The organism is Shewanella sp. DAU305 (assembly GCF_026802235.1).
Lineage (GTDB): Bacteria > Pseudomonadota > Gammaproteobacteria > Enterobacterales > Shewanellaceae > Shewanella > Shewanella baltica.
In genome coordinates this window covers 4,092,395-4,207,737 of the sequence record NZ_CP113808.1, presented here as the reverse complement: position 1 = coordinate 4,207,737, position 115,343 = coordinate 4,092,395, and the positions used below count along the sequence as shown (strand labels likewise).

95 protein-coding genes, 9 tRNA genes and 2 pseudogenes (2 of these 106 running past the window's edge) are annotated in these 115,343 nt (G+C 46.7%); 70 read left to right on the top strand and 36 right to left on the bottom strand.

The genetic code is table 11. From position 1 onward, the window contains the following. From ychF to OX890_RS17850, 9 genes are all read left to right on the top strand, one after another. Window positions 1-1,063 carry the 3' portion of a redox-regulated ATPase YchF gene (gene ychF, locus OX890_RS17890; RefSeq protein WP_006082735.1) on the top strand. 29 nt of this gene lie to the left of the window's left edge, so 1,063 of the gene's 1,092 nt are visible here — the last part of the coding sequence; the start codon falls outside the window, past its left edge; the stop codon is at window positions 1,061-1,063. Between the two features lie 208 nt (window positions 1,064-1,271). Further along, window positions 1,272-1,348 (top strand) — tRNA-Met (locus tag OX890_RS17885). A gap of 95 nt (window positions 1,349-1,443) precedes the next feature. Continuing rightward, window positions 1,444-1,528 (top strand) — tRNA-Leu (locus tag OX890_RS17880). 75 nt (window positions 1,529-1,603) lie between these two features. Further along, window positions 1,604-1,678, top strand: a tRNA-Gln gene (locus tag OX890_RS17875). A 23-nt stretch (window positions 1,679-1,701) separates the two neighbouring features. After that, window positions 1,702-1,776 (top strand) — tRNA-Gln (locus OX890_RS17870). A gap of 1 nt (window position 1,777) precedes the next feature. Next, window positions 1,778-1,854 (top strand) — tRNA-Met (locus OX890_RS17865). 75 nt (window positions 1,855-1,929) lie between these two features. Continuing rightward, window positions 1,930-2,014, top strand: a tRNA-Leu gene (locus OX890_RS17860). 39 nt (window positions 2,015-2,053) lie between these two features. Beyond that, window positions 2,054-2,128: transfer RNA gene (locus OX890_RS17855), tRNA-Gln, on the top strand. A gap of 346 nt (window positions 2,129-2,474) precedes the next feature. Beyond that, window positions 2,475-2,606, top strand: a complete 132-nt coding sequence (locus tag OX890_RS17850; RefSeq protein ID WP_268649666.1) for a hypothetical protein — start codon at window positions 2,475-2,477, stop codon at window positions 2,604-2,606. 22 nt (window positions 2,607-2,628) lie between these two features. Here the strand turns inward: OX890_RS17850 and OX890_RS17845 are convergent, their stop codons facing one another. Continuing rightward, a complete protein-coding gene (locus tag OX890_RS17845; RefSeq protein ID WP_268650625.1) occupies window positions 2,629-3,351 on the bottom strand; it encodes a hypothetical protein in 723 nt (240 codons plus the stop codon). 471 nt (window positions 3,352-3,822) lie between these two features. Between OX890_RS17845 and OX890_RS17840 the strand changes: the two genes are divergently transcribed. The 7 genes from OX890_RS17840 (at window position 3,823) to secF (ending at window position 10,627) form a co-directional block, all read left to right on the top strand. After that, complete coding sequence (locus OX890_RS17840; RefSeq protein WP_268649665.1) at window positions 3,823-4,419, top strand: PepSY-associated TM helix domain-containing protein; 597 nt, start codon at window positions 3,823-3,825, stop codon at window positions 4,417-4,419. 16 nt (window positions 4,420-4,435) lie between these two features. Then, on the top strand, window positions 4,436-4,948 hold the full coding sequence (locus tag OX890_RS17835; RefSeq protein WP_268649664.1) for a DUF2271 domain-containing protein: 513 nt from the start codon (window positions 4,436-4,438) through the stop codon (window positions 4,946-4,948). A gap of 54 nt (window positions 4,949-5,002) precedes the next feature. Beyond that, on the top strand, window positions 5,003-5,821 hold the full coding sequence (locus OX890_RS17830; RefSeq protein WP_268649663.1) for a DUF4198 domain-containing protein: 819 nt from the start codon (window positions 5,003-5,005) through the stop codon (window positions 5,819-5,821). Window positions 5,822-6,188: 367 nt separating this feature from the next. Further along, window positions 6,189-6,665, top strand: a complete 477-nt coding sequence (gene greA, locus OX890_RS17825) for a transcription elongation factor GreA (protein ID WP_006082729.1) — start codon at window positions 6,189-6,191, stop codon at window positions 6,663-6,665. A 391-nt stretch (window positions 6,666-7,056) separates the two neighbouring features. Beyond that, the gene (locus OX890_RS17820; protein ID WP_268650624.1) at window positions 7,057-7,680 is read left to right on the top strand and encodes a hypothetical protein; all 624 of its coding nucleotides are present in this window, start codon (window positions 7,057-7,059) and stop codon (window positions 7,678-7,680) included. Window positions 7,681-7,907: 227 nt separating this feature from the next. Further along, on the top strand, window positions 7,908-9,722 hold the full coding sequence (gene secD, locus OX890_RS17815; protein ID WP_268649662.1) for a protein translocase subunit SecD: 1,815 nt from the start codon (window positions 7,908-7,910) through the stop codon (window positions 9,720-9,722). Window positions 9,723-9,724: 2 nt separating this feature from the next. Then, window positions 9,725-10,627, top strand: a complete 903-nt coding sequence (gene secF, locus OX890_RS17810; RefSeq protein WP_006082726.1) for a protein translocase subunit SecF — start codon at window positions 9,725-9,727, stop codon at window positions 10,625-10,627. An 83-nt stretch (window positions 10,628-10,710) separates the two neighbouring features. On the opposite strand, the gene yhbY is transcribed toward secF, so the two are convergent. Then, a complete protein-coding gene (yhbY, locus tag OX890_RS17805; protein WP_006082725.1) occupies window positions 10,711-11,010 on the bottom strand; it encodes a ribosome assembly RNA-binding protein YhbY in 300 nt (99 codons plus the stop codon). A 90-nt stretch (window positions 11,011-11,100) separates the two neighbouring features. Between yhbY and rlmE the strand changes: the two genes are divergently transcribed. The 14 genes from rlmE (at window position 11,101) to rpsO (ending at window position 24,490) form a co-directional block, all read left to right on the top strand. Then, window positions 11,101-11,730 carry a 23S rRNA (uridine(2552)-2'-O)-methyltransferase RlmE gene (gene rlmE / locus OX890_RS17800; protein ID WP_006082724.1) on the top strand — a complete coding sequence of 210 codons (630 nt, stop codon included), beginning with the start codon at window positions 11,101-11,103 and terminating at the stop codon, window positions 11,728-11,730. A gap of 29 nt (window positions 11,731-11,759) precedes the next feature. Then, window positions 11,760-13,733 carry an ATP-dependent zinc metalloprotease FtsH gene (gene ftsH / locus OX890_RS17795; protein ID WP_011847519.1) on the top strand — a complete coding sequence of 658 codons (1,974 nt, stop codon included), beginning with the start codon at window positions 11,760-11,762 and terminating at the stop codon, window positions 13,731-13,733. Window positions 13,734-13,943: 210 nt separating this feature from the next. After that, a complete protein-coding gene (folP, locus tag OX890_RS17790; RefSeq protein WP_259576290.1) occupies window positions 13,944-14,777 on the top strand; it encodes a dihydropteroate synthase in 834 nt (277 codons plus the stop codon). Between the two features lie 80 nt (window positions 14,778-14,857). After that, on the top strand, window positions 14,858-16,195 hold the full coding sequence (glmM, locus tag OX890_RS17785; RefSeq protein ID WP_268649661.1) for a phosphoglucosamine mutase: 1,338 nt from the start codon (window positions 14,858-14,860) through the stop codon (window positions 16,193-16,195). A gap of 194 nt (window positions 16,196-16,389) precedes the next feature. Next, window positions 16,390-17,172, top strand: coding sequence for a triose-phosphate isomerase (gene tpiA / locus OX890_RS17780; RefSeq protein WP_006082720.1), 783 nt, complete (start codon window positions 16,390-16,392; stop codon window positions 17,170-17,172). Window position 17,173: 1 nt separating this feature from the next. Beyond that, complete coding sequence (secG, locus tag OX890_RS17775; protein WP_006082719.1) at window positions 17,174-17,509, top strand: preprotein translocase subunit SecG; 336 nt, start codon at window positions 17,174-17,176, stop codon at window positions 17,507-17,509. Between the two features lie 11 nt (window positions 17,510-17,520). Then, a tRNA-Leu gene (locus tag OX890_RS17770) sits at window positions 17,521-17,607 on the top strand. A gap of 82 nt (window positions 17,608-17,689) precedes the next feature. Further along, a tRNA-Met gene (locus tag OX890_RS17765) sits at window positions 17,690-17,766 on the top strand. Between the two features lie 173 nt (window positions 17,767-17,939). Next, window positions 17,940-18,395 (top strand): ribosome maturation factor RimP, encoded by a 456-nt coding sequence (rimP, locus tag OX890_RS17760; RefSeq protein WP_006082718.1) that lies wholly within the window; start codon window positions 17,940-17,942, stop codon window positions 18,393-18,395. Between the two features lie 29 nt (window positions 18,396-18,424). After that, the gene (nusA, locus tag OX890_RS17755; RefSeq protein ID WP_006082717.1) at window positions 18,425-19,924 is read left to right on the top strand and encodes a transcription termination factor NusA; all 1,500 of its coding nucleotides are present in this window, start codon (window positions 18,425-18,427) and stop codon (window positions 19,922-19,924) included. Between the two features lie 25 nt (window positions 19,925-19,949). After that, complete coding sequence (infB, locus tag OX890_RS17750; protein ID WP_006082716.1) at window positions 19,950-22,592, top strand: translation initiation factor IF-2; 2,643 nt, start codon at window positions 19,950-19,952, stop codon at window positions 22,590-22,592. 57 nt (window positions 22,593-22,649) lie between these two features. Beyond that, window positions 22,650-23,108, top strand: coding sequence for a 30S ribosome-binding factor RbfA (gene rbfA, locus OX890_RS17745; protein WP_014620813.1), 459 nt, complete (start codon window positions 22,650-22,652; stop codon window positions 23,106-23,108). Then, on the top strand, window positions 23,108-24,073 hold the full coding sequence (truB, locus tag OX890_RS17740) for a tRNA pseudouridine(55) synthase TruB (RefSeq protein WP_268649660.1): 966 nt from the start codon (window positions 23,108-23,110) through the stop codon (window positions 24,071-24,073). Before rbfA ends, truB begins: the two co-directional genes overlap by 1 nt. A 147-nt stretch (window positions 24,074-24,220) precedes the next feature. After that, entirely contained in the window at window positions 24,221-24,490 is a 270-nt protein-coding gene (gene rpsO / locus OX890_RS17735) for a 30S ribosomal protein S15 (protein WP_012089921.1), read from the top strand. A 171-nt stretch (window positions 24,491-24,661) separates the two neighbouring features. On the opposite strand, the pseudogene OX890_RS17730 reads toward rpsO, so the two are convergent. Further along, window positions 24,662-25,438, bottom strand: a pseudogene (locus OX890_RS17730) (putative bifunctional diguanylate cyclase/phosphodiesterase); the annotation flags it as partial. A gap of 90 nt (window positions 25,439-25,528) precedes the next feature. On the opposite strand from OX890_RS17730, the gene OX890_RS17725 reads away from it, so the two are divergent. Next, window positions 25,529-26,545 carry an IS110 family transposase gene (locus tag OX890_RS17725; RefSeq protein ID WP_268649385.1) on the top strand — a complete coding sequence of 339 codons (1,017 nt, stop codon included), beginning with the start codon at window positions 25,529-25,531 and terminating at the stop codon, window positions 26,543-26,545. A 258-nt stretch (window positions 26,546-26,803) separates the two neighbouring features. Here the strand turns inward: OX890_RS17725 and OX890_RS17720 are convergent. After that, window positions 26,804-28,081 (bottom strand): annotated as a pseudogene (locus tag OX890_RS17720) (diguanylate cyclase domain-containing protein); the annotation flags it as partial. Window positions 28,082-28,276: 195 nt separating this feature from the next. Between OX890_RS17720 and pnp the strand changes: the two are divergent. The 11 genes from pnp (at window position 28,277) to deoD (ending at window position 41,600) form a co-directional block, all read left to right on the top strand. After that, complete coding sequence (gene pnp / locus OX890_RS17715; RefSeq protein WP_012089919.1) at window positions 28,277-30,379, top strand: polyribonucleotide nucleotidyltransferase; 2,103 nt, start codon at window positions 28,277-28,279, stop codon at window positions 30,377-30,379. Window positions 30,380-30,571: 192 nt separating this feature from the next. Beyond that, window positions 30,572-31,474 (top strand): lipoprotein NlpI, encoded by a 903-nt coding sequence (nlpI, locus tag OX890_RS17710; RefSeq protein WP_006086937.1) that lies wholly within the window; start codon window positions 30,572-30,574, stop codon window positions 31,472-31,474. A gap of 99 nt (window positions 31,475-31,573) precedes the next feature. After that, window positions 31,574-33,154, top strand: a complete 1,581-nt coding sequence (gene prfC, locus OX890_RS17705; protein ID WP_006086936.1) for a peptide chain release factor 3 — start codon at window positions 31,574-31,576, stop codon at window positions 33,152-33,154. Window positions 33,155-33,244: 90 nt separating this feature from the next. After that, on the top strand, window positions 33,245-33,448 hold the full coding sequence (locus OX890_RS17700; protein WP_268649659.1) for a hypothetical protein: 204 nt from the start codon (window positions 33,245-33,247) through the stop codon (window positions 33,446-33,448). Window positions 33,449-33,458: 10 nt separating this feature from the next. Beyond that, window positions 33,459-34,223, top strand: coding sequence for a TatD family hydrolase (locus OX890_RS17695; RefSeq protein WP_259509326.1), 765 nt, complete (start codon window positions 33,459-33,461; stop codon window positions 34,221-34,223). Window positions 34,224-34,399: 176 nt separating this feature from the next. Continuing rightward, the gene (locus OX890_RS17690; RefSeq protein ID WP_006086933.1) at window positions 34,400-35,659 is read left to right on the top strand and encodes a NupC/NupG family nucleoside CNT transporter; all 1,260 of its coding nucleotides are present in this window, start codon (window positions 34,400-34,402) and stop codon (window positions 35,657-35,659) included. Window positions 35,660-36,011: 352 nt separating this feature from the next. Continuing rightward, a complete protein-coding gene (locus OX890_RS17685) occupies window positions 36,012-36,869 on the top strand; it encodes a nucleoside-specific channel-forming Tsx family protein (protein ID WP_012089878.1) in 858 nt (285 codons plus the stop codon). Between the two features lie 418 nt (window positions 36,870-37,287). Continuing rightward, window positions 37,288-38,058: a deoxyribose-phosphate aldolase gene (deoC, locus tag OX890_RS17680; RefSeq protein ID WP_006086931.1), complete on the top strand. Its 771-nt coding sequence runs from the start codon at window positions 37,288-37,290 to the stop codon at window positions 38,056-38,058. A gap of 184 nt (window positions 38,059-38,242) precedes the next feature. Continuing rightward, window positions 38,243-39,574 (top strand): thymidine phosphorylase, encoded by a 1,332-nt coding sequence (gene deoA / locus OX890_RS17675; RefSeq protein WP_268649658.1) that lies wholly within the window; start codon window positions 38,243-38,245, stop codon window positions 39,572-39,574. A 9-nt stretch (window positions 39,575-39,583) separates the two neighbouring features. Then, a complete protein-coding gene (locus tag OX890_RS17670; RefSeq protein WP_106651298.1) occupies window positions 39,584-40,798 on the top strand; it encodes a phosphopentomutase in 1,215 nt (404 codons plus the stop codon). Window positions 40,799-40,889: 91 nt separating this feature from the next. Then, window positions 40,890-41,600 (top strand): purine-nucleoside phosphorylase, encoded by a 711-nt coding sequence (gene deoD, locus OX890_RS17665; protein ID WP_006082701.1) that lies wholly within the window; start codon window positions 40,890-40,892, stop codon window positions 41,598-41,600. Window positions 41,601-41,788: 188 nt separating this feature from the next. Here deoD and OX890_RS17660 read toward each other — a convergent pair whose 3' ends face one another. Further along, the gene (locus tag OX890_RS17660) at window positions 41,789-42,847 is read right to left on the bottom strand and encodes a YtjB family periplasmic protein (RefSeq protein ID WP_268649657.1); all 1,059 of its coding nucleotides are present in this window, start codon (window positions 42,845-42,847) and stop codon (window positions 41,789-41,791) included. Window positions 42,848-42,890: 43 nt separating this feature from the next. Here OX890_RS17660 and serB point away from each other — a divergent pair, with 43 nt between their 5' ends. Together serB and OX890_RS17650 are read left to right on the top strand one after the other, a co-directional pair. After that, entirely contained in the window at window positions 42,891-43,871 is a 981-nt protein-coding gene (gene serB / locus OX890_RS17655; protein ID WP_268649656.1) for a phosphoserine phosphatase SerB, read from the top strand. A gap of 128 nt (window positions 43,872-43,999) precedes the next feature. Continuing rightward, window positions 44,000-44,995 carry an alpha/beta fold hydrolase gene (locus OX890_RS17650; protein WP_268649655.1) on the top strand — a complete coding sequence of 332 codons (996 nt, stop codon included), beginning with the start codon at window positions 44,000-44,002 and terminating at the stop codon, window positions 44,993-44,995. Here the strand turns inward: OX890_RS17650 and OX890_RS17645 are convergent. After that, the gene (locus tag OX890_RS17645) at window positions 44,992-47,373 is read right to left on the bottom strand and encodes a PilZ domain-containing protein (RefSeq protein WP_268649654.1); all 2,382 of its coding nucleotides are present in this window, start codon (window positions 47,371-47,373) and stop codon (window positions 44,992-44,994) included. The two genes, OX890_RS17650 and OX890_RS17645, sit on opposite strands and share 4 nt — an antisense overlap. A 100-nt stretch (window positions 47,374-47,473) precedes the next feature. Between OX890_RS17645 and radA the strand changes: the two genes are divergently transcribed. Further along, a complete protein-coding gene (gene radA / locus OX890_RS17640; protein ID WP_268649653.1) occupies window positions 47,474-48,838 on the top strand; it encodes a DNA repair protein RadA in 1,365 nt (454 codons plus the stop codon). Window positions 48,839-48,919: 81 nt separating this feature from the next. Here radA and OX890_RS17635 read toward each other — a convergent pair whose 3' ends face one another. Then, complete coding sequence (locus OX890_RS17635; protein ID WP_006086924.1) at window positions 48,920-49,291, bottom strand: PilZ domain-containing protein; 372 nt, start codon at window positions 49,289-49,291, stop codon at window positions 48,920-48,922. A 199-nt stretch (window positions 49,292-49,490) separates the two neighbouring features. Between OX890_RS17635 and torR the strand changes: the two genes are divergently transcribed. After that, window positions 49,491-50,201 (top strand): two-component system response regulator TorR, encoded by a 711-nt coding sequence (gene torR / locus OX890_RS17630; protein WP_012587046.1) that lies wholly within the window; start codon window positions 49,491-49,493, stop codon window positions 50,199-50,201. On the opposite strand, the gene torT is transcribed toward torR, so the two are convergent. Next, on the bottom strand, window positions 50,198-51,274 hold the full coding sequence (gene torT / locus OX890_RS17625; RefSeq protein ID WP_442800910.1) for a TMAO reductase system periplasmic protein TorT: 1,077 nt from the start codon (window positions 51,272-51,274) through the stop codon (window positions 50,198-50,200). The genes torR and torT overlap by 4 nt on opposite strands. Window positions 51,275-51,335: 61 nt before the next feature. Between torT and torS the strand changes: the two genes are divergently transcribed. Beyond that, the gene (gene torS / locus OX890_RS17620) at window positions 51,336-54,431 is read left to right on the top strand and encodes a TMAO reductase system sensor histidine kinase/response regulator TorS (protein WP_268649651.1); all 3,096 of its coding nucleotides are present in this window, start codon (window positions 51,336-51,338) and stop codon (window positions 54,429-54,431) included. A gap of 77 nt (window positions 54,432-54,508) precedes the next feature. On the opposite strand, the gene torD is transcribed toward torS, so the two are convergent. The 4 genes from torD to torE form a co-directional block, all read right to left on the bottom strand. Next, complete coding sequence (torD, locus tag OX890_RS17615) at window positions 54,509-55,138, bottom strand: molecular chaperone TorD (protein ID WP_268649650.1); 630 nt, start codon at window positions 55,136-55,138, stop codon at window positions 54,509-54,511. Window positions 55,139-55,228: 90 nt separating this feature from the next. Continuing rightward, complete coding sequence (gene torA, locus OX890_RS17610; protein ID WP_268649649.1) at window positions 55,229-57,718, bottom strand: trimethylamine-N-oxide reductase TorA; 2,490 nt, start codon at window positions 57,716-57,718, stop codon at window positions 55,229-55,231. 15 nt (window positions 57,719-57,733) lie between these two features. After that, entirely contained in the window at window positions 57,734-58,912 is a 1,179-nt protein-coding gene (gene torC / locus OX890_RS17605) for a pentaheme c-type cytochrome TorC (protein ID WP_006086919.1), read from the bottom strand. 43 nt (window positions 58,913-58,955) lie between these two features. Further along, window positions 58,956-59,132 carry a trimethylamine N-oxide reductase system protein TorE gene (torE, locus tag OX890_RS17600; RefSeq protein ID WP_006082688.1) on the bottom strand — a complete coding sequence of 59 codons (177 nt, stop codon included), beginning with the start codon at window positions 59,130-59,132 and terminating at the stop codon, window positions 58,956-58,958. A gap of 525 nt (window positions 59,133-59,657) precedes the next feature. Between torE and OX890_RS17595 the strand changes: the two genes are divergently transcribed. Further along, complete coding sequence (locus tag OX890_RS17595; protein ID WP_012089865.1) at window positions 59,658-61,010, top strand: NCS2 family permease; 1,353 nt, start codon at window positions 59,658-59,660, stop codon at window positions 61,008-61,010. 62 nt (window positions 61,011-61,072) lie between these two features. On the opposite strand, the gene OX890_RS17590 is transcribed toward OX890_RS17595, so the two are convergent. The 4 genes from OX890_RS17590 to OX890_RS17575 form a co-directional block, all read right to left on the bottom strand. Continuing rightward, the gene (locus OX890_RS17590; RefSeq protein ID WP_268649648.1) at window positions 61,073-61,504 is read right to left on the bottom strand and encodes a CBS domain-containing protein; all 432 of its coding nucleotides are present in this window, start codon (window positions 61,502-61,504) and stop codon (window positions 61,073-61,075) included. A 115-nt stretch (window positions 61,505-61,619) separates the two neighbouring features. Continuing rightward, window positions 61,620-63,521: a lysophospholipid acyltransferase family protein gene (locus OX890_RS17585; protein WP_268649647.1), complete on the bottom strand. Its 1,902-nt coding sequence runs from the start codon at window positions 63,519-63,521 to the stop codon at window positions 61,620-61,622. A gap of 4 nt (window positions 63,522-63,525) precedes the next feature. Further along, on the bottom strand, window positions 63,526-64,650 hold the full coding sequence (locus OX890_RS17580; RefSeq protein ID WP_268649646.1) for a UDP-2,3-diacylglucosamine diphosphatase: 1,125 nt from the start codon (window positions 64,648-64,650) through the stop codon (window positions 63,526-63,528). A gap of 154 nt (window positions 64,651-64,804) precedes the next feature. Beyond that, window positions 64,805-65,002, bottom strand: a complete 198-nt coding sequence (locus OX890_RS17575; RefSeq protein ID WP_242325968.1) for a hypothetical protein — start codon at window positions 65,000-65,002, stop codon at window positions 64,805-64,807. A gap of 601 nt (window positions 65,003-65,603) precedes the next feature. Between OX890_RS17575 and OX890_RS17570 the strand changes: the two genes are divergently transcribed. Beyond that, window positions 65,604-65,984 carry a DUF2511 domain-containing protein gene (locus tag OX890_RS17570; RefSeq protein WP_011845975.1) on the top strand — a complete coding sequence of 127 codons (381 nt, stop codon included), beginning with the start codon at window positions 65,604-65,606 and terminating at the stop codon, window positions 65,982-65,984. A 562-nt stretch (window positions 65,985-66,546) separates the two neighbouring features. Here the strand turns inward: OX890_RS17570 and OX890_RS17565 are convergent. After that, entirely contained in the window at window positions 66,547-67,905 is a 1,359-nt protein-coding gene (locus OX890_RS17565) for a YjiH family protein (RefSeq protein ID WP_220777995.1), read from the bottom strand. Window positions 67,906-68,599: 694 nt separating this feature from the next. Between OX890_RS17565 and OX890_RS17560 the strand changes: the two genes are divergently transcribed. After that, window positions 68,600-69,337, top strand: a complete 738-nt coding sequence (locus tag OX890_RS17560) for a hypothetical protein (protein WP_268649645.1) — start codon at window positions 68,600-68,602, stop codon at window positions 69,335-69,337. On the opposite strand, the gene OX890_RS17555 is transcribed toward OX890_RS17560, so the two are convergent. After that, window positions 69,334-70,227: a U32 family peptidase gene (locus OX890_RS17555; RefSeq protein WP_268649644.1), complete on the bottom strand. Its 894-nt coding sequence runs from the start codon at window positions 70,225-70,227 to the stop codon at window positions 69,334-69,336. The two genes, OX890_RS17560 and OX890_RS17555, sit on opposite strands and share 4 nt — an antisense overlap. Before the next feature lie 40 nt (window positions 70,228-70,267). Then, window positions 70,268-71,278 (bottom strand): ubiquinone anaerobic biosynthesis protein UbiU, encoded by a 1,011-nt coding sequence (gene ubiU / locus OX890_RS17550; RefSeq protein WP_268649643.1) that lies wholly within the window; start codon window positions 71,276-71,278, stop codon window positions 70,268-70,270. Window positions 71,279-71,415: 137 nt separating this feature from the next. Between ubiU and ubiT the strand changes: the two genes are divergently transcribed. Further along, window positions 71,416-71,952, top strand: coding sequence for a ubiquinone anaerobic biosynthesis accessory factor UbiT (gene ubiT, locus OX890_RS17545; protein WP_268649642.1), 537 nt, complete (start codon window positions 71,416-71,418; stop codon window positions 71,950-71,952). Between the two features lie 105 nt (window positions 71,953-72,057). Here ubiT and OX890_RS17540 read toward each other — a convergent pair whose 3' ends face one another. Continuing rightward, window positions 72,058-72,306 (bottom strand): YfhL family 4Fe-4S dicluster ferredoxin, encoded by a 249-nt coding sequence (locus OX890_RS17540; RefSeq protein ID WP_107404010.1) that lies wholly within the window; start codon window positions 72,304-72,306, stop codon window positions 72,058-72,060. A 4-nt stretch (window positions 72,307-72,310) separates the two neighbouring features. Continuing rightward, a complete protein-coding gene (gene trhP / locus OX890_RS17535; RefSeq protein ID WP_106651275.1) occupies window positions 72,311-73,678 on the bottom strand; it encodes a prephenate-dependent tRNA uridine(34) hydroxylase TrhP in 1,368 nt (455 codons plus the stop codon). Between the two features lie 341 nt (window positions 73,679-74,019). Between trhP and OX890_RS17530 the strand changes: the two genes are divergently transcribed. Both OX890_RS17530 and OX890_RS17525 read left to right on the top strand, forming a co-directional pair. After that, window positions 74,020-74,862 (top strand): HDOD domain-containing protein, encoded by an 843-nt coding sequence (locus tag OX890_RS17530; RefSeq protein WP_106651274.1) that lies wholly within the window; start codon window positions 74,020-74,022, stop codon window positions 74,860-74,862. A 93-nt stretch (window positions 74,863-74,955) separates the two neighbouring features. Further along, the gene (locus tag OX890_RS17525) at window positions 74,956-76,446 is read left to right on the top strand and encodes a bifunctional diguanylate cyclase/phosphodiesterase (RefSeq protein WP_268649641.1); all 1,491 of its coding nucleotides are present in this window, start codon (window positions 74,956-74,958) and stop codon (window positions 76,444-76,446) included. 166 nt (window positions 76,447-76,612) lie between these two features. On the opposite strand, the gene OX890_RS17520 is transcribed toward OX890_RS17525, so the two are convergent. Continuing rightward, window positions 76,613-77,044, bottom strand: coding sequence for a thioesterase family protein (locus tag OX890_RS17520; protein WP_268649640.1), 432 nt, complete (start codon window positions 77,042-77,044; stop codon window positions 76,613-76,615). Between the two features lie 376 nt (window positions 77,045-77,420). On the opposite strand from OX890_RS17520, the gene OX890_RS17515 reads away from it, so the two are divergent. Then, window positions 77,421-78,401, top strand: a complete 981-nt coding sequence (locus OX890_RS17515; protein WP_006082671.1) for a chemotaxis protein — start codon at window positions 77,421-77,423, stop codon at window positions 78,399-78,401. Between the two features lie 165 nt (window positions 78,402-78,566). On the opposite strand, the gene OX890_RS17510 is transcribed toward OX890_RS17515, so the two are convergent. Continuing rightward, window positions 78,567-79,823 carry an adenylosuccinate synthase gene (locus OX890_RS17510; RefSeq protein ID WP_006082670.1) on the bottom strand — a complete coding sequence of 419 codons (1,257 nt, stop codon included), beginning with the start codon at window positions 79,821-79,823 and terminating at the stop codon, window positions 78,567-78,569. A 140-nt stretch (window positions 79,824-79,963) separates the two neighbouring features. On the opposite strand from OX890_RS17510, the gene OX890_RS17505 reads away from it, so the two are divergent. Continuing rightward, window positions 79,964-80,854 (top strand): LysR family transcriptional regulator, encoded by an 891-nt coding sequence (locus OX890_RS17505; protein WP_071938372.1) that lies wholly within the window; start codon window positions 79,964-79,966, stop codon window positions 80,852-80,854. 4 nt (window positions 80,855-80,858) lie between these two features. On the opposite strand, the gene OX890_RS17500 is transcribed toward OX890_RS17505, so the two are convergent. Continuing rightward, window positions 80,859-81,683: a substrate-binding periplasmic protein gene (locus OX890_RS17500; RefSeq protein WP_268649639.1), complete on the bottom strand. Its 825-nt coding sequence runs from the start codon at window positions 81,681-81,683 to the stop codon at window positions 80,859-80,861. A gap of 331 nt (window positions 81,684-82,014) precedes the next feature. Beyond that, a complete protein-coding gene (locus OX890_RS17495; RefSeq protein ID WP_006086899.1) occupies window positions 82,015-82,449 on the bottom strand; it encodes a PACE efflux transporter in 435 nt (144 codons plus the stop codon). Window positions 82,450-82,539: 90 nt separating this feature from the next. Between OX890_RS17495 and OX890_RS17490 the strand changes: the two genes are divergently transcribed. Next, on the top strand, window positions 82,540-83,427 hold the full coding sequence (locus OX890_RS17490; RefSeq protein WP_259509276.1) for a LysR family transcriptional regulator: 888 nt from the start codon (window positions 82,540-82,542) through the stop codon (window positions 83,425-83,427). Window positions 83,428-83,572: 145 nt separating this feature from the next. Here the strand turns inward: OX890_RS17490 and OX890_RS17485 are convergent, their stop codons facing one another. Next, on the bottom strand, window positions 83,573-84,196 hold the full coding sequence (locus tag OX890_RS17485) for a TetR/AcrR family transcriptional regulator (RefSeq protein ID WP_011847480.1): 624 nt from the start codon (window positions 84,194-84,196) through the stop codon (window positions 83,573-83,575). A 626-nt stretch (window positions 84,197-84,822) separates the two neighbouring features. Between OX890_RS17485 and OX890_RS17480 the strand changes: the two genes are divergently transcribed. The 6 genes from OX890_RS17480 (at window position 84,823) to OX890_RS17455 (ending at window position 94,223) form a co-directional block, all read left to right on the top strand. Continuing rightward, the gene (locus OX890_RS17480; RefSeq protein WP_268649638.1) at window positions 84,823-86,061 is read left to right on the top strand and encodes an efflux RND transporter periplasmic adaptor subunit; all 1,239 of its coding nucleotides are present in this window, start codon (window positions 84,823-84,825) and stop codon (window positions 86,059-86,061) included. Window positions 86,062-86,074: 13 nt separating this feature from the next. Continuing rightward, on the top strand, window positions 86,075-89,233 hold the full coding sequence (locus OX890_RS17475; RefSeq protein WP_259509274.1) for an efflux RND transporter permease subunit: 3,159 nt from the start codon (window positions 86,075-86,077) through the stop codon (window positions 89,231-89,233). Between the two features lie 582 nt (window positions 89,234-89,815). Further along, a complete protein-coding gene (locus OX890_RS17470; RefSeq protein ID WP_268649637.1) occupies window positions 89,816-90,493 on the top strand; it encodes a methylamine utilization protein in 678 nt (225 codons plus the stop codon). Beyond that, the gene (locus OX890_RS17465; RefSeq protein WP_268649636.1) at window positions 90,483-92,789 is read left to right on the top strand and encodes a bifunctional diguanylate cyclase/phosphodiesterase; all 2,307 of its coding nucleotides are present in this window, start codon (window positions 90,483-90,485) and stop codon (window positions 92,787-92,789) included. The genes OX890_RS17470 and OX890_RS17465 overlap by 11 nt, the downstream gene beginning before the upstream one ends. An 85-nt stretch (window positions 92,790-92,874) precedes the next feature. Then, on the top strand, window positions 92,875-93,750 hold the full coding sequence (locus tag OX890_RS17460) for a DUF3034 family protein (protein WP_268650623.1): 876 nt from the start codon (window positions 92,875-92,877) through the stop codon (window positions 93,748-93,750). Next, complete coding sequence (locus OX890_RS17455) at window positions 93,747-94,223, top strand: group I truncated hemoglobin (RefSeq protein WP_268649635.1); 477 nt, start codon at window positions 93,747-93,749, stop codon at window positions 94,221-94,223. Before OX890_RS17460 ends, OX890_RS17455 begins: the two co-directional genes overlap by 4 nt. 79 nt (window positions 94,224-94,302) lie before the next feature. Here the strand turns inward: OX890_RS17455 and OX890_RS17450 are convergent, their stop codons facing one another. Both OX890_RS17450 and OX890_RS17445 read right to left on the bottom strand, forming a co-directional pair. Beyond that, on the bottom strand, window positions 94,303-94,776 hold the full coding sequence (locus OX890_RS17450; RefSeq protein WP_012089839.1) for a LabA-like NYN domain-containing protein: 474 nt from the start codon (window positions 94,774-94,776) through the stop codon (window positions 94,303-94,305). Between the two features lie 144 nt (window positions 94,777-94,920). Next, window positions 94,921-95,700 carry an AraC family transcriptional regulator gene (locus OX890_RS17445; protein ID WP_268649634.1) on the bottom strand — a complete coding sequence of 260 codons (780 nt, stop codon included), beginning with the start codon at window positions 95,698-95,700 and terminating at the stop codon, window positions 94,921-94,923. A gap of 142 nt (window positions 95,701-95,842) precedes the next feature. On the opposite strand from OX890_RS17445, the gene OX890_RS17440 reads away from it, so the two are divergent. After that, on the top strand, window positions 95,843-97,006 hold the full coding sequence (locus tag OX890_RS17440; RefSeq protein WP_268649633.1) for a multidrug effflux MFS transporter: 1,164 nt from the start codon (window positions 95,843-95,845) through the stop codon (window positions 97,004-97,006). An 83-nt stretch (window positions 97,007-97,089) separates the two neighbouring features. Here OX890_RS17440 and OX890_RS17435 read toward each other — a convergent pair whose 3' ends face one another. The 7 genes from OX890_RS17435 to OX890_RS17405 all read right to left on the bottom strand — a co-directional run bounded on the left by OX890_RS17435 (window position 97,090) and on the right by OX890_RS17405 (window position 106,402). After that, a complete protein-coding gene (locus OX890_RS17435; RefSeq protein ID WP_071938359.1) occupies window positions 97,090-100,233 on the bottom strand; it encodes a multidrug efflux RND transporter permease subunit in 3,144 nt (1,047 codons plus the stop codon). Beyond that, complete coding sequence (locus OX890_RS17430) at window positions 100,233-101,342, bottom strand: efflux RND transporter periplasmic adaptor subunit (RefSeq protein WP_268649632.1); 1,110 nt, start codon at window positions 101,340-101,342, stop codon at window positions 100,233-100,235. Before OX890_RS17430 ends, OX890_RS17435 begins: the two co-directional genes overlap by 1 nt. Window positions 101,343-101,552: 210 nt before the next feature. Then, window positions 101,553-102,347 carry a substrate-binding periplasmic protein gene (locus tag OX890_RS17425; protein ID WP_268649631.1) on the bottom strand — a complete coding sequence of 265 codons (795 nt, stop codon included), beginning with the start codon at window positions 102,345-102,347 and terminating at the stop codon, window positions 101,553-101,555. A gap of 246 nt (window positions 102,348-102,593) precedes the next feature. Further along, window positions 102,594-103,796, bottom strand: a complete 1,203-nt coding sequence (locus OX890_RS17420) for a metallophosphoesterase (RefSeq protein ID WP_268649630.1) — start codon at window positions 103,794-103,796, stop codon at window positions 102,594-102,596. 301 nt (window positions 103,797-104,097) lie between these two features. Continuing rightward, entirely contained in the window at window positions 104,098-104,568 is a 471-nt protein-coding gene (locus tag OX890_RS17415) for a nuclear transport factor 2 family protein (protein WP_268649629.1), read from the bottom strand. Between the two features lie 2 nt (window positions 104,569-104,570). Then, a complete protein-coding gene (locus tag OX890_RS17410) occupies window positions 104,571-105,263 on the bottom strand; it encodes a DsbA family protein (protein ID WP_259562251.1) in 693 nt (230 codons plus the stop codon). Between the two features lie 215 nt (window positions 105,264-105,478). Beyond that, window positions 105,479-106,402, bottom strand: coding sequence for an MBL fold metallo-hydrolase (locus OX890_RS17405; protein ID WP_011847464.1), 924 nt, complete (start codon window positions 106,400-106,402; stop codon window positions 105,479-105,481). Between the two features lie 286 nt (window positions 106,403-106,688). On the opposite strand from OX890_RS17405, the gene OX890_RS17400 reads away from it, so the two are divergent. Next, window positions 106,689-107,633 carry a LysR family transcriptional regulator gene (locus OX890_RS17400; RefSeq protein ID WP_268649628.1) on the top strand — a complete coding sequence of 315 codons (945 nt, stop codon included), beginning with the start codon at window positions 106,689-106,691 and terminating at the stop codon, window positions 107,631-107,633. A gap of 314 nt (window positions 107,634-107,947) precedes the next feature. Here the strand turns inward: OX890_RS17400 and ettA are convergent, their stop codons facing one another. After that, the gene (ettA, locus tag OX890_RS17395; protein ID WP_006082645.1) at window positions 107,948-109,615 is read right to left on the bottom strand and encodes an energy-dependent translational throttle protein EttA; all 1,668 of its coding nucleotides are present in this window, start codon (window positions 109,613-109,615) and stop codon (window positions 107,948-107,950) included. Window positions 109,616-109,804: 189 nt separating this feature from the next. Between ettA and glyA the strand changes: the two genes are divergently transcribed. The 6 genes from glyA to ribH all read left to right on the top strand — a co-directional run. Further along, window positions 109,805-111,058, top strand: a complete 1,254-nt coding sequence (gene glyA / locus OX890_RS17390) for a serine hydroxymethyltransferase (RefSeq protein WP_006082644.1) — start codon at window positions 109,805-109,807, stop codon at window positions 111,056-111,058. 273 nt (window positions 111,059-111,331) lie between these two features. Then, the gene (nrdR, locus tag OX890_RS17385) at window positions 111,332-111,781 is read left to right on the top strand and encodes a transcriptional regulator NrdR (protein ID WP_006082643.1); all 450 of its coding nucleotides are present in this window, start codon (window positions 111,332-111,334) and stop codon (window positions 111,779-111,781) included. A 146-nt stretch (window positions 111,782-111,927) separates the two neighbouring features. Beyond that, window positions 111,928-113,082 (top strand): bifunctional diaminohydroxyphosphoribosylaminopyrimidine deaminase/5-amino-6-(5-phosphoribosylamino)uracil reductase RibD, encoded by a 1,155-nt coding sequence (ribD, locus tag OX890_RS17380; protein ID WP_268649627.1) that lies wholly within the window; start codon window positions 111,928-111,930, stop codon window positions 113,080-113,082. Between the two features lie 11 nt (window positions 113,083-113,093). Further along, window positions 113,094-113,750, top strand: a complete 657-nt coding sequence (locus OX890_RS17375; protein WP_006082641.1) for a riboflavin synthase — start codon at window positions 113,094-113,096, stop codon at window positions 113,748-113,750. A 66-nt stretch (window positions 113,751-113,816) separates the two neighbouring features. After that, window positions 113,817-114,920, top strand: coding sequence for a bifunctional 3,4-dihydroxy-2-butanone-4-phosphate synthase/GTP cyclohydrolase II (gene ribBA, locus OX890_RS17370; protein WP_006082640.1), 1,104 nt, complete (start codon window positions 113,817-113,819; stop codon window positions 114,918-114,920). 130 nt (window positions 114,921-115,050) lie between these two features. Continuing rightward, window positions 115,051-115,343 carry the 5' portion of a 6,7-dimethyl-8-ribityllumazine synthase gene (gene ribH / locus OX890_RS17365; protein WP_006082639.1) on the top strand. Its footprint extends 187 nt past the window's final position, so the window shows 293 of its 480 coding nt (coding positions 1-293); the start codon lies at window positions 115,051-115,053; the stop codon falls past the right edge of the window.

Sequence of the window (115,343 nt, the reverse complement as noted above, 5' to 3'; positions counted from 1 at the left end):
TCCTAACGTAGGTAAATCAACGCTTTTTAATGCGTTAACTAAGGCTGGCATCGAAGCGGCTAACTTCCCGTTTTGTACCATTGAACCTAACACAGGTGTTGTACCTGTGCCGGATCCACGTCTGGATGCGTTAGCTGCGATTGTGAATCCACAACGTGTGTTACCGACCACCATGGAATTCGTAGATATCGCAGGTCTCGTAGCCGGCGCATCTAAAGGCGAAGGCTTAGGTAACAAGTTCTTAGCTAACATCCGTGAAACCGATGCCATTGGTCACGTAGTGCGTTGTTTTGATGATGACAACATTGTTCACGTTGCTAACAAGGTTGATCCAGCTGGCGATATCGAAGTCATCAACACTGAATTAGCCTTAGCTGACTTAGACAGCTTAGAGCGCGCGGTTCAACGCCAGCAGAAACGTGCTAAAGGCGGCGATAAAGACGCTAAGTTTGAAGTGGAAGTATTAGAAAAAATGCGTCCAATTCTAGACGAAGCGAAAATGCTGCGTTCAATGGAATTATCTAAAGAAGAACTCGAAGCCGTTGCTTACCTTAACTTCTTAACCTTAAAACCGACCATGTATATTGCTAACGTGGCGGAAGATGGTTTTGAGAACAACCCACACTTAGACGCTGTTCGCGCCATTGCAGCGACAGAAAACGCTATCGTTGTTGCTGTGTGTGCTGCGATTGAATCTGAACTGGCTGAGATGGAAATCTCCGATCGCGATGAGTTTATGGCAGATCTGGGTATCGAAGAGCCAGGTTTAGATCGCGTTATTCGTGCTGGTTACCAATTACTGAATCTGCAAACTTATTTCACCGCAGGCGTGAAAGAAGTGCGTGCTTGGACTGTGCCAGTAGGTGCAAGTGCTCCACAAGCGGCGGGTGTTATCCATACCGATTTTGAACGCGGCTTTATTCGTGCACAAGTGATGTCCTATGAAGATTTTATTGCCCACAAAGGTGAAGCTGGCGCGAAAGAAGCCGGTAAGTTACGTGTGGAAGGTAAAACCTATATCGTTAAAGATGGCGATGTGATGCATTTCTTGTTTAACGTATAACAAGGATTATCCAAGTAGTCAGTCTCGATAAATTAAGCTAAGTACGAGCAATAGTGTGTTATTTAGCACATCTGTTGCTCACTTTGGTGAAGTAATAGCCGAACAGCTTGGCCCAAGGGAAATAGCGAAAAAAAGCTGTTGACCTAGATACCTCGAATAAGCATAATACGCCCCGTTCCTCGCTGAGAGGGGCGCGTAATATCGAAGTGGCAATGTAGCTCAGCTGGTTAGAGCACAGCACTCATAATGCTGGGGTCGCAGGTTCAAGTCCCGCCATTGCTACCATTTTATTTAAGAAGCATATTCTTATATAAAATAGACGTCGATTTTACTCTAGCATTGATTGCTAGCATCTGTTCAAGATGTAAACATGAAGCTGTGCGGGAATGGTGAAATTGGTAGACACGCCAGATTTAGGTTCTGGTGCCGCAAGGTGTGAGAGTTCAAGTCTCTCTTCCCGTACCATTATATTTAAAATATAAGTTTGATATATGAATTTAGAAGCATCTGCGATAAGCGGATGTTTGAAACAGAGTTAGTTGGGGTATCGCCAAGTGGTAAGGCACCGGGTTTTGATCTCGGCATTCCAAGGTTCGAATCCTTGTACCCCAGCCATTTTTCTCAGTTTCCAAGTTGATTGGGGTATCGCCAAGTGGTAAGGCACCGGGTTTTGATCTCGGCATTCCAAGGTTCGAATCCTTGTACCCCAGCCATGGCAATGTAGCTCAGCTGGTTAGAGCACAGCACTCATAATGCTGGGGTCGCAGGTTCAAGTCCCGCCATTGCTACCATATTTAACTCTGTTAAAGTGATTTATCAGAGAAAAATCCAAAGCTGTTGAATAGGCAATTTTGGTACATTTTGATGCGGGAATGGTGAAATTGGTAGACACGCCAGATTTAGGTTCTGGTGCCGCGAGGTGTGAGAGTTCAAGTCTCTCTTCCCGTACCATCAAAATGCAATCTTCGATAGAAGATTAAACAAGTTTATTGGGGTATCGCCAAGTGGTAAGGCACTGGGTTTTGATCTCAGCATTCCAAGGTTCGAATCCTTGTACCCCAGCCAAAAGTTAAAAAGCCTGTCTTCGGACAGGCTTTTTGCTTTCTAGCTTTTCACTATATCCTTACTATTCATTCTCACTCTCTATCTGCTTTCGCATTATTCGCATTATTCGCATTATTCGCAGTTTGGTTTCTTTCGTTTTCTTCGTTTAGCATTTACCTTTTCTATCAATGTCCTTGCTATAGCTGGCTTGAATTTCTGTCGTTTGTTTTTATCTAGCCGTTTATAGGGTAACTCAATAATGATGTATTGGATTTTAAGTCGTCAGCAAGCTGAATAAGCCTTATCCGTTTAGTTCTGGGATGCAGAGCGTCGAGTGAGGCTTAGAGTTAGCAGGCACAACTAATCTATGAGTGAGTATAAGAGCCAACATAAGCACCAGCATAACAGCAGGCATAAGAAGCAGGGCTTGAATCAGGATATCGAAGAAGGGGAGTTTGCACTGTTATATAACGACAGTGAATACCACAGTGCCAGTTGATTAGGCACTGTGGTGAGCTGTGTTATTGCTTTTTGACTTCTGGCACGACAGGCAGCGATTTTATTTCCGCTGGAACCGCTGGAACCGCTGGAACCGCTGGAACCGCTGGCATTGCAGGTGTGGCTACTTTTGCTGCCGCATCAGTGATCCTTGCTGGCAATACTGCATGCTCAGTGACAGCACTTTGAACCGCGTTAACCTCACCTGTGGCAACCGCTTTGACGGCATTAGGCACGGCTAACTGTTGCTGCACTTGGTTCGCGCCCGCATCTAAGGCTTTTTGTTGTAACTTCTGTGGATCGGTATAGTCGGCTAATTCCTTCGGCCAGCTTGGGACTAGCTTTTCTGTCTGATTACTGAATTGCTCAGAGATCACTAAGGGCGCGCCGCCCTTCATTAGCATCACTGCCATTTGGTTGGTGTCTGAGTTCCACACTAGCCCCGCTTTTTCTGCCATCTCAGGTACAGGAGTATAAGTTGACACTAAATAAATAAGTGGACCTTCCTGCTGGATCTTATCGGCCGTTTTGAGCAGCGACAGAGTGGTATCGTAATTTTTACCCAGCAATTCCTGCATACGGTTTTTGATGAGTGGCTGTTCGAATAAGCCGACATCATTTGGATCTAAACCGACAAGGGGTTTGAGCAGGGCCCACATTAGTTGACCTTGGGGTGACATTAATAAGAGTGGAGCAACACAGGCGTTGAGCATTAACGCGAGCCACAGGATATGCAGGCAGCGCATTTTTTTGAGCAGAGATGTACTCAAGATGATATTTCCTTGGGAGTACCAGCAAGTCGCCGGCGGCGGATTGTAGCCGATTGTAATGAGGTAAACGAGAGGGGGCGTAAAGTAAATTTTATCCCAAAAAGTTAGCATGAATGTTGGATTTTATCCCTATGAATCTAATGAGTATTTACAGATGATACCGTAAATAACTTGCTGCTAATTTAATCAAAGATAATGGCTTTTGAGTGTTAAATGCAGATTTGTCTGTAAGCGGTTTATTTTTCAGTCTTATTCTTCAATCCTATATTTCAGCTTCTTTTGCAGTATTGAATATGTAAAGTTTGTAAACTTTGTTCTATTTGATAATCGATCTCATTTAATCTCGCACATTAAATTAGTTTAATGCAGCTCATTTCAGTCTTAGGCTGCTTAGGGAAAGCCGATTCTGGAGGCATTTCTCTTCGGGTTGCTTTTGAGAGTGCACCATTGAAATTAAGAGTCAGTAAGTCGTCTTTGTCCTTTGCTCGAATTATCCATGTATATGTGTCTATGGCGTTGTTGTTGCTGATGTTGTTTTTTGCGGTGACAGGCATAACGTTAAATCACCCTAATTGGTTTTCTCAAGCGGATCAGGAACCTAAACGGGATCAAGTGCCCATCCCTGCCTATTTATTACCCGTTGATACACAAGATGTCCAGTGGCGCTTGGCAACGGGCCATTGGTTGAAAAGTGAATGGGCGATGGATATGGCCACTGCTGACATAGATGAAGACGAAATTAGCTTAGTCAGCAAAGGGCCCGGCACTTACCGCAGCCTGACGTTGGACTTACTCGACGGCCAAGTCTATGTCGAAACCTTAGAGTACGGTGTTGTTGCTGTAGTGAATGATTTGCATAAGGGCCGCAACACAGGCACTGCATGGGCTTGGATACTCGATCTTAGCGCCGTACTGATTATTTTATTTTCGCTTACTGGGGCTTACTTATTATTGCCTCAAACCAAGCGCCTCAAAAAGTCATTGTTATACATGGTACTTGTCAGCGGTAGTTGCGGACTTGTGTATGTTTATTTCGTTCCATAAGGAGTGTAGACCGAGTATGCGTCATCTTATTCGTACCATTGCGGTGAGTGCTTTGTTTGTGAGTTCAGCTGCGTTTGCGGCGCCACAAATGACCGTCGATTTAACTTTACCTGAAATTACCGAAGGGCAATATCACAGACCCTATGTGGCCGTATGGGTTGAGGATGCCAAGGGGCAACCGGTAAAAACCTTAAGCCTTTGGGTTTGGGATGAAGGCCATAAATGGCTTAAAGACATCCGTCGTTGGTGGCGTAAAGCGGGTCGTGACGATATGAGTTTTGTTGATGGTATTGCATCAGCCACACGTCCTGCGGGTCATTACAAAATCGATTGGGATTTAAAAGATGAAGCGGGAAAAGCGCTCGAGCCTGCTCGTTACACTGTGTTTATAGAAGTGGTGCGTGAGCATGGCGGTCGCGATCTCGTGCGACAAAACATCGATTTAGCTGCGGGGGACTTCTCAGTGCAGTTACCCGCCACCACTGAAACTGGCGTTATCGACATACGATTAAGCGGCATGGCTCGCTGAGCCTGCTACTGAATATATTGCCCGTACATTACTCGTTAAACTTAAGGAAAAGGCATGAAATTACGTCTTATTGCATTACTTAGCACACTTTGTATTAGTCCGTTGGCAAGCAGCCATGACAGATGGATTTTACCTAGCCACTTTAACGTTTCGGCCGAAAGCCAAGAAGCTGTGTGGATCACCTCTGATGTGTCTGCCAGCAATCAAGTGTTTATGATGGATAAACCTTTCAGCGCCAGTGACGTACGTGTGTTACTGCCTAATGGCGAGACAAGCTCTCCAAGCTCAAGTTATACCGGCGGCCGTAAGTCGGTATTTGATGTGCAGTTAATGCAAGATGGCACGTATAAGTTCGAGAAAGAAGTTACGCCGCGTTATTTCTCCCGCTATAAAGTGAAAGGCAAAGAAGGCTTTGTCCGCAGTCGTTTAGATAAAAAAGCGACCGCAGCTGTCATGCCAAAGGGCGCCTCTGAATTAGAAGGTTCTTTAAATGTGTCGCGGGTGGAAACCTACGTAACCCGAAATAAGCCAACGGATAAGGTTTTGGCTCCTAAGGGCGAGTACTTGGAACTAGTCCCTGTAACCCATCCAGCGGATATCGTTGAAAACGAACCTGCAACACTGCAGTTTGTTTATGACGGTAAACCCGTTGCAGGTGTGAGTGTTGCGATTATGAAAGACGGCAGCCTATACCGAAATAAGCCAGAAGAAATCGCCTTAACCTCAGATAAAGACGGTAACGTGGCCATGACCTTGCCTGCGGCGGGACGTTATCTTTTACATGCATCTATTGAGCGTCCGAATGCAGACACATCCCTTGCCGATAAAACCGTCAGTGAAATTTTCCTTACGTTTGAAGCTGGACTTGAATAGGATTCAGTCTTCCGCTCAAGTGAGTAAGCGTTATAAGTGACTCGTTATAAATGATTTAGCGTTATAAATGACGTAACGTTCACCGTTAAATGCCCACAACCTCTACGGCGAGTGGGCATTTTTATATTCAAAACCCTTTATCTATACGGCTATTAATCAATGCAGCCACTATGATTCTATTTGGCTCGCGGATTTAGATTTCATTGCTGGTAACTCTGCTTAAGGTTGGGTAAGCTGCGTCAATGCATTGTTCTTGATGCATCAAAGGCGCATAACGATTAGAATAGCGCAATTCCACCCTCATTTGACTGTGTTGACCTTAGCGTTGGCACGGGTTGCTTTTGTTTTAAAGGAGACGAAAGAAGTTATGACTAAGGTTCCTATGACAGTTGTCGGTGCAGAACAGCTGCGTAAAGAGTTAGATATTCTCAAGTTTGACCGTCGCCCTAAGATCACTGAAGCGATTGCCTCTGCGAGAGAGCTAGGCGACCTGAAAGAAAACGCGGAATACCATGCGGCTCGTGAAGACCAAGGTATTTGTGAAGCACGTATCCGTGATATCGAAGGTAAGTTATCTAACGCGCAAATTATCGACGTCACTAAGATGGTGAACAACGGTCGTATTATTTTTGGCGCCACTGTGACTATTTTAAATCTCGATACTGACGTTGAAGTGACTTATCGCATAGTCGGCGATGATGAAGCGAATATTAAAGAAAACCTGATTTCAGTGAACTCACCGATAGCCCGTGGCTTAGTGGGTAAAAATGAAGGTGATGAAGTGTCGATTACCACACCTGGTGGCATGACAGATTACGAAATCATCTCAGTACAGTATTTATAATCAGCAAATCGATTTAGCTATCGAGTCTGCTAAATCGTGCCGAGAGTGTGATTCTCGCTCGTTCTAAAACCGCCCTAGGGCGGTTTTTTGTTATCTGCTAATTGAGTTTGTATGCGTGTTTAGGGACTGAGTTAAGATGGAGATCCCGCTTCAGGGTTGAACTCGAAAGATGGATAAAGATTAATTTGTCTCTTGGTGCACTTTTACATAAGCTGCAACTCTAGAGCTTCATCAGAAAGTTTTATCAGAATTAACTCAGTATTGTGTAATTGATTTAGCGTGAGTTTCGCTTTATAAACCCACAGTTATGTAGCAAAAACTAAGTATGACTGGGTTTATCTTTCGTTTTATAAGAGGGCACGCTTTGGTAAAACATTGGCGTACAGGATTGATGTTAGTTTGCGTGGCGATCATGTTGATCGCGCACTCGGCTAGCTACACGCCAAAAACCTCAGAACAACGCAGTGATGCCGCTCGCCATTATGCTCAGAAACACACCGCTCTGAAACAAACGGCTCAGATGCACACTGTGAGTCTTGATAGCTCGACTCACCATGCAATGCCAAGCGCTGAGCCTCAAAGCTTGTCCGATGCCGGCGCTATCACCCAAGACAATGCACAGCTCAATGCCCAATCTAATATACAGTCTGATGCGCAAACCGTTGAAAGTTGCGGCTCATTGCATACTCATGATGCCAATCGCATCAATTCAGACTCAGCATCCCAGCCAGCACCTTGTCCAAGCTCCGATTACGTGAGTCATTCGGACGACTTAAATTTTGCCCCAATAAATTCGCCGCGCTTTATCAGTCTTGCCCAGCACGATGTGCGTGAGGTGAAGCCGGTATATGTACTCGCGTTAGACTTTACTGCCGAACCGACACCCAATGTCGTTGAACAGACCGATCTGGATATCGCATCAGATTGGACGCTTTCAGCTGTATCTTCCCCCGCTCTAATTTCGGGTTGGAAAGTCTCAAATCTTCAATATCGATTTAGCCAACAAGCCGCTTAACCCACCTATTTAGGTGTGCTATCGACAGGAGTCCACTCCCGTTGAACTTGCATGCCATTGCATTTTTGTTCTCACCGAAACCATCTCTATCGCGGCTACATTCGCTGTGATGACTTGAGTGTAACTGGCTAGATTGGCTGGTGCTCAATGATAGGTTTCGGACTGATATCAATATGTTCGCTTAGCTTTTGATTTAAAAGTTAGGTGATAAATAGCGAGTTAATCCCATGGAAAGAAAACCCAATAAACGGCTGCTAAATCACTATTCAGCTTGGAAATATATAGTTCTTATCGTCACCATCATAGTGATGTTATTCAGTGCCTTGCCGACATTTTATGGTGAGGATGCCGCGGTGCAAGTGGGCGCGAAGGCGGGGTTAACACTCACGCCCGTAGCTCTTAGAGATAAGCTGCAAGCTGAAGGCGTGACGGTAAAACGCATCGACCAAAAAAATGGTGAAACCCTGATTGTCCTCGATGCGGATAACCAACAAACCTTAGTCAAAACCTTGGTTTCGTCTATGGTGACAGAGCCAAAAGAGTTGACCTTATCCCTTGCCAGTGCCGCGCCGAGTTGGTTGCAAAACTTAGGTTTTCAGCCGATTAAACTAGGGCTCGACTTACGTGGTGGGGTGCAGTTTCTACTCGATGTGGATGTTGACCCTGTGTATCAAACTCAGGGTGAGGCGTTAGTTGATTCGCTACGCCAATTCATCCGTGAGCAAAAGATCCGTGGCGCCAGCGTCTATTTGGATCAAACTAACCAATTAAACCTGACGCTGCCCGATAATGGCGCCCGCGCCGCCGTGCGTCAGATGATGAAACAGTCCTATCCAAATTGGCAATTATCCAATACCGATGGTGCGGGTTTACAGATTAAGTTGAGCCAAGAGGAACAAACTAAACTGCGTAATTTAACTGTGCAGCAAAACTTGCAAGTTATGCGCAGTCGTATTGAAGAACTTGGCATAACAGAAGCCTTAGTACAGCGCCAAGGCGATCATCGAATTCGGATTGAGTTGCCTGGCGTTCAAGATCCTGCAGCCGCGAAAAACGTCATTGGTGCTACAGCGAGTCTGGCTTTTTTCGAGGTAAAAGAGTCAGGCTCTGTGAATGCCATGGTGCTTAACGATAAGTCGGGTAAGCCTATTTATGTGAGCCGCACGCCAGTACTGGGCGGCGATCACATTGTCGATGCCAGAGCGAGTTTAGGTGAGATGGGTATGGCCGAGGTAAACATTAACCTCGACCGTATCGGCGGGCAGAAAATGTCTGAGTTTTCCCGAACCAATATTGGCAAACCTATGGCGACGTCTTACAGCGAATACAGTCGCGATGAACAAGGAAAGGCTAAGCAAACTCAAGAGATTATCAGCGTTGCGACCATTCAATCCCAGCTCGGAGACCGCTTCCGCATTACTGGTGCGGGCACCTATCAAGAAGCGCAACAATTAGCCCTGTTACTGAGAGCGGGCTCTATGACGGCGCCAGTGACGATTGTGGAAGAGCGTACCATTGGCCCGACGTTAGGCGCTGAAAACATTGAAAACGGTTTTGCTGCGCTTGGTCTAGGTATGGGGATTACCTTGTTGTTTATGGCGCTTTGGTATCGTCGTCTCGGTTGGGTGGCGAATATCGCGCTGATCTCTAACATGGTGATCTTGTTTGGCCTACTGGCGCTTATCCCAGGTGCTGTGCTGACCTTACCCGGTATTGCTGGCCTAGTGTTAACCGTGGGTATGGCCGTCGATACCAACGTGCTGATTTTTGAGCGAATAAAAGACAAGTTAAAAGAAGGTCGCAGTTTTGCGCTGGCAATTGATACGGGGTTTGATAGTGCGTTTTCGACCATTTTCGACGCTAACTTCACCACTATGATCACGGCTGTCGTGTTGTATTCCATCGGTAATGGCCCAATTCAAGGTTTCGCCTTGACCTTAGGTCTAGGTCTGTTGACCAGCATGTTTACCGGTATCTTTGCTTCAAGAGCCTTGATTAACTTAGTTTACGGACGTGATGCTAGTCGTCATGTGAGGGTATAACCATGAAAAATATCAATCTAACAAAATGGCGTTATGTCTCCAGTGCTATCTCAATTTTATTGATGATAACGTCATTAGCCATCATAGGTGTAAAGGGTTTTAACTGGGGATTAGACTTTACCGGTGGTGTGGTGACTGAAGTTCAGCTCGATAGAAAAATCACCAGCAGTGAGTTACAACCTTTGCTTAACGCTGCCTATCAGCAGGAAGTCTCTGTGATCTCGGCCAGTGAGCCGGGCCGTTGGGTACTGCGCTATGGTGATATAAAGAGTGCTGATACTGAGCAAAGCAATGTCGATATTCAGCAGGCATTAGCGCCACTTAACTCTGAAGTGCAAGTCCTTAACAGCAGTGTTGTTGGGCCGCAGATTGGTCAAGAACTGGCGGAGCAGGGTGGGTTAGCGCTGTTAGTCGCTATGCTGTGTATTTTAGGCTATTTAAGTTATCGCTTCGAGTGGCGACTCGCATCGGGCGCTTTGTTTGCGCTAGTGCACGACGTTGTGTTCGTACTGGCGTTTTTTGCGCTGACGCAGATGGAGTTTAATTTAACGGTACTGGCGGCTGTGCTGGCGATTTTAGGCTATTCGTTAAATGACTCGATTATCATTGCCGACCGTATTCGTGAATTATTGATTGCTAAGCCAAAGCTTGCGATTCAAGAAATTAATAACCAAGCGATTGTGGCGACATTCTCCCGTACTATGGTGACGTCAGGGACAACCTTAATGACGGTCGGTGCGCTGTGGATCATGGGCGGTGGGCCGCTGGAAGGATTCTCGATTGCGATGTTTATCGGTATTTTAACTGGGACATTCTCATCGATTTCTGTTGGCACCTCATTGCCTGAGTTATTAGGTTTAACGCCTGAGCATTATAAGGAACAAGTGATTTCTGATACGCCTTAGTGCTTTATTTTAATCTGTAGTAAAAACAAAGAGGCCACTCAATTGAGTGGCCTCTTTGTTAACACAATAAAAATCAAGAAAAATTACTTTGCCTTTGGCAAAGCAATCTTCATTTCTGGTGATTGACGATAAATCACCAGAATATGACCAATAAGTTGCACTTTTGCGGATTGAGTTTCACGTACTATGGCATCAACGATGGCATTTTTTAGCTCTCTGTCGGCAGAGGCTACTTTCACTTTAATCAATTCATGATAAGCGAGTGCGCTTTCAATTTCAGCGAGTACACCTTCAGTCAATCCATTGGCACCAAGCAGCACCACTGGCTTTAGCGGATGCGCTAGACCTTTTAAATGCTGTTTTTGTTTGGTTGTTAAGTTCATTTCTACCAACTTTTGCTGAGTTACTGTTGAAAAACGGCTATTCTACCCTTATATAGCCTTTGTGTAACTCTCAATTGTTGCGGATTTTAAATGTCAGGTATAAAACGTACGGCCAGTTCTAATCGCTGGATGCTAGAACACTTTGATGATCACTATGTCAAACTCGCCCAAAAAATGGGCTTGCGATCTCGCGCTGCGTTTAAGCTTGAGGAGATCCAGCAAAAGGATCAACTGATTCGCCCAGGCATGACTGTGGTTGATCTCGGTGCTGCTCCGGGAGGTTGGTCTCAAGTGGCAGTTAAATTAGCGGGAGATAGAGGTAAAGTCATCGCCTGTGACATTTTGCCTATGGATCCCATCGTCGGGGTAGACTTTCTGCAAGGGGATTTTCGTGAAGATAAAGTCCTTCAAGCATTACTTACTCGCGTCGGTGATGCTAAGGTTGACGTTGTGTTGTCTGATATGGCGCCCAACATGAGTGGTTCAGATAGTGTTGATCAACCCCGTGCCATGTATTTAGTGGAGTTGGCGTTAGATATGTGCCATCAAGTATTGGCTCCTAATGGCTGTTTTGCGGTAAAAGTCTTTCAGGGGGAGGGCTTTGACGAATACATGAAAGCGGTAAAAGCAGTGTTTAAAGTCGTTAAAACACGTAAACCAGACTCTTCACGGGCGCGTTCCCGTGAAGTCTATCTTGTGGCGACTGGGTACAAGTTGTAGTAACCTAGCGTTAATAATCGCAAGACTTAATGAGGTCTAGTAATTTGAGTGACATGGCAAAAAATCTAATACTCTGGGTTGTCATCGCCGTTGTGCTGATGTCAGTGTTTCAGGGTTACTCCCCCTCTTCTTCGTCATCGCAGAAGATGGATTATTCTACCTTCTTAGATAATGTCCGTGATGGGCAGGTCGCAACTGTTGAAGTTAAAAGCGACCAACGTACTATTGAAGGTGCTAAGCGAACGGGTGAAAAGTTCACGACTATCATGCCGTTATATGACCAAGATTTAATTAATGATCTTGATCGTAAGGGCATCACCATGAAGGGCCAAGAAGCCGAAGAATCTGGGTTCCTAACCCAAATTTTCATCTCTTGGTTCCCTATGTTATTGCTTATCGGGGTATGGATTTTCTTCATGCGCCAGATGCAAGGCGGCGGTGGCAAAGGCGCGATGTCCTTTGGTAAGAGCAAAGCCAAGCTGATGAGCGAAGATCAGATTAAAACCACGTTTGCCGATGTTGCTGGTTGTGACGAAGCAAAAGAAGAAGTGAAAGAGTTAGTTGATTATCTGCGTGACCCAACTAAATTCCAAAAATTGGGCGGCCGTATTCCAACGGGCGTGCTTATGGTGGGTCCTCCAGGTACAGGTAAAACCTTGCTGGCGAAAGCCATTGCGGGTGAATCTAAAGTACCTTTCTTCACTATCTCGGGTTCTGATTTCGTTGAAATGTTCGTTGGTGTTGGTGCATCCCGTGTGCGTGACATGTTCGAACAAGCGAAAAAGTCTGCACCTTGTATTATCTTTATCGATGAAATCGATGCGGTCGGTCGTCAACGCGGCGCGGGTTTAGGTGGTGGTCATGATGAACGTGAGCAAACACTGAACCAAATGCTGGTTGAGATGGATGGCTTCGAAGGTAATGAAGGCGTTATCGTTATCGCGGCAACTAACCGTCCAGACGTACTCGATTCTGCACTGCTGCGTCCAGGTCGTTTTGACCGTCAAGTGGTCGTTGGCTTACCAGACGTGCGTGGTCGTGAGCAGATTTTGAAAGTGCATATGCGTAAAGTGCCGCTTTCTGAAGATGTGAAAGCGAGTGTGATTGCCCGTGGTACACCAGGTTTCTCTGGTGCTGACTTAGCTAACTTAGTGAACGAAGCGGCTCTGTTTGCGGCTCGTGGAAATCGCCGAGTTGTGGGCATGGAAGAATTTGAGCGTGCAAAAGATAAAATCATGATGGGTGCTGAGCGCCGTTCTATGGTGATGTCTGAAGCTGAAAAAGAAATGACTGCATACCATGAAGCGGGCCATGCAATTGTAGGTTGTTTAGTACCAGAGCACGATCCTGTGCACAAGGTCACTATCATTCCTCGCGGCCGTGCGCTGGGTGTCACTTTCTTCTTACCCGAAGCGGACTCAGTGAGTCAGAGCCGTCGTAAGTTAGAAAGCCAAATTTCAGTCGCTTACGGTGGTCGTTTAGCTGAAGAGCTTATCTACGGTACTGAAAAAGTGTCAACTGGCGCATCACAGGACATCAAATACGCGACCTCTATTGCGCGTAACATGGTGACTCAGTGGGGCTTCTCGGACAAGCTAGGTCCATTATTGTATGCCGAAGAAGACGGTGAAGTGTTCTTAGGTCGCAGCATGGGTAAAGCCAAAGCCATGTCCGATGAAACTGCAACTATCATCGACGCGGAAGTGAAAGTCTTTATCGACAAGAACTACGCGAGAGCGAGACAGATATTGACCGATAACCTCGATATTCTGCACTCGATGAAAGAAGCTCTAATGAAGTATGAAACCATTGATTCACTTCAAATTGACGATTTAATGAAGCGTCGTGAAGTGCGCCAACCTGCCGATTGGCAAGTGGATGACCATGGTTCTAACGACAAAGGCAGCGGTCATGGTGAGCCAGCTGAAAAAGCTGAAGATACTGTGACTACAGCGTCTGCAGAACCAGACTTGAAAGAGCCTGATGAATCACCTGCTAAGTAATTTGTTGTGAAATAAAAGAAAACCCCGTAAAGGGGTTTTCTTGTTTTACCTTGTTAGCAATTTGACTGCGCTGTCATTTATCCACTTTGCCATTACTGATATTTCGCCTCTGACATCAGTCACCTCGGATAGAAAGTGAAGGCTAAAACTAATGACGCAAGTTATGCCTATAGGTAAAATCGTAAGTGTTCGTATTACTGGAGTAAATGCGTGTTTGAACTGATTGCTGGCACTAAACGCCTCGCGTTATCTTCGCCCATAGTGATGGGCATTCTGAATGTCACTCCCGATTCCTTTTCCGACGGTGGTCAATATTCTTCCTATGAACTTGCCTGTCAGCATGCCGATGACATGGTGGCTCAAGGCGCGGGGATGATAGACATTGGTGGAGAGTCGACAAGGCCCGGCGCCGCCGAGGTGAGCCTAGCCGATGAACTTGCGCGGGTGATCCCGTTAGTAAAATATGTGGCGACGCACCATGATGTGTGGATTTCGGTCGATACCAGTAAAGCTGAAGTGATGCGTCAAGCTGTCGATGCGGGCGCACACCTGATTAATGATGTGCGTGCCTTGATGGAACCTAGTGCGCTCGAAGCCGCCGCAGAGTTGCACGTCCCAATATGTTTAATGCATATGCAGGGTGAGCCGAAGAACATGCAGTCTTCGCCAACTTATTATGATGTTATTGAAGAAGTTTCTGGCTTTTTAACCGAGCGGATTGACGCTTGCTTACAAGCTGGGATCCCCCGTGAATTACTCATACTCGATCCGGGATTTGGCTTTGGTAAAAGCTTAGAACATAACTATGAATTACTGGCAAAGCTCGACGCTTTTACCAAGTTTGATTTACCCGTATTGATAGGATTGTCTCGTAAGAGCATGATAGGGAACCTCTTAGCAAAACCGACCTCAGAACGTCTTGCTGGGAGCCTTGCTGGCGCTATGATAGCGGCCCAAAAGGGAGCTCATATCATTCGCGTACATGACGTTGCTGAAACTGTGGATATGCTCAAAGTGTTACAAGCGGCACAAGCGTATTTTTAAGCATCGTTATGCTCTCGTTAAGCATTTAATTAATATTATGATCCCAAATCATTGGGACACATTTGAGTTTGTGGGGCGATATGAAAGAACGTAAATTTTTTGGAACTGACGGTATTCGGGGAAAGGTCGGTTCAGGTCAAATGACGCCTGAGCTTGCACTGAAATTAGGTTGGGCAGCGGGTCGCGTATTATCCCGCAGTGGTACCAAAAAGGTGATCATAGGTAAAGATACCCGTATTTCGGGTTATATGTTTGAGTCGGCATTAGAAGCGGGTCTTTCTGCCGCAGGTCTTAATGTGATGTTAATGGGGCCTATGCCCACGCCCGCAGTCGCCTATTTGACGCGTACGTTTCGCGCCGAAGCAGGGGTGGTGATCAGCGCATCACACAATCCTTATTACGATAACGGCATTAAATTTTTCTCGACCGACGGCAGTAAGTTAGACGATAACTTAGAGCTAGAAATCGAAGCCGAGCTTGAAAAGCCCCTCGTTTGCGTTGAATCACATCTGCTTGGCAAAGTGTCGCGCATTGAAGATGCCCGTGGCCGTTATATCGAGTATTGCAAAGGTAATTTCCCTGCAGAGCACACGTTAACTGGGTTAAAAATTGTGGTCGATTGTGCCCATGGCGCAACTTATCATATAGCACCTGCCGTGTTCCGTGAGTTAGGCGCCGAGGTGATTGCCATTGGTGATAAACCCAACGGGATGAACATCAATGACAAAGTGGGCGCAACGTCCATGGGCAAGATTTGCGAAACCGTTTTTGCCGAAAATGCCGATTTAGGTATCGCGCTCGACGGCGATGGTGACCGCATTATGATGGTCAACAGCAAAGGCGAAGTTATCGACGGCGATCAGATTTTATATATCCTTGCCTGTGATGCGAAATCCCGCGGGGTATTGCGCGGTGGTGTGGTCGGCACCTTGATGTCGAATCTTGGGCTTGATTTAGCCTTGCAAGCACTAGATATTCCCTTTGCGCGTTCAAAAGTGGGCGACCGCTATGTGATGGAATTACTGAAAGAACTCGATTGGCGCATCGGTGGCGAGAATTCAGGGCATATCCTTAATCTTGACCACGGCACAACTGGTGATGGTATTGTCGCAGGGATTTTAGTGTTAGCGGCTATGCGTCGTCAAAATGCCACACTAGAAGAACTGACTTCTGCGATGGAAATGTTGCCACAGGTGTTAGTCAATGTGCGCTTTGAGGGCGAGCATGACCCACTTAAGTCAGATAAAGTAAAAGCGGCGCAGGCACAGGTTGAATCTGAGCTTGGGGTGCGTGGTCGAGTACTATTACGTAAGTCAGGTACTGAACCTTTGATCCGTGTCATGGTAGAAGGTGACGATCATAGTGCAGTATTGGCGCACGCAAATTTGATTGCGGATGCCGTAAAATCGGCAAGCTAATATTTGCCTATTTTGTAATGAGTGCGGCTGATACCAATTTAAAATTAAGGTGTTAGCTGCACAAATGAACAGAAATCAGCTTTGGCGTGTAAAAAATAAGCATTCCAACCTGATATCTGAAAAAATTCGAATTTAGCTATTGTAACTTAATAAGTGGTTCGCTATTATTCACGCCGCTTTCAGAGGAGACAGTGATGGCACTCAGACGTCCTATGGTAGCTGGCAATTGGAAGATGAACGGCAGTGCGGCATTAGCCCAAGAGTTGTTCAAAAAATTTGCCTCTAAGCTCCAAAATGATTCAGCTGAAGTGGTTTTATGCCCGCCTTCTATCTATCTAGAGAGCGTTAGGCAACTGCTAGAAGCAAACAAGGAAGCGTTAGACGGTTCACTTGTTAGGATGGGCGCACAAAACCTAAGTCAACACGACTTTGGCGCCTATACCGGAGAAGTTTCAGGTCAGATGCTCAAAGATTCAGGATGTCGATATGTGATTATCGGACATTCAGAACGTCGCCGTATGTACGGAGAGACGAGTAATATCGTAGCGGAGAAATTCGCCGCTGCACAAAAGCATGGCTTAACTCCCATTTTATGTGTGGGTGAGTCAGGTCCAGCACGTGAAGCAAGACGCACCTTCGAGGTGATTGCGGAAGAGTTGGATATAGTGATCCAGAAAAACGGCACTATGGCTTTTGATAACGCCATTATCGCCTACGAGCCACTTTGGGCTGTAGGGACAGGTAAAAGCGCTACACCAGAGCAGGCACAAGAAGTTCATGCGTTTATTCGCAAACGCCTCTCTGAAGTGTCTCCGTTTATCGGAGAAAATATCAGGATTCTCTACGGTGGTAGTGTGACACCGAGTAATGCTGCAGATTTATTTGCCCAACCTGATGTTGATGGTGGACTGATTGGCGGTGCTAGCTTAAACTCTAGCGAGTTTTTAAGTCTGTGTACCATAGCGATGAGCGCATAATATGTATGAAGTTCTAGTAGTTATTTACTTGTTGGTTGCATTAGGTCTGATCGGCTTAGTATTAATTCAGCAAGGTAAGGGAGCTGACATGGGGGCCTCTTTTGGCGCCGGTGCATCAGGTACCCTGTTTGGTTCAAGCGGTTCAGGTAACTTCCTGACACGCACTACGGCGATTCTTGCCATTGCGTTTTTTACTTTAAGTCTGCTGATTGGCAACTTAAGTGCAAACCACGCAAAAAATGAAGATTCATGGAAAAATTTAGGTTCAGACACTGAACAGGTCACACAACCTGTTGAGCAAGGAACCCAAAAGTCAGAAACGAAAATTCCTGACTAGTAAAAGGTGTCGCCGAGGTGGCGAAATTGGTAGACGCGCAGCCTTGAGGTGGCTGTGACCTAACGGTCGTGCGGGTTCAAGTCCCGCTCTCGGCACCAAATATAACTAAGATAGACGACATAAGTTCTCTCTTAGTTATTGCAAGAAATGACGATAGTCAATATACTTGCACACAGTTGACGCGGGGTGGAGCAGCATGGTAGCTCGTCGGGCTCATAACCCGAAGGTCGTCGGTTCAAATCCGGCCCCCGCAACCAGCTCCTAGTAACGAATAGTGTTTGAATTCGTTATGGTTTACAGGTTCTTGAAATTAATGACCTCGTGATTACGGGGTTTTTTGTTATCTGGGACTTTTAAATTTGTCGCATGCTTCGTATGTGGCGTTGTACTAGGGCTATTAAGCCCTTTTTTGTTTTTTCGGGGGTCAATCTTGGCAACGTTAGAATTCAGACTGGCAGAAATGCTCAAAGTACCTGTGGAAGCATTAGGCTTTCAGCTATGGGGCATTGAATATGTTCAAGCGGGTAAGCATTCCACACTGCGAGTGTTCATTGATGGTGAGAATGGTATCAATATTGAAGATTGTGCCAATGCAAGTCGCCAAGTCAGTGCTGTACTCGATGTTGAAGATCCTATTTCTACAGAATATACCCTAGAGGTTTCTTCGCCAGGCGTTGATAGACCCTTATTTACTGCTGAGCAGTATGCGGGCTATGTGGGCGAGGATGTAAAGCTTCAATTGACTATGCCGGTTGACGGCAGTCGTAATTTAAAAGGCGCCATCACTGCGGTCGACGGGCAAATGCTCTCACTGAAAGTGAATGGTAAAGAGTTAGTTGTCGCATTGGATAATATCCGCAAAGGCAACTTAATCGCTAAGTTTTGATGGTTTCAAGGTGAACGAGGCAAGACGAGATGAATAAAGAGATTCTGCTAGTCGCTGAGGCGGTTTCAAATGAAAAGGCCGTTCCACGCGAGAAAATTTTTGAAGCGCTAGAGATTGCTCTGGCCACAGCAACCAAGAAAAAATACGAAGGTGATATTGACGTTCGTGTTGCTATCGACCGTAAAACCGGTGGTTATGATACTTTCCGTCGTTGGATGGTAGTTGATGATCACGGTGAAGCGTTAGAAAATCCTTACCGCGAAATCACGTTAGAAGCGGCACGATACGAAAATCCAGACATCCAACCTGGCGAGTTTATCGAAGACGATATCGAGTCAGTGGTGTTTGACCGTATTACCACTCAAACTGCTAAGCAAGTGATCGTACAGAAAGTACGTGAAGCTGAACGTGCTCAAGTGGTTGAACAGTTCCAAGATCAAGAAGGTGAGTTAATCACTGGTATAGTCAAAAAAGCAACTCGCGAAAGCGTAGTGGTTGACTTAGGTAATAACGCTGACGGCGTGTTGTTCCGTGAAGATTTAATTTCACGTGAATCTTTCCGTCCAGGCGACCGCGTGCGTGCATTATTGTACTCAGTACGTCCAGAAGCTCGCGGCGCACAGTTATTCTTAAGCCGTACTAAACCTGAAATGCTGATCGAGCTTTTCCGTGTTGAAGTACCTGAAATTGCTGACGAACTGATTGAAATCATGGGCGCTGCTCGTGATCCAGGCGCGCGCGCTAAAATCGCCGTTAAGTCGAATGACCGTCGTATCGATCCAATCGGTGCGTGTGTGGGTATGCGTGGTGCACGTGTACAAGCCGTGTCGAATGAACTGGGTGGCGAACGTGTTGATATCGTGTTGTGGGATGATAATCCAGCACAATACGTGATCAATGCCATGGCGCCAGCCGATGTTGCCTCTATCATAGTTGACGAAGATAACCATTCTATGGATATCGCTGTTGAAGCCGATAGTTTGGCACAAGCCATTGGACGTAATGGCCAGAACGTACGTTTAGCGACACAACTGACAGGTTGGGTTCTGAACGTTATGACAGTGGAAGATATGAATAAGAAACACCAGGCAGAAAGTGCCAAGGTGGTTGAATTATTCGTTAACTCACTGGATGTCGATGAAGATTTTGCACAAGTACTGGCGGACGAGGGCTTTACGTCGCTCGAAGAAGTTGCCTATGTACCTGTGTCTGAACTATTGGCGATTGACGGTTTTGACGAAGATCTCGTTGAAGCCTTACGTGAACGTGCAAAAGCGGCGATCTCAACTCGAGCTCTCGCTACTGAAGAAGCACTGGATGGTGTGGAGCCAAGTGAAGAGTTACTAGCACTTGAAGGTGTTGACAGACACTTAGCCTATGTTTTCGCTAGCAAAGGTATTGTGACTCTAGAAGACTTGGCTGAACAAGGCATTGATGATTTGATCGAAATTGAAGAATTGACAGAAGAAAAAGCAGGTGAGCTCATCATGGCAGCCCGCAATATCTGTTGGTTTGGCGAAGAAGCATAAGTCGATCAACAGGGGGATTTAACTGATGGCAGATACTACCGTAGAGAAATTGGCCACGGAAGTGGGTAAAAGTGTTGAACGTCTGATTGAGCAATTCTCTCAGGCTGGAATTAAGAAAGGCCAAGCTGATAACGTGACTGAAGCTGAAAAGCAACAGTTACTGGATTATCTGAAAAAGCAGCACGGTGGCGAAAATGCGCCAACGAAAATGACGCTGCAGCGTAAAACCGTATCGACCCTGAGTGTGGCCGGTAATGGTGGTCAATCTAAAGATGTTAAAGTTGAAGTTCGTAAAACACGAACTTTCGTCAAGCGTGATGCTAATGAGGCTACTCTGAAGGCTGAAGAAGAAGCGAAAGTCGAAGCAGAAGCTTTGGCAAAAGCAAAGGCCGAAGCAGAAGCTGCTGCGGCAGTAAAAGCGAAAGCTGAAGCAGATGCGAAAGCAAAAGCGGATGCAGAAGCCAAGGCGAAAGCCAAAGCAGCAGCCGAAGTAAAAGTGGTTAAAGATATGTCACCTGAAGCAGAAGCGGCTCGTCTAGAAGCTGAACGTTTAAAAGCAGCACAAGAAGCGGCGACAAAACGTAAGCAAGACGAAGAAGCGGCTAAAGCGGCAGAAACTGCTCGCCTATTGGCTGAAGAACATTCTAAGCGTTGGGCCGAAGAAGAGCGCCAACGTCTAGAAGCCGAGAAAAACGGTGATCACCACATCACGACTTCTAAAGTGGCTCGTGCTGCTGAAGATACTTCTGATCTGGATGAAGAAAAACGCGGACGTCGTGCTCGTAACAAGAGCAACGCCAAAAAACGTGGCGGCAAAGATGCCCGTGACGGCCGTGAAAAACACATGCGTAACCGCAGTACAGCACCTGAGTCTATGGCGCACGGCTTCAACAAGCCAGTTGCAGCGGTAAGCCGTGATGTGCGTATCGGTGAAACTGTTACTGTTTCTGAACTTGCGCATTTAATGGCAGTTAAAGCGACTGAAATCATCAAACAGATGATGAAAATGGGTTCTATGGTCACGATCAACCAAGTGTTGGATCAAGAGACTGCCCAAATGGTTGCCGAAGAAATGGGCCACAAAGTTGTGCTTATCCGTGAAAACGAACTTGAGCACCAAGTGCTTAAAGATCGTGACGATGAAGATGGCATCAAGCAAGAGTCTCGTGCACCTGTTGTGACTATCATGGGTCACGTTGACCACGGTAAGACGTCATTACTCGACTATATTCGCCGCGCTAAAGTGGCTGCTGGCGAAGCCGGTGGTATTACTCAGCATATCGGTGCATACCATGTTGAAACTGAAAACGGCATGATCACTTTCCTTGATACTCCTGGTCACGCCGCGTTTACCGCAATGCGTGCCCGTGGTGCCAAGGCAACGGATATCGTTGTGTTAGTTGTTGCTGCCGATGACGGTGTAATGCCGCAAACTATCGAAGCAATTCAACATGCTAAAGCCGGTAACGTGCCATTAATCGTGGCTGTGAACAAGATGGATAAGCCGGAAGCGGATATCGATCGCGTTAAGAGTGAATTGTCGCAACACGGTGTTATGTCTGAAGATTGGGGTGGAGACAACATGTTTGCCTTCGTTTCAGCTAAGACAGGTGAAGGCGTTGATGAACTGTTAGAAGGTATCTTACTGCAGGCTGAAGTTCTCGAACTGAAAGCGGTACGTGATGGTATGGCTGCTGGTGTGGTCATTGAATCGCAATTGGACAAAGGTCGCGGCCCAGTTGCTACGATTCTGGTTCAAGAAGGTACGTTACGCCAAGGTGATATCGTTCTGTGTGGTCTTGAGTACGGTAAAATCCGTGCAATGAAAGACGAGAACGGTCGTTCAATCACTGAAGCGGGTCCATCTATTCCTGTTGAAATTCTGGGTCTGTCAGGCGTTCCATCTGCAGGTGATGAAGCAACAGTAGTACGTGATGAGCGTAAAGCGCGTGAAGTTGCCCTGTATCGTCAAGGCAAGTTCCGTGATGTGAAACTGGCACGCCAGCAAAAATCTAAGCTAGAAAACATGTTCGCGAACATGACTGAAGGCGAAGTGAAAGAACTGAACATCGTTCTTAAAGCAGACGTACAAGGTTCACTCGAAGCGATTACTGACTCGTTAACAGGTCTGTCTACAGACGAAGTGAAAGTGAACATCATCGCTCGCGGTGTGGGTGCTCTTACTGAAACGGATGCAACCTTAGCGGCAGCGTCTAACGCTATCCTGGTTGGCTTTAACGTGCGTGCCGATGCACAAGCGCGTAAGACAATCGACAGCGAAAGTGTTGATTTACGTTACTACAGCGTTATCTATAATTTGATTGATGAAGTTCGTGCAGCGATGACAGGTATGCTGTCTCCTGAATTCAAACAACAAATTATCGGTCTGGCTGAAGTTCGTGACGTGTTCAAATCACCTAAGCTGGGTGCAATTGCTGGCTGTATGGTTACCGAAGGTACCATCAAGCGTAGCGCACCAATTCGCGTACTACGTGATAACGTTGTTATCTACGAAGGTGAACTTGAATCGCTACGTCGCTTTAAAGATGACGTTGCTGAAGTTCGCAATGGTATGGAATGTGGTATTGGCGTTAAGAACTACAACGATGTTCGCGTAGGCGACCAAATCGAAGTATTCGAAACCGTCGAGATTGCTCGTACTCTGTAACGATAATAAGGGCGGCTTTAGCCGCCCTTATCAATTTAAGCTATGGTAAGAAATATTATGGCAAAAGAATTCAGTCGTACTCGTCGAATCGCTCAGCAGCTTCAGCAAGAACTTGCTCAAGTGCTACAGCGCGACATGAAAGATCCTCGTATTGGCTTTGTAACCGTGAATGACGTCGATGTCTCACGTGACCTTAGCTATGCCAAAGTCTTCGTGACTTTTTTTGAGGAAGACAAAGCCGTTGTTCAAGAAAAGCTAAACGCTTTGATCAGCGCCGCTCCTTATATCCGCACTTTAGTGGCGGGCCGTATGAAGCTGCGTGTGATGCCTGAACTGCGTTTTATCTATGATAGCTCGCTCGTTGAAGGTATGCGCATGTCTAACTTAGTTAGCCAAGTGATCAACCAAGACAAAGCGAAGCAGCAGCAATTTGGCAGCGAAGACGCATCGGTTGAAGATGAAGTCTTAGGTGATGATGTTGCCGATGATGCAGATGAAACGGAAGGTAAAGATTAATGGCTCGTCGTCCAAAAGGTCGTTTTATTGATGGGATAGTGCTGCTGGATAAATCCACTGGCATGAGTTCTAACTTTGCATTGCAAAGGGTAAAGCGCTTTTTTAATGCGAACAAAGCAGGGCATACGGGCGCACTCGATCCGTTAGCAACAGGTATGTTACCTGTGTGCTTAGGCGAAGGGACTAAGTTTTCCCAGCATCTGTTAGATGCCGATAAACGTTATTTAGTCACCGCAAAGCTGGGCGAGCGAACGGATACCAGTGATTCCGATGGCGAAGTGGTGCAAACCCGCGCCATTGATTTTACTGAAGCGCAGTTATTAACCGCGCTTGATTTCTTCCGTGGTGAGACTCAGCAAGTGCCTTCTATGTATTCCGCGCTTAAATATCAGGGTCAGCCCCTGTATAAATATGCCCGTGAAGGTATTGAAGTGCCGCGCGAATCTCGCCCTATTACGGTATTTGAGCTTAATTTCATCGGTCTTGAAGGCGATGAGCTGACCTTAGACATTCATTGTTCTAAGGGCACTTATATTCGCACTATCATAGACGACCTCGGTGAAATGCTCGGTTGTGGCGCCCATGTCATCATGTTGCGTCGCACTCAAGTTGCACAATATCCCTATGCAAGAATGGTTTCCTTAGAACAACTTGAAGCGCTTGTTGCTCAAGCACATGAACAACAGATAGATCCGAGTGTCTTACTTGATCCGCTGTTATTACCTATGGATACGGCTGTGGCCGATTTCCCTGAGGTGAATGTGCCAGATGCAATCGCCCCTTACTTAATGCAAGGTCAGGCTGTTCGGGTCCCCGTTAATGCAGACTTGAAAACCGATGAACTGGTGCGTATCACTTTAGGTGACATTCGCCGATTTGTGGGGATTGGCACTATGAACGAAGACGGCCTACTCGCGCCAAAACGACTCATAGTGATCCATGACGAGCCTGTAGAAACAGATTAGCCCGCTATCCATGACCAATTAATAAATTAGTTCATGGATTAGTCTCCACCTTTTATTGCGCTAGGGTGGGTTTCTGGGTAGAATAGCGCGCCCTTTGGCTGAGTTAGTGATCGGCTAGAGATTCATATTATTTATTTGGAGATATACATGTCACTAAGTACTGAAGCAAAAGCAAAAATTTTGGCTGATTTTGGCCGTTGTGAAAACGACACTGGTTCAACTGAAGTTCAAGTTGCTTTGTTAACTGCACAAATCAACCATTTACAAGCTCACTTCAAAGAGCACATTCATGATCATCACTCACGTCGTGGTCTGTTACGTATGGTTAGTTCACGTCGTAAGTTAACTGCTTACCTGAAACGTACTGATTTAGCACGTTACACTGCACTGATCCAAAAGTTAGGTCTACGTCGTTAATCTCGCGTCGACTAACGTGAAAAAGGAGGCTTAAGCCTCCTTTTTTATTGCCTAAAATTCAGTAGATGATCGCGTAAGCCATGTAGAATTTAGGCCTGAGCATGTCAATAGTAATATGCCTATGACGCTGGCCTAAACACCGCCTAAACCTTAGCGCTGATTAAAGTAACCTCAAGCTCCACGTAAGCCATCAAGACTACTTATTGTTGCTGTCTGTGTTGCTATATACAGGGCTTCAAATTCCGCTTGGGGCAGGGGTTGGCTAAAATAGAAGCCTTGGCCGACTTGGCACTGATTCTCCTTCAACCAATCCAATTGCTGCTCGTTTTCAATTCCTTCGGCCACAATGGTCAAATTAAGCTGCTTACCCAACATCAAAATGGTCGATGCGATTGCGCTATCCCCTGGTAAATCGGACACGAAACAGCGGTCGATTTTCATGGTGGTAATGGGCAAATGGCGCAGGTAAGAGAGTGATGAATATCCGGTGCCGAAGTCATCGACGGCAATACCAAACCCTGCTGATTTAAGTTGTTCAAGCTTAGCGATGGCGAGCTCAATGTCGTTCATCAGCGAGGTTTCAGTGATTTCAATTTCCAGCAGTTCGGGTTGGATCTGATAACGTAATGCCATCTGTTTGATATCGGGTACTAAACTGGCGTCGGCGAATTGCTGTGAGGCGACATTAATCGCAATCGGGATGGCATAGTTATATTTCTTCTGCCACTCCCTTAAGACTTTGCAGCTTTGTTCTATCACCCAGCGGCCAATCGGAATGATGATCCCCGTTTCTTCGGCGACGGGGATAAAAGAAACCGGACTGATGAGTCGGCCGTCTTTTTGCCAGCGGATCAGAGCTTCACAGGCAATCACTTTGCCCGTTTGCAGATCGAGTTTAGGTTGGAAATACAGTAAGAATTCGTTGTTTTTTAACGCATCATGCAAGGATAATGGAATGGACCCATCCACTTTAAATCGGCCTCGCAATGGGCCACGATGTAGTCGCTAAAACTCATCAGAAAGAGGACGGGTCCACCTATGAAGATTACTACAATCGGTTTAGATATCGCAAAGTCTGTTTTTCATGCTGTTGGTGTCGATAAAGCAGGCAAGTTAATCAAAAAGAAAATGCTTAGACGCAAGGACTTACTTCCCTTTCTTGCTCAAATTGAGCCGTGCCTGATTGTGATGGAAGCCTGTGGTGGGGCAAATTATTGGGCCAGAGAATTTGAGCTGTTGGGCCACAGCGTCAAGTTAATTGCTCCTCAATTTGTAGTACCTTTTCGGCAAGGTAACAAAAATGACTATAACGATGCCTTAGCCATCGCTGAAGCTGCGCAGCGACCCAACATGCGGTTTGTAAAACCCAAAGGCGTCGAGCAGCAAGATGTGCAACTGCTCCACCGAATGCGCGAACGATTAACTAAGCAATCAACCGCCTTAATCAATCAAGTCAGAGGGATGTTAGCGGAATACGGCATTGTGATGACCAAAAGTAAATCGGCTTTTAAAGTACAGTTCCCAGATATTTTAGCGGATGAAACCAATACGCTGACCACTAAAGGTCGGGCCATTTTTTATCAGTTATATGAAGAATTTAGTGATATAGAAAAACGGCTTAAGAGTTGTGATACACAAGTGCTTACTGAAACTAAAAACAATGTGATTTGCCAGCGTTTAGAGACTATCCCTGGCATTGGTCCAGTCACCGCTACCGCCTTTTATGCCGCCGCAGGTGATGGTAAAGATTTCAGTAATGGCAGGCACTTTTCAGCTTGGTGTGGCTTGGTTCCCAAACAACACAGCAGCGGAGGTAAAGAAAACCTCCTTGGGATAAGCAAGCGGGGAAATGCGTATTTACGCACCCTGTTCATCCACGGCGCCAGAGCGGTGTTGCAACACAGCCAGAATAAGCAAGATAAGTTTAGTTGCTGGGCAATCCAGTTAGCAGAGCGCCGAGGTTTTAACCGAGCCTGTGTGGCCGTCGCCAATAAGCTCGCGAGAATGGCATGGGTTATCGCGGCGCGTAACGAAGAGTATCGGCTTCCAGTATAGAACTGAATTTATTTTTAATGATTAACCAACCAGCAAGTTGCTATGACACTTGATTTGATGATGAGACAGTCAGACTGATCTACTGAAAACCTTACGGAGGCATAGGCTCATTACGAAGCCGCAAGGATGATAAGGACAGTAGAAGCAGATATCCATCAGGGCCAGAGGCATACCTCAATAACAGGCCGAATATATGGGTGCAATGAACTCTTCTCAAAATCGCTATCGAATGTCTTGCAAACCGGATGGGTCCATATATGCTTCAGTGCGTAAACGCACAGCGGCGCGCTCTGTCATCTGTTGTTTAAAGAAGGCCCATTGATTCGAACCCGCAGCCTTAGCACTGTACATGGCAATGTCGGCATGACGTATTAAATCTTCTGCGCTGTTACCGTCTTCGGGATAAATAGATATCCCAATTGAGGCCGCAGGATGAATCGCATGCTCATTTAACTGGATTGGCACATTAAGCTGGATAAGTAACTTATCAACAAAATCAGCGGCTTGATCTGGGGTGTGTACTGTGTCGGCTAAAATCACAAACTCATCGTCACCTAAGCGAGAGACTGTGCCTTTATCGCCAACGAAGCGTTCAAGAATACGGGCAATACGGGCGAGGAATTGATCGCCCAATGCATGGCCAAGGGAATCGTTAATATTCTTAAATCGATCTAAGTCGATAAACATCAAGGCAAAGCTGCGTTTGTGCACGCGCGAACGTTGGATAGTGACTGCGATTGTTTCGAGCAATAGTGTGCGGTTCGGTAAGCCCGTTAGCGGATCTCGGGTGGCCATTTTGCGCAGTTTGGATTGGGTTTGGCTAAATTGGATAAGAATTTGGTTGAATTTCGAGGTCACTAGGCCGAGTTCATCATCCTTATGCGCATTGGACATAGGTAAGAGATTTTCGTCCGGTGAGTCGGGTTCAATCTTATCTATGGCCTCACTAATACGGGCGATAGGTTGAGTTAAGAAGCGATGGAAAACCACTGAAAGCACTAAGGTGAGTAAGAGTGCGCGGGCAAGCGTGGCGAAAAAACTAAATCTTAACTGCGAGAAAAGGGTGTTTGTCAGCTCTTGGGTATCGTAGAAAACCGTTAATGTGCCAATGAGTTGCTGTTGTTGGGTGCCTTCGAAATAAAAAGGTCGGTACAGCGGGCGAGAGATTTCTTTAAGATCATCAAATAATTTGTTACTTAAGCTGATAAATGTCTGCGAGTTATTCTTTTTATTATTGCTGACTGACACAAACATGGAACCATCGTCCAGCTCAATCACTGCTGAGCCGACATGCTCAACCTTAATGGCACCTTCTAAGGTTTGACGGGCTAAATTATCATCTAATGCCCAGACAGCATTTGCTGCGGGTTGTTCAACTGAATCAAGGAGTTCTTGCTGTGTAGTCGTCAGTTGTTGTTTGGTTGATACGACGACTAAAGCGATTTCAACAATAAAAATAGCAATGGCAAAAAATAGGGCAGTAAATACGACTAGGTTAGTTTGTTTCCACGTCAGTGACTTAAAACGGCCTGTCATCGGGCGCATCCTTTATGATAATTATTCACCATCTGCGAGAATTTCCGTATCAATGTAAACCGCAACTCTTTGTTGATTTAACCACTTTAGTGAAAAGTTACGTATTTGTCATCATTATCTGCTCTTTATCTATTGATCCGATTTGCAGTATACTTACGCGCGTAATTCAAGGTCATTAATTAAGGAATGGGTCACGTGAATCCTATTGTAAAGAGTTTTGAGTATGGTCAACATACAGTCACCCTGGAAACAGGTGTTATAGCGCGTCAAGCAGATGCAGCCGTTTTAGCGAGTATGGGTGACACGACTGTGTTGGTCACTGTTGTCGGTAAAAAAGAAGCAGATGCTGGTCGTGACTTTTTCCCTCTGACTGTTAACTATCAAGAAAAAACCTACGCAGCGGGTAAAATTCCTGGTGGTTTCTTTAAGCGTGAAGGCCGTCCTTCAGAAGATGAGACATTAATCGCTCGTCTGATCGACCGTCCAATTCGCCCTCTTTTCCCTAATGGTTTCAAAAACGAAGTTCAAGTTATCATTACTGTAGTATCTGTCGATCCACAAATCGAGCCAGATATCATCTCTATGATCGGTACTTCTGCGGCACTGGCTATTTCTGGTATTCCATTCAGCGGTCCTTTAGGTGCTGCACGTGTGGGTTACATTGATGGCGAATACGTGTTGAACCCAAGTGTTGCGCAACTTGCAACCAGCCAACTGAACTTAGTGGTTGCTGGTACTGCTGGTGCAGTATTAATGGTGGAATCAGAAGCCCAAGCATTGCCAGAAGAAGTGATGTTAGGTTCTGTTGTTTACGGTCACGATCAACAACAAGTGGTTATCAAAGCGATTGCTGAATTTAAAGCAGAAGCTGGTAAACCAACTTGGGATTGGACTGCACCAACGCAAGATGCCGATTTAGTTGCCCAAATCAAAGAGCTTGCTGAAGCTGGTTTAGGCGATGCATATAAAATCCAAGTTAAACAAGATCGTTATGCTCAAGTTTCTGTTGTTAAAGCAGCAACAAAAGAAGCCTTGTTAGCCAGCAATCCAAGCATTGATTTACGTGAAGTAGACAACTTGCTGGGTAGCTTAGAGAAGAAAGTGGTTCGTGGTCGTATCATCCGTGGTGAGCCACGTATCGATGGTCGTGAACCAGACATGATCCGTGCATTAAGCGTGTTAGCGGGCGTATTGCCACGTACTCACGGTAGCGCATTGTTCACTCGCGGTGAAACTCAAGCGTTAGTGACTTGTACTTTAGGCACTGAACGTGATGCACAGAAGATTGACAGCATCATGGGCGAGCGCACTAACCGTTTCATGCTGCACTATAACTTCCCTCCATACTCTGTTGGTGAAACAGGCATGGTGGGTTCACCTAAGCGCCGCGAAATCGGTCATGGTAAGTTAGCATGGCGCGGTATCAATGCTGTTATGCCTTCAGCTGCTGAATTCCCATACAGCGTGCGCGTTGTATCTGAAATCACTGAATCTAACGGTTCAAGCTCTATGGCGTCAGTATGTGGTACTTCATTAGCTCTGATGGATGCTGGTGTGCCTATCAAAACTTCTGTAGCGGGTATCGCTATGGGTCTAGTGAAAGAAGGCGATGATTTCGTTGTTCTTTCTGACATCTTAGGTGATGAAGATCATTTAGGTGATATGGACTTTAAAGTTGCTGGTACGCGTGATGGTATTACTGCACTGCAGATGGATATCAAGATCGAAGGTATCACTAAAGAAATCATGGATATCGCACTGCAACAAGCCTATGGCGCACGTGTACATATCCTGAACGTGATGGATCAAGCGATTGGTTCACACCGTGACGATATTTCTGATCACGCTCCACGTATCACTGTTATCAAGATCAACCCAGAAAAAATCCGTGACGTTATCGGTAAAGGCGGCGCAGTTATCCGTGCTCTTACTGAAGAAACCGGCACTACGATTGAACTGGAAGATGACGGTACTGTGAAGATCGCTTCTTCAAACGGCGAAGCAACCAAAGAAGCTATCCGTCGTATCGAAGAAATCACTTCAGAAGTTGAAGTGGGTCGTATCTACAACGGTAAAGTTATCCGTATCGTTGATTTCGGTGCGTTCGTGAACATTCTACCGGGCAAAGACGGTTTAGTACACATTTCACAAATCAGTGATGAGCGTGTTGCTAACGTGTCCGATCACCTTGAACTGAACCAAGAAGTTGCTGTTAAAGTAATGGAAGTGGATCGTCAAGGCCGCGTACGTCTGTCAATCAAAGAAGCACAAACTAAAGAAGCTGCCGCTGCTGAATAATGAGTCTTTGACTTATTATTGGCACACACTTTCTAAGTGATTGCATCAAAAGGAGATCAAATGATCTCCTTTTTTGTTTTTGGCATTAAGAAAGTCAGTATTAATCTTAATTCCCCAATAGCAGTCCTGTGGTGGGATTGCTATCATGAAGATTCTTCTGCGTATGTTGGGAATCTAAAAAGGTAGAAATGGATGAGTCTTAAAATTAGAACCGCTGTCGTTGCTGTGCTGGCGGGCGCCAGTCTGTTGTTAGCCGGATGCGCTACCACCCAGTCTCCTTTAGATAACCATAATGATGTTGAAGGTAAATTGGTTATCGCACCTGTCATGCCTGATTATAAAGTGGAAGTGACGTTAGCGAAGCTCAACGAGATTTTGGCTACGGTCGAATTAACCAATGAGCAGAGAGCCAGATTTCATTACGATCGCGGTGTTATATACGACAGTGTGGGCTTAAGATTGCTCGCGCGCATCGATTTTATGCAAGCGCTGAAGCTGCAACCCGATCTCGCCGATGCTTATAATTTTCTTGGGATTTATTACACCCAAGAAGGCGAATACGCTAGTGCCTATGAAGCGTTCGATGGCGTGTTAGAACTCGCTCCTAACTACGATTACGCCTATTTGAATCGCGGTATTGCCTTGTACTATGGCGACCGTAACGATTTAGCCACTAAAGATATGCAGGCATTTTATGCTGGTGATAATAAAGATGGTTATCGCGCATTGTGGCTGTATTTGATTGATTTTAAAGATGATGCAGTTGAAGCTAAAAAACAGTTAGCTGAAAACCGTAAGAATTTAGACAATGATGCTTGGGCGACCGTTATCGTTGATTATTATTTAGGAACAAAGAGCCATGATGAGGTGTTTGCTGCTGCGAAAGTTGGCTTAACTCATCCAAAAGAATATGCCGAACGTTTATGTGAAGCTTATTTTTACCTGGCGAAAATGGCAATAGAAAACAAGCAATATCAAGATGCTGCTAACTATTTCCGCCTCGCACTGGCGACCAATATTTATGATTTTGTTGAACATAGATATGCGCGGATTGAGCTCGCTAAAGTCAAAGGTTTGCTCGAAGCCACAAAATAACCCTCATCTGCCCGAGCTCATCTCGGGCTTTGCCTAGCCAAGCTCGAACTGAGGCGCTATAATTTGCGCCTTTTTAGCGATACTAGTGCATAGGTTAACATGTCAGGCAATAAAGTAGAGGTCGATAAACGTCGCACCTTCGCGATCATATCGCACCCCGACGCGGGTAAAACAACCATTACCGAAAAAGTGCTGTTATTCGGAAACGCTTTGCAAAAAGCTGGAACGGTTAAAGGCAAAAAATCGGGTCAGCATGCTAAGTCTGACTGGATGGAAATGGAGAAGGACCGTGGTATTTCTATTACTACGTCTGTGATGCAATTCCCCTATGGTGGCGCCCTCGTTAACCTACTCGACACGCCTGGTCACGAAGACTTCTCTGAAGATACCTATCGTACACTGACCGCTGTTGACTCTTGTCTGATGGTCATCGACTCTGCTAAAGGTGTTGAAGAGCGTACTATTAAGTTGATGGAAGTGACACGTCTGCGCGATACGCCGATCGTGACTTTTATGAACAAACTCGACCGTGATATCCGTGATCCTATCGATCTGATGGATGAAGTCGAAAGCGTGCTGAATATTGCCTGCGCACCTATTACTTGGCCTATTGGCAGCGGTAAAGAATTCAAAGGTATTTACCATATACTGCGTGATGAAGTGGTCTTGTATCAAGGCGGTATGGGACACACAATTCAAGAGCGTCGTGTAATTAAAGGCATTAATAATCCTGATCTTGAGAAAGCGATAGGCAGTTACGCTGCTGATTTGCGCGATGAGATGGAATTAGTGCGCGGCGCGTCGCATGAATTTGACCATGCGGCTTTCTTGAAAGGCGAGTTGACGCCAGTGTTCTTCGGTACTGCGTTAGGTAACTTTGGTGTGGATCATATTCTTGACGGTATCGTTGAGTGGGCACCTAAGCCATTACCGCGCGAAAGCGATGCACGCGTAGTTATGCCTGAAGAAGAGAAATTCACCGGTTTCGTGTTCAAGATCCAAGCTAACATGGATCCAAAACACCGTGACCGTGTCGCCTTTATGCGTGTGTGTTCTGGCCGTTACGAGCAAGGCATGAAAATGCACCATGTGCGTATTGGTAAAGATGTTAACGTTAGCGATGCATTGACCTTTATGGCGGGCGATCGTGAGCGTGCCGAGGAAGCTTACCCAGGCGATATCATTGGTTTACATAACCATGGCACTATCCGTATTGGCGATACTTTTACCCAAGGCGAAAAATTCCGTTTCACTGGCGTGCCTAACTTCGCCCCTGAAATGTTCCGCCGTATTCGTCTGCGCGATCCACTTAAGCAAAAGCAGCTGTTAAAAGGCTTAGTACAGTTGTCAGAAGAAGGCGCTGTGCAAGTATTCCGCCCAATCGATACTAACGATTTAATTGTTGGCGCCGTGGGTGTGTTGCAGTTTGAAGTGGTTGTTGGACGTCTTAAGAGCGAATACAACGTTGAAGCCATTTACGAAGGTATTAGCGTTTCGACTGCTCGCTGGGTTTATTGTAAGGATGAGCGTAAGCTTGAAGAGTTCCGCCGCAAGTGTAGCCAAAACTTAGCACTCGATGGTGGTGACAACTTAACCTATATTGCGCCAACTATGGTCAACCTGAATCTTTCGATGGAAAGATATCCTGATATTGAGTTTGCGAAAACCCGCGAGCACTAATTAGGTTCGGTTTAGAATAGTTGTTGAAATGGCGGTGAATTCACCGCCATTTTTGTATCTAATGAAATCTAAAAACGGTTCTGGATGTGAATGATGGCGAATTGGATCACAAAAACATGGCAGGTTTATATTCAGTGGTGCGACCGCATGGGGCTGACACCCGAAAATCGTCGTTGTTGTATGCCACGCCTTGAAGATCCACCATTAGCGATAAAATGTGCTAAAACGACAGCAGCTGATGAAACGGCATTGCCGCCTGAAGCGCATGCAAACGGCAAATCGACCGCAGAGTGAGGTATTTGCAGTGATTGATACCCATGCACATCTAGATTTTGCCGAGTTTGATCTTGACCGCGATGCTGTGGTGCAGCGAATGCGCAGTGTTGGGGTTAATAATCTGATTATTCCTGGCGTGTCCCCCCAACACTGGCACAAACAGCTCGCTGTTGCCGAACAATATCAAACCTATTTTGCCCTTGGCATCCATCCTTGGTTTTGCCCAGAGGATGTTGATGCAGCGATCTTAGCATTAACATCTAAAGTTGCCGCGTTGCTCGAATGTCCTCGTTTTGTTGCTATTGGTGAATGTGGCTTAGATAAGCTTTATTCCTCAACATGGCCACAGCAGTTAGCGTTTTTTGAGGCGCAACTGACGTTAGCTAAATCCGTTAATCTGCCAGTTATTATTCATAGTGTGAAGGCACATCCCGAGGTTTTGGCCTGTTTAAAAAAGTATCAATTGCCTAGAGGCGGTGTGATACATGCTTTTTCTGGCAGTGTTGAGATTGCACTGGAATATATCAAGTTAGGTTTTAAGCTGGGAATTGGTGGTTTGATTATGAATCCCAATGCCAAAAAATTACTCAAAACAGTCACTGAACTCCCACTCGAACACCTCATACTTGAGACTGATTCTCCGGCAATGACGCCGATAAATGTTACTGAAAAACGTAACCAACCCGCTAACCTTGTTCTTTTTATAGACAAAATCGCCGCTTTGCAAAAAAAATCAAGTGTTCTAATATCAGAACACTTGATGAAGAATGCTACGCAACTGTTTGACCTTTAGTTGTTTTTAAATAAACAGGTGTAGGTCGCACTAGCATTCTCCACTAAGCGATTGAAATTAAACTCCAAAAATATGATCAAAACGACGATTTTCGACTTAGGCTCGGGTATAATCTGACTCGGAAATAGGTTGATTAACAACATAATTAAAAAGTGTTAACAATAGGGTGATGGTTAATGAATATATTGATGAGTTTAGTAGGGGTGGTCACCCTACTTGCGATAGGTTTCCTCCTATCGAATAACAAAAAAGCAATTAATTTGCGTACAGTGGGTGGCGCGTTAGCTATCCAAGCTGCTTTCGGTGGTTTTGTACTGTACGTTCCTGTTGGTAAAGACATTCTGAAAGGTATGTCTGATGCGGTTTCTAGCGTTATTGGTTACGCACAAAACGGTATCGGTTTCCTGTTCGGTGATTTAGCTAACTTTAAACTTGGCTTCATCTTCGCAGTTAACGTGTTACCCGTTATTGTGTTCTTCTCTTCATTGATTGCTGTGCTTTATTACTTAGGCATCATGCAGTGGGTTATCCGTATTATCGGTGGCGCGCTACAAAAAGCATTAGGTACAAGCCGTACAGAATCAATGTCAGCAACAGCTAACATCTTCGTGGGTCAAACTGAAGCGCCATTAGTGGTTCGTCCATTCATTCCAACTATGACGCAGTCTGAACTGTTTGCGATCATGGTGGGTGGTTTGGCGTCAATTGCGGGTTCAGTTTTGGCTGGTTACGCGCAGATGGGTGTACCTATCGAGTACTTAGTTGCCGCATCATTCATGGCAGCACCAGGTGGTCTATTAATGGCTAAACTGATGCACCCTGAAACTGAAGTTGCTAAGAACGACATGAGCGATTTGCCAGAAGATCCTGACAAACCAGCTAACGTGTTAGATGCAGCTGCAGCAGGTGCTTCATCTGGTATGCACTTAGCACTAAACGTAGGTGCTATGCTGTTAGCCTTCGTTGGTTTGATCGCTATGATCAACGGTATCATTGGTGGTATCGGTGGTTGGGTGGGCATGCCTCAGTTAACACTTGAGCTGATTCTTGGCTATGTGTTCATGCCGTTAGCATTCCTTATCGGTGTACCTTGGAATGAAGCATTAGTAGCAGGTTCTTTCATCGGTCAAAAGATCGTAGTTAACGAATTTGTTGCTTACTTAAACTTTGCTCCATACCTGAAAGACATCGCTGATGGCGGTATGGTAGTAGCTGAAACGGGTCTAGCAATGACTGACAGAACCAAAGCGATTATCTCCTTTGCTCTGTGTGGTTTCGCTAACTTGTCTTCAATCGCGATTCTGCTTGGTGGTTTAGGTGCTATGGCTCCTACTCGTCGCCATGACTTAGCTACAATGGGTATTCGTGCGGTTATCGCCGGCTCTTTAGCTAACTTAATGAGTGCGACACTTGCTGGTCTGTTCTTAGCTATGTAAGTTATTGAGCGACAGTCGGGGGAAACCCCACTAACTAGGTCCTGACCATGCAGGGCGGGACCTAAGTTAATTCAACCATTTTCCAGTAGTGATTCCTGTAGTGAATAGTTTCTCCAATTGAAAAACATAGAATGCAACTGAGATGTAGCTGTCATTCTGTCTTTAATGTCGTAGTTCTACGGTTAAGTTAATTAATCGTAATGTAGAAGTCGCGACTTTGTTCACAATTAAGAATTTTGTGTTTGTGATTTTACGCTAGATTATTGAGATTTTTTTTAATCTAGGTAGAATGCGAGCGCCACAAAAAGAACGCTACCCTCGATGGTAGCAAACAAGATAAATGGGGTTGATGATGAAAAACGTTAAAACTTTAGCTTTAGCCGCTACTGCTGTAGCTGCAATCTCTGGCAACGCATTTGCCGCTGATCGTACAGATCTTCACGGTACTGATTACAAGTGGATGCAGTTCAACGCTATGTACTCTATCGGTGAAAAACCAGAGAGCCCAGCGGCTGGCGATCAACATAACTACTTAGAAATGGAATTCGGCGGTCGTTCTGGCGTATTCGATCTATACGGTTATGTTGACGTATTCAACTTGGCAAACGAAACATCAAGCAATGGTGACAAGAATCCAGGTACAGGTAAAAGTAAGCTGTTTATGAAGTTTGCGCCACGTGTATCTATCGATGCGCTTACTGGTAAAGACTTGTCTTTTGGACCAATCCAAGAAGTTTACTTCTCTACTCTGTTCAACTGGGATGGTAATGTAGGCGAAGGCGTTAACTCTACTTTTTGGGGTGTTGGTGCTGACGTAAACGTGCCTTGGTTAGGCAAAACAGGCATGAACCTGTACGGTTACTATGACATGAACGCTAAAGAGTGGAATGGCTACCAGTTCTCTGCTAACTGGTTCAAGCCTTTCTACTTCTTCGATAACAAGAGCTTCCTGTCATTCCAAGGTTACATCGATTATCAATTTGGTGCTGACGAAGCATATTGGCCTGTTGTTGAGAATGGTCCTCTAGTTAAGGGTAAATCAACAAACGGCGGTAACGTATTCTTCGGTCTATACTGGCATTCAGATCGTTATGCTCTGGGTTATGGCTTGAAAGGCTTCAAAGATGTTTACTTACTAACTGATGATGGTGCTACTGGCCTAGAATCAACAGGTTGGTCACACTACCTGTCAGCAACTTACAAGTTCTAATCACTTGTAATCGTTGCTTGTTGGAGCCGCATTATGCGGCTCCATCTTTGTTTTACCATGAGTCTTTATCTCAGCCTATTAGGCTAATAAGTGGGTTTATATAAAGGTTTGTGTTTTTCTCGCGCTAAAATGGATTTTTCGCGGAAAAGTAGGAGCAAGATTTTATTCGTATCCTCTCTTCCGGTCTTCAAGGATTCAAGTCGTGGTCACTTATAAGTTATTTTAAGTGTCAGGATGCCTATTGCTCTTTATGACTTAGGCAAGATTGAATACCTACAACAAGGTAGTTTGTACAAGCAAATTACTCGGCACCGCCTGAAGGCCCGGCCATAAAAATAATCAAAATAATGCCACCTCTTATGCGTTGCTTTTATGCGACTGATTTCTATTCATTTAATTTTTATTTTGGAGAGCTATTATGACTGATTTAAAAAAAGCAGCACAACGCGCCATTGAGTTAATGGACTTAACGACTTTGAATGATGACGACACAGATCAAAAAGTGATCGACCTGTGCCACAAAGCGAAAACGGCTGCGGGCAATACTGCCGCTATCTGCATTTACCCACGTTTCATCCCGATTGCACGTAAGACGCTCGATGAAATCGGTGCTGAAGATATCCAAATCGCCACTGTAACTAACTTCCCCCATGGCAACGATGACATCGCCATTGCTGTACTCGAAACCCGCGCTGCCGTTGCCTATGGTGCCGACGAAGTTGACGTGGTATTCCCATACCGCGCGTTGATGGAAGGTAATGAAACGATTGGTTTTGAATTAGTCAAAGCCTGTAAAGAAGCCTGTGGTGAAGTCTTGTTAAAAGTCATCATCGAATCTGGCGTGTTAGCCGATCCTGCGCTTATCCGCCGTGCATCTGAGCTTTCAATCGATGCGGGTGCTGACTTTATCAAAACTTCTACGGGTAAAGTGCCTGTAAACGCCACACTCGAAGCGGCTGAAATCATGCTGACAGTGATCAGCGAAAAGAATACCCAAGTAGGTTTCAAGCCTGCCGGTGGTGTGCGTGATGCTGCCCAAGCGGCTGAGTTCCTCGGTGTTGCAGAGCGTATTTTAGGCGCTGACTGGGTCTCACCACGTACCTTTAGATTTGGTGCTTCAAGCTTATTAAACAGCTTGCTGCATACACTAGAACTGGCTGATGCGCCTAAGCCGACTCAAGGCTATTAATCGCAAACTATCGCTGATTAATACTATCAGCGTATAGCGAGCCTAATTAAGTGTGACCTAAATCTATTTGGCAAACTCAAAACTTCGATAGTATGAATTTGTAATATTGCTACAGTTTTGATGTTTCATTGCAAAGATAAGCGCTAGCGACAGGGTTGTTAGTGTCTATCTTGGAGGCAGTATCATGTTTCTAGCTCAAGAGATTATTCGTAAAAAACGTAATGGTTTAGCGCTAAGTTCCGAAGAAATACAGTTCTTTGTTCAAGGTATCACCACCAACTCCGTATCTGAAGGTCAGATCGCCGCATTAGGCATGGCGGTGTATTTTAATGACATGAATATGGATGAAAGAATCGCTTTAACGACAGCAATGCGTGATTCTGGCACTGTGCTTAATTGGCAATCATTGGGGCTCAACGGCCCTGTCATCGACAAACACAGCACTGGCGGTGTGGGCGATGTGATTAGTCTCATGCTTGGCCCTATGGCTGCGGCTTGTGGCGGTTATGTGCCTATGATTTCTGGGCGCGGCCTAGGTCATACTGGCGGTACACTCGATAAGTTTGATGCCATTCCGGGTTACCAAACTGAGCCTTCAAGTGAATTGTTCCGCAAAGTGGTTAAAGAAGTCGGGGTGGCGATTATTGGCCAAACGGGCGATCTCGTTCCTGCCGATAAACGCTTCTACTCTATTCGCGATAATACCGCCACCGTTGAATCCATTTCCCTCATCACAGCATCGATCCTGTCTAAGAAATTAGCCTGTAATTTAGATGCGTTGGCGATGGACGTGAAAGTCGGTAGCGGCGCTTTTATGCCAACCTATGAGGCATCGGAAGAATTAGCTCGCAGTATCGCCGCCGTTGCAAATGGCGCTGGTACTAAAACGACGGCTTTACTTACCGATATGAATCAAGTGCTTGCATCTTGTGCAGGTAACGCGGTTGAAGTGAAAGAAGCCATCGACTTTTTAACGGGTGCTTACCATAACCCGCGTTTATATGAAGTCACTATGGGTCTTTGTGCTGAGATGCTGCTCCTCGGCGGCCTTGCAAGCAATGAAGCAGATGCTCGCGCTAAACTGAATCGTGTACTCGACAATGGTCGCGCTGCAGAACTCTTTGGCAAGATGGTGTCGGGTCTTGGTGGTCCGGTTGATTTTGTTGAAAACTACAGTAAATACCTGCCGCAGTCACAAATTATTCGCCCAGTTTTTGCCGATATGCAAGGTTATGCCTATAGCATGGATACCCGTGAGTTAGGTTTAGCGGTTGTGACCTTAGGTGGCGGCCGCCGTAAGCCTGGCGATGCACTAGACTATAGTGTTGGCTTAACCCAAGTGTGTGCCCTAGGCGATAAAGTGGATTCATCGACGCCGATTGCCGTTATCCATGCACAATCTGAAGCCGCCTTCGCGGAAGCGGAACTCGCGGTGAAAAAAGCGATTCACATTGGTGAAACCGCTCCAGAAAAAACACCTGAGATCTATGCCTATATTCGTGCAGCGGATCTTTAAGGAAGAATTATGAAACGTACCATTATTATGATGTTGGACTCTTTTGGAGTCGGTGCTTCTGCAGATGCAGCAAGCTTTGGTGATGTCGGTTCCGATACTTTTGGTCATATTGCTAAAGCATGCGCCGAAGGCAAAGCTGATATTGGCCGTGAAGGTCCGCTGAAATTACCTAACTTAGCGCGCTTAGGTTTGGGTCATGCGGCGATGGAAAGCACGGGCGCCTTTGCCCCAGGTTTTGGCGATAATGTTGAGCTGATTGGTGCTTATGGTCATGCGCAAGAGTTAAGTTCGGGTAAAGATACGCCGAGCGGTCACTGGGAGATGGCGGGCGTACCCGTACTATTCGAGTGGGGTTATTTCAGCGAACACCAAAATTCTTTCCCTAAAGAACTGACGGATAAGATTTTAGCCCGTGCGGGTCTGGACGGTTTCTTAGGTAATTGTCATGCTTCTGGCACAACTATTTTAGAAGAGTTAGGCGAAGAGCACATGCGTTCTGGCATGCCTATTTTCTATACCTCAGCCGATTCTGTGTTCCAAATCGCCTGCCACGAAGAAACCTTCGGTTTAGAAAATCTCTATCGTCTTTGCGAGATAACCCGTGAAGAGTTAGAGCCTTACAACATAGGTCGTGTCATTGCCCGTCCATTTGATGGTACTGGCCCAAGTGACTTTGCCCGTACCGGCAATCGTAAGGATTATTCACTAGAGCCACCGGCAAAAACCGTATTAGACAAGCTGAAAGAAGCGGGCGGTGAAGTCGTGAGTGTGGGCAAGATTGCAGATATTTATGCTTACTGCGGTATCACTAAAAAAGTGAAGGCAAACGGTTTAGAAGCGCTTTTCGATGCGACCTTAGCCGAAGTGAAATCAGCGGGCGATAACACTATAGTGTTTACTAACTTCGTGGATTTCGACTCGCACTACGGTCATCGCCGTGATGTGGCAGGTTATGCCAAAGGGTTAGAATATTTCGATGCCCGTTTACCTGAAATGCTCGCATTATTGGGTGAAGATGATCTGCTGATTTTAACCGCGGATCACGGTTGCGACCCAACATGGCAAGGCACAGATCATACCCGTGAATATGTGCCAGTATTAGCTTTTGGCGCTGGATTGAAAGCCGGTTCTCTGGGGCGCCGTAATAGCTTTGCCGATATCGGCCAATCTATTGCAAGCCACTTTAAGCTTGAACCTATGGCCTATGGCGAATCGTTCCTTTAGGCAAATTAGCATTTATTTCGATTTGGCGGCTGACATTTGCCGCCAGTAAACAAAGACTTAAGTCTTAATAAAATAAACAGGGGTTATTTCGATGGCAACACCACACATTAATGCTGTAGAGGGCGCATTCGCTGAGACAATGCTGTTTCCAGGCGATCCATTACGTGCAAAATATATTGCTGAAACATTCTTAGAAAATGTTGAGCAAGTGACTGATGTTCGAAACATGCTAGGTTTTACTGGTACTTACAAAGGTAAGCGTATTTCAGTTATGGGTTCTGGCATGGGTATTCCTTCATGCTCTATCTATGCAACTGAATTAATTCGTGATTACGGCGTTAAAAACCTAATCCGTGTGGGTACTTGTGGTGCGATCAGCACTGACGTTAAAGTACGTGACGTGATCATTGGTATGGGTGCATGTACTGACTCAGCGGTTAACCGTTTACGTTTCAAAGGCCAAGATTTCGCCGCTATCGCTAACTATGAGCTGATGAATGCGGTTATCGAGTCTGCGAAAGTTCGTGGTACTAAAATTCGCGTAGGTAACATTTTCTCTGCGGACCTGTTCTACACTCCTGATCCACAAATGTTTGACGTGATGGAGAAAATGGGCGTATTAGGCGTAGAAATGGAAGCGGCTGGTTTGTATGGCGTTGCCCATGAGTTTGGTGCACGTGCCCTGTGCGTTGTGACTGTATCTGACCACATCCGCACCGGTGAAAAGACGTCTGCAGAAGAACGTCAAACCACATTCAATGACATGATCATCATGACATTAGAAGCGGCGATTACACTGTAACTGTGTAAGAGTGCGCTACTGAAAAAAGGGTTCGCATTGCGGACCCTTTTTTTATGCCAATTTTTAGTGGCTTTTCTATTCGACTTTATTATTTATGACTGTTATTAGAAATTGGTTGTTTATGGCTTATCTAGAACCTAGCTATCAATAGATGAGTTGTCCTATCTTCCTATCTATTGAGATAGAGATTAACCGGTTAAATCTGTGTCGAGATCGCTTGGCTCGCAGGGTGTTTTTGGCGTCGAGGTTTCGGCCGTAACGGCTGTTGCTTTAGTCGCGTGTTTTACCTGACGGACACTTTTAACCTTAGGTTTAACCTTTACAGGTGCCGCTTGTTCCGCATCATTTATCGCGTTTTCAACTTGGCTACTCGTTTCTAACGTTAATGATTTTTCTGACGTTTTTTCGGCCTTAGTTTGCAAGCTGGTCTGAGTGAGTTTATCGGTATTTGCCTCTGTCACTGCTTTTGGCGCCTTAGTGGGATTAGCCGCTTTCTCTTGTGGATGATCAGTGGTCAACACAGGTTGATCTTCGGTTAGCACTTGCGCTGAGCCATCACTCGCACTTTCAGCTGAGGATTCTTTCTTAGATTTTTTTGGCGATTGACGCAGCTTAACCCTAAAGCGGCGGCGGTCAAAATCGGCGCGTTTGAAAGACAAAGAGCGCGAAAGCAACATACCAATCAAGCCTGCAACCAGCAGCATGATTTGTTGTTGTTCCATGTTTAAGTTGTGGGCTTCTTTGATTTCGTTGAAAAACAGCTTGGTATCGAGCCTGACTTCGACATAACCTAGATTTTTCCCTTCTTGGATCACTGGCTCAACATAGGGAGGATATTTGCTTAGTAGCAAATTCATTTCTTCGGAGTCAGGATCGACAACATCCTTAGTGATACTTTGGGCGAAGGATAACCGCATGCCTTGGTCGCTGAAGATAGCCGCAGACATCACCTTAGGATCTTCCACTAAAGCACTGGCGAGCCATTGCAACTGCTCATCATTTTGCAGTTGTAGCGCGGGCGCTGCACCATAAGCGGTTTGCTGTACCAGTAATCTGGCCATCTTTTGAGTTTGGGACTTTAGAAGCAGCTGACCTTGTAGTAGGCTTGTTTGCCACAATTGTACTAAGCCGAATATCAAGGCGAAGGCGGCGGCAATTTGGATCAGTCTACTGATTTTATGGCTTTTCTTTAGCCCTTTAAGATATAACACTTTGACCCTTAAAATGTAGAGCGCTTGCCTAATCATAATTGATTCTGAGTGAGCCCGATAGTTGGAGAATTTAAGTCCGATGGAAAGCTTGAACCAAGATGCGCTTTTTTTGTGGTTAGTCTCTGACCATTCCCCAAGGTTTGAATGCCAAGGGCAAGTGTTTGAACGTTATCAAGAGTCAGCAAACCCCGCTGGTATTTCGCGTTTGCGGGTGATCTATCAAGATACGTTAGCGCAGGCAGGGATATCGGCCTGGATTGCGCAGTTGTCTCAGTCTGATGTTATCGGTATTGCCCATATCGAACGCCAAGTTGGCTTACATTGCATCGAGTTGGCGCTGGTGAATGTGCCTTCTCAGGCACAGTTAGCGGCGTTCCCTCAGTCTTTGGCTGAACTGCATGTGCTCCATGTTGATTTGCCTCGCTTGCATCATCCCGGCTTATTAGTGATGGACATGGATTCCACGGCGATTCAGATTGAATGCATTGATGAATTAGCGGCCATGGCGGGCGTTGGCGAGCGCGTGGCGGCGATTACTGAACGTGCTATGCAAGGCGAGCTGGATTTTGAACAGAGTCTGCGTCAGCGCGTGGCGCAGCTTAAGGGCGCTGATGCCAGTATTATCACGACTTTGTGCGATAACTTGCCTTTAATGCCAGGGCTTGAGCCCATGCTTTTGGAGCTTAAATCCCATGGCTGGCGCTTAGTGGTGGCATCTGGCGGTTTTACCCCTTTTGTGGGCCATTTAAAGCAGCTGTTAAGCCTAGATGCGGCCTTTGCTAATGAGTTAGTCATCACTGATGGCAAACTCGCGGGTGAAGTGACGGGTAAAGTCGTGGATGCGCAGTTTAAAGCGGATGTGGTTGAGCGTTGCAGTGAGCAGTGGGACATTCAAAAAGGTCAAAGAGTCGCTATCGGCGATGGCGCGAATGATATCCCTATGGTGATGGCGGCGGATTTTGGTATCGCTTTCCATGCCAAACCTAAGCTGGCAGCCGCGGCGGATGCGAATATTCGCCATCTTGACCTGCGCGTTTTACCTTATCTGTTGCAAATCTAGGTTATTCATTTATTTGAAATTTGAGTCGAGATGAAAGTCTAAGTAAGGGCTGAGTTAGAGTAATGACTCTTGTCTTTTATCGATGAGCTGGTAGTTTAGGGGGATTAAAAAACTACCAGTGACTCATTTTGACTCAGCTCGCCCAAGGCTCAACATCAAGCATTTCACAGTCTTCAATCTACCTGCCATACCGCGATGGACAGCTGCATCTACGGCAGTTATTACCGTCTGTGCCTGATGTTTCTAAAACGCCTATTCTCATGCTCCACGGTGCTATGTCTAACGGTCGGGTGTTCTATAGCCAAAGTGGCCGTGGCCTAGGCTGTTTTTTGGCTAAGGCGGGATTTATGGTGTATGTGCTGGATACCGCTGGCAGAGGGCTCAGTTTGCCGAAAATCGATCGTGATTTTACCTTAGGGCAAGGTGAAGTGATCCGCGAGCAATTACCTTTAGTGCAGCAGGCCATTCTCGATTTACATCAAAAAGCTTGTCAAGAACAAGCGGCTCAAGATGATCGCAAAGCCGTGGCGCCTTCGCAGGTGCATTGGTGCGCCCATTCATGGGGCGGCGTGTTAATGGCGAGTAGTCTGGCCCGTTATCCTGAGTTACAACAAAGCGTTCGTTCACTGCTTACTTTCGGTAGTAAGCGGACGATTCGGGTTAAGTCCTTCAAAAAGTGGTTGATGGTCGATGTCTTTTGGAATCGTCTAGCGCCAGGCTTAGCGATGGGCCAAGGTTACCTTGCCGCCGATAAGCTGCGCATCGGTATGGATAATGAGAGCCGCGCCTCGTTAGTTCAAAGTATCGATTGGGTGCAGGGTGATTGGATCGATCACGACGATGGATTTGATTATGCGAAAGCGGCAAAGCGCGCTAATTGGCCACCGGCTTGGTTTATCTCAGGGCAGAACGATACTGTGCTGGGGCATCCCGAAGATGTGGCGGATATGGTCGCAGAGTGCGGCTTTAAACGAGTTAAATCAACGCTTCTTTCTAAGGAGAATGGCTTTAAGCATGACTATGGTCATGCCGATATGCTGACGCATTTAGATGCCACCAGCGATCATTTTCCCAAAATTAGTGATTGGTATTTAAGTTTTGATTTGACGGTGTTAAATGGTTAAGACTGTTTCTTGTGGAGTACTGGGTATCTTAATTCAACCTCTTGGGTGATATCCAAGAGTTCACCGACGCCAATCACTCGCCATAGTTGTTCTTCTAATTGTTTGGCTTTATGGTTTGCATGAATATTAATGTATTCCAACTCGCGGCGCAGATAACTCATGTCTGGCTTCTCAGTCGCGCCTCGGTAAATGCGTAGGGCGATGAATCGGCCTAATGCTTTGCTCTGATTGATAAAGGTTATCTGAGCATCCACATCACCGACTTCCGTGGCGGGAGTACACTTTAAAAAGATTTTGCCACGTGATTGACGGATCAATTGAACAAACACTTCAATAAAATCCATATCTTGCTGGGGTTTCATCTGGCGAATAGGTTCGAGAATATCCCGTTTAAAGAAACCGTCTTTTAGCAGCGGCGCTAAATTATATTGCAGGGTATCTGAGGTGCCCGCAGCAAAAATATCGCTGATCTCATCTTGTCGCGTACCGACGCCTAAACACGCGACTTGGGCCGATTTTGTCGTTTTTTCAACAAAGTAGGGCACAGAATGCAGATCATGCATCAAAATGTTTTTTAAACCATCGGCAAGTTCATTAGCCTCACTATTGTTCTCGGTCAGTTGTTCTAGCTTTTCCTTATTATGGGCAATGAGTTTATTTAAAAACTCCACCCCCACATGAGGGGTATGGCCCATGACTGCGGTTAAATGCAGTGTCACGCCATTCTTGCGGGTGCGCACTAAACGGTAGGGGAGGTTATCTAGCTGTGTTTTGCCTGCAATAGTTTGTAGTTTGGGAAAGCTTAATAGTAGTGGTTTATTCGATGAGAAATCTGTCGGATTATCTAAGGTTAATTGCATGCCGCGGCTAGAAATATCTAAGGTAATGCCCGTGGCTTTTAGCTTGTCTTGCGTCACGTTGACTAAGGTTTTAAAGGCGAAACGAGCCTCTTGGCGTCGCTCGCTAAATTGCATGGAAACTAACTTAATTTGATTGGTGGTTAATCGTTGTTGACCAAAGGTTTTTAGGGCGTTGGCATTACTGTTGTCTTGCCAGGCTTTGTAATGCCCTCTGGCATCTTCATTGCTGACATCGATGAGCTGCAGTAAATGACTAAACTGCGATAACTGCTGTTCGACCAGCGGGCTGAATTTAGCCTCATCGCCCGGCAAAGTTGCACGGCCATAGCCTTTATCATGATAAATTTTATCTTGGGTGACTTTAAAAACTCGCCAGCTAGGTTTGGTCGACGCAAAGCCTAAAAATAAAGGCATCATGCCCTTAGCTTTAAGCTCGGCCAAGGTGGCAGAGTAAAAATATAAGCAGCCTTGGGCGTTATAGGTAAAACTAAAAAATAACCCGTGGTCGGGATTCTCTGGATGACTCAGTAGTGCCGATACTCGGGTTGGCGTCAACATGGCTGGTAACTGGCTGACATCATTCTCATCTTGAAAATAATGCACTATCTGTTGGTTGTCACGGCTGAGTAGCATGTGACTCAAACCTTGGGTTTGAGTATTGAAATACAAAGGCAAGTGAGGCAGGTGGGGTAAATAATGGCGTTCAAATCCGAGTCCTGTTGCACTCACTATCACATCATTGACATCTACCTTGTAACGCAGTTTATAGCCGCGGATTAAATTGCCGAGCATTTCACTTAAGGCTTCGCTGCCACCAAGGCGTTTGAGTCTTAGCCAAATATATTCGCCATTGGTTTGGCTATCGACAATCTGATAATCCACTCCTAGCTGGAGATCTGGATAGTAAAACTCTTCACTGAGTTCCAGTAACTTAACTTTGAGTGGTTGGTCGAGATCGAAGGGATGATTGGCTGCAAGACGAATACGGGCGCCGCCGATAGATAAATCTGCCGTGATCCCTGGCACTTCACCGCGACCCGTTTGTGATGCCGCAATGCGAATACTGTAATTCATCCGTTCTTCGGCGCGGTTGAAATAGCTGCCTAATACCACGCCGGGCACCATAAAAGGTTCTGGTTCGGCGGCTTCAACTTGAGTCACACCTTGACGTAATTTTACCCGACGCTGTTGGTGAGCATTGAGCACATACTCATACACACCTAAGGTATATTGGTTGCGAAACAGTGACATGGCCTCATGCATACTGTTTTTAGCGGGCTCGTCTAAAAAATGTCGCTGTTGGCCTAACATGACTTCAGTACAAGCAAGCTCAGATTTATCCCTGAGATCGATAATTCGAGTGCAAGGCGAAGCCAAACGACTCAATTCCATTTTCACAAGAAAACGGGTCGAATTGGTTTCATCTATCGTCAGCTGCTGGAAAATCTCTTGGAAGTTAGGTTCCATGAGTAACGGCTTGAGCTGTTCGATGAGTGCACTATGGTTATCTAAACTCATGTAGGGTTCTTTTTAATGCTTATTTTGTATTGGACTGTTAGTCTTATGTCGGCAGTATTCATCGTTACTTAAATTGATTTTATACAGATTTTAATGAGTTATGGCAAAGAATAAAACAGCGTACGTGTGTAATGAGTGTGGACAAGACTTCCCCCGTTGGCAAGGGCAATGCAGTGCTTGTCAGGAATGGAATACGATTACTGAGGTCAGGCTCGGTGCGGCCTCTCCTGGGCGCAGTACTAAGTTTGTCGGTTATGCCGGTGCGAGCAGTAATGAAGTGAAGACATTAGATCAAATCGATCTCAATGCTCTGCCACGAATATTGAGCCATTTCGGGGAGTTAGATCGAGTGCTCGGTGGCGGGATAGTGCCAGGTTCAGCCATTTTGATTGGCGGACATCCTGGTGCGGGTAAGAGTACGCTTTTATTGCAAACCCTGTGTCATCTGGCCGAGCAAATGCCTGCACTGTATGTCACGGGTGAAGAATCCTTGCAGCAAGTGGCGATGCGCGCCCATCGTCTTGGTTTACCAACTAATCAACTGCGGATGTTGTCTGAAACCAGCGTTGAACAAATTTGCGAAGTGGCCCTCAAAGAATTACCAAAGGTCATAGTGGTTGATTCGATTCAAGTGATGCACATGAGCGATGTGGCATCGAGCCCAGGCAGTGTGTCGCAAGTACGTGAATCCGCCTCTTACTTAACGCGTTTTGCGAAGGAAAATGGTATTGCCGTGATCATGGTCGGCCATGTGACTAAAGATGGTAGTCTGGCAGGGCCTAAGGTATTGGAGCATTGTATTGACTGCTCTGTGATGTTCGAAGGCGATAGCGATAGCCGCTACCGCACCTTGCGTTCCCACAAAAACCGGTTTGGCGCCATCAATGAGTTAGGCGTATTTGCCATGACAGAGCGCGGCTTAAAAGAAGTCGCCAATCCTTCGGCAATTTTCCTTTCCCGTGGTGAAGAGGAATCTTCTGGCTCGCTTGTTATGGTGGTTTGGGAAGGCACGCGGCCGCTACTGGTGGAACTGCAAGTGCTGGTGGATAACTCAGCCATGTCTAATCCGCGCCGAGTGGCTGTGGGTATGGATGCCAACCGTTTAGCTATGTTGCTTGCCGTGATGCACCGCCACGGCGGTTTACAGATGTCAGATCAGGATGTATTTGTGAACGTGGTGGGCGGCGTGAAAGTGACAGAAACCAGTGCCGACTTAACCTTGTTACTTGCTATGGTATCGAGTTTTCGCGGGGATATTTTACCTAGCGATTTAGTCGCCTTTGGTGAAGTGGGGCTGTCGGGTGAAATTCGTCCTGTGCCTAATGGCCAAGAGCGATTAATCGAAGCCGCTAAACATGGTTTTAAGCGCGCCATAGTGCCCAAGGCCAATGTGCCGAAAAAGCCTCCTGCGGGGATGGAAGTCGTGGGTGTGTCTAAGTTATCTGAAGCGCTAGAAGCGATTTAACATCAAATGCTCGCGAGTGAGATTAATGTCAGCAAGCAAAACAGCGCCATTAGGCGCTGTTTGTGTTTGTGAGCGAGTGTCTTAATCTGCGATATTGTGTTTTTCGATAAACAACATAAGTTCGCGATTCAGCAAGGAAGCATCACCTAAGTTAAGCTCCACCATACGTTTTAGATGGCTGATGCTGTCGACGTCGATGAAGTTACACTTCAAGCCTAATTGGGCATTTTTTTGATGGACCAACTCAGTTTCCATACGGATCTCAATATCAGATTCGGGCAAGATAAAACTGAGGGTAATAGCATCACCCGAGTGGATAAAATTTTGCGGCTCTTCGACCAAAGCGCCATTTAGACTCAAATCGAGAATGGTCGTCTCCCACTGTGCAACACCTTGTTGTAGATGTGCATTCGTGGCAAATAGAATCCGCGAAAACTTGCGCCTTTCGTCCATACCCAATCCTTTTTCTTTCATAGTCAGCTAAGTGTAGTCCCATCAGTGTCCCTAAGCATATGTCATATTGATGTGACTGTAAAAGCAGAGCAATTTTTTGTTCAATAAAGCTACCGAGATCGCATATTTAACCTTTCACGCATATGCAAATATGAAAAAGTATGAATAATTCACGTAAGTAAAATAAGAGAAATTGAAAATGACTTATAGTGTGCTCGTTGTCGATGATGAAGCGGTTATTCGTGCGCGATTGAAGGGATATTTTGAAAAGGAAGGTTATCGCGTCGTTGAAGCTGCCGATGGCGAGCAAATGTGGTACGAATTTAATCGCCAACATATCGATTTGATCATGCTAGATATCAATTTGCCCGGTGTCGATGGTTTGAGCCTGACCCGTGAGCTGCGCAGTCGCTCCCATGTGGGCATCATTCTGGTGTCTGGGCGGGATGAATCTATCGACAAAATCGTTGGTCTCGAAATGGGCGCCGATGATTATGTGACTAAACCTTTCGAACTGAGGGAGTTGCTGGTTAGGGTAAAAAACCTTCTGTGGCGGATTTCCCTTGTGAAGCAAGCTGAGTTGGCGGTCGCCGAAGAATTATCTCAACCGGACGATGTGATCAGTTTCGAAGGTTATCAACTCGAACTTAACAGTCGCAAATTACGCCATGGCGATGCGTTGATCAAACTCACCAAAGCGGAATTCGAGTTACTGGCCGCATTTGCCCTGCATCCGCAGCAAGTCTTATCCCGCGAGCGTTTAATGCAGCAAACCAGCCACCGTAATCTGGATGTTAATGACAGAACGATCGATGTGATCATTCGCCGTCTTCGCAATAAACTCGACACTGAATTGTTTGTCACTATTCATGGTGAAGGCTATTTATTTGCCGCTAAAGTGGACGATTAATGCGAGTTAGGTCGTACTTGGTACAGAGGGTAAAAGTCGGCTTCCGCTAGGCTTAAATCTAATTGGGACAAAGTGTTAGAGGATGATGTTCGCTTGATGATTGCTGGGCCTATATCGCCAAATGCCTTAGCGCCTTCAAGTTGTTTCACTGTGACATCAATTGCTAGTTTCCCCTGTAACACGACTAAATCATCATTGCTGTAGATGACTTTTTCCCGTTTTAGCCCACGTAAAATGGCGGGGGACAAGTAACTGCTTACTAGCTTGACTCTGTTACTTAATCCCTTTTGTTTCAAAGTACTAATGGCGGCCTCAATCGCCACTGCGCTGCCGAGAATATAATCCGGCTGCTGAGCTTTAAGTAGCATCTGCAACTGGTCACGATACAAATTGCGATTATTATCGGCGTGCTGAATGGCACTAATCTTGACTTGGCTCCCTTCAAGCGCCTGACGTATACCTTGCTCAACTAAATCAGTGCCACCTAGATTTTCCGGTCCGGCTAGGAGTGCCAAATTTGCCGTTTGTTGCGGATGTTGTGATGTTGCATCGGCTTTGATGAAGTTACCCGCCAGTAGTCCCATTTGATACCAGTTGACGCCAATATGGGTTTGGACTCGGTCGCTATTAAGTTTATTGACTAGGGCTAGCACGGGTTTAGTCAGTGGCGCGGTAAATTGGGCAAGTAAATCAGGGCTGACTGAGCCCAGTAAGATGGCATCATAGTCGCCTTGCATACAGCTTTGGAGCTGAGCCAGTTGCTTATCTATATGGTAATAACTGCCAGCTTCGAAGAGATCGAGTGAGACGCCAAGGGTTTTCGCATGTTGGATCAGTCCATAATCAATGCCAATCCAGTAGGCATCTTTGAGGTGTGGCACTAGGGCGCAAATCCGCCAAGGCTGTTGAGCTTTTGTCAGCGGTAAGTAGTTTAATGTTTGGGATTGCTGGATTTTGACATTGAATGGCGTGCGCTGCTCTAATGGCCAAGTGAGGGGGTCACTTGTCGCATAGCCTGAAAACACGAGGCCAAATGTGGCGAGTGTGAACCATCGTTGCCAATATTTTCGCATCATCCCGTATTATCCGCTAAGCATAATCTTGGGTGGCATTGTAACAGTTTAAGGAAGATGTGTGGCTCCTTTATCTTTATCGCGAACCAGTTTAACCGGTCGATTAATGCTCGCCTTCAGTGTGTTAGGCGTATTGTTGATGCTGCTTGTTAGCTTAGGCAGCTTAAGTCTGCATTGGTTAAAACAGGCCGACAGTTACTTGTACGAAGAGTCGCTCCCCGCATCCCAAGCGGCAAGGCAGCTAGTGCAAGCTTCTAATGCCTTGTCCGATGGTGTGCAGCAGTTAGGGCGGGTAGAAGATGAACGACAACGGGAGTTTATTGGTCGTAAACTGAGCCTTGAAAGTGTCAATATGTTTAATGGCATCAAAACCTTAACTATATTGGATGTTAACGAAGGCCAAAATCTGAATCAGCTGGCCGAACAAATCATCAGCCAATTAACTTCACTTGGCAAAAGTGTGGGTCGGCGTTTGACCATGGGCGATGAACTGCAGCTGAAGGCCCATGAATTGTCCATTGCAGCAGGACATGCCTCCGAATTACTTCAATCTGAGCTCGCCGTCGTGAATTCTGCCATCTTGGCGAAGTTGAGTCAGGCCTATCCTGATATGGCAGGCGCGAAGCGCAGCGGCCGATTACTCGACGATGTGATTGAGGGCGAACTTGATATTCAAGAGCAGCTCAATCGTGCCCTTAAGTTAGTTCATCAAATTGCCTTGTTAAGTCAGTTATTTGAATCCTCCGAATTGCAGTCAGAATTGCAATTAAGTGTGCCGAATTTGCTGGCGACGTTTGAAAGCACGAATCCTTCCCCGAGTTTTTCGCTTCCTGAGCCTGAGATGGCGACGGCAATGGACAGGGCGCTTGCCCATAAGACGGATTCAGCGCTTGCTTCGAGTGACATCAATATCGATTTGATGGCACTCGATAATGTGCCCGAGATAATTCGCGATCCGGGGCGTTTGCAGGCGTTAAAAACCGAATTAGCAGTGTTAGCGCACACACCACAAATCATTAAGTTACAACGGGAATTAAGCCAAACACTGCAGCAGCAACAGCGTCAGCAGCAAGAGTTAGCCGAAAAGCTCTATGGACTCAATACGCTGGTGGATAGAGCCCTAAATCAACAGCAACAACAAGCTGAATTAGCACGTAGTGATTATCTACACCAATTGTCCCTTGCTAGGCTTGGGCTTTGGGGCACAGGTGCCTTGATGTTTGTGGTGATTGGCTTTGTGATCTATCGAGTGATTTATCGCGGTATCGCCCTTAGGTTAAATCAGGCGACCGAGGCTATGTCCCGCTTGAGCTTAGGTGACACGAACGTGAGTTTAGAGGCCCACGGTGATGATGAACTGACTGCGATGGCAAATGCTATCGAAGCCTTCAAGCGTAAAACTGCCCATAATCTTAAATTACAGGCTGATTTACGTCAGGTGGCAGATGAGTTGACCGAGCATAAAAAGGCGTTGGAGCAAACGGTTGCTGCCCGCACGCAAGAGTTAGCCGATACCAATAATCGCCTCGATGCCGAAGCCAAGGGCCATGCTAAAGCAAGGCAAATAGCCGAAGAGGCGAGTCAGGCAAAATCCCAATTCCTTGCGACCATGAGCCACGAAATTCGCACACCTCTCAACGGTTTACTCGGCACATTAACCTTGCTCGGTCACAGTAACTTACCGCCAGCGCAGCAGCAAATGTTAGCGCTATCGCAATATAGCGGCACTTTATTACAAACCGTGTTGAACGATATTTTGGATTTTTCGCGCCTTGAACAAGGGAAACTCAGCCACGAGCCAAGGCCAACCGATATCAATAGCTTGCTCGATGAAGTGCTGGCGATCATGGTTGCGGGTGCAAATTTAGCTGGGCTCAGCCTCAAAATGAACAAGCCTAAGTTACCAAGCTGCATCAATATCGATGGGCCTAAGTTGCGCCAAGTATTGTTCAACCTAATCGGCAATGGCATTAAATTTACGCAAGAGGGCTGCGTGACGCTAACTGTTAGTCTGCAAGGCACCCAATTGTCCTTCGTCGTGCAGGACACGGGCGTTGGTATTGTGCCTGCGGCACTCGATAAATTGTTTATGCCCTACAGTGCTTTACCTAATCAAGGTCGCAGTCGCGGCACGGGTTTAGGGCTCGCCATTTGTAAGCAATTGGTTGAGTTAATGGATGCTAGCGGCCGCGGGATTTGGGTTAAAAGCCAGCCAGGAAAAGGCAGTGAGTTTGGTTTTGAACTGGCCTTTAATGAATGCGATATGACCTATGTCAAAGCGGTAACAGAGAGGGTATTAGTGCCTACTCGCCAAGTGCTGGTGGTAGAAGACAATAAAGTGAATGCTATGGTGGCGCAGGGATTTTTAGCGCACTTAGGTCACAAGTCAGTGCTTGCTGTCAGTTGCCAGCAGGCGCTTGAATTTGTTGAGTCTAACGGCTTGGTTTTCGATGCTGTGATGCTGGATATTCAGCTCAGTGATGGTTCTGGAATCGATTTATTGCCGCAGCTAAAAAAGTTGATCGCCAATCCTAATGTGAAGTTTGCCGCCTTTACCGCCCAAATGCAGAGCGAAGATTTACAGCATTATCGCGAGGCGGGATTCGATACTGTTTTGGCTAAGCCTCTGAGTCTACAAACCCTTACAGAATGGCTTGGCGTTGCGGTTTCTCCCTTGTCTGCATCCATTTCATCATCGACCGTTAATGACCAGTTATCTGCGCCGCTTCAAGTCGCAACGGTAGCTAAGATTGGAGCGACAATCGCGGATGTCGATGATGAGCCATTATTAGACCTCAAGCAGTTAGCGCAGGATAAGGATGTACTCGGCAGCGAAGCTATGATGTCTATGTTTGACCTTTTTAGCGATTCGAGTCGTGAGCAGCTTGCCAAGCTGTCGGTAGCTAATAACCCTAAGGAAGATGTCGCCAAGTTGCTACACGCGCTTAAGGGCAGCAGTGCCAGTATGGGACTGATAGCGTTAGCTAAATTATGTAAGGAGTTAGAACTGACGTTAAAAGCCAGTGCAAATAAAGACAGTGTAAATAAAGCCAGTGCCGATAAAGCATTGGAGCACAGTGAATTTCAGCGGCTTGAGTCTTGTCGGCAGGCATCCATTGCCGCCTTGAGCCAATGGTTAGCTGCACAAAACGACTGAACTTGCCGGCTCATCAACCCACCTGCTCATCAACCTATTGGGTAGCGTTAGCCTAAAGATAAGTCGCTCTAGAATGTTTAGCTAATCACCGCCTCAGCGGTTTCAAACTGTGCGATATCTTGCTTAACCCACGCTAAGGTGAGTGTGGCAACGGCACTATAAAAACCGTTTTTGTCGCATTGAGTGAGTTGGTCAATAAATTTTGCTAACCAGGAGTCGATGCAGGTTTGCAAAAAGCTTAATTGGACACTGTCTTCACTGTGACAACATAAGTGCGCCATATAGGCGAGCATTACGGCCAAATGGTCGGCGGGCTCAGGGAAATGACTCTGCACTTGTAGTTTGCTCTGGTGTAAAAACTCACTCATCTGTTGATGTTGTTGACCAAATAGCAGAGGTTCATCTTCGCCACTCAAATACAGGCTAGCATAGGGTGAAGCGCTGTGTTTGGTGCCAACGAGAAATAAACCGCAGTAATCCGCCGCGAGTTCGAGTAACGCTTCATCATCTTTTATCCCATTGAGCGTGCTGCGAATTTTATCCACTGACTGAGTGAAATTAGCCTCTAGGCTAAGCTGTTCCCAGAATTGCTGCGCCGCTTCGCTGGTGAGTTCTTTAAGTCTTTGCTCGTCAACTTCGCGGGCGAACAGTGATGATAACAGCTGATAAACCAAGGCTCTGGCGTGGTTGATATCGACTTGACTCATTGTATATTCCTCAACACGCCCTAGTTTTGGCGCTAAGATTGGATGCTGAGACGCGCCGCGTTCGGCGCATCCAGCGTTTCGGTTTTAAGGTTAGATTTCGACTTCGATCGGGCCATCGAAGGAGCTGACCTTAGGTACTTTGCCTTGGTATTTTTCAAACTCGACTAAGCAAGTATAGGCTGAGCAAGCTTGGGCAAGTTTAGAGGTGCCTATGTCTAAAGTGAGAGTGTTAGGATCGCCATAACTACACAGGGCGCCGACTTCTGCTCCCCCTTCAACGCTGCCATCTTTGCCCACAGGCCCATACCACGCGCCTTCGTGAATTCGCACAATCCCTTTAGGGAAGTTGTCCGATACCACAGCACCTGCCAACAGTTGGCCACGGTCGTTAAAGACTCGCACTATATCGCCATCTTTGATGCCACGTGCTTTTGCGTCGACAGGGCTGATATACACAGGCTCACGGCCATTGACTGCGTAAGTCTCGCGGTATTCTCGCGACTCACACATTTGCGAGTGTAAACGTTTGTCTGGATGGCATGACTGCAACCAAATCGGATGCTTGTCAGAGCCAGGACCACCATGACTACGCTCGGTTTTTTCCATCCACGTAGGGTGACCTTTACAGTCATCGTAACCGAATTGATCAATCTTACGGCTAAAGATTTCAATTAAACCTGAAGGCGTGCCTAGTGGATTGATTTCAGGATCGTTTCTAAAGTCTGCATGGCGCGTCCAGACTTCACCGTCACCAAAATGCACATAACCTTGTTTCCAGAAAGTCGCAAAGTCAGGCATCTCAAACTTGCCCGCGTTGGCGTCTTTACATTCGTTATAGAGGGTTTCTAACCACTCCATTTCGCCCATGTTACGGGTGTATTCTTTCTCTTTGCCGAGCAGCGCGGCAAAGCGAGTGAAAATTTCAAAATCCGACAAGCTATCAAACAGTGGCTCAACCATCTTTTGCATGGCTAAAATACCGCGGTTAGCATAGGCGCCGTAAACGTCGATATCGTTGCGCTCATAGGTAGTACAAGCGGGCAGTACGATATCCGAGAAGCGGCAAGTTGCCGTCCAGTTCACATCGACAGTGACCACACACTCAAGCTTATGGAAGGCTTGCTTCATACGGTTTCTGTCTTGGTGATGGTTCCAAGGATTATTACCCGAGAAAATCATCATCTTGATGTCGGGGTAAACTACTTTCGAGCCGTTAGCATCAATGGTTTTGCCGGGTTCGAGAATCGCATCAATCCAGCGGGCAACGGGAATCGTGCTGCTCGCGCCCTTGAAGTCTGAGCTATCAAAGAGTGGCTTTTGATTTTCGTCCAAGTTACGGGGGAAAGCACCTGGCGCCGCGGCACCCGATGAAGGCACGCCGATACTCGAGTAGTGGTGACCATAACTGATGCCACCACCGGGTAGCCCGATTTGGCCGATCATGGTCGCCAGTACCGCCGCCATCCAATAGGGTTGTTCGCCGTGTTGCTGGCGCTGGATGCACCAACCCATCATGAACTGAGTGCGACCCTTGACTAAGGTTTTGGCTAAATCGCGGATAACATGGGCTTCAACACCACAGATAGGCGCGGCCCATTCTGGGGTTTTGGCGACGCCATCTTTAGTGCCCATCACATAGGGCACAAACTCTTCAAAGCCTAGGCTGTAGCCTTGGATAAATTTATCGTCGTAGAGCTTTTTGCTGATCATCTCGTGGGCGATCGCCAGCATTAAAGTCACGTCTGTCTGTGGGTTAACGTAGAGTTGCTCACAGCCCAAATAGGCTTGGGTCTTAGTCACCACAGGGTCGATACTGATAACGCGGATCTTGCCTTGCTTCACTTTCTCTTTTAACTGCGCAAGATAGGCAAAAGATTCATGGGTTTCCGCATTCCAACCCACTTGCAGGTTCTTGTAAGGATCGTTCGACCAGAGCACGATAGTGTCGCTGTGTTCTAAGATCAGCGGCCATGAAGTGCCTTGGGCATACACTTCGGTTGAACCTAACACATAGGGCAGAATCGTTTGGCCTGCACCTGTGGAGTAGTCGCCGATTTTCTTCACATAGTTGCCGTGCATCCCCACCGCACGTTGCATATGACTCGTGCTGGAATGCAGTTGACCCGTGGCGCGCCAACCGGTTTGACCCGCATGCAGACCTGATGGACCGTATTGGGTTTGGACTTCATCTAATGAATGCTTAAACAGTGTTAATGCCTTGTCCCACGTTACGCGAACAAAGCGGAAATCACCCCGTTGATGGGTATTACTCCTATGACCTTTGAGTAAAAAATCTAATCGAACCATAGGGTAACGTACACGGGATGGATTGTAGACCATGCCGCGGATGCCGTTAATCATATCCGTTGGATACTTATCTAAGTCGAAGGGTTTCACTTCGGCAATGACGCCGTTTTTGCGCTTCATTTTAAAGGCGCCGAAGTGTGAACCTGTAGTTAGCCATTCGTCTTCATTGATGCCCGCTTTGGCTAAGGCATTTAAGGGCGCTAACACTGAGCTGCCACCTAAGACAACGAAAGAGGATGAGGCGATACCCTTTAAAAAGTCTCTTCTGTTCATGGTATTACTCCCGAATTAGTGCTCTTTTTTCACAAAAGTTGACGAATGTTCCTGCAGATATTTCTGCACTAGCGCTTGGGTGTCTTGGTCCATATTCACGAAGGCCAACATGCCTTGGAACATTCCCGGCCAAGTATTGGCGTCAAAGTGCGCCTCGTCGGGTTGGGTATGGCAAACACTGCAGCTGGAGCGGAAGGTATCGCGGGCATAACCCCAAAGTGGTTGCAGCTCGGTCAGCAGATAATCCTTATCGGTCCAGATTTGTGCTTCGATACGCTGCCATTTAAGGCCTGTCATAGGATCTTCTTTTTCTTCAAAGGTTTGGATAACACCTTCGGTTTCGGCTGCGTCTTTGGTTAACTGTGCCGACAGAATGTTCACGCCAAAGTCCATGTAGATCACGCGGCCAGCACCAATCTTTTTACGCCAGCCATCGATGCCGATCTTGATGCGTTTGCCTTGGGTTTCGAGCACTTTGACTTTCGTTGCTACGTTGAGTGTGCCTGCTTCCACATCGCCTTTATCAGTGAAGAATAAGGGTTTAGTCAGGGCGCTATAGTAAGTTTGATTCGTTTCAACTGAGCTAACACCCGATCCGACTTCTGCAATCAGTTCTGGTGCGCGGGCAGTGCCCATTTCCGGTAAATGGTGAGCAATACCTTTATGGCAATCGATACAGCTTTGGTCGATTTCTGCGGCGCGTTTCATCTGTTTTTGTGCCAGCGGTGACATGGCTTCCCATTTCATCGAGTTGTAGTTGTGGCAGTTTTTGCAGGCTAAGGAGTTGTCGCGGTCGAAACGTTTCCATTCACGGCTAGCCATTTCTAAGCGTTTGGCTTCGAATTTTTCAGGGGTGTTGACTGTGTTAAATAACCAGCCCCAGACGTCGTGGGAGGCTTCCATCTTACGGGCGATTTTACGGCTCCAATTATGGGGCACGTGGCAATCGGGGCAGGTGGCACGAACGCCAGAGTGATTCGACCAATGCACAGTTTCCTGCAGCTCTTGGTAGGGTTTGCTTTCCATACTGTGGCAGCTAATACAAAAAGCTTCGGTATTGGTGGCTTCGAGTGCAGTGTTAAATCCGCCCCAGAAGATGATACCCATGATAAAAGCGCTGATGCTGACGGCGCCTAAGGTCAGCGCTTTGGTGGGTTTGTTCAGTGTGCGCCAGAGGTTGGTTAACCACTTCATAATCGCGTCCTCAAAAAGTAACTATATGTTAAATAGATGTAAATTAGTGGCCGACAACGCCGCCGAAGGCTTGGATCATCCAAATGATGAAGCCGTAAATACTGATCCCTGCGATAGTGAGCGCGGGGAAGAGTAAAAAGATGATGAACCCGAGCGCTTTTAATTCATTTTTGCGCGTGGATTTCTCTGATGTAGGTGTTTGTATGTTTGGCTTTGTCATTGGGGTCGACTCCGATCGAAAGCGATTTTTGATAGGAGCACTATAGAGGGGAGATATGAATGGACTTGCTTGCTGTGATGAATGGGGTTTGACAATATATGAAAGATTATGAAAACTTTTTAAGGGCGTAAGCTTAGCGCTGCTCTGGCAGACTTCGGTGGTGATTAATGTGAGTTCAATGGGCAGTTATTGCCTAGGTTTGGGCGGTTTTTTGAACAACTGATTTCGGCTTTTGCCGCTAATTTTTTATCGAAGTGCAGGCGATGTCTTAGCTATCTTTGGGAGATTCCAGTATCATCCGCGGCCAACAACGGCTGCGTCTACATGATTAATGGCTTTTTAATCATCGCGAAGCATCACTGCTTGCAGATCATGGATTTTTCCCACAGTAGGAAAATGATGTGGATCTCTCACCCAAGTCTGATGGATTTGGGGCTCTAATCTGCCGCAGCCAGCGTCGCCAATTGCGTTTTAGGGTAATTGGTACCGACCCCATTTTAAGAGATCACAAGGTATAACAACATTATGTCTGAGCAATTGAGTTCAACAGCCGTACCCTCTGGTTCGTTTCTGGACCGTTATTTTTCTATTCAACAACGTGGCAGCACAGTTCGCCAAGAAGTGATTGCGGGATTAACAACTTTCCTCGCTATGGTCTACTCGGTGATTGTGGTGCCAAACATGTTAGGCCAAGCGGGATTTGATCCTGGCGCCGTGTTTATCGCTACCTGTTTAATTGCATCATTTGGTTCTTTGCTCATGGGTTTATGGGCAAACTTACCTATGGCGATTGGCTGCGCGATTTCGCTCACCGCCTTTACGGCCTTTAGCTTAGTGCTCGGTCAGGGCATGTCGATTCCGGTTACCTTAGGCGCGATTTTCCTAATGGGCGTGACCTTCACGCTTGTGAGTGTGACCGGTGTTCGTCAGTGGGTGCTGGCTAATTTACCTAAGGGCATTGCCCACGGTACTGGCATAGGTATCGGCTTGTTTTTACTATTGATTGCGACTAACAGCGTGCAATTGATTGTGGCCAATAGCGCAGGCTTGCCGGTGAAGTTGGGCGACATTAACAGCTTACCTGTTATCGCGACTATTCTAGGTTTAGCGGCAACTATCGGTTTAGAGCGCCGCGGTGTACCTGGCGGTATTCTGTTGGTGATTATCGCGTTATCGGTATTTGGTTTAGTGTTCGATCCGAGCGTGAAATACCAAGGTTTGTTTGCCTTGCCTGATTTAACCTCAGAGCATTCACTGATTGGTCAGCTTGATATCATGGGCGCCTTTAATCCTGTGGTATTGCCTATCGTATTAGCGTTAGTGATGACGGCAATTTTCGATGCGACCGGCACTATCCGTGCTGTGGCTGGCCAAGCGAATTTGCTCGATAAAGACGACAATATTGTCGGCGGCGGCAGAGCCTTAACCTCAGACTCGGTCAGCAGCATGGTAGCGGGTTTAGTGGGCGGCGCACCTGCGGCTGTGTATATCGAGTCGGCGGCGGGTACTGCGGCGGGCGGTAAGACAGGTTTAACTGCGACGATCGTTGGCGTACTGTTTTTATTGATGATGTTTTTAGCGCCATTAAGCTACTTAGTGCCAGCCTATGCGACAGCACCTGCTTTGATGTACGTGGGTTTGTTGATGCTGAGTAACGTAGCAAAACTTGATTTTGACGATAAAGTCGATGCCATGGCAGGCTTAACCTGCGCTGTGTTTATCATCTTAAGTTGTAATATCGTCACAGGTATTATGCTGGGCTTTGTGACCCTAGTTGTTGGCCGTATTTGTAGCGGCGAATGGCGCAAACTGAAAGTAGGCGTGCTCGCCATTACCTTAGGTTTAGTGGTGTTTTATATGGGTGGTTGGGCGATTTAAGTTAGGCAAACTGAGTGATTTTAACTGAGTTATTGTAAACAGAAGCGAGTGCAGTCTTAGGATTAGCACTCGCTTTGATTTTGTGCCCGGTATTCACAATAGGCCCGCAGTAAGTCTTTCCAAGTGACAATTCCAACCAATTTACCGTATTCTAACACCGGCAAGCAGCCTATATCATTGTCTAACAAAATACGCGTTGCCGTGTCTAAATTGATGTGGGGCGCAACGGTAACCGGATTACGGGTCATCACTTGATGCACACGTTTTTGCAGGGTTTCTAAATCTCTTGCGGTTTCGGCGCTACTGCCCAAGTTGGGGCTAATGGCACGCAGCAGATCCCGCTCCGATAACACGCCTTCAAGTTGATACTCATCGACGACCAACAAGTGATGAAAGCTCGCTTGGTCGAAGATTTCCTTCGCCACAGTTAATCGGTCGTCCATTTCAACCGTGACGACTCGGGTACTCATAATATCGGCGATAATGATCGGCATGATGATCCCCTGATAAGCTTGCGCATCCTAGGATGCACTCTGTTAATGCGCTGCATTACAGTTACTTATAACAGAGTGGTGCATGTTTAGCCAACACCCATTACAAAGTTTTAACTCAAAGATCTTGAACCTCTGGCTCATCATCCGCTGTGATTGGCATCCGCTCCGATTCGGGCAAGTGCGCGCCTATGTAGCGTTGATACTTTTTGCCTTTCAGTTTGTGGGTGTCCACCAGCACTAAGCCATCGATACAATCGCCAAAGTCGGCGTCGATACCAAAGGCGAGAAACTTAACCCCATCAGCCTTACACAGCTCACCATATTGCTTATAAAGAGTCGGCACGGCGGCGCCCATACTCGCGAGCACTTGTTTGAGTTGCTTGAAGTTACTCTGATAATCCTCGGAGAAATATAAATCATCTAACTTGGCTTTTTGGGATTTGGATAAACCAAAGGGCGACATGGAAACCGCCATCTGCTGCGCAGGCGCAAATTCCCGCGAGTAAAAGTGTACGAGCATTTCTCTGGCGCTACCGGGCAATTGATTGCTGATGGACACTGGGCCAAATAGGTAGCGGTATTCAGGGTGTTTGGCGAGATAAGCGCCTATGCCAAACCACAGATAATCTAAGCTGCGTTTGCCCCAATATTTAGGCTGCACAAAACTACGGCCAAGTTCTAAGCCTTGCTTCACGAAGGGCATAAAGCTGTCGGCGTATTGAAACAGCGATTGGCTGTAGAGGGCGTTTTCGCCGTATTTTTCTAAGATTTTGTCGCCACTGGCAAAACGGTAGGCACCGACAATTTCAAATTGCTCTTTATCCCACAGCACTAAGTGCTGGTAGTAGGAATCGTATTTGTCGATATCGCGGCGTTTGCCCGACCCCTCACCCACGGCGCGAAAGGCGATTTCCCTCAGGCGACCAATTTCCCGCATGATGGGATTGCTGTCGTGGTGCTGGTATAGATAAATCAACTTGTTATCTTGCGTTTCCCCTAGCAGTTCGCATTGCTGCAGCGCCGCTTGCAGTTCGCGGCGCGATTCAGGGTGGGCGATAGCACTTTGGGTGATAAACAGCGGATCTTTATCTTTGCCGATACGATACAAGTGATTTTTAAGCAGTTTTATCTTGGTCTTGAGTGGAAAGTCCATCGACCGCACGGCTTCATTGGGAATAAGCTCGCCAATGCGGATCGGCATATTGCGTTTGGCCTGTTTGAACATTTCCTTCACCAACAGCAGTGTGGCAAGTGGCTTGTAAATCATAGATGCGCCGTAGAAGGTCGCAGAGTTTTTGGCATCTAAAAATATCGGCAGTAAGGGGGCATTACAGGAAATCGCCATCTTTAAAAAGCCTGAGTGCCATTGGGTATCACGCACGCCGTTAGGGCGAAGGCGCGAAACTTCGCCCGACGGGAAAATCAGCACAGCGCCTTCGTTACGCAGGTGCTGGTGGATTTTTTCTAAATGCTGTTTCGGTGTGCCGCCCGTCATATTACGCACAGGCAGTAAGATTGAGTGCAGCGGTTCCAGCGCCATCAAGAGTTCGTTGGCGACGACTTTGATATCAGGGCGAATTTCACTGATCAGTTTGATCAGCGCTAAGCCATCGAGCGAACCTATGGGATGGTTGGCGAAGATCACCACTCGGCCTTCGCAGGGAATGTTTGCTATCTCATTGGCGGGCACGGTAAAGCTAAAGTCAAAACTCGCCAGCACTTGCTCGACAAAGTCCACACCCTGTAAATAGGCATATTGATTGGCGATATCATTGCATTGTTTTTCATTGAGCAGGTAACGCAGCATGGCCTTGGCGGGTTTAGCGAGCCAAGGTTTGTCGTTGATAGAAGGCAGATTTTGTTCAACCATATTATCAACGGTAAAAATCATGCTCTTCGCCTTAAGCGCTGGTGGCTGCACGGCATGGTTATTATGGTTAAGGTTGCTGTTTAGCGTCTGGTCATTGTGTTCCATAGCGTTATCTGATTGATGAGTAATGTTATTTATTTGATTCATAGTGTTAGGCAACATCCCTTGGGCGAGTTTCGCCGGTATTTGTGTTTGGCATTTGCTGCGCTGCCGTTTTTTGTTGTTTGTTTTTGTGCGTCTCAGGTGGCTGTTGCACTAACGCTATGCTGCTGAGAATATCGAGATTGAGTGTCTGTTCATTCCAGCGACACAGCTGTAATTCACCGTTAAGGGTTTCTGTGATTAAGCTGCAGTTTTCAACCCAGTCACCGTCGTTGGCGTAGATGATCTGCCGCTGCTCAGGCGTACTTTGGGGCGTGCAGTATTGTGCTGCTCTGGGGTGAGTTGAGAGTTCTGGCTGATGGATATGGCCGCAGATCACGCCGTCAACATCGAAATGCTGGGCATAGTTGAGCACCGCTTGGCGATAATGTCCGATAGCGGCTTGAGCCTTACCCACTTTGGATTTGATGTAACTTGCCAGTGACCAATAGGGATAACCTAAGCGTTCCCGAAGGCTGTGGAGATTGCGATTAAGGAACAGCAATAAGTCATATAAATGGTCGCCCAATATGGCGTAGAAGCGACCGACACACACATCGGCATCAAACTGATCCCCGTGGAGCATCAACAATTTATGGCCGCCAATTCCGTGGTGAATATGTTGGCGGGCAATTTTGATATTCCACAGGCTTAGTTCGGCATAGGGTTTGATCAGCTCGTCGTGGTTGCCCGGCAGATAAATCACTTGGGTGCCGTTTTGTGCCAGTTCAATGAATTTTTGTAGCACCTTATTGTGGCTATCAGGCCAATGCAGCTTACGTTTCAGCGCCCATAAATCGACTATGTCACCGACCAGATACAAGTGCTGACAACGCACAGTTTCAAGCAAACTTAGCAGGTAGTCGGCCTTGCAATCTTTACAGCCTAAATGGATATCCGATAGCCAGAGGGCGTTAACTGTGATGCTTGGTGTATGGGGTGATGCCGTCTGGTCTGAAGTTAATGCGGATGGGGTAAAAGAAGCTGAATTGAATCGATTTGAGGGTGTTGGTGCAAATGTCGGAACTGATGTAGGTGATTGCGTCGAGCGGTTAAAGATAGGAGGTGAAAGGCTGGGGTCATTTATCTGTCCCTGCACTGTTGTTTCAAATTCCTTGAAATTAAATCCTGTCATCTCGTATTCACCCCATTAGGCTGTTAACGAATATGAGCTTAGTGAGGGGCTTTGACTGAATGATGAAGTTTAGATGACATGCAGATGACAAAAGGTGGATTAGCCTAGACTGAACCTGTCAAGATTCACATCAGGATGCAATTAGAACCGACAGTTAGTTTGCAGCATGAATTGTCATTGTTTCCCCTGTGACTCGCCATAAACTCGTCCCTGAGGGCTCGACGACGGCATCCATGCCGCCAACGGTCACAGTTGCAACAATGCCAATCTTAATTAACACTTCTGCTGTTCGTTTAGCTAAAAAGCTATTGCCCCAAAGTGGGTTTTGCAGTTCAAAAGGGGAATAGGTCAAGTAAAGCTTTGCCTATATAAAAGTTGATGGTTCGACTTAGAAGTGATGTACCCCATCTTTTTTGTAGTTTGAATGCGTTAATTAAAATCAAAATCAAAATCAAAATCAAAATCAAAGTCGTGGGGCTTCACCCCACACCCGACCAAGGAGGACTGCTCGTCCTATCCTCCTTGGATGCTCCATGACGCCCCTAACGGAGTTGAAAGCCCCTTGTGCTCATTGACAAATTTGCTATCGCTTCCGAAGGATGCATCCCTGCACCTGCGAAAGCTAGCTCGCCATCCATGGCGAGACTCACGCCATTTGTCTATTCGCCCTGCGGCAACTCCGAAGGGAGGTGTATTCCTTGGAGTTTTGAGTCGTTAGATAGCGATTCATCAGCAAAAAAATAAGCGTGAAAGAACGAGAAAGCTAAAACGATATCAAGTGATTACCCATCAAACTGTATAAAAAACCGCTACCGCAAAAAAGCAAATTCCTATAGCATCATTTATACCAATTGACACGGATGTGGCAGCGGCCAAGTCCAACAAGCGATTTATGCCCTGCAAACAGCGCAGCGCATAAATACTAAGACGTTAGGACTATATAAGGAAATATCATGCTTAAGCTTTTAAATGTTTTCTCCGTAAGCCTTGTTCTATTTCTTTCCGGTTGCTCTAAGCCAGGACTGGAATTAACGAAAGAGCAATATGGAGAAAAGTGGCCATTAACCGTTTCATCAGGGCATGTAGAATGCAAAAATAATGCTGTTATTTTTCATTCTAATGGAAAAACATATGCTGTAAATGGTGTGGCTAAAACTCAAGGTTACTCTGAAATTAATGCAATCTGGAAAGATGACCCCGCATTTTTTGAAATGGCAGCCGAAATTGCTAAGGCAGAAAATACTGCTGTTGATGAAGTTATAAAATCAATGGGATCGCCAACCAAAATTAGTATTAGTCCAGTTTTGGATAGCGGCCTTAAATTATGTAAGTAATGAAATTTGCCCGTCCTAACAAGGTGCGGCACTCGGGGCCTGCGGCGCTCACAAGTTCGTGCGCATGCGCACGGCGTTAATTTATAGAAATTTTAATCCGAAACTCAAAAATTAGAGTTGGGAATCTAACACGCTTTTGTCCAAAAACGTGCTGTTTATTTCTTTAAAACTTACTGACTACGCCAATGCTAGAAAGGTGAGCCATGGTGATTAGCGAGACGACCGTCCGCCCCATGGACGGGGCGGTCGAGCATCCAAGGACGGACTTACTGCGTGTCGGTGAGCGAATGCCATGGCTCATCATAAGCCAGCACTTAAAGAATTAAATGACCAAGTTTGATCCTTCAGCTGTCTATCCAGAAATTCTTAAAGTACTTCTGTCCAAAAGTGAGTTGTGTGGTGTCGAGTGGAGATTGTACGATTAAGTTACGCTATATAATCAAATCAGCCAGTTCGTGTATGAGTTAGTGCAAAAAGGGGAGTCAGTTAATCTGACTCCCCTTTTTTGGAACGCTTGTTGGACTTACATTAAAACCTACGTTAGGCCCAAACTAGCGTAATGTTAGAACAATAAATGCGCTACACCCGCGATAACAGGCAGAGTCACTAAGGTACGTAGAATAAATACCATGAAGAGTTCAACAAAATTGACGGGGATTTTACTGCCGATAAGTAATGCACCCACTTCACTCATGTAGATCAATTGAGTCACAGATAGTGCTGCAATTACAAAGCGGGTCATATCCGATTCAATCGAACTGGCCAGAATCGACGGAATAAACATATCCGCAAAACCCACCACAATTGTTTTAGAGGCTTCAGTCGCTTCAGGAATATGCAGTAATTCGAGTAATGGAATAAACGGCATACCCAGATAATTAAAGATCGGCGTGTGCTCGGCAATAATCAGCGCCAAAGTACCAATGGCCATGACGACAGGGAGAATGCCAAACACCATATCGACAACGTTTTTAACGCCTTCATTCAATACGCCTTTGATACCACCAGCACTGGCAGCTTTTTCTAAGGCTTTATCAAAACCCCAAGAGAAAGCATTGCGATCCGCAGGGATCAACTCATCATCTGGCGTGCGTGGGGTATCGTCTATGTAGTTGTCTTTCTTCCACGATAGCGGTGGCAGCTTAGGCACAATCACAGCGGCGGCAAAACCGGCGAGACACACAGTCAAATAGAAGGGCACAAACATGTGCTCTAACTTAACTTGCGAGATCACGACTAGGCTGAAGGTAATCGATACCGCCGAGAAGGTTGTGCCGATAACCGCCGCTTCTCTTTGGGTATAAAAACGGGCTTCGTATTGTTTGCTGGTCAGCAAAATTCCCACACTGCCATCACCTAACCATGAGGCCATACAATCAATTGCACTGCGACCCGGTAGATTGAACACGGGGCGCATGATTTTGGTTAATAGTGTGCCAAACAGTTCGAGCAGACCGAAGTTCAGTAACAGCGGCAACAACATACCCGCAAAGATAAAAACAGAGAACAATACGGGCAGTAAGTCATTTAAGACTAATGCACCAGTGCTTGTGGAGTTAATAGCCTCTGGGCCTAAGCCTAAATAGGTCAGTACGACAAACACTGCACCTATGATCCGTGTGACCAACCATAATGGACTGACATTTAATAAGGCATTAAGGAAGTGATTCTGGGCCACAAACTTAGGCTTAAATGCTTTTGACAGCGAAGAGGCCAGCGCCGTAACCACGATAATTATGGTTACTATAAGGGTTAACACGCCGCTCAATGCGCCTTGCAGTGCTTTAGAGATAATCGCGATAGGAATAGTGATCGCATCGTTGTAACTGATAGGGGTCATAAATAACAACAGACCGATCAGTGAAGGGACGATAAAGGTGAGTATCGTCTTAATGTTTCGATTTTTATTTTCAGTAGCCAATTTTGTACACCTTAAAGTACGAGTCGTACATGGTAAATTTGAATTAATAGCCGCACGTAACACGCTGTTGACGCCAATTAAGGTGCATTTAAATTCAACTCAAAAACGAGAATGGGGAAGATTACTCGCTTAGCTTGTCTATGTAAAACGATTCGCTAGTTAGTTTGATATAAGCAGCAAAACAGCATAGTTATTTTACTTAAGTTGTCGGTGATATTAGGTCGATGCTTTCGGGTGGGTACAAGTAAAAACTCATTATAAACATTGTGTTAAGTATTATTGTTTCTGGTGGGTTAATTCTTTGTGTGGTGTTGTAGTTAAAACGATTGAGATGTTGTTTCTGCACGAAAAAACATCAGTAACTTTAGCCTTACAGCCCTATTAGTTGGTTTTTTGTGCGATTTAAGCGGGCTATCGTGATAACACTTTCTACATGGCGTGGGCAGCAAGGCTTTACGGCTACCACTGTGATGCTCAGTCTATTTTGCTACTGGGCACATTTTTATGCGACAAGCAGTTAAATCTGCTCAGTGAGATGAGTGATCTACCTCAGCATCCTGATGCTTTAGGTGTTGACTAAATAGTCGCTAATAACGATGAAAGTAAAAATATTATTCATAAAGCGGATACCCGCCGCTTTAAATCTTCTCATTTCCATGTAAGTTAGTATCATTCCTATCCAACTCAAGTATTCATGACGACAAAAGTAGAGAAGATTAAGATTAAAGGCGGCTCGACATTGGCCATTAAGTTTGGTTTTCTGGGGATCTTTGGGCTTCTAATCGGTATTGTGATGACTGTTTTAGGATTCGATGATGTCGAGTCCCATCGCTTTAATTTTTTAAATCATACCCTTAGCGAATTGGGGATTTATGGTCACTCGTCTTTTGCTGTGATCCTTAACGGGGGATTGTTTTTTGGCAGCTTAAGTCTTGTGTTTTATTGTTTGTCTTCGCTACAGCAGGTGATGTCTTTTTGGGGATATCCTTTCTTTATTAGTTTGGCGTGCACTTTTTTAGCCTTAGCGAGCGTGGGATTATTTCCGGTGAACGTGTATCACTTGCACGTTTTAGGGTTGAAATGGTTTTTCTATCTGGGAAGCTTAAGTGCAATTTTCTACTTAGCCTGGGTCTGTCTCGGCAAGTCTTATTTTGGCCGTTGGACTGGGTTATTAGCCCTCATTGTGCTGTGCAGCATGATGACGTTTCTGTATGCGCCGCAATTGGATTTAGGTTTGACCGAAGGCGATAGGCCGTTTTATCAGGAGATGGTATTGCAGCTGCCGCGTCCTAGTTTGTGGTGGCCAGCCCTACTGGAATGGATAGGGCTGGGGAGTCTATTGTGCTGGACCACTGTGCTGCTTTTCAGTCAGTTACACTCCAACCAAGATCGAACCAGCCAAGAGTCATGCACAGATCAAGAGTTAGGCTAGGGAGTCGCATGCATAGCAAGGCCCGCTTCTCCAAACCAATAGCCGTTACACTGGGTTGTCTCTAGGTTCGCATCGCTGCCAATAGCAACGTTTTGAGCATTTTCAGACGTGTTAATCGCATCGACCAAGCTATTGGCTATGGTGATGCAGTCAAAGCTACTGGGTGATACCCGAAACACATCCACGCCCATCTTTACCATGGTTGCTATTTCACTGCGTAAATCTAAACAGCTAGCGGATTGGGTTTGGATCCCATTGAGCCTGAGTAAAGGCTGCTGCTCTTGGGTTTGCGCGAGTAGCCCTTTGCTGTATTCACGGCACACAGTTTCACAATGATCTTTGGTGAGCTGTTTGTGCCTAGCGGTAAAGCAGCGCGCCGAATGGGCGAGGGGCAAATAGCCGTGGCCGAGGACCTCTACTTCAAATGGCGGCTTTTGTTGGATCACTTGGCTAAGCCAAGCCTTTGATAGCTCCACTGGCATCACAAACCTTTGCATCCCAAATCGCTGCAAAATGTCTAAACTGGCGCGATTGTAGTTATTGATACTCGCGCCGCAGACGAAGGGCAGCTTGTGCTCGTTGGCGAGATAGACTGCCGCCATATCGTTCGCTTCAACCATAAATTCGCCGTTATTGACCTGGCGTTTCAGCTCAGTATATTCCGATGGCGCTTCGATTAACGCCAGCGTTGAAATCACCACTTCTTTACCCGCCTGCTTAAGCATCTGTGCCAGTTCGAGATAATCGCCCCACTTGAGTTCGCGTCTGCGGCTGCAAACGGCCTCGCCTAAATACACTAAGGGAATTTGACTGGCGGCGACTTGCTGATAAAAATCTGTGACCTGTTGTTTTTGCCAGCAATACAACAGCGGGCCTAGGGAAATATGCATTACTTATCCTTTGTTAATCTGGCGCTCTGTCCATTAACCTTTATTGCCAATCACGCTCGTAGGCGCCAAGTGTGGTGATTTGACCCTCGGAAACTTTTGCAAGGGCTTGTTCCCAATGGGGTTGGTTTTGGCTTGTTGAGTACAGTTCGGGGTTATCTCGATAGGTGTCTATGGCTTGGCGCCAAACTCTCGTAACTTGCTCAACATAGGCCGGGCTGCGTTGGCGGCCTTCGATTTTTAGCGACACTATGCCCGCCTTGGCGAGTTCTGGCAGTAGACTTAAGGTATTCAAACTGGTTGGTGATTCGAGTAAATACTGCGGCGAATCTTGATCTTCCGTGATGTAACGGCCTTTACATACCACGGGATAACCCATCTGTTCATCGAGGGCCGACTTATCAATCAACACATCATTGAGCAGCGTTAATCGGTTCTGACCTTCTTCCTGCCAGCGCACGTGTTTTGCCGGTGAACAAGAGCCGCCGGTGTTGGGCGATTGACCCGTCACATAGGACGACAGCTGGCAACGGCCTTCGGCCATAATGCACAGGCTACCGAAGGCGAACACTTCTAAATCCACTGGGCTAACCTTGGCAAGGTCACGCACTTGTTTTATCGATAACACCCGCGGCAACACGACTCGGGCGATGTTAAAAGCTTCCTTATAAAAGCTCAGCGCGCCCAGATTGGTCGCGCTGGCCTGCACCGATAAATGCAGTGGCAGCTTGGGATAGTGCCTATGGGCATAATCGAGTAAAGAAAGATCGGCGACAATTAATGCATCCATACCCAGTTTTGCCGCTAAATCAATGGCCTGATACCAGCGGTGCTCTTCACCGGGTTTTGGAAAGGTATTTAAGGTCAAAAAAATTTTCTTGCCGTGCTTTTGCGTCAGCTCAGTGGCTTCTTGCAACTTTGCGGGGGTAAAGTTTAATCCTGCAAACGAGCGGGCGTTGGTGTCGTCTTTTAGTCCTAGATACACAGCGTCGGCTCCGGCATGTAATGCCGACTTTAGCGAGGCCAGATTTCCTGCTGGACACAACAGCTCCATAGTGATGCTCCCGATAAAATGATAGCCGCTGAGTGTAGGTAAGATTGAATGGCGATGAATTGATTTAAAACAGGTTTAAGATCATAAAATCCCGATAAACTGGGATATATATGTTTTATTCTTGTAGGGTTTACGCCATGTCCGCTGTTTTTTCCGCAAAAATCGCTCAGCAACTTTTAGAATTCACTCCAAAAGCCATTGGCTTTCCCCTTGCTAAAATGCCCTTTAGCCTCAAAGCGAAAGTGATCACCCAATTACTTGGGCTGTTACTCGCTGAGCAAGCAGCAGACGATGAACTCGGATTTTTGAGTGATAAATGGGTTGCGATCCGAGTGGATGATTTAAATCTGGCCTTTGAGGTGAGTTTTAATGGCAAGTGGCAAGTCAGAGAGTTGACCGACGCGCAGGTGAGCTTTAGTGCCAACTCAGCTGAATTGGTGTTAGTGGCAGCAGCAAAGGAAGATCCCGACACGCTATTCTTCCAGCGTAAGTTGAGTATTGAAGGCGATACAGAATTAGGGCTCGAAGTGAAAAACCTGCTGCTCAGTATCGAATTTGCCAGTATGCCGACCCCAATTCGCCTCAGCATTGCAAAACTCGCCGCTGTGATTGAGCGTTTACAAATCGAAGCAAAACCAACGGTTATCCTTGCTAAGTCTCCAAGTTTTAATTAATTCTAACTTTGTGTTCCGAAGATATAAAACAAAAAGCCCCGATGAGAAATCATCGGGGCTTTTTTGAAACTGTTTGCTATTAATAATTTTGTGTCGCTGTTAAGTTTACTTTTGCGTTAACACGGCAAATTTCACTAACAGTTCGTCGTTGGATTCGACGCGGTTTGGATCTGGGTCGATGCAATCGATTGGGCAGACTGACACGCAAGTGGGTTTGTCGTAATGCCCCACGCATTCGGTGCAGCGGTCGGGATCGATTTCATAGATCTCTTCGCCCATAGTGATGGCCTGATTAGGACACTCAGGCTCACACATGTCGCAGTTGATGCAGCTATCGTCGATCAGTAATGCCATGACCTTAACCTAGTTCATGTGGGTTGCGAGTGTCCTGGCCCTGAGGCAGGTTACGCAGCAAAATACCGTGGCTCAAATCGACTTCTTTTGGCACGGGCAGATACACAGTGTGCCCCGAACCTAAGCCCGCTTCAACCGCTTCTGACTTGCGATTCTCGAGTTGTTCAATCGTCAGACTGATATTACCCTGCGGCGTCATCAGCTCGACACTGTCGCCAACGGAAAACTTGTTCTTCACTTCGATTTCAGCCAATCCCGCCAGGTTGCGTTTGCCCGTCAGTTCACCCACAAATTGTTGGGTGTCGCTGACTGAGTAGCCATAGTCATAATTTTGATATTCATCATGCACATGACGACGCAAAAAGCCTTCGGTATAACCACGGTGGGCGAGTCCCTCTAATTGATTCATTAGGCTGCGGTCGAAATCTTTACCCGATGAAGCATCTTCAATCGCGCGGCGATACAACTGTGCGGTGCGGGCGACGTAATAGAAAGACTTAGTGCGCCCTTCAATTTTAAGTGAGTCTATACCCATTTTGGTCAGGCGCTCAACGTGTTGAATAGCACGTAAGTCCTTAGAGTTCATGATATAAGTACCATGCTCATCTTCAAAGGCTGGCATGTATTCGCCGGGACGATTGGCTTCCTGTAGTAGGAAGATTTGATCCGTGGGCGCACCTGCACCTAAAGTCGTCGGAGTTTCGATTTGTACTGCATTAGGCATGGCAATGATGTCGCCGCTGTCGTTTTGCTGCGCTTCGTGCACGTCGTATTTCCAGCGACAAGCATTAGTACAAGTGCCTTGGTTTGGATCGCGTTTGTTGATATAACCCGAGAGTAAACAACGACCTGAATACGCCATGCAGAGGGCGCCATGCACAAACACTTCGAGTTCTATATCTGGGCAGCGTTGACGAATTTCTTCGATTTCATCTAAGGATAATTCGCGCGACAGGATCACGCGTTTGATGCCTTGGGTTTGCCAAAACTTGACCGAGGCCCAGTTGATGGCATTGGCTTGTACGGATAAATGCACCACTTGATCGGGAAACGCTTCACGTACCATCATGATTAAACCCGGATCGGACATGATCAGCGCGTCTGGCTTCATCGCCACTACGGGTTCCATGTCCTTGATATAGGTTTTTAGCTTGGCATTGTGGGGCGCTATGTTGCTCACAACATACAGCTTTTTACCCAGCGCATGGGCTTCTTGTATGCCTGTGGCAAGGTTTTCCATTTTGAAGTCATTGTTACGTACCCTTAGGCTATATCTCGGCTGACCGGCATACACGGCATCTGCACCATAGGCAAAGGCGTAGCGCATGTTTTTCAGGGTTCCAGCTGGAGACAGCAGCTCAGGTTTAAACATAATCACTCTCAAATTGGTTAATTAATCGATGAATAAATGGCGCGGTGCGCGGGGGCGGGATTTTACACAATGAAAGTAGGGTTATGCAAATTGCCCTTACTAACTTTAGTGGTACTTCACATTTTACGAATATAGCGCGTTTAGCTTTGAGCAAGCAGCGAGAAACATTTCAGCTCTGGTGATGATTGATGCAGAAGATTACAGCCGATAATTAAGCCAAAATTGATAACGCAATCATACAATTTATTAACGTCCGTTGCTTTTTTCTACGTATCTAATGACGGTCAGCTGATATACTCCAACTATCCAATGTTCATGTTTACAGATTGATGGGAGCTAAGATGTCTACCGAACATCTACTGTTAGTCAGTTTATTAAAAAAACTAAAAGATGATGCCTTAGTGCTACCGACGTTGCCTGAAGTGGCGATGCGGGTGCAAGAAGTGGTCGGACGCTCCGATGCGAGCCTTAAACAAGTGGCTGAAGTGATCGGCCAAGATGCGGCGATTTCTGCCCGTATCATTAAGGTGGCCAATAGCGCCTTATACAGCCGAGGTGTACCCGCTGAAAGCATTAATAGTGCGGTTTCACGCATTGGGTTAATTCAAATTAAAAGCATTGCAACGTCAGTGGCAATGGAGCAATTGTTCATTTCCACCAATGAAATGGTGTGGGAAGTGATGGATGAAGTATGGCGCACCTCAATTGATGTGACCGCCGCCGCTTGTTCCATGTTGCAGATGTATAACAAACGTCATTCAAGTAGTCGATTAAATTTCGACACCTTAACCTTAGCTGGACTCGTGCATAACATTGGCGCCTTGCCTGTATTGACGGAAGCCGAGGCTAATCCACATTTATTTACCAGCATTGATCAATTACGCGCGCTTGTTCGTAAAATGCAGGGGCCATTAGGTCGTGCTGTGTTAAAGAGTTGGGATTTTTCTACCGAAGTGATGGAAGTGGTTGAGCGCTGGGCCGATTTACCTTATCTGCCCGATCACGTCACCTATCTCGACTTTATCCGTGCAGCGGCCTTCTATACCGGTGAATTACGTGCAGGCACTGAGTTAGAACAACGTCTTGGTGTGTTTGTCGCCCGCGGTTTACCCGTGACAACCGATGATTTAGCCAGTGATGAGTTTATGGAAAAATTCCATTCAATTAGAGAAAGTTACCAATAATCGTTAGGCCTAAATGGAACTCAAATGGCACGTGAACACTGAATTGCAGTGCCATTCGATAAAAAGCTTACGCGGTAAAGCAGAGGCCAAGATATGTTCGAAATCGGGTTAGTTGTTGCTTCTCTCATTTTATTGATATTTTCATTGTATATACTGCAGGCAAAATATAGATCGCTACGGTCGCAGCAAAAATTCTTAGCACAGCTTTGTCTCCAATTAGAGCAACAAAAGATTGAACGCCAAGCATTAAACCTTGGCACGGTTCCCCAAGAGTTTGCGCCGCTCTACCATACCTTAAATGAATTATTGAAGGCCTTACCCGCAAGCGTGGGTAAGGATAAACTGACTGGACTGGTAAACCGGGTCGGCCTGAAACGTGCGCTGACCTCCATGATGCCGCTGACTCAAGGGACATTAGTGCTGATTGATATTTATCGATTTCGCTATGTGAATGATCTCTTTGGGTTTGTGTTTGGCGATATCCTGCTAAAGCAATTTGCGGAACGGTTAAACAGCTTAAGTTTATCCCCAAGGTTAATCGCACGGCTCAATGGTGATGAATTTTGCCTATATTACGAGCAAGCGTTGACTGAGGAGCAATTAGTCCATTTGAGAGGCCGTTTGCAGGTGCCTTTTAGCATTAAGAACACGCCAGTCAGCGTTAAACTTCAAATCGGTTGTGTGCATTTACAAGAACACCACGCCGATACGAGCCAGATGTTACGTCGCGTCGATTTGGCGCTGAAGAAAGCCCGCCACTCTCGTAGCGCGATTGCTTACTATGCCGAGAATGATGATATTCAACAGTTAAGAGAACTGAGAATTATCGATAGCTTGCCTAAAGGCTTGCAACGCAACCAAGTGTATATGGTATATCAAGCGAAACAGGATATTGCGACGGGACGGTGTTTTCAGGTTGAAGCCTTGATGCGCTGGGAACACGACGAGCTTGGGGTTATTTCTCCTGGCGAGTTTATCCCTTTAGCCGAATATGCCGGCATGATTGATTTAGTGAGCCAATGGGCACTCGATCAGGTTTTAGCGCAGCAGGCAAAATGGCGCGCGGCAGGAATACAATTGTGCGTTGCAGTCAATCTCTCTACACGGGATCTTGACAGTGAAACCTTGCCCCAAGAAATTGCGGCGAGATTAGCGCATTACAAACTTCCGCCCGAATCCTTAATGATTGAAATTACGGAAAGTACCTTAATGGCGGATTTAACTAAGGCGGTCGAAACCTTAGATAAAATTCGTGCGTTAGGGGTTAGGCTCGCAATTGATGATTTTGGTACCGGTCATTCTTCACTGGCTTACTTGAAACATCTACCCGTCAATGAAGTCAAAATCGATAAAGCCTTTTTAAAGGATCTTGAGCAGGATAAACCGTCGGAATATATCCTCGAAGCCAGTATTAATATTGCTAAAAAACTCGGTTATGAGGTGACTGTCGAAGGGATTGAAACCCTTGAAATTAGAGAAATACTCGTCGCTATGGGCGTCGATACCCTACAAGGCATGTATTATGCTAAGCCTATGAGAGCAGCAGAACTTGAAATGAATTGGGCTAAGCTGCATCACATTTAAATCAGCCATTCATTAAACCAACTCTGAGTAATGTTAAACCCAGTAAATCCGACATCAATTAACGTTAGGAGCAATTAACGTTAGGGCAGCTTTAATGAGTCGTTGCTCGCCCCATTCCTATGGGGCTCTAACGATATTCATTATCGCTTTAGTCAAATCGTCCGTATTAGTTTTGCACCTTTGAGGCAAAACCTTGGCTTAAAACGGCGATTAACTCCGCCGGCATAGGCGCTAATTGGCGAGCTTGATTCATACACACCATTTCAATGGTGGCGGTGACGGCAGGCTTTTTACCTTGTGGACGCCAAATCTCCTGCTGCCACACAGTGCGGTACTTACTTTCGAAGTAAAACTTAGTGCGCACATCGATAATATCGGCAAACTCCACCCCGTCATGGCACAGCATATCGCTACGATACACAGCAAAACCCAGTTGGTTTTGTTGCCACAACGCACTTAAACGCTCGGCACCAATCACATGCTCGCGGGCACGCTCGAAGTATTTCAAAAAGTTAGGGTGATACACCACGCCAGAAAAATCAGTATCTTCATAGTAGATTTGCACTGGGAAGGAGAAGGTCGGGCTAAATTGCGGCATGGGTTACGGCTATTTTAGATAGTTTTATTGCGCAATAGTTTAGCGGCTTATCTCTTTAAACAAAACCTTTAAAACGGAGATACAAAAGCGCTGTTGTGTGAAACGCAAAGGCTATTTGAGGTTGGCGACAGGCAGGGTTAGCTTGATCATGATTGAAATGTGACTGCTAAAAAGCAATGAGATTCGATTATGGGACGTTTTCCTATTTTATCGATAAAAGTAAGCCTCTGATCAACCCATGATCAAGAAATATCACGCTAATCAGGCAGTAAAATCACACTATCGTGTCTAAGTGCGTGCCTAAATCATTAATCACTTCCTATACTGATAGCTGGAATACCTTTCTTATGTTGATTTGCTAGGTTGAGAGCTTTATATGAGCGAAATAAAAAAATCAGAAATATTGACCGAAAGTGGCACAAATGAACTCGAAATTATTGAGTTTCATCTGCATAAGATACTCCCTAACGGTGGCCATAAGGTGTGTCATTACGGGATCAATGTCGCCAAAGTGAGGGAAGTGATTAGGGTGCCAGAAACCTCTGATTACCCCAATGCTCAGCCGCACATGGTGGGGGTGTTCTCGTTGCGAGAAAAGCTGATCCCTTTAGTCGATCTTGCCGGTTGGCTCGGAATATCTACACCGGAGGATTTAACCCACAAAGTCGTTATCGTCACTGATTTTAATAAGATGATTAATGGTTTCTTAATTGATAGTGTTCGTAGCATTCATCGTGTGTCGTGGGAGCAAGTTGAATCGCCGAGTCAATTTTTAGAAGCGGGTGAAAATGATTGTGTCGTTGCTGTGGTTCGCCGTGATGGTATGCTGATTATGATATTGGATTTTGAGAAGATTATTGCCGATATCAATCCTGAACTGAGTATGGATAAGTACGATGTCACGCTCGATAGGAGTGTGCTGATTAATGACAAAATGCTGGCCAAACGTGAAGCGAAAACGATTTTAATCGTCGATGACTCTGCCTTCATTCGTAAAATGATTGAAAATACGCTCCGTAGCGCAGGCTACAACATTATCACCGCTAAAGATGGTGGTGATGCTCTTGAAATGCTAATGGAATTTGAGAGCCTGGCTGAGCAAGATAATGCCTCTATTTCTGATTTTGTCAGTGCTGTTATCACGGACGTTGAAATGCCTCGGATGGATGGGATGCATCTGGTTAAACGATTAAGAGAATCCAAGGCATACCAACAAATGCCGATTGTGATGTTTTCTTCCTTAATGAGCGAGGATAACCGCACAAAAGCGATGGCCTTGGGGGCAAATGACACTATTACTAAACCAGAAATTGGCCGTATGGTCGGTATGATAGATAAATACGTATTCGAAGAGTAATGCCATTTCATTACGCTGCGATATTTGAATATCAGATACTTAGTACTAGATATGTGAATCGCAGCTACCAAGGTTTTGAGAGATTCTTCAATGACAAACGATATAAAAGTAAAAAGCCATATTCAACGAAGCGAATATGGCTTTTTTGTAGGGTAAACTTCGCGACTAGCGGATGATCATTTGATCGCGCTCAGGTCCAACAGAAACCATGCTAACGCGCACACCCATTAGGGCTTCAATACGTTCAACATAGTGTTGTGCTGCCACTGGCAGGCTCTCGAAGGTGCGACAACCGGTAATATCTTCGCTCCAGCTTGGCATTTGCTCATACACTGGGCTCAACGCGGCAGTTTGTGGCCAAATTGGGTTCTCAGTGTGTTCACCTTCATAGGCTACGCAGATTTTCAGATCTTTCATGCCTGACAGGCAATCAATCTTAGTCAGGGCAATTTCAGTTGCCGCTTGCAGCTCCACACCATTACGGGTGGCAACAGCATCGAAGTAACCCATGTCACGTGGACGGCCTGTGGTTGCACCAAATTCATTGGCGTTTTCACGGAAAGCGTCTTGCTCTTCCATAGCTGTCACTAAAGTGCCAGTACCCACAGATGAGCTAAAGGCTTTCGCCACAGCAATCACGCGCTCTGGGCGCAGGGCAGGTAAACCACTACCGATACCTGCGTAAGCCGCAGTCACGTTTGATGAGGTGGTATAAGGATATTCGCCGTAGACTAAGTCGCGGCCAGCACCTAATTGCGCTTCAAACAGTAAGCTTGCATCTTGTTTTTGTAATGCTTTTAATGGCTCAGTCACATTACAAATAAATGGACGCCATGGCGCAGTCACTTCTAACAACCATGCGGTCATTTCAGCGGCGGTTTGATTAAAATCGCAGCTTGGATAAAGTGCCTTTAATTGTGGCATTTTCCAGTCGAGCATAAATTGAATACGTTCTTGCAGCACTTCAGGTTGGTTTAACCAACCGACTAAAATGCCTTTTTTCATCACGCGATCACCATAGGCAGGTGCAATCCCTTGACGGGTTGAACCATAGGCTAAATCGCCAAGACGTTGTTCTTCTAAGGTATCTTCTAATGCATGCAAAGGTAAGCACAGGGTCGCACGGTCAGAAATGCATAACTTAACATCAACACCAGTCGCTTGTACTTCAGCAATTTCAATGCTGAGCTTTTCTGGACTGATCACCATGCCAGGGCCTAATACTGCAATGCAGTTAGGGTTGAAAATGCCACTCGGTAATTGGTGTAATTTAAAGGTGCCATAGTCGTTGACTACGGTATGTCCGGCGTTGTTACCGCCTTGAAAGCGAATACTGGCAGCGGCATCCGCGGCTAAATAATCTACGATGCGGCCTTTGCCTTCATCACCCCAATTTGCACCCACAACCACGATCGACGGCATAACAACATCTCCTCATTGATTAAGACGCTATGCTAGACCCGTCATTTGAATAAGAGAAATTAATTATGTTTATCATCTCAATAAGGATTTCATATATCATTGGCTATAATTAACGCTAACACGCAGCAAAAGGAGGTTTTATGCTCGATATCCATTGGTTAAAGACCTTTGTGACTTTGGCTGAACATAAGCATTTTGGCAAAGCGGCCACGGCGCTGCATATGACGCAGCCCAATGTTAGCTTGCATATTAAGCAGTTAGAGCAAAGCACTCGAGTCAAGCTGATTGACCGCAATCCTTTTCGATTAACGCAAGCGGGATTTCGCCTGTTAGAGAGCAGTCAGAAAACGTTAATGGAGCTGCAAATTTGTCAGGCGGACCTCAATGCGATTAATGACCTTAGCCAAGGTACCTTGACCATTGCCGCCAGCGACATTATTTCGCGGTTATTGTTGATCCAGCCGTTTCAGCTTTTTAAGGCGGAGTTTCCGGGGATCGATTTCTCGCTGCTCAATACCACATCATCCCAAGCTTCTGAACTGGTGAAAAATGCTGAGGCCGATTTAGGGTTTGTGATCGCGCAAAAGGAGAGTCAGCCGCTGCATTTTACTGAGTTACAACAGATAAAATGGTGTGCAATAGGGGACAATTTACAGCAATGGCAGCAGGCAAACCTCTCTGTGGATACGCCATTAGCCGAGCAACCGACGTTGATTTTACTGGGTCATGATACGCGAACCCGCGAATTGCTCGATCCCGCACTGCCGTCGCTGAGTTTACCGAATTACAGGATTATGGAGGTGGGCAGTGTTGACGCGCAAATCGATTGGGCCGAGGCGGGGTTTGGGGTGGCGATCGTGCCGGAGTTTTCGGTTTATACTAAGGCGAATTTGACCACTAAAGTGACTCCTCTGCCACAATTTCCTACAACCAGTTTGGGCTATATTGTGCGCCAGAATCAGATCCTGTCTAAGGCCATCAAGCAGCTATTATATTGGGTGAATCAAGAGATCATTCGCTCGCAGCGGTAGGGGATTAGTCTGAGACTAAGAGTAATTTTTCGTATTGGCCAGTGGCTTTTAGCTGTGATAAGCCCGCGTCGAGTTGGGTCGCTAAGGTCTGTGCCTGTGGGTTTTCCTTCGAGAATGCCAAAAAAATATCGCTGCTGTGGTTAGCAAATACTGGAATGACGTCATCATCCACGCCCATTTTTTTCAGGTTTTCCTTGGCGACTAAGTCGAACATCAATGCAGCATCTATGCGGCCAATCAACAATAAATTGATTAGCTGCTGCTGATTGGCGACGGTGACGATATTGAGCTGTTGCTGTTTGACTAACTTGGGGAAATCATCGCCATACTCATAGCTTTTAATCACCCCAATAACCGTGCCTTTAGGTAGCGCCCATTTATTATCAGCCAAAATAGGCTTCTGTTTCTTTTGATAAAAAGATGCGGTGGCGATAAATAATGGGGTTTTACCGAAGATGAAGCGCTGTTCGGTGCTGTTCTCGCGAGTGACGTTAAATACCCCGTCTACGGCGCCTTTTTCCGCCATCATCAAGGCGCGAGAATAGGGCACGACTAAGCTATTTACTTCAATATGCGATTGTTTAAAGGCGGCTTGGATTAAACGATGGGAAATGCCTTGGCCAAATTGATTGGCAAAGGGCGGCCAACTGTCTTCTGCGGCTAAGGTTATCGCCTGAGGCTGCGATTCTGCGGGCACGGCATTGCTTTCTTGGGCGAATGCCATGTTATAAGCCATGGATGCGAGTAATAAAACGATGCTAAGTATCAATGCTGATGGCAAATTTAATGCCTGCTGCATCCTGAGCTTCACTCTGTTCCCTACACGCATTTTGCTTCCATCTCCCAGCTTAATATATGGCTTTTATAGCATAAAGAATTATATCTAGACTAATGATTTGAATATTAATTATTGATAGCGAGTACTTTTGTGATGTTTATAGGATATTTCAACAACCTCAGTTCGCTGTGTGCGGGTCTATTACTTTCGTTTACTGTGTTTACCATATTTAAGTGGGATTTTGCGCTGGGCAACGAATGAACAGGCTTAGCATTTTTGCTAAGTAGAATAAATTGAAATGGATAGGTTTCAAAACTGCCATCAAACGAACCGCTACAGTGCTTAGTGAGGTTCGTTTGATGGTGTGTTGATGTTGGCAGGGCTATTTGACCTTGGTTGCTTGCATCGTAAACCAAGTCTTATAGGGCTGATACTTGTCATAGCACCAATGGAATAGCGTGCTGTAGAAGAAGAAAAAGATCAAAAAAACTGCTTCTAATCCCATGGCTGCCAACCAGCCTATCTGTAAAAACCAAGCGATGGTCGGTATGCTAATGAAAATAAGTCCCCCTTCAAATCCAAAGGTATGCAGTATTCGGGTTTTTAAAGTGCGTTGCTCTCGATTTGCCCCAAATACTCTGTCGAATCCTAGGTTGTAGAAGTAGTTCCATACCACGGTATAAAGACTCAAAGCGATACCGACTATGACAAGCTCACTGGTTCCCTTGCCTGATATGAGGGCAGAAACCGGGATAATAATTGCGAGTGCAATCGCTTCAAAGAGTAAGGCGTTAAAGATACGTTCTGTCGTTTTCATGGCTATTTCCCATTCATTCAATGTGACTATGGCCATAATTTTATCTAGTATAGGGATAACTAATAGTTAGATAGTATCGGTAAAAGCGATATGTTTAGTCTCGAACAACTCGAAGCCTTTATGGAAACCGTAGAATCGGGTTCATTTTCGAATGCGGCAAGGCAATTGAAGAAAGCACAATCCGTGGTTAGCCAGCATGTGATGAATCTTGAAATTGACTGTGGGGTGGAGTTATTTGACCGTTCGGGTCGTTATCCGGTATTAACGGCCGAAGGCAGTAAATTATTGCCCTACGCAAGAGCGACGATTCTTCAACATCGAAGACTCAAACATACCGCCTTATCGCTTTTTAGTCGTCAATCTTCAGAAGTGTGCCTTGCGATGGATGAAGGCATTCCGATACAGAGAATATCGGAAATTATTCAGTTGTTAGAAAGTGATTTCCCTAATATCGAACTTGAGTTTCTCAGTGCCTCAAGCATAGATATTATCGACATGGTACATTCGGGAAGAGCATCTACAGGACTGATTTTTAGCGAATTATCTATGCCAAGTAGTATAGATTTTGAGAGTATTGGTGTGATTGAATTCGATCTGTATGTGGCGAGTTCGCATCCCTTAGCGAAATCAGTTGCACCGAACATGGACTCATTGCGACTGTATCGACAATTATGCATCCGCTCACGTAATACTAAAACCAGCAGTTTTCAGCAGGCGTTCAGTCCTGATGTTTGGTATGCCGATAACTATTACGTGTTATTGGAGCTCGCATTACAGGGCCATGGTTGGTGTCTGTTACCAGAGCACATGGCATCCAGCTCAGTTTTATCGGGCAACTTGACTCGGGTCCCTATAGAGTTTGAGCAGATAGGCTGGTATGCAAACGTCGATGTGATCCAGCATCAAGATAAAAGCAGCTTGCCATTATTGAAACGACTCAGGCAACTGTTTAGAGAACTCTTGGTTGTGCAGAAGTAAATGGTTGGACAGAAGTAAATGGTTGGACAGAAATAAATGGTTGGACGGAAATAAAGCAAAGCATAAATAAAACCCCAGTTAAGTGAGGACTCAACTGGGGTTTATTGTTTGTGCGCATTAGGATTTGTGCATTAGAGTTTATGGGTCAGGACTCATCATTGCGCGGAAAGTTAGCGAGCACTAGCTCGGCGACTTTGCGTAATTCATTCGGGCAAATCCCACTGGTCGCTTGTACGGCCATGCCTTGCAATACTGTGCCGACATAACGGGCAAGCAGTAACGGCTCGGCATCTGCGGGCAAATCACCTTCATCTTTGGCGCGTTGCAATCTTTCGCACAGAGCGATTTCACCGTCGCGGCGACGATTAATCAAAGTGTCTTTAATCGCTTGCCCTGCTTCACTGCAGGTTAATGCCCCTTGAACAATCAAACATCCCTGCGGATGGCTTTTATCCACCAAAGAGCTCGCGGCCCCGAGCAGCATTGACTCGACCACTAAATAGGCGGTTTTTTGCTCCAGCGCGGGATAGAAAAATGCACAGGGGCGTTGTTCATATAATTCTATCGCTTTGAGAAATAACTGTTCTTTATTGCCGAAGGCGGCATAAAGGCTTGGCTTATTAATGCCCATAGCTTGGGTTAAATCGGTTAACGATGTACCTTCAAAACCTTTGCGCCAGAAGACCTCTAAGGCTTTGGCTAATGCATCGTCAGTGTCGAAGGCACGTGGGCGACCTACACAGGGCGTCTGGGTGACGGTTGACATCATTAGGCTCCTCAATTCTCAATTGCCCCTAGGATAGACATGGGTTTAGTCCGTGTCCAGCCACACTTGCTGACTGATGACCGACTAAGGGGATTTGTCTACTTAACCTGAACTCGGGATGACGAGTGTCGAAAATATAAATTTAACAAATTAAATCAATGATATAATTGATTAATTTGAAACGAAAAATCTATTTTCTGACTGAATGCGCAGATTTTTGCGCATATCAAGGCGCTCTGTCGTACGCCATAGCGAGCTATGGTTAGACAGAGCAACGCAGAGAGGCCCGAAAAGATGCCTATTCAGCGGCTCTGCTTATCCCGAGCTCAGGTTACTTAGTCATCCAAGGTGTCACCTAAGTTCAGCATTCAATCCGTGTCAGTCAGCGTTCGCCTCAATATTCATAAAAATGCTTTGAAGATCAAACTTGTGGCTTTCCGCCTAAGGGCGCATTGCAAAGTAAAGGTCAGTGCGCGCTTTTAATTTAATACCAATCGGTACATAAATTTGTTGACAGAGTCATTTTACGCTATATATTACCGTCCAGTACAGAATATTTTTTACCAGTCGGTATTTAAATGTGTGTGGTTCGAACAGCGTGACATGCCCGCCACTTTGAGGATAGTAATATGAAGAGCAATAAACCCTTACGAATAATGATGTTAACGGCTGTGGCCGCTTTCGTTCTGTCAGCTTGTGGTGAGCAAACAGCGCAGCAGGGACCAGCACCAAGTGCGCCTATGGTGGATGTCGCCCAAGTATTGCATGAGCGAGTGACCGAATGGGATGAGTTTACCGGCCGTTTACAGGCGCCAGAAAGTGTCACCCTTATCCCGCGTGTATCTGGATATATCGACTCAGTGAATTTTAAAGAAGGCGCCTTAGTGAAAAAAGGCGACGTGTTATTCCGCATCGACCCGAGCGTATTTGAAGTGGAAGTGGCCCGGTTAAAAGCAGATCTTGCTATCGCTATCTCTGCTGAGCAACTGGCCACAAATGACTTCGAACGAGCCCATAAATTGTTTGACCAAAAAGCGGTGTCTGCCGAGTTACTCGATACCCGTGAGTCAAACAAACGTCAAACCGCGGCTGCAGTGGCTTCGGTGAAAGCGGCACTGATGCGCGCCGAGCTTGATTTAGCTTATACCCAAGTGCAAGCGCCGATTGATGGTCGCGTGTCCTACGCGAATGTCACCGCGGGCAATTATGTCACCGCAGGGCAGAGTGTGCTGACCAGCTTAGTCTCTACCGCCAGCATGTATGCCTATTTCGATGTGGATGAGCAAACCTATCTTAAATACGTGAAATTAACGGCCGAGAAGAAACGTAACGATCCCCGCGCTGGCGACAACCCTGTGTACATGGCTTTAGCCAATGAACGTGATTATCAACATATCGGTATGGTCGACTTTGTGGATAATGCGATGGATAAGCAAACAGGCACCATTCGCGTGAGAGCTTCTTTTGACAATGAAGACAATAGCTTATTACCTGGCTTGTTTGCCCGCCTTCGCACCGCAGGTAGCGGCGCTTATGAAGGTATCTTGATTGACGATAAAGCCGTTGGTACAGATCTGAACAATAAGTTTGTGTTAGTGGTGGGCGCCGATGGTTTAGTTGAATATCGCGGCGTGACCTTAGGCGAAAAAGTCCAAGGACTGCGCATCGTGACCCAAGGTTTGATGGCCGAAGATAAGATCGTCGTCAACGGTATGCAGCGCGTGCGTCCTAAGATGCAAATTGATCCGCATATGGTTGAAATGGTCGACAGCGACAAGCTCGAAGCATTACGCCAAGCCCAGTTAATCCTAGATAAAAACCAAGATACTTTGACGGCGCAAGCGGTCGAAACGGCTAGCCGCGGTTAAGGAATAGAACACCATGTTATCGCAGTTTTTTATTAAAAGACCGATATTTGCAGCCGTACTCTCACTGCTGTTTTTTATCACAGGGGCGATTGCCGTTTGGCAACTGCCGATCACTGAATACCCTGAAGTTGTGCCGCCCACAGTCGTGGTGACCGCTAACTACCCTGGCGCTAATCCTAAAGTGATTGCCGAAACCGTGGCTTCGCCGCTGGAGCAGGAAATCAACGGCGTCGAAGACATGTTGTACATGTCATCGCAAGCGACGTCCGATGGACGCATGACCTTGACTATCACCTTTGCCATTGGCACAGATGTAGACAGGGCGCAAACCCAAGTGCAGAGCCGAGTCGATCGCGCTATGCCACGTCTGCCGCAGGAAGTGCAACGCTTAGGCATAGTCACCGAAAAGTCATCGCCGGATCTCACCATGGTGGTGCATTTGCTGTCACCGGATAACCGTTATGACATGTTGTATTTATCTAACTATGCGGCGCTGAACGTTAAAGATGAGCTCGCACGGATTAAAGGTGTGGGCGCGGTACGCTTGTTTGGTGCAGGGGAATACAGCCTGCGTATTTGGCTCGACCCGAATAAAGTTTCGGCTCTGGGTTTATCACCTGCGGACATTATTGCTGCCGTGCGCGAGCAAAACCAACAGGCGGCAGCGGGCAGTTTAGGTGCTCAGCCAAGTGGTAGTGCTGACTTCCAACTCTTGATTAACGTGAAAGGTCGTTTAACTGAACTGTCTGAATTTGAAGATATCATCATCAAAGTCGGCCAAAACGGTGAAGTGAATCGTTTGAAGGATGTGGCTCGTATCGAGCTAGGTGCGACGAGTTATGCGCTGCGCTCACTGCTGGATAACAAAGATGCCGTGGCGATTCCTGTGTTCCAAGCATCGGGTTCAAATGCGATTCAGATTTCCGATGATGTGCGCGCCAAAATGGCTGAATTGTCTAAAGGATTCCCTGAAGGATTAACGTACGAAATCGTTTACGACCCAACCGTGTTCGTGCGCGGCTCGATTGAGGCGGTGATGAAAACCTTGCTTGAAGCCGTGTTGCTGGTGGTGTTAGTGGTAGTGCTGTTCTTGCAAACGTGGCGCGCCTCGATTATTCCGCTGGTGGCTGTGCCTGTATCGTTAGTTGGTACCTTTGCCTTTATGCATTTGCTCGGCTTCTCGCTTAACGCACTGTCGCTGTTTGGACTCGTGCTCGCCATCGGGATTGTGGTGGACGATGCAATCGTGGTGGTCGAAAATGTCGAGCGTAATATTGCCGCTGGTTTAAGCCCAGTTGCGGCAACGCAAAAGGCGATGAAAGAAGTGACCGGCCCGATTGTGGCAACCACCTTAGTGCTGGCGGCGGTGTTTATTCCCACGGCGTTTATGAGTGGCTTAACCGGGCAGTTCTATAAACAGTTTGCCTTGACTATCACTATTTCGACCTTTATCTCGGCGATTAACTCACTCACTTTGAGTCCGGCATTGTCCGCGTTATTGCTCAAGAGCCATGATGCGCCGAAGGATGGTTTAACCCGTCTAATGGACAAGTTGCTCGGTGGTTGGTTGTTCATGCCTTTTAACCGCTTATTTAGCCGTGCATCCGATGGCTATGGTTGGTTAGTGCGTAAAGTGATCCGTTTTGGTGGCATTATCGGCCTAGTGTATTTAGGCATGGTAGCGCTAACGGGCGTGCAATTTGCTCATACACCAACGGGTTATGTACCGGGTCAAGATAAACAGTATTTAGTGGCGTTTGCTCAGTTGCCCGATGCGGCATCCCTTGAACGTACCGATACCGTTATCAAAAAGATGTCTGAGATTGCCCTTAATCACCCAGGTGTGGCGCACTCTATTGCCTTCCCAGGCCTTAGCATCAACGGTTTTACTAATAGTCCTAACTCAGGCGTGGTGTTTGTCGCGCTTGATGATTTTGAATTGCGTAAGAGTCCAGAGCTGTCGGCGAATGCCATTGCTGGACAATTGAATAAAGAGTTTGCTGGTATTCAAGACGCATTTATTGCCATCTTCCCGCCGCCACCTGTGCAAGGCCTCGGTACTATAGGAGGGTTCCGTCTGCAAATACAAGACAGAGCCAACCTTGGTTATGAGGCCTTGTATCAGGTGACCCAACAAGTGATGTACAAGGCGTGGGCCGATCCTCAATTAGCCGGAATTTTCTCTAGCTATCAGGTGAACGTGCCACAACTTGAACTGGATATTGATCGAACTAAAGCGAAACAGCAGGCAGTGTCGCTCGATCAAATCTTCCAGACATTACAAACCTATATGGGCTCGACCTATGTCAACGATTTCAATCGTTTCGGTCGAACCTATCAGGTGAATATGCAAGCCGATGAGGCGTTCCGTCAAAGCCCGCAGCAGATAAGTCAGCTGAAGGTGCCAAATCTGAATGGTGATATGATCCCGTTAGGGTCGTTTATCAACGTCAGCCAAAGCTCAGGCCCAGACAGAGTGATGCACTATAACGGCTTTACGACCGCTGAAATCAACGGTGGCCCAGCAGCAGGTGTGAGTACTGGCCAAGCGCAGGCAGCGATTGAGAAAATCCTCGCCGAAACGCTGCCAAATGGTATGACCTACGAATGGACTGAGTTAACTTATCAGCAAATCTTAGCAGGCAATACGGGCTTGTTAGTCTTCCCGCTGGTGATCTTGCTGGTGTTCATGGTGCTCGCTGCTCAGTATGAGAGCTTAAGCTTGCCATTGGCGATTATCTTAATCATTCCAATGACCTTGCTCTCAGCCCTCAGTGGAGTGTTAATTTACGGTGGTGACAACAATATCTTCACCCAAATTGGCCTCATAGTGCTGGTAGGACTTGCGACTAAGAACGCTATCTTGATTGTCGAGTTCGCAAAAGAGAAACAAGATCACGGTATGGCACCTATGGATGCGATATTAGAGGCAGCAAGATTACGTTTACGTCCTATCTTGATGACTTCCATCGCCTTTATTATGGGAGTAGTGCCTATGGTGTTCTCCACTGGCGCTGGCGCCGAGATGCGTCAAGCCATGGGCGTAGCAGTATTCGCCGGTATGATTGGGGTGACTGTGTTTGGTCTTATCCTAACGCCATTGTTCTACTACGCACTGGCAAAGCGAGGCAGTAAAAAAGCCGAAGAGCATAAAGAGCTAACCGTCAGTTAAGCTTGTTTCCCGCGATGGATAAATGCGTAAAAAAGGCCTACATCAAGTAGGCCTTTTTTGTTTGTTCGCGGCGAAAAATATGAAACCTGACTATCTTTAGTTGGGATAATTTGAGATTAGATTGCTGGTAAAGTTACAGTCAAAGATGGATAGAGTCAGAAGTATATGGGCTTGCTTTAATTACCTATGAACAACACAAAGTCATTTGCCAGATCAGTGTGTTAGTTATATTGCTTATTATGCATGGCAGGCCTATGTTGACTAGATTCAACTGTTTTATTCAGCCAATGAGCTCGCAATGATATTTGATCTCAGTAAGCGCCATAGTCGATTTAAACGCTTGTGGTTATCCGTGCTTTAAATGTGTGTATGATGTTGTTTATCCATTATTTGTGGTCACTTTCGTGCGTAATGGCAGTTGGACGATTAGAATTATTACTGTTTTGGCGCTCTTCTATAGGTTCCAATGGAATATTCGATATATTAGTGATGTACAATGCTACACGAATAAAAATAGTTTGTTTTACGCCGTACTCAGCTAAGGTACTTGTTGACCTTGCATCACTATGCCCGAGGTAACTGATGATCTTAAATCGCGCTTTATTTGCTCTAGTTCTGAGTATTTCTGCCTCTCTGACGCCTCAAGTCATGGCCGCTGAGCTCAATATTAAGCTGGTGGATCTACAGCAGCAGGCGATTGCCGATACTGTCGTGGAGTTGATCCCGGCAGTGATGCCCGATAAGGCTATGCCTGTTGGACATTATGAAATGTCACAAAAAAATCGAACCTTTATTCCTTTTGTGTTGGCGGTCCCTAAGGGCGCCAAGGTGGATTTTCCTAACCTAGATCGCACTCGTCACCACGTGTATTCCTTTTCCGAGGCGAAACCTTTCGAACTTAAACTGTATGTGGGTCAAGCCGAAGCGCCAATCCTGTTCGATAAACCCGGCTTAGTCGCACTTGGCTGCAATATTCACGATTATATGCAGGCATTTATCTATGTGGCAGATAGCCCAATTGTTGCGGTGACGGACGAAAAAGGTGAGATTCAGTTTAAGGATCTTACGGCCGGTCAATATAAAGTCAAACTCTGGCATCCATGGCAGAAGGCGGCCTCCCAGCCGACTGAGCTAATGCTAACCACTGGCGCGAATCAACTCAGTTTGTCCTTAGACATTGAGCGCCAAGCTAAACCGTCAGCCCCTCCGTCGGGATTTGGCCACTACGATGCTCAAGGCAAGCCATTACATGCTAAATAGTTTTCGCGCACGGCTGATTTTAGTTTTCTTTATTGTGCTGACTCTAGTGCAGTTTGCCACGGCATTTTCCGTATTGACGGCGACCGAAAGGGACAACTTTTTACAGCAACAAAAAAGTTTAGATATTGGTGCCAATGTGTTTCTCGAAGTCCTTTCGAATCGCGGTATTCAGCTCAGCCAAAGTTTGTCCGTGCTCAGTGCCGATTTTGGTTTTAAGCGCGCGATTGCCACCGGCGAGCAAGAAACCATTGAGTCAGTGTTATCCAATCACGGCTCTCGTATCGGCGCCGACGCTGCAGTATTGTTGTCTCCAAAAGGAGAGCTGTTGACCTCGAGTCTGCCCGGACTCACTCAGGATGACATTCAATCCTTATTCGATATGACCACCAGCAATAACAATGCTTTAGCTATCCTCAATTTTGATCATGCCAGCTATCAGTTTGTGTTGCAGCCCGTGAAGGCGCCGACTTTGATTGCTTGGGTCGGAATGGGGTTTCTATTGGATGAGAAAGTCGCTCAACAAGCTAAAGCCATTACCGGTATCGATGTCAGCTTTGTCAATCAAGCCACGGGGCGCACCGAAATCGCGTCAACCTTATCCGACGATGAAAAACGCAGTGTGGTAGAGCAGGCGAGCCTATTCCCCAGTCTACTGAAAATGCCCAGTGAGAACATTCCCGTGGATTATCTGTCCATGGCGATCAAACTTTATGATCATAACGGCAGCCAATTAGCCCTACTGCATCAGTCAAACCTTAAGTGGCAGCAAAGTTATCAGCATCTACGCAATAATATGTTGCTGATTTTTGCCTTGACCTTAGCGCTGGCGATTGTGATTGCGATTTGGTTGTCGGGCAGTTTGACTGAGCCTGTGCATCAACTGGTGACCTATGCCCGTAAAATTGGTCAAGGTAAGCAGCCAGGCAGTATTCAAGGTGCGCCAGCAGAACTGCGGGTGTTGGCCAAAAGTTTGTCCTTGATGCGCGACGATATTGAAGCGCGGGAAAAGGATTTAGTCTATCAATCTCGCCACGACAGTTTGACGGGATTGCTCAATCGTTTTGCGGCAAAACAGCATTTAGCGGATCTTAAACATGAGCTATCCGGCGCTATGGTATTGCTGGATATTAAACATTTTCGCCATATCAACGACATTATCGGTTTTGCCAACGCAGATACCTTGTTGGTGCTTTTTGCCCGCCGTTTAGAGCAATTAGCCCCCACACCGGATTTACTCGCGCGATTAGATGGCGACTCTTTTTTACTCCTATATAGCCAAGGTATTCGTCCCGAGCACTTGTTGAAATCATTGGATATGTTGGAGTCGCCATTTCCAATCCAAGGCTCAAATATCTCTCTTACCGTGCGGGCGGGATTACTGGAAATCGATGGCAATGGTGCCGATATCGATGTGTTAGTGCGCCGCGCCGAAATTGCCCTCAATCAAGCCTGTCTCGAGGAGCAACGCATTGTCAGTTATCGTCAGGGCGCCGATGAGAAATATCAGCGTGAGCTGACTATTATCCGCGATTTACCCACAGGTTTGGCGCAAAACCAACTCTATCTCGTGTTTCAACCTAAGGTGGATTTACACTTAAATCAGTGTACTGGCGCCGAGGCACTGATCCGCTGGCAGCATCCAACCTTAGGGTTTATCCCGCCCGATGAGTTTATTCAACTCGCTGAAAACTCTGGCAACATTGATATAGTCAGCCAATGGGTGTTGAAGCAGGCGATTAAACAATTAGTCGCATGGCTGCAGCGGGGTATGCAGCTAAAACTGGCCATTAACCTGTCGGCCCATGATTTAGTCGATACCCGCTTGCCGAATCAAATTGCTAGTTTATTAAAAGATAATAATCTGCCAAGCGGCGCACTCTGTATTGAAGTCACCGAAGGCGCTGTGATGAAAGATGCACAGACTGTGGTGAGTGTATTGCAGCGATTCCGTGACATGGGCGTGTCGGTCGCCATCGATGACTTTGGCACAGGGCATTCATCCTTAGCTTATTTGAAAATTTTGCCCGTCAATGAAGTGAAGATTGATCGTAGCTTTATCAAAGACATGCTCACGAATAGCCAAGATGTGATGATAGTGAACACGAGCATTCAGTTGATCCACGGTCTAGGGTTTACCGTCGTGGCCGAAGGGGTTGAGGAACCAGAAGGCGTTGAAATTCTGCGTAACCTCAATTGCGACATCATCCAAGGCTATGTGTTTTCAAAACCCTTAAAAGCGGCTGAATTTGATCTGTGGTTCGAAGCGTTTAACCATGCAAATCCCGCAGACACATAAGTTAATTTACCCAAGACAGCGCACAAAAGGCGTTAAAATTAGACGTCTTCGAAAGAATAAAGCGGAGTAGCGAGTGAACATTGCCATGAATGCATTGAAGTTGAATTCATTAGCTTGGAATTATGTGAAGGCTTTGCCTTGCCTGTGTTTACTGTTGGGCACAGTTCCTGCTCCTGCGTTTGCCGAAGGTAGCCGCGTGGTTGCGACTGGCGGCGGGACGACGATTGAGGGCAGTGCTGGCGGTGGCATAGTGCCGTGGGCGGTGATCAACGGTTATGGCAGTAGCGATGAATGGTCCGCTACGGCGATGGCGACAGGCGTTTATGTTGATGACTTTACGCTGAAAGTGATTGGCGCTTCCTTGAGTTTTGATAATCGATTCGAGCTCAGCGTTGCGCGGCAAACCTTTGATTTAGATACTATGGGCGGCGAGTTAGGCCAAGATATCTTTGGGGTAAAATACAAGCTTGCCGGCGAGTTACTTTATACGGCTATGCCGCAAATCACCTTAGGTGCTCAGTATAAAAGAGTCGATGACTTTGCGCTTCCTCAGGCGGTTGGGGCGCGCTCTGATTGGGGGTTAGATGTGTATATTGCTGCCAGCAAAGTATTTTTCGATGCGGTGGCGGGGCGCAATTTATTACTTAATGGTACCGTGCGCGCGACCAAGGCGAATCAAACGGGTTTATTGGGTTTTGGTACCCAAGCCAGTAATGATTACCAGTTTGTGCTCGAAGCGTCTGCGGCGGTATTGCTGACGGATAATGTGGCGCTGGGTATCGAATATCGCCAGAAACCCAATGAGTTAGCTTTTGCCCGTGAAGATGATTGGCAAGATGTGTTTTTAGCGTGGTTTATCAATAAGCATCTTTCCGTGGTCACGGCTTATGCGAATTTAGGCAGTATTGCGGGTTTTGCCGATCAGCAAGGTTGGTATGTGTCGGTGGAGGGAATACTATGAGTCGTTTATTGCTGAAGCTATTACCTGTCGCCGCTTTGTTTTTTTTCACTGGCTGCGCAGTGCAAACGGCTGAATCATCGGCGCCACAGGTTAACTTAAATAATGGCAACTCAAGCCAGCAAACCTTATATCAAGAGTTAGGTGGTGAAGCTGGTTTATCAGCGATTGTCGATGGCTTACTTGCCCGTATAGCAACCGATCCACGCATAGTGCATCACTTCCAAGAGACGGATATCGCGTTATTTCGTGAGCGCGCCATTGAGCATTTTTGTCTGGTTGCTGATGGCGGTTGTGTGTATCACGGTGAAAATATGGCACTGAGTCATCAAGGGTTGAATATTACTCAGGCGGATTTTGATGCCTTAGTGGGCCATTTAATTGAATCGATGAAGGAGCAACACATACCATTATCGACCCGCAATGCCCTCCTAAAACGTCTCGCACCTATGTATTCGGACATTACCTATCATTAGAGGTGTTGTAACTTTGATGGCTAAAATAGTGAATTTAAGATGCTGCTGTCGTGATCGATAGCAGCATTTTTTATTTGCGCTAGAGCAAGAGCGCTGCATCGATGGGGTGAAATTGAGACGCTGCATCCCTTAAGGATTTAGCCGTCAGGGTAGGAACGCCATAGACTTGGGTTTCAACGCCATATTTTTGATGGATTTTTTGCAGCAATAAATCGAAATCGCCATCACCAGACAATAAGATAACAGTATCCACTTCACTCGCCGCTTCCATAATATCGATAGTGATCCCCACATCCCAGTCGCCTTTGGCCGAGCCATCGCTGCGTTGAATGAAAGGTTTTAACTTTACCTCAAAACCTATGTGCTTTAACGCGTCCTGGAATTTTAACTGCCCATCGTCCCCCTTGTGGATGGCATAAGCCACGGCCAACGCTATGTCGCCTTCGTAACCTAAGTGTTGCCATAATTTACGGTAATTAAATTGGCGGCCATAGGCTTCACGGCAGGTGTAATAGATGTTTTGTACATCCACAAATAAAGCGATTTTTTTCAAGGGATTCGTATATTGCGATCTGGGAAAAGACTTCCCGCACTATAACACAGCAAGTTGCCAATGGGTGCTAAATGGAAAGTACAGCTCTCGGTTGAGCGGGGAAATTGCCTCACCTGAGTTGTACTCGAAGGATTGGATATTTGGCTAAATGCTAGGGGATTTGAAATATTGCGCCGGTGTGGTGCCGGTATATTGCTTAAAAAAGCTGATAAAGGCACTGTCACTGGAAAATTGTAAATTAAAGCCCACCTGCGCCACCGATTTCCCCGCTGCTAATTGTTCAATGGCCGAGAGTAAACGCCATTGCTGGCGCCATGCTTGATAAGCCATTCCCGTCTGTGCGCTAAAAATACGGCTAATTGTGCGTTCACTGGCTCCGATTTCTACTGCCATATCCTTAAGATTGGCTGGCGGTTTTTGGTGTTGTTGCAGTTGCGCAAGCCAGGTTTTTAAACGTTTATCCTGTGGGAGGGGTAAAGCCAGATTTTCTTCCGCGGCATTGCCCAACTCTTCGCAGAGCAGCAAAAAGGCATTGTGCTGAGTGCTTCTTGGTTTGTCCCATGGCCAAAATGACATAGTGTCGATTAACGCTTTGAGTAGCGGGTTCACATGGAAAATAGTGACTTTATCGGGCAATGAAGTGACGGTTTCTGGTTCAAAGTAGAGTGAGCGATAGGCAACCACATTACGCATTGTGACGCTGTGCTTAACGCCAGCTGGCAACCAAGCCGCACGCGTTGGCGGTAACACCATTTGAGTATCGGCTAGGGTGAATCTCATCACGCCTGTGGGGGCGTACAGCAGTTGCGCCTTCCTGTGGTGATGCACTCCCGAGTCGTGTTCGCCCATATCTGCGGCAATGCCAATGACCAGATTATCCAGCTGGTCTGGATTAAATTGCTGTTCAGGTAGAATAAAGGCCATTTTGTCCTATTTTTGATGTTTTTTGTCTAAGTGTTGCTAATGGACACATTTGGATTTTATCTATACTGCGCCATCTTTGACAAGTATGGAGCGACATTTCGGTAAACCAACTCATTTGGATGACTGAAATGGACTAAAAATCATGAATATAAAACCACCATTAGGGCTCGTTGTGCTGCTAATGATGTTTCCGCAAATTATGGAAACCATTTATAGCCCTGCTTTGCCTAATATTGCAGAAAACTTTGCTGTGTCGGTTGCCGCTGCATCGCAAACCTTATCTGTGTACTTTATGGCCTTTGCCATCGGCGTATTTTGCTTGGGCCGCTTAGCCGACATTATTGGTCGCCGTAAAGCTATGCTCGCTGGATTAGTCTGTTATGCCATTGGCTCAGCATTAGCCTTGATGGTTAGCGACTTTAGCCTGTTGTTGATGGCCCGCATATTGTCGGCCTTTGGCGCGGCAGTGGGGTCTGTGATTACCCAAACTATGATGCGTGACAGTTATAGCGGAGAGGAATTAGCGAAAGTATTTTCTGTAATGGGGATGTCACTTGGAATAAGCCCAGTTATCGGATTGCTATTGGGCAGTGTTCTCAGTGCGTATTGGGGATATCAAGGTGTGTTTGTCGCACTCATGGTCTCTGCAATCGTGTTGTTATTTTTGTCGGTAAGATCTTTACCCGAAACTAAACCCGCACATACTCAGAAAATCGCCATAGGCGAGTTAGCGATTAAGATGCTTACCGACAGCGGGATTATTAAGAACACCTTGTTGGTGGCGGCATTTAATCTGATGTGGTTTAGCTACTTTTCACTGGCGCCATTTATGTTTGAGGCGCAAGGGTTATCGACGCTTGCCTTTGGTACCAGTGGCATACTGTTAGGCTTTGGTACATTCCTTGGCAGTTATGTTAATAAAATAATGCTGGGTCGAGGCCACACTGGTGCACGACTGGTTCGCTTAGCCAGTGCTATTGCACTTGTCGGTGGATTGGGGATTTGGCTGATCCAATCTACCTTTATAGGGCTGAATAATGTTTACTTTTTAGCGCCTATGCTATTGATTGTGATTGCTTACGGTATCGCGATTCCGAACATACTCAGCTCGGCTTTGGCAAACTACCGCATCTATGCGGGCTCTGCTGGTGCACTCTTCGGACTGTTTTATTACATTCTGTTGGGACTGGGTTTAGGCGGCACGGGAATCGTTCACCATTTAGGTATGGTGATTACGTTAAGTGCACTGCTTTGTGTTGGCTTAGGTTTACATTTAGGCTTAGCCAATAAAGTAAAAAATGCTTAAGACGTAAATGAGAAAAAGCCAAGGCACTGAGCGCCTTGGCTTTTTTTATGTGATTATTTACATTGATGAGTAGGCGTGAAGAGTTAGGCTTTAGGTGCAAGCTCCTGTTGTTTTGCCGCCGCCTCTTGGGCCGCTAACTCTTGTGCTTTAATTGCCGCTTCGAGTTTAGCTTCAACATAACCCGGTGAATGGGTCGCTGCCGAGATTAATCGATACATGGCGGGGATGACGAGTAGGGTCACAAAGGTGGCGAATGCCATACCGAAGAACACTACAGTACCCACAGCGATACGACTTTCTGAGCCTGCACCTGTCGAGAAAATTAACGGCACAGCGCCCACTAATGTGGTGAAGGCTGTCATTAGGATTGGCCGCAAACGACGGGATGAAGCGTCGATAATGGCTTTATCGAGTTCAAAGCCGCGGTCACGTAATTGGTTAGCAAACTCCACGATAAGGATACCGTTTTTGGTCACCATACCAATCAACATGATCATGCCTATCTGACTGTAGATGTTGATCCCTTGACTGGTGATCAGTAGACCTAAGAAACCGCCAAATACGCCCATAGGCACAGTAAACATCACCACTAACGGGTTGATAAAACTTTCAAACTGCGCGGCTAACACTAAGTAAGCGACCAGTAAGGCCAAACCAAATACGATGAAGATACTGCTTTGGTTTTCCTTAAAGTCTTTGGATTCGCCGGTGTAACCAATGGAAATATCCTTAGGTAATAATTCAATGGCTTTAGCATCAAGAAACTTTAAGCCTTCACCTAAGGTGTAACCTTCACTGACGTTAGCCTTGAGGGTGATCGATTTTTGCTTATTGGTGTGACTTAATCTTTGTGCCGAGGCAATTTCTTCGATATGGGTCACGGTATCAAGCGTCACTAATTCGCCTTTACCGGAACGCATGTAGATTTGGCTAAGATCGCCAACGTTGTTAAAACTGTTTTCATCACCGCGCAAGTACACATCGTATTCTTCGCCGCGATCCACATAGGTGGTTTCGGTGCGACCGCCGAGCATCACTTCTAAGGTTTGCGAGACGTCATCGACACTGATCCCCAATTCCGCTGCGCGCTCTTTATCAACAGTCACGATAAGCTCAGGCGTGGTTTCGGCGTAATCTAAGTCGGCGCCTTCCATCATAGGGCTGGCGTTGGCTTCTTCTTTGAGCACCTGCGCCCACTTAAACAGTTCGGCATAGTCCGAACCACCAAGCACAAATTGCACCGGTTCGCTCGATTGGCCCCTAAAGCCTGGCATCATAGGGCGAACCATCACATCGGGAATGTCCTTCAATGCTTTGCTAATAATCCCAAGCGCTTGCTGTGCGGATTCGGTGCGTGTGCCCCAATCTTCAAGCTGCATGATCACAAAGCCCGTTTGATCGCCCGCACGGCCACCAAACGCGGGGGCTTGCACGCTGAAGGAGCGCAGTACACCTTGACCCAGCAAGGGCATGAGTCTGTCTTCGACTATGTCCATGTTGGCTGTCATACGGTTATAACTGGTGCCTTCGGCGCCTTTAACAAAGGCGAACAACACACCGCGGTCTTCCTGCGGCGCGAGCTGTGACGGCACTTGTTGCATTAACCAAGCACTGCCGCCGATACAGGCGAGAATAACTAATGGCGCGAGTAGACGAAGTTTAATCGCCCGAGTAACGGCGACGCGATAGACGCTTTCCATGCGGGCAAAACCGCGATCGACCCAACGATTAAAGCGATTCGGTTTGACGTTGGCTTTAAGTAACTTGCTGCTCAGCACGGGCGTAAGTGTCAGTGCTACTAAGGAGGAAAACAGCACCGACACCGCCAACATCACGGAGAACTCGGTAAATAAGAGTCCAACCATGCCCTCCATAAAGGAAATCGGCAGGAACACCATGACTAATACCGCCGTGGTGGCGACAACGGCAAAGCCTACTTCGCGGGTGCCTTTATAGGCGGCGAGTAACGGCTCTTCGCCTTTTTCGATATGGTGGAAAATGTTCTCGACCACCACAATCGCATCATCGACCACTAGACCGATGGAGAGGATTAACGCCATTAATGTCAGTAGGTTAATCGAATAACCTAGCATGTTAGCGGCGATAAATGCCGAGATTAACGATACCGGAACCGTTACCGCAGGGATGAGTGTCGCCCGCGCTTGTCCGATAAAGATATACAGCACGAGTACCACTAAGGCGCCGGTGACATAAAGGGTGCTATACACCTCGTTAATCGAGCGGTCGATAAATACGGTAGAGTCGAAGTCGACCACTAGGCTAGTGCCTTCGGGCAGGAAGTCTTGTACGCGGTCGACTTCTTTGTGCACTTCTTTGGCAACGAGCAATGGGTTAGCATCGGACTGGGCAATAATGCCTAAACTGATGTTAACGATACCGTCGCTTTTGAAGGTCGAGTTTTCGTTTTGTGCGCCGACAGCCACATCGGCCACATCTTTTAAGTAGATAGGCGTGCCATCGCTGGCGGTACGCACCACAAGGTAGTCAAAATCCTTTGGCGTGTAGTACAAGCGTTTGGTACGCACCGACATCACTGTGGTGTCGTTTCGCACTTGGCCACCGGGCGTTTCGATGTTTTCTTTACGCAGCGCGTTCGTTATGTCTGTGACTGTGACATTGCGGCCCGCCATTTGCTCGGGTCTGAGCTTGACGTACATGACCTTGTATAAACCACCAGAAATACTGATGGAGCTCACGCCGCTGATAAGGCTAAATCTGTCCTCTAACACGCGCTGGGCGTAATCTGTTAACTGAGTGCGGTCCATCACACTCGAACTTAAATTCACATAGACTGAGGGTTCGCCCGAACCGTTGTCTTTTGAGACGACAGGATCTTTCGCATCCTCAGGCAGCCTGCGTTGTGCGCGTGCCACCGCATCACGCACATCACTCACGCCTTCGGTTAAGTTCCATCCGAGGAGGAATTTCACTGTGATACGCGAGCTACCATTACGGGTGGTCGACGTGATTTCGTCGATACCACTGATCCCCGTCAGTTCATCTTCTAGGGTCTTAGTGATCTGGCTTTCCATAATGGCCGCCGACGCACCCGAGTAACTGGTGCTAATGGTGACCACAGGGCTTTCGACGTCGGGCATTTCCCGTATCGACAATTTAGAGAAGGAGACTATGCCAAATACGCACAGCAGTAAGCTTAAAACGATGGCAACGACAGGGCGTTTAACCGAAACATCGGATAACCACATTATTTAGTCTCCGTAGCTTTTGGGCTTGAAAGCTCAGCCGCACGGGTAGATGCCTTGGCATCGAGCGTCACTTCATTGATTTTCAGGCCATCGCGCATATTCACTAAGCCTTGCACCACGACTTTGTCACCTATTTTTAAACCGTTTTCAATCAAGACTTGGTTATCGATACGCGCACCTAACTGCACTTCGGTGCGGTTGGCGATGTGATCGGCGCTAACCACGTACACGTAACGTTTAGTGCCTGAATATTCAAGGGCTTGTACTGGCACCATAGGTGCTGAAATCGCAGGGAAAGTGATAGTGGATGACATCATCATGCCAGGTTTTAAGCGATTTTTTGGGTTGTCGAATTGCACCCGCACTTTAAGGTTTAAGGTTTCTTCATTGACGCGTGGATCGATAGCGACAACTTTGCCAGTAAAGGTTTCATCCGGCCAAGCGCGGCTGGTGGCCGCCACTTGCATACCTATGCTCAACTGCGACAGGAAATGCTCTGGCACTTGTAAGTCGAGGCGCATGCTAGATAAATCATCCAGCGACATTAATTCAGTGCCTATGCTGACCATCTTGCCTTCGCTGAAATTAATCAGTCCCGTATTGCCCGCAAACGGCGCAATCAGCGAGTGGTAATGTAAATCGGCTTGGGCTGAAGCTAAGCGTGCTTGGGCGATATCCACACTGGCTTTTTGTGCGTCAATCTCGGTTTGGGTGATGGCGTTACGGCTGATCAGTTTTTCAAATTCTTTGAGTTTACGTTTTTCATCGTTGAGAAACGCATTAGCCTCGGCGACGGCGGCTTGGGTTTTCATATCATCGAGTTCGATGAGTAACTGGCCTTTTTTCACCGTTTGGTTGGAGGTCACGGCAACTTGCTTAATCTTACCTGTGACTTGCGGCGCGATGATCACCGCGCGTTCGGCAGCGAGTTTGCCGATAAGCGTGATAGATTGTGCTAACGGATATTCAACGACTTCACCCGTGACCACTGGAACGGTACGCATAAGATGGGGAGCGCTTTCGGGTTTAGCCGCTTGAAGGACATCACTAAAACTCACCGCTGTGGCGATAACCGCAAGCAGGGCAATGGCAATAATGGTTTTTTTCATTGTAATTATTATCTCGCGCAAAGGCAGTTGAAAAAGGTGATAGCTCTAATGGGGCTATTCTAGTGAATAACCTACCCGAGTTGGGTAAAAGTTTGTAAAGGTAAGCAAACGAAAATGAAAGAAATTGTGTTTTTTGAGCCTTGAACACAATTCAACGCGGCTTTTGCGGTTTTTTTGTGCAAAGGGCCAGTACGAGAAGACCCACGTGCGCTAGGGATGGACCTCAGTACGCGTTTTTTCCACTGGGGCTTGAGTCGTTTCAACCTGAGGATATTGGCTCAAAATGGAAGCTAATCGACCATCGCTGCGCATACTTTCTAAGCCTTGATTAAAATCCGTTACTAACTGCTGATGATCCGTCACGGCCAAAGACACCCCTAAGTGAAATACCTCAGTCGCTATGGGTTGACCGACTTGTTCAAAGGCATCGTTATATTCAGCTGGGCCTTTTTTAATTAAATACCTCGCTAAGTTATGGCCAATCAAGACTAAATCAATACGCTTTAAAAATAGCTTCTTGAGGTTCATCTCATCCGAATTACCTTCTTCGGTGGTGAGCCCTGCGGCGAAGATTTCGGGCGGATTAGCGTAACCGCGACCTATGCCGATCGTGTAGGGCTTGAGCTCAGAGAGCTGGCTGAAACTCAGCGGCGCATCTTTACGTTTATAAAACACGATTTGTACGGGTTGGATTGGCGCCGAATATTGGGCCCATTGCTCACGCTCTTTACGATACCAGAGTCCAATAATGCCATCGGCTTGGCCCGTTTTAACGAGTAAGGCTGCGCGAGCGAAGGGATAAAACTTGAGGCTAGCATTATAGCCTTGGCGTTTAAAGGCTTCTTTGACCACTTGGGCGACGCCGCCCTGTTCGGGTAAAGCATCGGCATAAAAAGGAGGGTAGTTAGTGGCGACTAAATGTAGTTCTCGACCCGCAATTGCGGGCTGGATAAAGCCGAGCATAAACAAGCAAAAGCCAGATAATGTGAGTAATTTTTTCCCCATTTCTACTCCAGCACTTAGGTGAGTCGCACTTGGCTTGAGTATAGTCAGAGTTAATAAAAACAGGCGAACTTATGGACATTAAGATGCGTGCATGTTGAGAGCCATGCAGATTAAGAACGCTACAGATTTAGAACCATGGTGGGCGCCTGTTTTACCCTTACTTATTTATTCCTGAGCGCCCTCGCTTATGCATGCATTAGGGCGCCAGGGCATTCACGATTAGGGCGAAGGCATTAGTGAGGCAGGTTATAGCGAAACCTGCTCACCCTTATACAGACCGCGGCTGAGTTTGCCAGCGTCGATAAGTAACAGTTCACCGGATTGACCATTCTTAATACTGCTGTCTATCGCAATGATTTTATTGTGATAGAGGCCAAGTACTTGCTCCTGCGATGTGTGTCCAACGACAATATGCTCGACTTTGAAATAGCTCAGTATGCTATCGATATCCGACTCTTTCAGTTCATCTTTAAAGTAACCGCGATACCAAGTTGGACCATTGGTAAAAAACAGAAAGTTGAGTAAATCATCTTTCTTCAAATCAGCTTTTTTATCATCTAAATGCTGACGAAATAGTTGGTTAGCCTCGCTGATATGTAATTTACGCTCGACCCATTCAGGGCTGATGCCCCCATGCATAAACAAGATATTATTGATTTTGACTAAGGTGTGTTTGCTGCGAAGCCATTGGCCGATTTCTGTGTCTTTGTTGTAGAGCGCATCGTAGTGGCGTTTGAGTAAATCGGCCGAAACTTGGTAGCGTTCGTTGACGTAGCGTAAGTCGCCGCGAAACACCATTTGCTCGTGGTTGCCCATGAGTAGATGTAAGCGCCCGCCCGCAGCTTGGGCTTCTTGATCTAAGGCATATAAAAACCACAATACTTCATTGACTTGATGGCCACGGTCAAACATGTCGCCCGTCATCACCATATGACCGTCATCAAAGGCCCAGTGGTTATCTTTGTCGATAATCTTATGGGCTTTTAGTAAGTTAATCATCACATCAAATTGGCCGTGCACATCGCTAAGGGCGACAATTTTGCTGACATGAGTAAAGGTATCGGGCTCAATCGTGGCCGCTAGTGTGTGAAGATGGGGCGCTGGTAATTCACCGCAACTGGCAGGGCGAGTTAACTGCGCCTTCGCAATCGGCGTTTGTTTAAGCTCACTCTGGCAAATCCAATAGGCAGTGTCTTTTTGAGCATTGTCCAAAAACACATAAGGGCCATCGGTGACGCTGCTTTCTTGAATCTTTAGTTCTGGCTTGGCCTCACTTGCATTGGCCGCCAGCGAGGTAAAAGAGAGTGAAACAAAAGGGAGTGCGGTGACAAACCATAACAGGGGCGTGAATTTTCTATGTTGCTTGAGTATCCATTGGCTGGCTCGACTCAGTCGGGTGATAGAGAGTGTGATTGGGTGAGCCCCGACTGGCATCGAATTGATTCGCATTAGACCGCATCCTTGTTCTTGTTTTAGTTATTCATTCTGTCATTTTAGACACTTGAGTTGATGAGTCTTCGAATGTGTAACTTTGCGAAGTTAATCTCAAGTGTTCAACTTCAAACGCTCAGACTCAAGCGCTTAATCTCAAGTACTTAATGTCAAGTGCTCAACATATTGAAAACACTAAATCATACGGATAAGGCTTAATATCGACAAGTCACGAGGCGGGCTAAATTAAACTTGCCCGCCTCACTATTCAGTTATTTCATGTCTCAATATCATGACTTCAGTTACATGATATTGACCGTTACATGGCATTGACGACGGTATGACTATCGACAAACTGTTCGAAACTGACGATTTTGCCGCTGTGTATCTTCCACAAATGGGCGACTCGGGCGCTAAAATACTTGCCCGTTTTGACATAGGTACCTGAATAAGTGCCGAAGGCAAAAACCTTATCGCCTTGGGCGACATAGTCTTCGATATCGACGCGGTAGTTATCCCATTCAGTTTCGAGGCGAGCGAACACCTTGGTGGCTATCGCGCTAAAGCCTATGTAAGTGCCCGCATAGGGAAAACCTGCCGCCTCTGTCCAGCGTGCGTCACTCGCTAAGGCATGCTGAAGATTTTTGGCGTTCTCGGCAGAGCTACTTCCCTCATAGGTGCTTTTAACCAGTGCAAGATTCGCATCAGTCTGCCTTGCTGTTTCTATAAGACTTAACTGAGCAGGCTCACTCACTAATGAGCCTTCTGAAATACCATTAAGCATTGGCATGATTATGACTCAAATTGCGCTTCAAGATGGCTTAACCACTGGGCGGGTTGGCCGTAGAAGCGGTTGATATTAATGGCGGTGATGTTGCCGTCATTATCCTCTATAGCCATTGAAGGGAAACCTTGGGCCCCTATCAGATTCAATAATGCTCTGGATTCAACGATATGCTCATACAGCTTGTCTTCACCTTGGGCATAATGCTGCGCAAAGCTTATCGGGTCGAGCCCTAGTTCAGCAGCTAGCCTTGCGAGATTACCTTCATCACTGGCGCTGTGACCATCACGGTAATGGGCCAGTTGTACTGAGTGTAGATAGGCCAAACTGTCGCCACCCATAGCATCGACTGCGAGCATGGCTTTAATGGGGGGCGCCGAGTCGAGTACGACTGTGGTATCGCGCAGCAGACCATCGAAATAGTTCTCACCAAAAGGCTGTCCGGTTAGCTCGGCAATGCGCAGATCGTGGGGCATAACATAGTCGCGCCAGTTGGCATCGATTTGTTTGCGTCTTGGGCCTGTGAGCATACCGCCGCCGTGGAGCTTAATGGTAAAGCCAGCTTTGGCAGCAGCATCGAGTAACGGCGCTGCGGCATAACACCAACCACATAAAGGGTCGATAATCGCGTGCAGAGTACGCACTTTGGCCGCTGGTGTGCTGTTGGCCGTGCTAGCAGAATGAGTTGTTGGGTGAGTCATAGTATTAAACCTTTTGGCTTAAGTTCGTCGTTACATTAGCGACTTAAGCCCTTTGATATCATCGATTAAAATCGTTAGTTTGGTACCGTTATTTAGGTGCAGTTATTTAGGTACAGGCATTTAGCTAAAAATGGCACGCAATCGAACACGTGCCTGTCTTTAACTGTTTACACCTAACTAGCTGTACCGCATCGCCGAGATAGGTATGGCTGGACTTACATAGGCCAGGTCATTTCGCCCATGTAAACTTTGGCACTGATCTCAAGCCCTGCATCGGCTGGCATTTGTGGGTATAGCGCCAGCATCTTTTGGATTAATTCGGCTGAATCTTTCGAGGCTTTTGCTGCGACTTCAAAGGCTTTTACATAGTCACGGGTAAAACCGATGGCACGGGTATCAAATCGCGCTTCGCCTAAATAGTGCCCCGGGATCACTGTGGTCGGCAGCAGTTTTTCCATCGCATCTAAATGAGTTAACCATTCCTGACGCTCTGCGGTAGTTTGAGTGTCAGCCATCCAAACATGCGTGTTATCGAATACTTCAACGCCACCTGTAATGGTTTTTGCCGATGGCACCCACAGGAAAGTGTGTTTAGGATGTTTATCATTGAAACCTTCGATAATCACTTGCTCACCGTCGATGGTGAAAGTGTCGCTGTGAATCGCCTTAGGTAACACTAATTCACTTGGCGCATTGTCCTTTAAAATCGGACCCCAGTAGGCGAGCTTGCCTTCCATTGAGGCTTTAATGGCATCGACTGTGGTTTGAGTCGCGACAATTTGTGCATCGGGGAAATTCTTTTTAATCACGGCTAAGCCGAAATAAAAGTCAGGGTCACTATGGCTGATATATACCTGAGTCAGCTTTTTACCGCTGGCCTTGATGGTATCAACCAAGGTTTGGGCATCGTTATTTTGAAATTGTGCATCGACTAACATCATTTCGTGTTCGCCGCTGATAAAGCTCGATGACACGGCAAAGATGCTGTTTTCGCCAGGATTAAAATGGCTCACTTGCAATGGTGCTGCATTGACCGCGCCCAGTCCCGTTAGCAGTAAGGTAGCGGCTAGGCTGATTTTAGACGAGGCCTTCAATGTGGCGTTAACTGTGTTGCGTATAGCATAGGTCGATGTGTTCATTTTTGGCTCACTTATAGTCACAGGATGAAAGAGTAAAAGGTTCGATTTAGCATTCATTGATTTGCAGTTGCTGCAAAAAGTGAGTTAAGTATAGGTTGCAATAATCAATAGATAAATGCGAGTATCTGCCCATGTTTGTTGCATTAATCGGACGAATGGCCGGATGTACTCTTAGTTATTATTCATGTGGGGCGCGAGTATGTGAGTGAGCCTTCGAGTGATTGAAAGTGAGTGATTAAACGTTATTGATTGAACGTTATTGATTTAACGCGAGTGGAGATAAATCATGGATAGACTCGAAGCGGCTAAAGTGTTTGTCACTATTGTTGAGCGCGGCAGCATGGTAAGCGCCGCTAATGCCTTAGATAGGTCGCGTTCTATGGTGACCCGTTACTTGAGCGAAATGGAAGAATGGTCCGGCGCTAGATTGTTGCATCGTTCGACGCGCAGTCTCAGCTTAACGCCAGCGGGTGAGCAAGTGCTGGATTATTGCCATCGACTGCTCGAACTGGCGAACGAAGTGCCAGCGGTCAGTCATGCTTCGGTGGCGATTCCGCGCGGATTATTGCGCATTAGCTGCTCCCAGTTTTTGGCGCATCAGATTTTAGCGCCCGTGGTGCACCAATACTTAGCCAGTTATCCGCAGGCGAGTGTGAATATCCACGTGAGTAGCCAAACTGTCGATCTGGTCGCCGAGCGGATTGATCTGGCGATTCGCATCACCAATGAACTCGATCCTAACCTTATCGCAAGGCGCTTGGGGGAATGTGAATCTGTGGTGTGCGCTGCACCGAGTTACCTTGCCGCCCGCGCCGCCGTGCTGCATCCCGAAGATTTGACCCAGCATAATTGCTTAACCTATTCCTACTTTGGCGATGTGATGTGGCGCTTTTATCAAGCCGATGTGGCTGCGAAGCAGGCTCAGGCGCTGAACTCTGATCCTAAGTTAAACCAAGGTCAGGCGTTTAATGTGCCGGTGAATGGTAATTTCAGCGCCAATGATTCCATGGTGGTACTCAATGCTACGCTGGCAGGCGAGGGGATTGCGATGCAGCCGCTATGGGCGGCGAAACCCTATTTAGACTCGGGTCAGTTAGTGCCTTTGTTAACTGAGTTCATGCCGCAGTCACTGGGTGTGTATGGCGTGTATCAATCCCGCAAACATATGCAGCCTGCACTCCGGGTGATGATGGACATGCTGGTGGCTTATTTTGCCAGTTTGAAAAGCTGAGTCGTTTTATCGGAACTATTCGACAGCATCCAATAAAACGAGTCCAGAAAACTAGCTCATAAAAACTTCCCCATAAAAAGCATCCAATAAAAAGGAGCGCAGATCCTTCGACCTGAGCTCCTTTTTGGCTTAATCACTTTATGCCGTGTTGGTTATTTTTAACTTAGCCCACTAGGTCTGCAAATAACCGCAATCGCCATGGATGGCGTGAATGCCATTTATGCAGGAGCAATAAAGGGCCTTGCCTAAAGTGCGTTACATTCCCGCTGAATCCTGCATCTTCAGGTTGTTTGGGTATACAAGTGCTAAAACGACTACTTAATCATGCGCTTGTATTTCAAGCGGTGTGGCTCAACCACATCGGCGCCATAGGTGTTTTTCAACCATGCCGAGTATTCTGTGTAGTTACCTTCGTAGAAGTTCACTTGGCCTTCGTCACGGTAATCCAGAATGTGGGTCGCGATACGGTCTAGGAACCAACGGTCATGCGAAATCACCATAGCGCAACCTGGGAATTCCAGAATCGCTTCTTCCAGTGCGCGCAGGGTTTCAACGTCTAAGTCGTTGGTGGGTTCGTCGAGTAATAAGACGTTACCGCCCGCTTGTAGCAGTTTGGCTAAATGCACGCGGTTACGCTCACCACCAGACAAGGTGCCGATAACTTTTTGCTGATCGCCACCACGGAAGTTGAAGCGGCCCACATAGGCGCGGCTCGGGATTTCCATGTTGTTGATACGCATGATGTCTTGACCACCGGAGATTTCTTCCCAAATGGTGTTCTTATCATTCATCGAATCGCGGAACTGCTCAACCGATGCCAATTGCACAGTATCACCCAGCTCAATCGTGCCGCTGTCTGGCGTTTCAGCGCCGGATAACATGCGGAACAGGGTTGATTTACCCGCGCCGTTGGCACCGATAATACCGACGATCGCGCCCTTAGGCACAGAGAACGACAGATTGTCGATGAGTACGCGGTCACCGTAAGACTTGGTCAGGTTATTCACTTCAATAACCTTGTCACCTAAACGTGGTCCGGGCGGAATAAACAGCTCGTTGGTTTCGTTACGTTTTTGGTAATCGTTAGTGTTCAGTTCTTCAAAGCGCGCCATACGGGCCTTGCCTTTAGACTGACGGCCTTTGGCGCCTTGACGTACCCATTCCAATTCTTTGGCAATGGTTTTTTGACGAGCGCTTTCGGTGGCTGATTCTTGCTTCAGACGGGCATCTTTCTGCTCAAGCCATGAAGAATAGTTACCTTCCCACGGAATACCTTCACCGCGGTCGAGTTCTAAAATCCAGCCAGCGGCATTGTCGAGGAAGTATCTGTCATGGGTAATCGCGACCACAGTACCTGCATATTCCTGCAAAAAGTGCTCAAGCCACGCCACAGATTCAGCATCCAAGTGGTTGGTTGGTTCGTCCAGTAACAGCATTTCTGGCTTTTCAAGCAGCAAGCGGCAAATCGCTACGCGGCGACGTTCACCACCGGATAACACTTCGATTTTTTCATCCCAATCCGGCAGACGCAGGGCGTTGGCGGCGCGCTCAAGGACGTACTCTAAGTTATGGGCATCTTGGGCTTGGATAATCGCTTCGAGTTCGCCTTGCTCTTTCGCAAGGGCGTCGAAATCGGCGTCCGGCTCGGCGTAGGCAGCATAAACGGCATCGAGGCGAGTCAGGGCATTTTTTGCCTCTGCTACTGCTTCTTCAATTGCTTCACGCACGGTTTGATTCGGATCGAGTTTAGGTTCCTGGGGTAGGTAACCTATTTTCAATCCCGGCATTGGGCGCGCTTCGCCTTCAATTTCGGTGTCGATACCCGCCATAATGCGCAGTAATGTCGACTTACCTGAACCGTTGAGGCCGAGTACGCCAATTTTGGCGCCGGGGAAAAAGCTTAAAGAAATATCTTTAAGGATCTGCTTCTTAGGCGGAACAATTTTACCCACCCGCAGCATGCTGTAAACAAACTGAGCCATTTTTCTCTATCTTAAGTGACTAATGATGCGGCTAATTCTACTCGATTGCGCGCCGAACTCAACTCGACAATGAGCCAAGTTCAAGCACTATCCACAGGAATTTCATGTTTCAAATACTGGGATTGTGGTCGCGTTCCGAGTAGAATACCGCGCAACCCTACCTATAAGAATTGGCAGCTGGAGTAAGCAATGCTGAAAAAAGATATGAATATCGCAGATTATGATCCGGAACTGTTTAAGGCAATTCAGAATGAAACTCTGCGTCAAGAAGAGCATATTGAGCTGATTGCTTCTGAAAACTACACCAGTCCACGCGTGATGGAAGCGCAAGGTTCACAGTTAACCAATAAGTACGCTGAAGGCTATCCAGGCAAGCGTTACTACGGTGGTTGTGAGTATGTGGACGTAGTTGAAACCTTAGCGATTGAACGTGCTAAAGAACTGTTTGGCGCAACTTACGCTAACGTACAACCTCATTCAGGTTCACAGGCAAACAGCGCGGTTTACATGGCATTGTTAAAACCTGGCGATACCGTACTGGGCATGAACTTAGCCCACGGTGGTCACTTGACCCACGGTTCACCCGTTAACTTCTCTGGCAAACTGTACAATATCATTCCTTACGGTATCGACGAGTCAGGTAAAATTGACTACGACGAAATGGAACGTCTGGCCGTAGAACATAAGCCTAAGATGATGATCGGCGGTTTCTCTGCCTATTCAGGTATCGTTGACTGGGCAAAAATGCGTGAAATTGCTGACAAAATTGGTGCTTACCTATTTGTCGACATGGCGCACGTTGCCGGTCTTATTGCTGCTGGCGTTTATCCAAACCCAGTTCCACACGCGCACGTTGTGACGTCAACGACTCACAAAACCTTAGCGGGTCCTCGTGGTGGCGTGATCCTGTCTGCTGCTGACGATGAAGACTTATACAAAAAGTTGAACTCTGCGGTATTCCCAGGCGGACAAGGTGGCCCATTAATGCACGTTATCGCCGGTAAAGCGGTTGCGTTCAAAGAAGCCCTAGAGCCAGAATTTAAAGTGTACCAACAGCAAGTAGTTAACAACGCTAAAGCTATGGTTGAAGTGTTCCTTGAGCGCGGTTACAAAATCGTCTCTGGCGGAACCAGCAACCACTTAATGTTAGTTGACCTGATTGGTCGTGACTTAACGGGTAAAGAAGCCGATGCCGCCTTAGGTAGCGCTAACATTACCGTGAACAAAAACTCAGTACCAAACGATCCACGTTCACCTTTTGTGACCTCAGGTGTGCGTATCGGTACGCCAGCCATTACGCGCCGCGGCTTTAAAGAAGCGGAATCGAAAGAGCTGACAGGCTGGATTTGTGACATCCTTGATGATGCAAGCAATCCAGCTGTGATTGAGCGTGTGAAGGGCCAAGTATTGGCACTGTGTGCACGTTTCCCTGTTTACGGCTAATTTGCTGACGCACCTAGGTTTAAGTGCGTATGTGCTTAAGTAGATGATTGGCTGAGAGTGATCGCTTGCTGACTAGGTAATTACATGAGGTACTTACATGAGGTACTTAACATCCGGTAGTTAACCTCAGCCCATAAATAGGATAAAATCCCATGGCCGCATTAAGCGGCCATTTTTATTGGTAAAATCTTAGGCTTAAATCCATTGCGTTTAGCTGAGATTTAACAGGTAAAGCCATTAACGCTTTACTCGCATTCACTGGCAGGAGGCTCAATGCATTGTCCATTTTGCAGCGCGACAGATACTAAAGTCATCGATTCTCGATTAGTGGCGGAAGGCCATCAAGTGCGCCGTCGCCGAGAATGCACCGAATGCCATGAAAGATTTACCACCTTCGAAGGCGCCGAGTTAGTCATGCCTAGGGTGATTAAACGTGATGGTTCACGCCAACCCTTCGATGAAGAAAAACTCCAAGGTGGCATGTTGCGCGCCGTTGAAAAACGCCCCGTGTCTATGGATGAAATCGAGCAAGCGCTTAGCAAAATCAAATCCACCCTACGCGCCACTGGTGAGCGGGAAGTGCCGTCAGAAATGGTCGGTAACTTGATGATGGAGCAATTGATGAGTCTCGATAAAGTCGCCTACATACGTTTTGCTTCTGTGTACCGCGCCTTTGAAGACGTATCTGAATTTGGTGAAGCCATCGCCAAACTGCAAAAGTAGTTATTCGATTTTTGTGGCCTGTCGTTCAGGCTTCTGGTTGCGCTAGCTTTAAAAGAGGCTTTTGATTAATAGCTTCTGCAAGACAGGTTTTAAACACAGATTTACAAGACTGGTGAAAGCCGAAACCTTTAACAACAGGGTTGAACATGAGCTTGAACATAAGTTGGTCCGTACTCGATACCCAAATGATGAGCCGCGCGATTCAATTGGCGCGCAAAGGCTTTTACACCACGAGACCCAATCCCAGTGTGGGCTGCGTTATCGTTAAAGATAATCAGATCGTCGGCGAAGGTTATCATCAAAAAGCGGGTGAGCCCCACGCCGAAGTGCATGCACTACGTATGGCTGGCGAACACGCCCGCGGCGCAACGGCCTATGTCACCTTAGAGCCCTGCAGTCATTATGGCCGCACGCCGCCCTGCGCCTTGGCACTGATCAATATTGGCGTTAAGCGTGTGGTGGTGGCGGTTGAAGATCCAAATCCGCAAGTGGCTGGTCGCGGTATTCAAATGCTGCGCGACGCCGGTATTGAAGTGGATGTGGGATTACACCGCGATGAAGCCTATGCCTTGAATTTAGGCTTTATGAAGCGCATGGAATCGGGTTTACCCAGAGTTACAGTCAAATTGGCTGCGAGTCTCGATGGTAAAACCGCGCTGTCTAACGGTGTGTCTAAATGGATTACCGGGCCTGAATCTCGCCGCGACGTGCAGCGCTTACGCTTACGTTCCTGCGCTTTGGTGACTGGGATTGAAACCATACTGGCTGACGATCCCTCACTCAATGTGCGATATCAAGAACTTGGCGGCATAAAAGACAGCGTAACCGAGGCGCAATTACTGCAGCCATTAAGAGTGATACTCGACAGTCGCGCCCGTTTGCCGTTATCGGCTGCCTGTTTGGCTATCGTATCGCCGATACTCTTGGTCTCGACCGTGGCTTATCCCGCAGAGTTTCAAGCACAATTACCCTCCCATGTGAGTTGCCTCGTGTTACCTGCAATTGCAGGTCGCGTATCCTTACCTGAACTATTAAGCTATTTAGGCCAAAGTTGTAATCACGTGCTGGTGGAAGCGGGTGCAACCTTAGCGGGCGCTTTTTTAGCAGGGGGGCTGGCCGATGAGTTAGTGCTATACCAAGCGATGAAAATCCTCGGTGGGCAAGGGCGTAATCTATTGCAGCTACCCGATTATCAAACCATGGCGCAAATTCCTGCATTAATGTTGGTCGATGAGCGCAAATTAGGGCCAGATACCCGTTTAATCTTGAGCGTTAAGCTTGATACTTCTTTATTTAATTAAGTGAGTTAACCATGTTTACTGGGATTATTGAAGCCGTTGGCACCCTGCGCAAACTGGAGCGTAAAGGCGATGATATTCGTCTTACCGTGGCGAGCGGCAAACTGGATTTAAACGATGTGCGTTTAGGCGACAGTATTGCCACCAACGGTGTGTGCTTAACGGTTGTGCAGCAATTAGCCGACGGTTATGTGGCTGATGTCTCTGCCGAAACAGTGAGTCTCACCGGTTTTGCTAACTACAAAGTGGGCACTAAGGTGAATCTTGAAAAAGCCGTCACCCCAACCACACGCTTAGGCGGACACATGGTCAGCGGCCATGTTGACGGTATAGCTATGGTTGAGCAACGTCTAGTGCGCGGTCAAGCCATTGAGTTTTGGTTAGCCGCTCCCGCAGAGCTTGGGCGTTACATTGCCCACAAAGGTTCCATTACCATTGATGGCGTGAGTCTGACGGTTAACGAAGTGGACGGCAGTCGATTCCGCCTGACCATAGTGCCGCATACAGCAGGGGAAACCACGTTAATCGACCTGCAAGCGGGCGATAAGGTGAATATCGAAGTGGATTTAATCGCCCGTTATCTTGAACGCTTGATGAATTATGATGGCAAAGACAGCAAGAGCGGTGGTGTCACCATGGAAATGTTAGCCCGTGCCGGCTTTGTGCGTTAGTGCACTGGTAATCGTACTGCTAAGGTATAGAATTTCATAACAACAGCAAAATCATAAGGTCCTACAATGGCGCTGCACAGTATAGAAGAGATCATCGAAGATATTCGTCAAGGCAAAATGGTTATTTTGATGGATGACGAAGACAGAGAAAACGAAGGTGATTTGATCATGGCGGCCGAAATGGTCACGCCAGAAGCGATTAACTTTATGGCGAAATATGGCCGTGGACTCATTTGCCAGACCATGACCAAAGCCCGTTGTCAGCAGTTAAATCTGCCCTTAATGGTGACGAATAACAACGCCCAGTTCTCGACTAACTTTACGGTTTCTATTGAAGCAGCCGAAGGCGTGACTACCGGTATTTCGGCCCACGACCGCGCGGTAACGGTAAAAGCGGCCGTGGCTAAAGAGGCTAAAGCGTCTGATTTAGTGCAACCTGGGCATATCTTCCCGTTAATGGCACAGGACGGCGGCGTATTAACCCGCGCAGGCCACACTGAAGCTGGTTGTGATTTAGCCCGTCTTGCGGGACTTGAGCCATCGGGCGTTATCGTTGAGATTTTGAACGAAGACGGCACTATGGCACGCCGCCCAGATTTAGAGATTTTCTCCGAGTTGCACGGTATCAAAATCGGCACTATCGCGGCATTGATCGAGTATCGCAACACTAAAGAAACCACGGTTGTGCGTGAAGCTAAATGCAAACTACCGACCCGTTTCGGCGAGTTCGATATGGTGACTTTCAGAGACACTATCGACAATCAACTGCATTTTGCCTTAGTCAAAGGTGAGGTGAAGAGTGATTGTTTGGTGCGCGTGCATCTGCAAAACACCTTCAACGATTTACTCCATTCAGAGCGCGATCAGCAACGCAGCTGGCCACTCGAAAAGGCGATGGAGCGTATTTCAGCAGAAGGTGGCGTATTGGTTTTACTAGGGAATCAAGAACATCCCTGTGAAATCCTCTCTAAGGTGAAAGCCTTTGAAGCCGAAGATCAAGGCCAAGCGCCTGCTTCTGCAAAATGGCAGGGAACGTCGCGCCGTGTGGGTGTGGGTTCGCAAATCCTCGCTAGCCTTGGCGTGACTAAGATGCGCCTGCTCAGCTCGCCTAAACGTTACCATTCACTTTCGGGCTTTGGCCTTGAAGTGACTGAGTATGTGGCGGACTAAAACCCAAAGTTACACTGAAGTAAAATTAACAATTTCTGATAATTTGCATAGGGCTCTGGGCAATTGGCTGTGATATCATGTCGCCACTTTTCGCCCCGAGCTGGGTGCTTTAGCTAAATTAGGTAAGATAATGAACGTAGTTCAAGGTAATATCGAAGCGAAAAATGCCAAAGTTGCGATTGTAATTTCGCGTTTCAACAGCTTTTTAGTTGAGAGCTTGCTTGAAGGTGCACTTGACACGCTGAAACGTTTTGGCCAAGTCAGCGACGACAATATCACTGTTGTCCGTGTACCAGGTGCGGTTGAGTTGCCGCTAGCTGCGCGTCGCGTAGCTGCCAGTGGTAAATTCGACGGTATTATCGCATTAGGTGCGGTGATCCGTGGTGGTACTCCTCATTTTGATTTTGTTGCAGGCGAATGTAA

What these genes read in the sequence shown, in the direction of transcription:
- OX890_RS17850 (WP_268649666.1), top strand. Translation starts at nt 2,475, where the DNA reads ATGAGTGAGTATAAGAGCCAACATAAGCACCAGCATAACAGCAGGCAT.
- OX890_RS17845 (WP_268650625.1), bottom strand. Translation starts at nt 3,351, where the DNA reads ATGCGCTGCCTGCATATCCTGTGGCTCGCGTTAATGCTCAACGCCTGT.
- OX890_RS17835 (WP_268649664.1), top strand. Translation starts at nt 4,436, where the DNA reads ATGCGTCATCTTATTCGTACCATTGCGGTGAGTGCTTTGTTTGTGAGT.
- OX890_RS17830 (WP_268649663.1), top strand. Translation starts at nt 5,003, where the DNA reads ATGAAATTACGTCTTATTGCATTACTTAGCACACTTTGTATTAGTCCG.
- greA (WP_006082729.1), top strand. Translation starts at nt 6,189, where the DNA reads ATGACTAAGGTTCCTATGACAGTTGTCGGTGCAGAACAGCTGCGTAAA.
- OX890_RS17820 (WP_268650624.1), top strand. Translation starts at nt 7,057, where the DNA reads ATGTTAGTTTGCGTGGCGATCATGTTGATCGCGCACTCGGCTAGCTAC.
- secD (WP_268649662.1), top strand. Translation starts at nt 7,908, where the DNA reads ATGGAAAGAAAACCCAATAAACGGCTGCTAAATCACTATTCAGCTTGG.
- secF (WP_006082726.1), top strand. Translation starts at nt 9,725, where the DNA reads ATGAAAAATATCAATCTAACAAAATGGCGTTATGTCTCCAGTGCTATC.
- yhbY (WP_006082725.1), bottom strand. Translation starts at nt 11,010, where the DNA reads ATGAACTTAACAACCAAACAAAAACAGCATTTAAAAGGTCTAGCGCAT.
- rlmE (WP_006082724.1), top strand. Translation starts at nt 11,101, where the DNA reads ATGTCAGGTATAAAACGTACGGCCAGTTCTAATCGCTGGATGCTAGAA.
- ftsH (WP_011847519.1), top strand. Translation starts at nt 11,760, where the DNA reads ATGAGGTCTAGTAATTTGAGTGACATGGCAAAAAATCTAATACTCTGG.
- glmM (WP_268649661.1), top strand. Translation starts at nt 14,858, where the DNA reads ATGAAAGAACGTAAATTTTTTGGAACTGACGGTATTCGGGGAAAGGTC.
- tpiA (WP_006082720.1), top strand. Translation starts at nt 16,390, where the DNA reads ATGGCACTCAGACGTCCTATGGTAGCTGGCAATTGGAAGATGAACGGC.
- secG (WP_006082719.1), top strand. Translation starts at nt 17,174, where the DNA reads ATGTATGAAGTTCTAGTAGTTATTTACTTGTTGGTTGCATTAGGTCTG.
- nusA (WP_006082717.1), top strand. Translation starts at nt 18,425, where the DNA reads ATGAATAAAGAGATTCTGCTAGTCGCTGAGGCGGTTTCAAATGAAAAG.
- infB (WP_006082716.1), top strand. Translation starts at nt 19,950, where the DNA reads ATGGCAGATACTACCGTAGAGAAATTGGCCACGGAAGTGGGTAAAAGT.
- rbfA (WP_014620813.1), top strand. Translation starts at nt 22,650, where the DNA reads ATGGCAAAAGAATTCAGTCGTACTCGTCGAATCGCTCAGCAGCTTCAG.
- truB (WP_268649660.1), top strand. Translation starts at nt 23,108, where the DNA reads ATGGCTCGTCGTCCAAAAGGTCGTTTTATTGATGGGATAGTGCTGCTG.
- rpsO (WP_012089921.1), top strand. Translation starts at nt 24,221, where the DNA reads ATGTCACTAAGTACTGAAGCAAAAGCAAAAATTTTGGCTGATTTTGGC.
- OX890_RS17725 (WP_268649385.1), top strand. Translation starts at nt 25,529, where the DNA reads ATGAAGATTACTACAATCGGTTTAGATATCGCAAAGTCTGTTTTTCAT.
- nlpI (WP_006086937.1), top strand. Translation starts at nt 30,572, where the DNA reads ATGAGTCTTAAAATTAGAACCGCTGTCGTTGCTGTGCTGGCGGGCGCC.
- prfC (WP_006086936.1), top strand. Translation starts at nt 31,574, where the DNA reads ATGTCAGGCAATAAAGTAGAGGTCGATAAACGTCGCACCTTCGCGATC.
- OX890_RS17700 (WP_268649659.1), top strand. Translation starts at nt 33,245, where the DNA reads ATGATGGCGAATTGGATCACAAAAACATGGCAGGTTTATATTCAGTGG.
- OX890_RS17690 (WP_006086933.1), top strand. Translation starts at nt 34,400, where the DNA reads ATGAATATATTGATGAGTTTAGTAGGGGTGGTCACCCTACTTGCGATA.
- OX890_RS17685 (WP_012089878.1), top strand. Translation starts at nt 36,012, where the DNA reads ATGAAAAACGTTAAAACTTTAGCTTTAGCCGCTACTGCTGTAGCTGCA.
- deoC (WP_006086931.1), top strand. Translation starts at nt 37,288, where the DNA reads ATGACTGATTTAAAAAAAGCAGCACAACGCGCCATTGAGTTAATGGAC.
- deoA (WP_268649658.1), top strand. Translation starts at nt 38,243, where the DNA reads ATGTTTCTAGCTCAAGAGATTATTCGTAAAAAACGTAATGGTTTAGCG.
- OX890_RS17670 (WP_106651298.1), top strand. Translation starts at nt 39,584, where the DNA reads ATGAAACGTACCATTATTATGATGTTGGACTCTTTTGGAGTCGGTGCT.
- deoD (WP_006082701.1), top strand. Translation starts at nt 40,890, where the DNA reads ATGGCAACACCACACATTAATGCTGTAGAGGGCGCATTCGCTGAGACA.
- OX890_RS17660 (WP_268649657.1), bottom strand. Translation starts at nt 42,847, where the DNA reads ATGATTAGGCAAGCGCTCTACATTTTAAGGGTCAAAGTGTTATATCTT.
- serB (WP_268649656.1), top strand. Translation starts at nt 42,891, where the DNA reads ATGGAAAGCTTGAACCAAGATGCGCTTTTTTTGTGGTTAGTCTCTGAC.
- OX890_RS17645 (WP_268649654.1), bottom strand. Translation starts at nt 47,373, where the DNA reads ATGAGTTTAGATAACCATAGTGCACTCATCGAACAGCTCAAGCCGTTA.
- radA (WP_268649653.1), top strand. Translation starts at nt 47,474, where the DNA reads ATGGCAAAGAATAAAACAGCGTACGTGTGTAATGAGTGTGGACAAGAC.
- OX890_RS17635 (WP_006086924.1), bottom strand. Translation starts at nt 49,291, where the DNA reads ATGGACGAAAGGCGCAAGTTTTCGCGGATTCTATTTGCCACGAATGCA.
- torR (WP_012587046.1), top strand. Translation starts at nt 49,491, where the DNA reads ATGACTTATAGTGTGCTCGTTGTCGATGATGAAGCGGTTATTCGTGCG.
- torT (WP_442800910.1), bottom strand. Translation starts at nt 51,274, where the DNA reads ATGCGAAAATATTGGCAACGATGGTTCACACTCGCCACATTTGGCCTC.
- torD (WP_268649650.1), bottom strand. Translation starts at nt 55,138, where the DNA reads ATGAGTCAAGTCGATATCAACCACGCCAGAGCCTTGGTTTATCAGCTG.
- torA (WP_268649649.1), bottom strand. Translation starts at nt 57,718, where the DNA reads ATGAACAGAAGAGACTTTTTAAAGGGTATCGCCTCATCCTCTTTCGTT.
- torC (WP_006086919.1), bottom strand. Translation starts at nt 58,912, where the DNA reads ATGAAGTGGTTAACCAACCTCTGGCGCACACTGAACAAACCCACCAAA.
- torE (WP_006082688.1), bottom strand. Translation starts at nt 59,132, where the DNA reads ATGACAAAGCCAAACATACAAACACCTACATCAGAGAAATCCACGCGC.
- OX890_RS17595 (WP_012089865.1), top strand. Translation starts at nt 59,658, where the DNA reads ATGTCTGAGCAATTGAGTTCAACAGCCGTACCCTCTGGTTCGTTTCTG.
- OX890_RS17590 (WP_268649648.1), bottom strand. Translation starts at nt 61,504, where the DNA reads ATGCCGATCATTATCGCCGATATTATGAGTACCCGAGTCGTCACGGTT.
- OX890_RS17585 (WP_268649647.1), bottom strand. Translation starts at nt 63,521, where the DNA reads ATGAATCAAATAAATAACATTACTCATCAATCAGATAACGCTATGGAA.
- OX890_RS17580 (WP_268649646.1), bottom strand. Translation starts at nt 64,650, where the DNA reads ATGACAGGATTTAATTTCAAGGAATTTGAAACAACAGTGCAGGGACAG.
- OX890_RS17570 (WP_011845975.1), top strand. Translation starts at nt 65,604, where the DNA reads ATGCTTAAGCTTTTAAATGTTTTCTCCGTAAGCCTTGTTCTATTTCTT.
- OX890_RS17560 (WP_268649645.1), top strand. Translation starts at nt 68,600, where the DNA reads ATGACGACAAAAGTAGAGAAGATTAAGATTAAAGGCGGCTCGACATTG.
- OX890_RS17555 (WP_268649644.1), bottom strand. Translation starts at nt 70,227, where the DNA reads ATGCATATTTCCCTAGGCCCGCTGTTGTATTGCTGGCAAAAACAACAG.
- ubiU (WP_268649643.1), bottom strand. Translation starts at nt 71,278, where the DNA reads ATGGAGCTGTTGTGTCCAGCAGGAAATCTGGCCTCGCTAAAGTCGGCA.
- ubiT (WP_268649642.1), top strand. Translation starts at nt 71,416, where the DNA reads ATGTCCGCTGTTTTTTCCGCAAAAATCGCTCAGCAACTTTTAGAATTC.
- OX890_RS17540 (WP_107404010.1), bottom strand. Translation starts at nt 72,306, where the DNA reads ATGGCATTACTGATCGACGATAGCTGCATCAACTGCGACATGTGTGAG.
- trhP (WP_106651275.1), bottom strand. Translation starts at nt 73,678, where the DNA reads ATGTTTAAACCTGAGCTGCTGTCTCCAGCTGGAACCCTGAAAAACATG.
- OX890_RS17530 (WP_106651274.1), top strand. Translation starts at nt 74,020, where the DNA reads ATGTCTACCGAACATCTACTGTTAGTCAGTTTATTAAAAAAACTAAAA.
- OX890_RS17525 (WP_268649641.1), top strand. Translation starts at nt 74,956, where the DNA reads ATGTTCGAAATCGGGTTAGTTGTTGCTTCTCTCATTTTATTGATATTT.
- OX890_RS17520 (WP_268649640.1), bottom strand. Translation starts at nt 77,044, where the DNA reads ATGCCGCAATTTAGCCCGACCTTCTCCTTCCCAGTGCAAATCTACTAT.
- OX890_RS17515 (WP_006082671.1), top strand. Translation starts at nt 77,421, where the DNA reads ATGAGCGAAATAAAAAAATCAGAAATATTGACCGAAAGTGGCACAAAT.
- OX890_RS17510 (WP_006082670.1), bottom strand. Translation starts at nt 79,823, where the DNA reads ATGCCGTCGATCGTGGTTGTGGGTGCAAATTGGGGTGATGAAGGCAAA.
- OX890_RS17505 (WP_071938372.1), top strand. Translation starts at nt 79,964, where the DNA reads ATGCTCGATATCCATTGGTTAAAGACCTTTGTGACTTTGGCTGAACAT.
- OX890_RS17500 (WP_268649639.1), bottom strand. Translation starts at nt 81,683, where the DNA reads ATGCGTGTAGGGAACAGAGTGAAGCTCAGGATGCAGCAGGCATTAAAT.
- OX890_RS17495 (WP_006086899.1), bottom strand. Translation starts at nt 82,449, where the DNA reads ATGAAAACGACAGAACGTATCTTTAACGCCTTACTCTTTGAAGCGATT.
- OX890_RS17490 (WP_259509276.1), top strand. Translation starts at nt 82,540, where the DNA reads ATGTTTAGTCTCGAACAACTCGAAGCCTTTATGGAAACCGTAGAATCG.
- OX890_RS17485 (WP_011847480.1), bottom strand. Translation starts at nt 84,196, where the DNA reads ATGATGTCAACCGTCACCCAGACGCCCTGTGTAGGTCGCCCACGTGCC.
- OX890_RS17480 (WP_268649638.1), top strand. Translation starts at nt 84,823, where the DNA reads ATGAAGAGCAATAAACCCTTACGAATAATGATGTTAACGGCTGTGGCC.
- OX890_RS17475 (WP_259509274.1), top strand. Translation starts at nt 86,075, where the DNA reads ATGTTATCGCAGTTTTTTATTAAAAGACCGATATTTGCAGCCGTACTC.
- OX890_RS17470 (WP_268649637.1), top strand. Translation starts at nt 89,816, where the DNA reads ATGATCTTAAATCGCGCTTTATTTGCTCTAGTTCTGAGTATTTCTGCC.
- OX890_RS17465 (WP_268649636.1), top strand. Translation starts at nt 90,483, where the DNA reads ATGCTAAATAGTTTTCGCGCACGGCTGATTTTAGTTTTCTTTATTGTG.
- OX890_RS17460 (WP_268650623.1), top strand. Translation starts at nt 92,875, where the DNA reads ATGAATGCATTGAAGTTGAATTCATTAGCTTGGAATTATGTGAAGGCT.
- OX890_RS17455 (WP_268649635.1), top strand. Translation starts at nt 93,747, where the DNA reads ATGAGTCGTTTATTGCTGAAGCTATTACCTGTCGCCGCTTTGTTTTTT.
- OX890_RS17445 (WP_268649634.1), bottom strand. Translation starts at nt 95,700, where the DNA reads ATGGCCTTTATTCTACCTGAACAGCAATTTAATCCAGACCAGCTGGAT.
- OX890_RS17440 (WP_268649633.1), top strand. Translation starts at nt 95,843, where the DNA reads ATGAATATAAAACCACCATTAGGGCTCGTTGTGCTGCTAATGATGTTT.
- OX890_RS17435 (WP_071938359.1), bottom strand. Translation starts at nt 100,233, where the DNA reads ATGTGGTTATCCGATGTTTCGGTTAAACGCCCTGTCGTTGCCATCGTT.
- OX890_RS17430 (WP_268649632.1), bottom strand. Translation starts at nt 101,342, where the DNA reads ATGAAAAAAACCATTATTGCCATTGCCCTGCTTGCGGTTATCGCCACA.
- OX890_RS17425 (WP_268649631.1), bottom strand. Translation starts at nt 102,347, where the DNA reads ATGGGGAAAAAATTACTCACATTATCTGGCTTTTGCTTGTTTATGCTC.
- OX890_RS17420 (WP_268649630.1), bottom strand. Translation starts at nt 103,796, where the DNA reads ATGCGAATCAATTCGATGCCAGTCGGGGCTCACCCAATCACACTCTCT.
- OX890_RS17415 (WP_268649629.1), bottom strand. Translation starts at nt 104,568, where the DNA reads ATGCCAATGCTTAATGGTATTTCAGAAGGCTCATTAGTGAGTGAGCCT.
- OX890_RS17410 (WP_259562251.1), bottom strand. Translation starts at nt 105,263, where the DNA reads ATGACTCACCCAACAACTCATTCTGCTAGCACGGCCAACAGCACACCA.
- OX890_RS17405 (WP_011847464.1), bottom strand. Translation starts at nt 106,402, where the DNA reads ATGAACACATCGACCTATGCTATACGCAACACAGTTAACGCCACATTG.
- OX890_RS17400 (WP_268649628.1), top strand. Translation starts at nt 106,689, where the DNA reads ATGGATAGACTCGAAGCGGCTAAAGTGTTTGTCACTATTGTTGAGCGC.
- ettA (WP_006082645.1), bottom strand. Translation starts at nt 109,615, where the DNA reads ATGGCTCAGTTTGTTTACAGCATGCTGCGGGTGGGTAAAATTGTTCCG.
- glyA (WP_006082644.1), top strand. Translation starts at nt 109,805, where the DNA reads ATGCTGAAAAAAGATATGAATATCGCAGATTATGATCCGGAACTGTTT.
- nrdR (WP_006082643.1), top strand. Translation starts at nt 111,332, where the DNA reads ATGCATTGTCCATTTTGCAGCGCGACAGATACTAAAGTCATCGATTCT.
- ribD (WP_268649627.1), top strand. Translation starts at nt 111,928, where the DNA reads ATGAGCTTGAACATAAGTTGGTCCGTACTCGATACCCAAATGATGAGC.
- OX890_RS17375 (WP_006082641.1), top strand. Translation starts at nt 113,094, where the DNA reads ATGTTTACTGGGATTATTGAAGCCGTTGGCACCCTGCGCAAACTGGAG.
- ribBA (WP_006082640.1), top strand. Translation starts at nt 113,817, where the DNA reads ATGGCGCTGCACAGTATAGAAGAGATCATCGAAGATATTCGTCAAGGC.